This is a genomic window from Sphaerisporangium sp. TRM90804 (genome assembly GCF_029846175.1).
Taxonomy (GTDB): domain Bacteria; phylum Actinomycetota; class Actinomycetes; order Streptosporangiales; family Streptosporangiaceae; genus Sphaerisporangium.
Map to the genome: position 1 here is coordinate 172,725 of NZ_JARWAC010000004.1, position 107,993 is coordinate 280,717.

144 protein-coding genes and 1 riboswitch (2 of these 145 cut by a window edge) are annotated in these 107,993 nt (G+C 68.8%); of the genes, 33 read left to right on the forward strand and 111 right to left on the reverse strand.

All coding sequences use genetic code 11. From position 1 onward, the window contains the following. The 4 genes from PYR91_RS04510 to PYR91_RS04525 all read right to left on the reverse strand — a co-directional run. Nucleotides 1–759: the 5' portion of an ABC transporter ATP-binding protein gene (locus tag PYR91_RS04510; RefSeq protein ID WP_279777644.1), read on the reverse strand. It extends 39 nt beyond the left edge of the window; the window shows 759 of its 798 coding nt (coding positions 1–759); it begins with the start codon at nt 757–759; its stop codon lies off the left edge, out of view. Continuing rightward, on the reverse strand, nt 756–1,751 hold the full coding sequence (locus tag PYR91_RS04515; RefSeq protein WP_279777645.1) for an iron ABC transporter permease: 996 nt from the start codon (nt 1,749–1,751) through the stop codon (nt 756–758). Before PYR91_RS04515 ends, PYR91_RS04510 begins: the two co-directional genes overlap by 4 nt. 35 nt (nt 1,752–1,786) lie before the next feature. Next, nucleotides 1,787–2,728, reverse strand: a complete 942-nt coding sequence (locus PYR91_RS04520; protein ID WP_279777646.1) for an ABC transporter substrate-binding protein — start codon at nt 2,726–2,728, stop codon at nt 1,787–1,789. Nucleotides 2,729–2,823: 95 nt separating this feature from the next. Then, nucleotides 2,824–2,879: riboswitch (cobalamin riboswitch) on the reverse strand. A 536-nt stretch (nt 2,880–3,415) separates the two neighbouring features. Further along, nucleotides 3,416–4,258, reverse strand: coding sequence for a Gfo/Idh/MocA family oxidoreductase (locus tag PYR91_RS04525; RefSeq protein WP_279777647.1), 843 nt, complete (start codon nt 4,256–4,258; stop codon nt 3,416–3,418). A gap of 423 nt (nt 4,259–4,681) precedes the next feature. On the opposite strand from PYR91_RS04525, the gene PYR91_RS04530 reads away from it, so the two are divergent. The 6 genes from PYR91_RS04530 (at nt 4,682) to PYR91_RS04555 (ending at nt 12,630) form a co-directional block, all read left to right on the forward strand. Continuing rightward, a complete protein-coding gene (locus PYR91_RS04530; RefSeq protein ID WP_279777648.1) occupies nt 4,682–6,079 on the forward strand; it encodes a cytochrome P450 in 1,398 nt (465 codons plus the stop codon). Continuing rightward, nucleotides 6,076–6,957 (forward strand): terpene synthase family protein, encoded by an 882-nt coding sequence (locus PYR91_RS04535; RefSeq protein ID WP_279777649.1) that lies wholly within the window; start codon nt 6,076–6,078, stop codon nt 6,955–6,957. Before PYR91_RS04530 ends, PYR91_RS04535 begins: the two co-directional genes overlap by 4 nt. Before the next feature lie 38 nt (nt 6,958–6,995). Beyond that, nucleotides 6,996–8,771, forward strand: coding sequence for a prenyltransferase/squalene oxidase repeat-containing protein (locus PYR91_RS04540; protein WP_279777650.1), 1,776 nt, complete (start codon nt 6,996–6,998; stop codon nt 8,769–8,771). A 208-nt stretch (nt 8,772–8,979) separates the two neighbouring features. Further along, entirely contained in the window at nt 8,980–11,520 is a 2,541-nt protein-coding gene (locus tag PYR91_RS04545) for a nitrate- and nitrite sensing domain-containing protein (RefSeq protein WP_279777651.1), read from the forward strand. Between the two features lie 134 nt (nt 11,521–11,654). Further along, entirely contained in the window at nt 11,655–12,044 is a 390-nt protein-coding gene (locus PYR91_RS04550; RefSeq protein ID WP_279777652.1) for a DUF742 domain-containing protein, read from the forward strand. After that, nucleotides 12,025–12,630, forward strand: coding sequence for an ATP/GTP-binding protein (locus PYR91_RS04555; protein WP_279777653.1), 606 nt, complete (start codon nt 12,025–12,027; stop codon nt 12,628–12,630). The genes PYR91_RS04550 and PYR91_RS04555 overlap by 20 nt, the downstream gene beginning before the upstream one ends. Before the next feature lie 27 nt (nt 12,631–12,657). Here the strand turns inward: PYR91_RS04555 and PYR91_RS04560 are convergent, their stop codons facing one another. Beyond that, nucleotides 12,658–13,296: an HD domain-containing protein gene (locus PYR91_RS04560; RefSeq protein WP_279777654.1), complete on the reverse strand. Its 639-nt coding sequence runs from the start codon at nt 13,294–13,296 to the stop codon at nt 12,658–12,660. Nucleotides 13,297–13,387: 91 nt separating this feature from the next. After that, the gene (locus PYR91_RS04565) at nt 13,388–14,401 is read right to left on the reverse strand and encodes a hypothetical protein (RefSeq protein ID WP_279777655.1); all 1,014 of its coding nucleotides are present in this window, start codon (nt 14,399–14,401) and stop codon (nt 13,388–13,390) included. A 210-nt stretch (nt 14,402–14,611) separates the two neighbouring features. On the opposite strand from PYR91_RS04565, the gene PYR91_RS04570 reads away from it, so the two are divergent. Next, complete coding sequence (locus PYR91_RS04570; protein WP_279777656.1) at nt 14,612–15,517, forward strand: TIGR03621 family F420-dependent LLM class oxidoreductase; 906 nt, start codon at nt 14,612–14,614, stop codon at nt 15,515–15,517. A gap of 20 nt (nt 15,518–15,537) precedes the next feature. After that, entirely contained in the window at nt 15,538–16,128 is a 591-nt protein-coding gene (locus tag PYR91_RS04575; RefSeq protein WP_279777657.1) for a histidine phosphatase family protein, read from the forward strand. A gap of 102 nt (nt 16,129–16,230) precedes the next feature. Here the strand turns inward: PYR91_RS04575 and PYR91_RS04580 are convergent, their stop codons facing one another. The 3 genes from PYR91_RS04580 to PYR91_RS04590 all read right to left on the reverse strand — a co-directional run bounded on the left by PYR91_RS04580 (nt 16,231) and on the right by PYR91_RS04590 (nt 17,734). Continuing rightward, entirely contained in the window at nt 16,231–16,491 is a 261-nt protein-coding gene (locus PYR91_RS04580) for a hypothetical protein (RefSeq protein WP_279777658.1), read from the reverse strand. A 133-nt stretch (nt 16,492–16,624) separates the two neighbouring features. Beyond that, complete coding sequence (locus tag PYR91_RS04585; protein WP_279777659.1) at nt 16,625–16,861, reverse strand: DUF397 domain-containing protein; 237 nt, start codon at nt 16,859–16,861, stop codon at nt 16,625–16,627. Beyond that, entirely contained in the window at nt 16,862–17,734 is an 873-nt protein-coding gene (locus PYR91_RS04590; protein WP_279777660.1) for a helix-turn-helix transcriptional regulator, read from the reverse strand. Between the two features lie 153 nt (nt 17,735–17,887). On the opposite strand from PYR91_RS04590, the gene PYR91_RS04595 reads away from it, so the two are divergent. Beyond that, complete coding sequence (locus tag PYR91_RS04595) at nt 17,888–18,409, forward strand: ATP-binding protein (protein ID WP_279777661.1); 522 nt, start codon at nt 17,888–17,890, stop codon at nt 18,407–18,409. A gap of 413 nt (nt 18,410–18,822) precedes the next feature. Further along, nucleotides 18,823–21,204 carry a helicase-associated domain-containing protein gene (locus PYR91_RS04600; protein ID WP_279777662.1) on the forward strand — a complete coding sequence of 794 codons (2,382 nt, stop codon included), beginning with the start codon at nt 18,823–18,825 and terminating at the stop codon, nt 21,202–21,204. Nucleotides 21,205–21,214: 10 nt separating this feature from the next. Here PYR91_RS04600 and PYR91_RS04605 read toward each other — a convergent pair whose 3' ends face one another. The 4 genes from PYR91_RS04605 to PYR91_RS04620 all read right to left on the reverse strand — a co-directional run bounded on the left by PYR91_RS04605 (nt 21,215) and on the right by PYR91_RS04620 (nt 25,842). After that, nucleotides 21,215–23,833, reverse strand: a complete 2,619-nt coding sequence (locus tag PYR91_RS04605) for a penicillin acylase family protein (RefSeq protein ID WP_279777663.1) — start codon at nt 23,831–23,833, stop codon at nt 21,215–21,217. A 12-nt stretch (nt 23,834–23,845) separates the two neighbouring features. Continuing rightward, nucleotides 23,846–24,208: a metalloregulator ArsR/SmtB family transcription factor gene (locus PYR91_RS04610; RefSeq protein WP_279777664.1), complete on the reverse strand. Its 363-nt coding sequence runs from the start codon at nt 24,206–24,208 to the stop codon at nt 23,846–23,848. Between the two features lie 63 nt (nt 24,209–24,271). Continuing rightward, on the reverse strand, nt 24,272–25,090 hold the full coding sequence (locus PYR91_RS04615) for an SAM-dependent methyltransferase (protein WP_279777665.1): 819 nt from the start codon (nt 25,088–25,090) through the stop codon (nt 24,272–24,274). Nucleotides 25,091–25,278: 188 nt separating this feature from the next. Continuing rightward, nucleotides 25,279–25,842, reverse strand: a complete 564-nt coding sequence (locus PYR91_RS04620; RefSeq protein WP_279777666.1) for a DUF1349 domain-containing protein — start codon at nt 25,840–25,842, stop codon at nt 25,279–25,281. A gap of 116 nt (nt 25,843–25,958) precedes the next feature. On the opposite strand from PYR91_RS04620, the gene PYR91_RS04625 reads away from it, so the two are divergent. Continuing rightward, entirely contained in the window at nt 25,959–26,279 is a 321-nt protein-coding gene (locus tag PYR91_RS04625; RefSeq protein ID WP_279777667.1) for a co-chaperone GroES, read from the forward strand. Nucleotides 26,280–26,306: 27 nt separating this feature from the next. On the opposite strand, the gene PYR91_RS04630 is transcribed toward PYR91_RS04625, so the two are convergent. Together PYR91_RS04630 and PYR91_RS04635 are read right to left on the reverse strand one after the other, a co-directional pair. Further along, nucleotides 26,307–26,744, reverse strand: coding sequence for a TIGR02611 family protein (locus PYR91_RS04630; protein ID WP_279777668.1), 438 nt, complete (start codon nt 26,742–26,744; stop codon nt 26,307–26,309). 174 nt (nt 26,745–26,918) lie between these two features. Next, nucleotides 26,919–29,861 carry a cellulose binding domain-containing protein gene (locus PYR91_RS04635; RefSeq protein WP_279777669.1) on the reverse strand — a complete coding sequence of 981 codons (2,943 nt, stop codon included), beginning with the start codon at nt 29,859–29,861 and terminating at the stop codon, nt 26,919–26,921. A gap of 229 nt (nt 29,862–30,090) precedes the next feature. On the opposite strand from PYR91_RS04635, the gene PYR91_RS04640 reads away from it, so the two are divergent. From PYR91_RS04640 to PYR91_RS04650, 3 genes are all read left to right on the forward strand, one after another. Then, complete coding sequence (locus tag PYR91_RS04640) at nt 30,091–31,767, forward strand: sodium:solute symporter family protein (protein ID WP_279777670.1); 1,677 nt, start codon at nt 30,091–30,093, stop codon at nt 31,765–31,767. Nucleotides 31,768–31,806: 39 nt separating this feature from the next. Continuing rightward, nucleotides 31,807–32,091: a hypothetical protein gene (locus PYR91_RS04645; protein WP_279777671.1), complete on the forward strand. Its 285-nt coding sequence runs from the start codon at nt 31,807–31,809 to the stop codon at nt 32,089–32,091. A 138-nt stretch (nt 32,092–32,229) separates the two neighbouring features. Then, a complete protein-coding gene (locus PYR91_RS04650) occupies nt 32,230–33,324 on the forward strand; it encodes a cellulose binding domain-containing protein (RefSeq protein ID WP_279777672.1) in 1,095 nt (364 codons plus the stop codon). Nucleotides 33,325–33,418: 94 nt separating this feature from the next. Here PYR91_RS04650 and PYR91_RS04655 read toward each other — a convergent pair whose 3' ends face one another. Continuing rightward, the gene (locus PYR91_RS04655; RefSeq protein WP_279777673.1) at nt 33,419–33,721 is read right to left on the reverse strand and encodes a helix-turn-helix transcriptional regulator; all 303 of its coding nucleotides are present in this window, start codon (nt 33,719–33,721) and stop codon (nt 33,419–33,421) included. A gap of 66 nt (nt 33,722–33,787) precedes the next feature. Here PYR91_RS04655 and map point away from each other — a divergent pair, with 66 nt between their 5' ends. Then, entirely contained in the window at nt 33,788–34,570 is a 783-nt protein-coding gene (gene map / locus PYR91_RS04660) for a type I methionyl aminopeptidase (protein ID WP_279777674.1), read from the forward strand. 27 nt (nt 34,571–34,597) lie between these two features. Here the strand turns inward: map and PYR91_RS04665 are convergent, their stop codons facing one another. The 4 genes from PYR91_RS04665 to PYR91_RS04680 form a co-directional block, all read right to left on the reverse strand. Then, nucleotides 34,598–35,272 carry a DUF998 domain-containing protein gene (locus PYR91_RS04665; protein ID WP_279777675.1) on the reverse strand — a complete coding sequence of 225 codons (675 nt, stop codon included), beginning with the start codon at nt 35,270–35,272 and terminating at the stop codon, nt 34,598–34,600. A gap of 614 nt (nt 35,273–35,886) precedes the next feature. Then, entirely contained in the window at nt 35,887–36,093 is a 207-nt protein-coding gene (locus tag PYR91_RS04670) for a DUF397 domain-containing protein (protein WP_279777676.1), read from the reverse strand. A 12-nt stretch (nt 36,094–36,105) separates the two neighbouring features. Next, nucleotides 36,106–36,951 carry a helix-turn-helix transcriptional regulator gene (locus tag PYR91_RS04675; protein ID WP_279777677.1) on the reverse strand — a complete coding sequence of 282 codons (846 nt, stop codon included), beginning with the start codon at nt 36,949–36,951 and terminating at the stop codon, nt 36,106–36,108. A 266-nt stretch (nt 36,952–37,217) separates the two neighbouring features. Then, a complete protein-coding gene (locus tag PYR91_RS04680; protein ID WP_279777678.1) occupies nt 37,218–37,469 on the reverse strand; it encodes a GntR family transcriptional regulator in 252 nt (83 codons plus the stop codon). Nucleotides 37,470–37,665: 196 nt separating this feature from the next. Here PYR91_RS04680 and PYR91_RS04685 point away from each other — a divergent pair, with 196 nt between their 5' ends. The 3 genes from PYR91_RS04685 to PYR91_RS04695 are packed head-to-tail and all read left to right on the forward strand — an operon-like array spanning nt 37,666 to nt 40,209. Then, nucleotides 37,666–38,082 carry an ATP-binding protein gene (locus tag PYR91_RS04685; protein WP_279777679.1) on the forward strand — a complete coding sequence of 139 codons (417 nt, stop codon included), beginning with the start codon at nt 37,666–37,668 and terminating at the stop codon, nt 38,080–38,082. Nucleotides 38,083–38,120: 38 nt separating this feature from the next. After that, a complete protein-coding gene (locus tag PYR91_RS04690) occupies nt 38,121–39,035 on the forward strand; it encodes a radical SAM protein (RefSeq protein ID WP_279777680.1) in 915 nt (304 codons plus the stop codon). A gap of 10 nt (nt 39,036–39,045) precedes the next feature. Then, entirely contained in the window at nt 39,046–40,209 is a 1,164-nt protein-coding gene (locus tag PYR91_RS04695) for a protein-L-isoaspartate(D-aspartate) O-methyltransferase (protein WP_279777681.1), read from the forward strand. 123 nt (nt 40,210–40,332) lie between these two features. Here the strand turns inward: PYR91_RS04695 and PYR91_RS04700 are convergent, their stop codons facing one another. Next, nucleotides 40,333–40,836, reverse strand: coding sequence for a winged helix-turn-helix domain-containing protein (locus PYR91_RS04700; RefSeq protein ID WP_279777682.1), 504 nt, complete (start codon nt 40,834–40,836; stop codon nt 40,333–40,335). A 775-nt stretch (nt 40,837–41,611) separates the two neighbouring features. Between PYR91_RS04700 and PYR91_RS04705 the strand changes: the two genes are divergently transcribed. Next, nucleotides 41,612–42,070 carry a type II toxin-antitoxin system antitoxin SocA domain-containing protein gene (locus PYR91_RS04705; protein WP_279777683.1) on the forward strand — a complete coding sequence of 153 codons (459 nt, stop codon included), beginning with the start codon at nt 41,612–41,614 and terminating at the stop codon, nt 42,068–42,070. Further along, entirely contained in the window at nt 42,057–42,521 is a 465-nt protein-coding gene (locus PYR91_RS04710; RefSeq protein WP_279777684.1) for a hypothetical protein, read from the forward strand. The genes PYR91_RS04705 and PYR91_RS04710 overlap by 14 nt, the downstream gene beginning before the upstream one ends. Nucleotides 42,522–42,580: 59 nt before the next feature. Here the strand turns inward: PYR91_RS04710 and PYR91_RS04715 are convergent, their stop codons facing one another. Beyond that, nucleotides 42,581–42,925 carry a hypothetical protein gene (locus tag PYR91_RS04715; protein ID WP_279777685.1) on the reverse strand — a complete coding sequence of 115 codons (345 nt, stop codon included), beginning with the start codon at nt 42,923–42,925 and terminating at the stop codon, nt 42,581–42,583. A gap of 112 nt (nt 42,926–43,037) precedes the next feature. Between PYR91_RS04715 and PYR91_RS04720 the strand changes: the two genes are divergently transcribed. From PYR91_RS04720 to PYR91_RS04760, 9 genes are all read left to right on the forward strand, one after another. Further along, nucleotides 43,038–44,042, forward strand: a complete 1,005-nt coding sequence (locus tag PYR91_RS04720) for a hypothetical protein (protein WP_279777686.1) — start codon at nt 43,038–43,040, stop codon at nt 44,040–44,042. A 35-nt stretch (nt 44,043–44,077) separates the two neighbouring features. Next, the gene (locus PYR91_RS04725) at nt 44,078–44,260 is read left to right on the forward strand and encodes a hypothetical protein (RefSeq protein ID WP_279777687.1); all 183 of its coding nucleotides are present in this window, start codon (nt 44,078–44,080) and stop codon (nt 44,258–44,260) included. Then, complete coding sequence (locus PYR91_RS04730; RefSeq protein WP_279777688.1) at nt 44,257–44,520, forward strand: hypothetical protein; 264 nt, start codon at nt 44,257–44,259, stop codon at nt 44,518–44,520. The genes PYR91_RS04725 and PYR91_RS04730 overlap by 4 nt, the downstream gene beginning before the upstream one ends. Before the next feature lie 5 nt (nt 44,521–44,525). Next, nucleotides 44,526–45,455 carry a hypothetical protein gene (locus tag PYR91_RS04735; protein ID WP_279777689.1) on the forward strand — a complete coding sequence of 310 codons (930 nt, stop codon included), beginning with the start codon at nt 44,526–44,528 and terminating at the stop codon, nt 45,453–45,455. A 101-nt stretch (nt 45,456–45,556) separates the two neighbouring features. Then, a complete protein-coding gene (locus PYR91_RS04740; protein ID WP_279777690.1) occupies nt 45,557–47,617 on the forward strand; it encodes a hypothetical protein in 2,061 nt (686 codons plus the stop codon). Nucleotides 47,618–47,955: 338 nt separating this feature from the next. Further along, nucleotides 47,956–48,309 carry a hypothetical protein gene (locus PYR91_RS04745; protein ID WP_279777691.1) on the forward strand — a complete coding sequence of 118 codons (354 nt, stop codon included), beginning with the start codon at nt 47,956–47,958 and terminating at the stop codon, nt 48,307–48,309. Further along, nucleotides 48,296–48,565 (forward strand): WhiB family transcriptional regulator, encoded by a 270-nt coding sequence (locus tag PYR91_RS04750; RefSeq protein WP_279777692.1) that lies wholly within the window; start codon nt 48,296–48,298, stop codon nt 48,563–48,565. The genes PYR91_RS04745 and PYR91_RS04750 overlap by 14 nt, the downstream gene beginning before the upstream one ends. A gap of 35 nt (nt 48,566–48,600) precedes the next feature. Continuing rightward, nucleotides 48,601–49,563 (forward strand): tyrosine-type recombinase/integrase, encoded by a 963-nt coding sequence (locus PYR91_RS04755; protein ID WP_279777693.1) that lies wholly within the window; start codon nt 48,601–48,603, stop codon nt 49,561–49,563. A 128-nt stretch (nt 49,564–49,691) separates the two neighbouring features. Further along, nucleotides 49,692–49,991, forward strand: coding sequence for an HU family DNA-binding protein (locus tag PYR91_RS04760; RefSeq protein ID WP_279777694.1), 300 nt, complete (start codon nt 49,692–49,694; stop codon nt 49,989–49,991). 1,555 nt (nt 49,992–51,546) lie between these two features. On the opposite strand, the gene PYR91_RS04765 is transcribed toward PYR91_RS04760, so the two are convergent. From PYR91_RS04765 to PYR91_RS04825, 13 genes are all read right to left on the reverse strand, one after another. Then, nucleotides 51,547–51,759, reverse strand: a complete 213-nt coding sequence (locus PYR91_RS04765) for a hypothetical protein (RefSeq protein WP_279777695.1) — start codon at nt 51,757–51,759, stop codon at nt 51,547–51,549. 769 nt (nt 51,760–52,528) lie between these two features. Continuing rightward, a complete protein-coding gene (locus tag PYR91_RS04770; protein WP_279777696.1) occupies nt 52,529–52,714 on the reverse strand; it encodes a hypothetical protein in 186 nt (61 codons plus the stop codon). Between the two features lie 138 nt (nt 52,715–52,852). After that, the gene (locus PYR91_RS04775; RefSeq protein ID WP_279777697.1) at nt 52,853–53,209 is read right to left on the reverse strand and encodes a hypothetical protein; all 357 of its coding nucleotides are present in this window, start codon (nt 53,207–53,209) and stop codon (nt 52,853–52,855) included. 50 nt (nt 53,210–53,259) lie between these two features. After that, nucleotides 53,260–54,021 carry an N-acetylmuramoyl-L-alanine amidase gene (locus tag PYR91_RS04780; RefSeq protein WP_279777698.1) on the reverse strand — a complete coding sequence of 254 codons (762 nt, stop codon included), beginning with the start codon at nt 54,019–54,021 and terminating at the stop codon, nt 53,260–53,262. After that, nucleotides 54,021–54,338, reverse strand: a complete 318-nt coding sequence (locus PYR91_RS04785; protein ID WP_279777699.1) for a hypothetical protein — start codon at nt 54,336–54,338, stop codon at nt 54,021–54,023. The genes PYR91_RS04780 and PYR91_RS04785 overlap by 1 nt, the downstream gene beginning before the upstream one ends. A 195-nt stretch (nt 54,339–54,533) precedes the next feature. Then, the gene (locus PYR91_RS04790; RefSeq protein WP_279777700.1) at nt 54,534–54,815 is read right to left on the reverse strand and encodes a hypothetical protein; all 282 of its coding nucleotides are present in this window, start codon (nt 54,813–54,815) and stop codon (nt 54,534–54,536) included. Between the two features lie 131 nt (nt 54,816–54,946). Next, nucleotides 54,947–55,366, reverse strand: a complete 420-nt coding sequence (locus tag PYR91_RS04795) for a hypothetical protein (protein ID WP_279777701.1) — start codon at nt 55,364–55,366, stop codon at nt 54,947–54,949. Continuing rightward, on the reverse strand, nt 55,366–57,210 hold the full coding sequence (locus PYR91_RS04800) for a hypothetical protein (protein WP_279777702.1): 1,845 nt from the start codon (nt 57,208–57,210) through the stop codon (nt 55,366–55,368). Before PYR91_RS04800 ends, PYR91_RS04795 begins: the two co-directional genes overlap by 1 nt. Before the next feature lie 20 nt (nt 57,211–57,230). Continuing rightward, nucleotides 57,231–58,298, reverse strand: coding sequence for a phage tail domain-containing protein (locus PYR91_RS04805; RefSeq protein ID WP_279777703.1), 1,068 nt, complete (start codon nt 58,296–58,298; stop codon nt 57,231–57,233). 9 nt (nt 58,299–58,307) lie between these two features. After that, a complete protein-coding gene (locus PYR91_RS04810) occupies nt 58,308–58,979 on the reverse strand; it encodes a hypothetical protein (RefSeq protein WP_279777704.1) in 672 nt (223 codons plus the stop codon). A 3-nt stretch (nt 58,980–58,982) separates the two neighbouring features. Further along, on the reverse strand, nt 58,983–59,459 hold the full coding sequence (locus tag PYR91_RS04815; protein WP_279777705.1) for a hypothetical protein: 477 nt from the start codon (nt 59,457–59,459) through the stop codon (nt 58,983–58,985). A gap of 58 nt (nt 59,460–59,517) precedes the next feature. Beyond that, nucleotides 59,518–59,979 carry a hypothetical protein gene (locus tag PYR91_RS04820; RefSeq protein WP_279777706.1) on the reverse strand — a complete coding sequence of 154 codons (462 nt, stop codon included), beginning with the start codon at nt 59,977–59,979 and terminating at the stop codon, nt 59,518–59,520. Then, a complete protein-coding gene (locus PYR91_RS04825; protein WP_279777707.1) occupies nt 59,966–60,202 on the reverse strand; it encodes a hypothetical protein in 237 nt (78 codons plus the stop codon). The genes PYR91_RS04820 and PYR91_RS04825 overlap by 14 nt, the downstream gene beginning before the upstream one ends. A 159-nt stretch (nt 60,203–60,361) precedes the next feature. Here PYR91_RS04825 and PYR91_RS04830 point away from each other — a divergent pair, with 159 nt between their 5' ends. Next, complete coding sequence (locus tag PYR91_RS04830; protein ID WP_279777708.1) at nt 60,362–60,940, forward strand: DUF4352 domain-containing protein; 579 nt, start codon at nt 60,362–60,364, stop codon at nt 60,938–60,940. Nucleotides 60,941–60,947: 7 nt separating this feature from the next. On the opposite strand, the gene PYR91_RS04835 is transcribed toward PYR91_RS04830, so the two are convergent. From PYR91_RS04835 to PYR91_RS04955, 25 genes are all read right to left on the reverse strand, one after another. Further along, complete coding sequence (locus tag PYR91_RS04835) at nt 60,948–65,288, reverse strand: NlpC/P60 family protein (protein ID WP_279777709.1); 4,341 nt, start codon at nt 65,286–65,288, stop codon at nt 60,948–60,950. Nucleotides 65,289–65,359: 71 nt separating this feature from the next. Beyond that, nucleotides 65,360–65,701 (reverse strand): hypothetical protein, encoded by a 342-nt coding sequence (locus PYR91_RS04840; protein WP_279777710.1) that lies wholly within the window; start codon nt 65,699–65,701, stop codon nt 65,360–65,362. A gap of 152 nt (nt 65,702–65,853) precedes the next feature. Further along, nucleotides 65,854–66,216, reverse strand: coding sequence for a hypothetical protein (locus tag PYR91_RS04845; protein WP_279777711.1), 363 nt, complete (start codon nt 66,214–66,216; stop codon nt 65,854–65,856). Next, entirely contained in the window at nt 66,216–66,797 is a 582-nt protein-coding gene (locus PYR91_RS04850) for a hypothetical protein (protein WP_279777712.1), read from the reverse strand. The genes PYR91_RS04845 and PYR91_RS04850 overlap by 1 nt, the downstream gene beginning before the upstream one ends. A 63-nt stretch (nt 66,798–66,860) precedes the next feature. Then, nucleotides 66,861–67,238, reverse strand: a complete 378-nt coding sequence (locus tag PYR91_RS04855) for a hypothetical protein (RefSeq protein ID WP_279777713.1) — start codon at nt 67,236–67,238, stop codon at nt 66,861–66,863. Further along, nucleotides 67,235–67,567, reverse strand: a complete 333-nt coding sequence (locus PYR91_RS04860) for a hypothetical protein (protein ID WP_279777714.1) — start codon at nt 67,565–67,567, stop codon at nt 67,235–67,237. The genes PYR91_RS04855 and PYR91_RS04860 overlap by 4 nt, the downstream gene beginning before the upstream one ends. A gap of 11 nt (nt 67,568–67,578) precedes the next feature. Then, nucleotides 67,579–67,920 carry a hypothetical protein gene (locus PYR91_RS04865; RefSeq protein WP_279777715.1) on the reverse strand — a complete coding sequence of 114 codons (342 nt, stop codon included), beginning with the start codon at nt 67,918–67,920 and terminating at the stop codon, nt 67,579–67,581. After that, nucleotides 67,920–68,327 (reverse strand): hypothetical protein, encoded by a 408-nt coding sequence (locus PYR91_RS04870; protein WP_279777716.1) that lies wholly within the window; start codon nt 68,325–68,327, stop codon nt 67,920–67,922. Before PYR91_RS04870 ends, PYR91_RS04865 begins: the two co-directional genes overlap by 1 nt. Before the next feature lie 9 nt (nt 68,328–68,336). Then, nucleotides 68,337–69,338, reverse strand: coding sequence for a glycosyltransferase family 4 protein (locus tag PYR91_RS04875; RefSeq protein WP_279777717.1), 1,002 nt, complete (start codon nt 69,336–69,338; stop codon nt 68,337–68,339). A 119-nt stretch (nt 69,339–69,457) separates the two neighbouring features. Then, nucleotides 69,458–70,414 carry a phage major capsid protein gene (locus PYR91_RS04880; protein WP_279777718.1) on the reverse strand — a complete coding sequence of 319 codons (957 nt, stop codon included), beginning with the start codon at nt 70,412–70,414 and terminating at the stop codon, nt 69,458–69,460. A 13-nt stretch (nt 70,415–70,427) separates the two neighbouring features. Continuing rightward, nucleotides 70,428–71,051, reverse strand: coding sequence for a hypothetical protein (locus tag PYR91_RS04885; protein WP_279777719.1), 624 nt, complete (start codon nt 71,049–71,051; stop codon nt 70,428–70,430). A gap of 117 nt (nt 71,052–71,168) precedes the next feature. Next, a complete protein-coding gene (locus PYR91_RS04890) occupies nt 71,169–71,885 on the reverse strand; it encodes a hypothetical protein (RefSeq protein WP_279777720.1) in 717 nt (238 codons plus the stop codon). Beyond that, on the reverse strand, nt 71,869–73,275 hold the full coding sequence (locus tag PYR91_RS04895; protein ID WP_279777721.1) for a phage portal protein: 1,407 nt from the start codon (nt 73,273–73,275) through the stop codon (nt 71,869–71,871). Before PYR91_RS04895 ends, PYR91_RS04890 begins: the two co-directional genes overlap by 17 nt. Nucleotides 73,276–73,294: 19 nt before the next feature. After that, nucleotides 73,295–75,034: a hypothetical protein gene (locus PYR91_RS04900; protein WP_279777722.1), complete on the reverse strand. Its 1,740-nt coding sequence runs from the start codon at nt 75,032–75,034 to the stop codon at nt 73,295–73,297. Next, a complete protein-coding gene (locus PYR91_RS04905) occupies nt 75,006–75,329 on the reverse strand; it encodes a hypothetical protein (protein ID WP_279777724.1) in 324 nt (107 codons plus the stop codon). Before PYR91_RS04905 ends, PYR91_RS04900 begins: the two co-directional genes overlap by 29 nt. 468 nt (nt 75,330–75,797) lie before the next feature. Beyond that, nucleotides 75,798–76,046, reverse strand: coding sequence for a hypothetical protein (locus PYR91_RS04910; RefSeq protein WP_279777725.1), 249 nt, complete (start codon nt 76,044–76,046; stop codon nt 75,798–75,800). 88 nt (nt 76,047–76,134) lie between these two features. Further along, nucleotides 76,135–76,341, reverse strand: coding sequence for a hypothetical protein (locus PYR91_RS04915; RefSeq protein ID WP_279777726.1), 207 nt, complete (start codon nt 76,339–76,341; stop codon nt 76,135–76,137). 29 nt (nt 76,342–76,370) lie between these two features. After that, nucleotides 76,371–77,321, reverse strand: a complete 951-nt coding sequence (locus tag PYR91_RS04920) for a hypothetical protein (RefSeq protein WP_279777727.1) — start codon at nt 77,319–77,321, stop codon at nt 76,371–76,373. A gap of 36 nt (nt 77,322–77,357) precedes the next feature. Next, nucleotides 77,358–77,639 carry a hypothetical protein gene (locus PYR91_RS04925; protein WP_279777728.1) on the reverse strand — a complete coding sequence of 94 codons (282 nt, stop codon included), beginning with the start codon at nt 77,637–77,639 and terminating at the stop codon, nt 77,358–77,360. A 50-nt stretch (nt 77,640–77,689) separates the two neighbouring features. Further along, nucleotides 77,690–77,914: a hypothetical protein gene (locus tag PYR91_RS04930; RefSeq protein ID WP_279777729.1), complete on the reverse strand. Its 225-nt coding sequence runs from the start codon at nt 77,912–77,914 to the stop codon at nt 77,690–77,692. 144 nt (nt 77,915–78,058) lie between these two features. Next, entirely contained in the window at nt 78,059–78,202 is a 144-nt protein-coding gene (locus tag PYR91_RS04935) for a hypothetical protein (protein WP_279777730.1), read from the reverse strand. A gap of 151 nt (nt 78,203–78,353) precedes the next feature. After that, nucleotides 78,354–78,647, reverse strand: a complete 294-nt coding sequence (locus PYR91_RS04940) for a hypothetical protein (RefSeq protein WP_279777732.1) — start codon at nt 78,645–78,647, stop codon at nt 78,354–78,356. Beyond that, a complete protein-coding gene (locus PYR91_RS04945; protein WP_279777733.1) occupies nt 78,648–79,040 on the reverse strand; it encodes a hypothetical protein in 393 nt (130 codons plus the stop codon). It abuts the gene before it with no gap. Nucleotides 79,041–79,135: 95 nt separating this feature from the next. Then, complete coding sequence (locus PYR91_RS04950) at nt 79,136–79,435, reverse strand: HNH endonuclease (protein ID WP_279777734.1); 300 nt, start codon at nt 79,433–79,435, stop codon at nt 79,136–79,138. Then, nucleotides 79,407–80,108 (reverse strand): galactosyltransferase-related protein, encoded by a 702-nt coding sequence (locus PYR91_RS04955; protein ID WP_279777735.1) that lies wholly within the window; start codon nt 80,106–80,108, stop codon nt 79,407–79,409. Before PYR91_RS04955 ends, PYR91_RS04950 begins: the two co-directional genes overlap by 29 nt. A gap of 89 nt (nt 80,109–80,197) precedes the next feature. Between PYR91_RS04955 and PYR91_RS04960 the strand changes: the two genes are divergently transcribed. Continuing rightward, nucleotides 80,198–80,494: a hypothetical protein gene (locus tag PYR91_RS04960; protein ID WP_279777736.1), complete on the forward strand. Its 297-nt coding sequence runs from the start codon at nt 80,198–80,200 to the stop codon at nt 80,492–80,494. Next, complete coding sequence (locus PYR91_RS04965) at nt 80,491–80,703, forward strand: hypothetical protein (protein ID WP_279777737.1); 213 nt, start codon at nt 80,491–80,493, stop codon at nt 80,701–80,703. Before PYR91_RS04960 ends, PYR91_RS04965 begins: the two co-directional genes overlap by 4 nt. On the opposite strand, the gene PYR91_RS04970 is transcribed toward PYR91_RS04965, so the two are convergent. The 17 genes from PYR91_RS04970 to PYR91_RS05050 form a co-directional block, all read right to left on the reverse strand. Next, nucleotides 80,700–81,371: a hypothetical protein gene (locus PYR91_RS04970; protein ID WP_279777738.1), complete on the reverse strand. Its 672-nt coding sequence runs from the start codon at nt 81,369–81,371 to the stop codon at nt 80,700–80,702. The two genes, PYR91_RS04965 and PYR91_RS04970, sit on opposite strands and share 4 nt — an antisense overlap. A gap of 431 nt (nt 81,372–81,802) precedes the next feature. After that, nucleotides 81,803–82,183: a DUF6221 family protein gene (locus PYR91_RS04975; protein ID WP_279777739.1), complete on the reverse strand. Its 381-nt coding sequence runs from the start codon at nt 82,181–82,183 to the stop codon at nt 81,803–81,805. Between the two features lie 25 nt (nt 82,184–82,208). Next, nucleotides 82,209–82,883, reverse strand: coding sequence for a galactosyltransferase-related protein (locus tag PYR91_RS04980; protein ID WP_279777740.1), 675 nt, complete (start codon nt 82,881–82,883; stop codon nt 82,209–82,211). Continuing rightward, complete coding sequence (locus tag PYR91_RS04985; protein ID WP_279777742.1) at nt 82,880–83,746, reverse strand: NAD(P)-dependent oxidoreductase; 867 nt, start codon at nt 83,744–83,746, stop codon at nt 82,880–82,882. Before PYR91_RS04985 ends, PYR91_RS04980 begins: the two co-directional genes overlap by 4 nt. Next, on the reverse strand, nt 83,743–84,333 hold the full coding sequence (locus PYR91_RS04990; RefSeq protein ID WP_279777743.1) for a class I SAM-dependent methyltransferase: 591 nt from the start codon (nt 84,331–84,333) through the stop codon (nt 83,743–83,745). Before PYR91_RS04990 ends, PYR91_RS04985 begins: the two co-directional genes overlap by 4 nt. Beyond that, nucleotides 84,330–85,010 carry a hypothetical protein gene (locus tag PYR91_RS04995; RefSeq protein ID WP_279777744.1) on the reverse strand — a complete coding sequence of 227 codons (681 nt, stop codon included), beginning with the start codon at nt 85,008–85,010 and terminating at the stop codon, nt 84,330–84,332. The genes PYR91_RS04990 and PYR91_RS04995 overlap by 4 nt, the downstream gene beginning before the upstream one ends. Before the next feature lie 2 nt (nt 85,011–85,012). Next, nucleotides 85,013–86,098, reverse strand: coding sequence for a hypothetical protein (locus PYR91_RS05000; protein WP_279777746.1), 1,086 nt, complete (start codon nt 86,096–86,098; stop codon nt 85,013–85,015). Beyond that, complete coding sequence (locus tag PYR91_RS05005) at nt 86,095–86,367, reverse strand: hypothetical protein (protein WP_279777747.1); 273 nt, start codon at nt 86,365–86,367, stop codon at nt 86,095–86,097. The genes PYR91_RS05000 and PYR91_RS05005 overlap by 4 nt, the downstream gene beginning before the upstream one ends. 71 nt (nt 86,368–86,438) lie before the next feature. Continuing rightward, nucleotides 86,439–86,699 (reverse strand): hypothetical protein, encoded by a 261-nt coding sequence (locus PYR91_RS05010; RefSeq protein WP_279777748.1) that lies wholly within the window; start codon nt 86,697–86,699, stop codon nt 86,439–86,441. A 283-nt stretch (nt 86,700–86,982) separates the two neighbouring features. Further along, nucleotides 86,983–87,171: a hypothetical protein gene (locus PYR91_RS05015; protein WP_279777749.1), complete on the reverse strand. Its 189-nt coding sequence runs from the start codon at nt 87,169–87,171 to the stop codon at nt 86,983–86,985. 401 nt (nt 87,172–87,572) lie between these two features. Next, nucleotides 87,573–87,998, reverse strand: a complete 426-nt coding sequence (locus PYR91_RS05020) for a hypothetical protein (protein WP_279777750.1) — start codon at nt 87,996–87,998, stop codon at nt 87,573–87,575. After that, entirely contained in the window at nt 87,995–88,873 is an 879-nt protein-coding gene (locus tag PYR91_RS05025; protein ID WP_279777751.1) for a BRO family protein, read from the reverse strand. The genes PYR91_RS05020 and PYR91_RS05025 overlap by 4 nt, the downstream gene beginning before the upstream one ends. A 517-nt stretch (nt 88,874–89,390) precedes the next feature. Further along, nucleotides 89,391–89,657 (reverse strand): hypothetical protein, encoded by a 267-nt coding sequence (locus PYR91_RS05030; protein ID WP_279777753.1) that lies wholly within the window; start codon nt 89,655–89,657, stop codon nt 89,391–89,393. 3 nt (nt 89,658–89,660) lie between these two features. Beyond that, nucleotides 89,661–90,083 (reverse strand): hypothetical protein, encoded by a 423-nt coding sequence (locus PYR91_RS05035; protein WP_279777754.1) that lies wholly within the window; start codon nt 90,081–90,083, stop codon nt 89,661–89,663. Next, a complete protein-coding gene (locus tag PYR91_RS05040) occupies nt 90,080–90,391 on the reverse strand; it encodes a hypothetical protein (protein WP_279777755.1) in 312 nt (103 codons plus the stop codon). The genes PYR91_RS05035 and PYR91_RS05040 overlap by 4 nt, the downstream gene beginning before the upstream one ends. A 175-nt stretch (nt 90,392–90,566) precedes the next feature. Continuing rightward, a complete protein-coding gene (locus PYR91_RS05045) occupies nt 90,567–90,824 on the reverse strand; it encodes a helix-turn-helix domain-containing protein (protein ID WP_279777756.1) in 258 nt (85 codons plus the stop codon). 85 nt (nt 90,825–90,909) lie between these two features. After that, a complete protein-coding gene (locus tag PYR91_RS05050) occupies nt 90,910–91,773 on the reverse strand; it encodes a hypothetical protein (protein WP_279777757.1) in 864 nt (287 codons plus the stop codon). A 419-nt stretch (nt 91,774–92,192) separates the two neighbouring features. On the opposite strand from PYR91_RS05050, the gene PYR91_RS05055 reads away from it, so the two are divergent. Then, a complete protein-coding gene (locus PYR91_RS05055) occupies nt 92,193–92,843 on the forward strand; it encodes a hypothetical protein (RefSeq protein ID WP_279777758.1) in 651 nt (216 codons plus the stop codon). Nucleotides 92,844–92,856: 13 nt separating this feature from the next. On the opposite strand, the gene PYR91_RS05060 is transcribed toward PYR91_RS05055, so the two are convergent. The 34 genes from PYR91_RS05060 to dnaB all read right to left on the reverse strand — a co-directional run. Continuing rightward, nucleotides 92,857–93,198 (reverse strand): hypothetical protein, encoded by a 342-nt coding sequence (locus PYR91_RS05060; RefSeq protein WP_279777760.1) that lies wholly within the window; start codon nt 93,196–93,198, stop codon nt 92,857–92,859. Next, nucleotides 93,195–93,485 carry a hypothetical protein gene (locus tag PYR91_RS05065; protein WP_279777761.1) on the reverse strand — a complete coding sequence of 97 codons (291 nt, stop codon included), beginning with the start codon at nt 93,483–93,485 and terminating at the stop codon, nt 93,195–93,197. Before PYR91_RS05065 ends, PYR91_RS05060 begins: the two co-directional genes overlap by 4 nt. Next, nucleotides 93,482–93,835 carry a hypothetical protein gene (locus tag PYR91_RS05070; protein ID WP_279777763.1) on the reverse strand — a complete coding sequence of 118 codons (354 nt, stop codon included), beginning with the start codon at nt 93,833–93,835 and terminating at the stop codon, nt 93,482–93,484. Before PYR91_RS05070 ends, PYR91_RS05065 begins: the two co-directional genes overlap by 4 nt. Then, a complete protein-coding gene (locus PYR91_RS05075) occupies nt 93,832–94,404 on the reverse strand; it encodes a hypothetical protein (protein WP_279777765.1) in 573 nt (190 codons plus the stop codon). The genes PYR91_RS05070 and PYR91_RS05075 overlap by 4 nt, the downstream gene beginning before the upstream one ends. Nucleotides 94,405–94,433: 29 nt before the next feature. After that, entirely contained in the window at nt 94,434–94,850 is a 417-nt protein-coding gene (locus PYR91_RS05080; RefSeq protein ID WP_279777767.1) for a hypothetical protein, read from the reverse strand. Beyond that, nucleotides 94,847–95,131, reverse strand: a complete 285-nt coding sequence (locus PYR91_RS05085; RefSeq protein ID WP_279777768.1) for a hypothetical protein — start codon at nt 95,129–95,131, stop codon at nt 94,847–94,849. The genes PYR91_RS05080 and PYR91_RS05085 overlap by 4 nt, the downstream gene beginning before the upstream one ends. A 500-nt stretch (nt 95,132–95,631) precedes the next feature. Continuing rightward, the gene (locus tag PYR91_RS05090) at nt 95,632–95,925 is read right to left on the reverse strand and encodes a hypothetical protein (protein ID WP_279777769.1); all 294 of its coding nucleotides are present in this window, start codon (nt 95,923–95,925) and stop codon (nt 95,632–95,634) included. Further along, the gene (locus PYR91_RS05095) at nt 95,922–96,383 is read right to left on the reverse strand and encodes a hypothetical protein (protein WP_279777770.1); all 462 of its coding nucleotides are present in this window, start codon (nt 96,381–96,383) and stop codon (nt 95,922–95,924) included. The genes PYR91_RS05090 and PYR91_RS05095 overlap by 4 nt, the downstream gene beginning before the upstream one ends. Beyond that, on the reverse strand, nt 96,376–97,038 hold the full coding sequence (locus tag PYR91_RS05100; RefSeq protein WP_279777772.1) for a hypothetical protein: 663 nt from the start codon (nt 97,036–97,038) through the stop codon (nt 96,376–96,378). The genes PYR91_RS05095 and PYR91_RS05100 overlap by 8 nt, the downstream gene beginning before the upstream one ends. Further along, nucleotides 97,031–97,795 (reverse strand): hypothetical protein, encoded by a 765-nt coding sequence (locus PYR91_RS05105; RefSeq protein ID WP_279777790.1) that lies wholly within the window; start codon nt 97,793–97,795, stop codon nt 97,031–97,033. Before PYR91_RS05105 ends, PYR91_RS05100 begins: the two co-directional genes overlap by 8 nt. After that, nucleotides 97,788–98,039 (reverse strand): hypothetical protein, encoded by a 252-nt coding sequence (locus PYR91_RS05110; RefSeq protein WP_279777792.1) that lies wholly within the window; start codon nt 98,037–98,039, stop codon nt 97,788–97,790. Before PYR91_RS05110 ends, PYR91_RS05105 begins: the two co-directional genes overlap by 8 nt. Nucleotides 98,040–98,043: 4 nt before the next feature. Continuing rightward, complete coding sequence (locus PYR91_RS05115) at nt 98,044–98,295, reverse strand: hypothetical protein (protein ID WP_279777794.1); 252 nt, start codon at nt 98,293–98,295, stop codon at nt 98,044–98,046. A gap of 3 nt (nt 98,296–98,298) precedes the next feature. After that, on the reverse strand, nt 98,299–98,898 hold the full coding sequence (locus PYR91_RS05120) for a hypothetical protein (protein WP_279777796.1): 600 nt from the start codon (nt 98,896–98,898) through the stop codon (nt 98,299–98,301). 126 nt (nt 98,899–99,024) lie between these two features. Further along, a complete protein-coding gene (locus PYR91_RS05125) occupies nt 99,025–99,501 on the reverse strand; it encodes a hypothetical protein (protein ID WP_279777798.1) in 477 nt (158 codons plus the stop codon). Between the two features lie 60 nt (nt 99,502–99,561). After that, complete coding sequence (locus PYR91_RS05130; protein ID WP_279777800.1) at nt 99,562–99,753, reverse strand: hypothetical protein; 192 nt, start codon at nt 99,751–99,753, stop codon at nt 99,562–99,564. Between the two features lie 69 nt (nt 99,754–99,822). Then, a complete protein-coding gene (locus PYR91_RS05135) occupies nt 99,823–100,155 on the reverse strand; it encodes a hypothetical protein (protein ID WP_279777802.1) in 333 nt (110 codons plus the stop codon). 77 nt (nt 100,156–100,232) lie between these two features. After that, nucleotides 100,233–100,481, reverse strand: a complete 249-nt coding sequence (locus PYR91_RS05140; protein WP_279777804.1) for a hypothetical protein — start codon at nt 100,479–100,481, stop codon at nt 100,233–100,235. A 70-nt stretch (nt 100,482–100,551) separates the two neighbouring features. Next, on the reverse strand, nt 100,552–100,773 hold the full coding sequence (locus PYR91_RS05145) for a hypothetical protein (protein WP_279777805.1): 222 nt from the start codon (nt 100,771–100,773) through the stop codon (nt 100,552–100,554). A 340-nt stretch (nt 100,774–101,113) separates the two neighbouring features. After that, complete coding sequence (locus PYR91_RS05150) at nt 101,114–101,332, reverse strand: hypothetical protein (protein ID WP_279777806.1); 219 nt, start codon at nt 101,330–101,332, stop codon at nt 101,114–101,116. A 437-nt stretch (nt 101,333–101,769) separates the two neighbouring features. Continuing rightward, a complete protein-coding gene (locus PYR91_RS05155) occupies nt 101,770–102,147 on the reverse strand; it encodes a DUF4326 domain-containing protein (protein ID WP_279777807.1) in 378 nt (125 codons plus the stop codon). After that, nucleotides 102,140–102,472, reverse strand: coding sequence for a helix-turn-helix transcriptional regulator (locus PYR91_RS05160; protein ID WP_279777808.1), 333 nt, complete (start codon nt 102,470–102,472; stop codon nt 102,140–102,142). Before PYR91_RS05160 ends, PYR91_RS05155 begins: the two co-directional genes overlap by 8 nt. 267 nt (nt 102,473–102,739) lie before the next feature. After that, the gene (locus PYR91_RS05165) at nt 102,740–102,985 is read right to left on the reverse strand and encodes a hypothetical protein (RefSeq protein WP_279777810.1); all 246 of its coding nucleotides are present in this window, start codon (nt 102,983–102,985) and stop codon (nt 102,740–102,742) included. Then, nucleotides 102,978–103,430, reverse strand: a complete 453-nt coding sequence (locus PYR91_RS05170) for a hypothetical protein (RefSeq protein WP_279777812.1) — start codon at nt 103,428–103,430, stop codon at nt 102,978–102,980. The genes PYR91_RS05165 and PYR91_RS05170 overlap by 8 nt, the downstream gene beginning before the upstream one ends. A gap of 79 nt (nt 103,431–103,509) precedes the next feature. Beyond that, nucleotides 103,510–103,857: a hypothetical protein gene (locus PYR91_RS05175; RefSeq protein WP_279777813.1), complete on the reverse strand. Its 348-nt coding sequence runs from the start codon at nt 103,855–103,857 to the stop codon at nt 103,510–103,512. Continuing rightward, nucleotides 103,850–104,155: a hypothetical protein gene (locus PYR91_RS05180; protein ID WP_279777814.1), complete on the reverse strand. Its 306-nt coding sequence runs from the start codon at nt 104,153–104,155 to the stop codon at nt 103,850–103,852. The genes PYR91_RS05175 and PYR91_RS05180 overlap by 8 nt, the downstream gene beginning before the upstream one ends. Then, nucleotides 104,155–104,565: a hypothetical protein gene (locus PYR91_RS05185; RefSeq protein ID WP_279777815.1), complete on the reverse strand. Its 411-nt coding sequence runs from the start codon at nt 104,563–104,565 to the stop codon at nt 104,155–104,157. The genes PYR91_RS05180 and PYR91_RS05185 overlap by 1 nt, the downstream gene beginning before the upstream one ends. A 64-nt stretch (nt 104,566–104,629) precedes the next feature. After that, nucleotides 104,630–104,965 (reverse strand): hypothetical protein, encoded by a 336-nt coding sequence (locus PYR91_RS05190; RefSeq protein ID WP_279777816.1) that lies wholly within the window; start codon nt 104,963–104,965, stop codon nt 104,630–104,632. A gap of 118 nt (nt 104,966–105,083) precedes the next feature. After that, entirely contained in the window at nt 105,084–105,473 is a 390-nt protein-coding gene (locus PYR91_RS05195) for a hypothetical protein (protein ID WP_279777817.1), read from the reverse strand. Beyond that, a complete protein-coding gene (locus tag PYR91_RS05200; RefSeq protein ID WP_279777818.1) occupies nt 105,470–105,739 on the reverse strand; it encodes a hypothetical protein in 270 nt (89 codons plus the stop codon). The genes PYR91_RS05195 and PYR91_RS05200 overlap by 4 nt, the downstream gene beginning before the upstream one ends. After that, a complete protein-coding gene (locus PYR91_RS05205; protein WP_279777820.1) occupies nt 105,736–106,134 on the reverse strand; it encodes a hypothetical protein in 399 nt (132 codons plus the stop codon). Before PYR91_RS05205 ends, PYR91_RS05200 begins: the two co-directional genes overlap by 4 nt. Before the next feature lie 233 nt (nt 106,135–106,367). Then, complete coding sequence (locus PYR91_RS05210; RefSeq protein WP_279777821.1) at nt 106,368–106,925, reverse strand: hypothetical protein; 558 nt, start codon at nt 106,923–106,925, stop codon at nt 106,368–106,370. Beyond that, nucleotides 106,922–107,185, reverse strand: coding sequence for a hypothetical protein (locus tag PYR91_RS05215; protein WP_279777822.1), 264 nt, complete (start codon nt 107,183–107,185; stop codon nt 106,922–106,924). The genes PYR91_RS05210 and PYR91_RS05215 overlap by 4 nt, the downstream gene beginning before the upstream one ends. Further along, a complete protein-coding gene (locus tag PYR91_RS05220; RefSeq protein WP_279778027.1) occupies nt 107,185–107,493 on the reverse strand; it encodes a CHC2 zinc finger domain-containing protein in 309 nt (102 codons plus the stop codon). The genes PYR91_RS05215 and PYR91_RS05220 overlap by 1 nt, the downstream gene beginning before the upstream one ends. Before the next feature lie 34 nt (nt 107,494–107,527). Beyond that, on the reverse strand, nt 107,528–107,993 hold the 3' end of the coding sequence (dnaB, locus tag PYR91_RS05225) for a replicative DNA helicase (protein ID WP_279777823.1). The gene runs 893 nt beyond the window's last position; only the last 466 of its 1,359 coding nucleotides appear in the window; the start codon falls outside the window, past its right edge; its stop codon occupies nt 107,528–107,530.

The following is a 107,993-nucleotide window of genomic DNA, read 5'->3' on the forward strand; positions in this document are numbered from 1 at the left end:
GCGGCCGGTGGGGTCTTCGGTGACGCGGACGCGGGCGCCGAAGTGCCGGGCCAGGAGCGGCTCGGTGAGGACCTCGCGGACGGGGCCGGAGGCGACGGTGCGGCCGTCGGCGATGAGCAGCATCGAGTCGGCGTACTGGCCGGCCAGGCCGAGGTCGTGGATGGTGGTCACCACCGTGAGGCCGTCGGCGAGGCGCAGCCGGTCGACCAGCTCCAGCACCTGCTGCTGGTGGCCGAGGTCCAGGGCGGTGGTGGGCTCGTCCAGCAGCAGGACGGGCGCCTGCTGGACGAGCGCGCGGGCGAGCACGACCCGCTGGCGCTCGCCGCCCGACAGCCGGCCCAGGGTGCGGCCCGCCAGCTCGGCGAGGTCGAGGCGCTCCAGCACGGCCCCGGTGACCTCGCGGTCGTGGCGGCTCTCCCTGCCGAGGTGGGAGATGTACGGCGTGCGGCCGAGCAGGGTGTACTCGAAGACGGTGAGGCTCGCCGGCATCAGCGGCGTCTGCGGGGCGTAGGCCATCAGCCTGGCCCGCCGGCGCGGCTTCAGCGTGCGCGCGGGCACGCCGCCGACCAGCACCTCTCCCTCGCTCTCCAGCAGGCCCATCATGGCCCGCAGCAGCGTGGACTTGCCCGCCCCGTTGGGGCCGACGACCGCCAGCCACTCACCGCCCGACGCCGACAGCCCGACCCCGGCCAGCACCGGCCGCCGGTCGAGGGCCACGCACAGATCCCGGACCTCGACCGTCGTGCCCGCCGCGCTCACGGCTCCACCGCGCGGGTGGCGCGCAGGACGCCGACGAAGAACGGGGCGCCGATGAAGGCGGTGACCACGCCGATGGGCAGTTCGGCGGGGGCGAGCACGGTGCGGGCGACCATGTCGGCCAGGACGAGGAACGCCGCCCCGCCGATCAGGGACAGCGGCAGCACCACCCGGTAGGAGCCGCCCGCGAGCCGGCGCGCGATGTGCGGGACGACGATGCCCACGAACCCGATGAGGCCGCTGACCGCCACGGCGGAGGCCGTGGCCAGGGAGGCGGCGCACAGGATGACCAGACGGACGCGGGCCGCGCTGACGCCCAGGCTGGTGGCCTCGTCGTCGCCGACCGACAGCACGTCGAGCAGCCGGCCGTGGGCGAGCATCACGCCGATCGACACCAGGGCGTAAGGCGCGATCAGCCACACCTGCGACCAGTCGCCGCCGATGCCGCCGAGGATCCAGGCGTAGATGCGCTGGAGCTGCTCGACCCGGATCTGCTGGACGAACGCCTGCAACGCGGACAGGAACGAGGCGACCGCCACCCCGGCCAGCACCAGTGTGGCCGTGCCGCCGCCGCGCCCCGCCGTGTTGCCCAGCCCGTACGCCAGCATGACCCCGCCGACGGCGCCCGCGAAGGCGGCCAGCGGCACCAGGCCGTCCGCCTGCACCAGCACGATCACCAGCGTGGCGGTGAACCCGGCTCCGGCGGCGGCGCCCAGCAGGTAGGGGTCGGCCAGCGGGTTGCGGAACACACCCTGGTAGCCCGCGCCCGCCAGCGCCAGCAGGCCGCCGACGATCGCGGCCAGCACGACCCGGGGCATCCTGAGCTGGTAGAGCAGCCCCTGCTCCACGGGCGACAGCCCCGAGTCGACCGAGACGAACGGCAGCAGGTCGGCCAGTTCCAGCACGACGCCCTTGGCCGGGATGCCCGCCGCCCCGGTCATCAGGCCGGCGAGCACGCAGACGAGCAGGACGGCGAGCGCGACGGCGAGCGCCACCGGGCGTGACCTCGCCGCGCGCGCCGCCTCTGGTCTCAGCGGGCCGCCTTGGTGACGGCGTCGCCGACGACCTCCACCAGGTCGGCCACCCGGGGGCCCCAGCGCGAGGCCACGTCGTCGTCGAGCGGGATCACCTGGTCCTTCTCGATCGCGGTGAGCCCGCCCCAGCCGGGGCGCTTGGCCAGGGTCTCCTTGGACTGGCCGCAGCACTTGGTGTCGGCCAGGAAGATGAGGTCGGGATCGGCCTCGGCGACGAACTCGCTGGACAGCTTGGGGTAGCCGCCCGCCGGGTCGGGCGCCTTGTCGGCGATGTTGGTGAGCCCGAACAGCGCGTAGATCTGGCCGATGAAGGTCTCGGACGTCACCGAGTAGGGCGTGTTGTCCAGCTCGTGGAGGAAGGTCAGCTCGCGGTCGCGGGGCGCGTCGGCGGTCGCGGCCTCGATGCGGCTCTTCATGCCCGCCACGACCTCGGCGGCCTTCGCCACGTTACCGGTGGCGGCCCCGAGGTCGGTGATCTGGTCGTAGCCGTCGTCGAGCTTGGTGGGGGCCGGCTCCAGCAGGACGGGGATGCCGACCTTGGACAGCGCGGCCACCACGCCGCCGACGTCGTTGGCGAGCACCACCAGGTCGGGCTTCTTGGCGATGATCGCCTCGGCGTTCGGCTTGAAGCCGGACAGGTCGGTCTTGGGCGCCTCGGCGGGGTACGTCGACTGGTCGTCCACCGCGACGACCTGCGGGCCGGCGCCGAGGGCGAACAGGCTCTCGGTGGCGCTCGGCGACAGCGACACGATCTGCTCGGGCCTGCGGGGGACGGTCACCGCGCCGTTGCCGGCCTGGACGGTCACCGGGAAGGCGGCGGGCGACGCCGCGGGGGTGGGGGCTGCGGGGGTGGCCGAGGTGCCGGCGGTCTGGCCGCATCCGGCCAGCGCCACTGCACCCAGCAACACGCCGGCCAGGGCCGTGCGTACGGGCCTCACGAGAGTCCTCCAGTCGCCGGGAAGCGAGGGACCCGCGAGATGACGGATCACCCTTTTCCACGAGGGTTGACGGCGTCGGCGCGGCTCGCAGGCGACCTGGCTCGGCCGGGGGGCCTCACAGTTGCGGGACAGCGCCGGTTTCCCACCGGACTTCGCTGCGTGCCACGCGTCAGGGGAACCGTATCAACGACCTGCGTATACGGATACGACGGGTCAGCCGGAGCAGGACGACCGGCCATCGCTCCACCCGCGAAGTGTCCGCTCCCGGCGCCGACACGACGGGACATGATACGGCGAGCCGGCGCCGCCCTGCGGCGCGCAGCCCGGTGATCCGCGCATTTCCGTCAACGCGGCCAGTGGCACCTCCGTCGCCGCCCTTGGAGACGGCGCATTCGGCACGTCTTCTCAAGGGCGACCCTCTACCCGGCCCACCCCCACGGTGGCGCGAGCACCCGCCCTCAGCCCGCCGAAGGACCGAAGGAGCGGCCCAGCGACCGACCGGGGTCGCACCCCACCCGCGTCCGGCCGGTGGACCGGCATCGTGCCGATGACGCCCTCCCGGGACAGTCCCGGTGCGGGTGCCTGCGCGACGGTAGAGGGCGGGCCGGGCGAGGGTCGCCTTTGAGAGGGCGCGCCGAGGGCGCCGTTTCGCGGCGGTCCGGTTGGTCGCGGGCGGCGGCTGGGGCGTCAGGCGAGCTGGGACTCGGCGGCGGCGATGAGTTCCTGGAGGCGCAGGCCGTGGCGGGCGTCGAGGGGGTGGCCGCCGCCTCGGCGCACGGTCTGGGCGAACTCGGCGACCATGTCGGGGAAGACGTCGTAACCGAGGTCGCCGCCGTCGAGCACCTCGCTGCCGTGGCGGCCGAAGACGGCCACCTGCGAGGAGCCGCGCTCGACCCGGGCGGCCATGGACAGGGAGGCCTCGCTCACCGCGCCGCTCTCGTGCTCCAGCATCAGGCCCACCCAGCCCAGCGTGTGCCCGTGGGCGCGGATGCCGACGACGCGGCCCAGCGCGGCGTCGAGCATGTCGATCATGTGCGGGCCGACGTCGAGGATCGCGCCGCGCTCCTGCCGCCACGGGGAGTCGATGCTGTGCAGCGCGCCGGAGATGTTCACGGCGTACCCGCCGAAGACCTCGATGGCGCGAGCGCGCTCCAGGAAGGCCCGGGTGGCGGCCGAGTAGCGGAAGGTCAGCACCATCTGCGAGGGCACGCCGGCCTCGCCGACGGCGTCGGCCAGGCGCCGGGCGCCGTCGAGGTCGGCAGCCAGGGGCTTCTCCAGCAGCAGCGCCTTGCCGGCCCTCGCGGCCTTGACGGCCAGCTCGGCCTGCACGCCGGGCGGGACGCAGAACGCGACGGCCTCGCAGGCGTCGAACAGCTCCTCGACGCGCTCGTACACCGGCGCGCCGAGCCTGGCCGCCGCCTTGGGCCTGCGGGCCCAGACCCCGGCCAGGCGCGTGTGCGGGCCCTTGGCCAGCGCGGGGGCGTGTACGGCCTCGGCCCACGGCCCGGCTCCGATCAGACCTACCGACACTGGCTCCACGGCGCTCAGCTCCCCCGACGCATCCGGATGACTGCCGGTGACCCTAGCCGAGCCCGGACATTCGCCGCACGCCGTCCGAGCCGGCGACCACCCCCGCGCTCGCGGGCCGGGGGCGGGTGGTTTCCGTCACCGTCCGTATCCGGACAGCCATCCTGACAAGAGTCACTTGATCGGCGTAAGTGATCGTGATACTTCATGATAGCTGCGGCATATGCCGCAAGAGTGGTGAATTGCGGCATGAGTGGCGGTTGATGTGGGGATACGACGACCGTCAGGGTTCGCGGGAGCGCGGGACGCATGCCGTCCCCCGTCCGGGCCCGAGGTCTCCGCGCGGTACGGCGACGCCGGCCGCTCACCTTGCGTGTCCGGACGTGGCGGGCGTGCACGCCGTCGGCCGGGACGGAGGGCGCCGCGATGACGGTCGCCGCCGAGCCGGCGCGGCCCGGCACCGTCTCGCTGATCAGGCTGCTCCCCCGGCTCGCGCGCGACCCGGTGAACATGCTCGCCGACCTCGGACGCCGTTCCGGCGGCGGGATCGTGCGGCTGCGGTCGGGCCGCGTGCCCGTCTACCTGGTGAGCCATCCCGACGACGTCCAGCACGTCCTGCGCGGCCGGTGGGAGAACTACGTCCGCGAGGGCATGTTCTGGCGGCCGCTGCGACGGCTGCTCGGGCACAGCGTCCTGGACGACGGCTCGGCCTGGAGGTCCAGCAGGGACATCCTGCAGCCGCTGTTCACCGCCAGGTACGTCGCCTCGCTCGCGGAGCGGACGGCGGACGTGGTCGACCTGCGGGTCGGCGAGCTGGAGGAGCACGCCCGGTCGGGGCGGGCGTTCGACGCCGGCGAGGAGATGGCCGACGTCGTCAACGAGACCGTCGTGAAGGTGCTGTTCGGCGGCAGGCTCTCCCGCGAGCACGGGCGGCGGCTGTCCTCCGCCTACGACCACGCCGCCCGGTCGATCGCCTTCCGGCTGCTGCTGCCGTCGATGCCCTACTCGGCCAGGCTGCCCGGCGACAGGCCGTTCATGGCGGCCGTCCAGACGATCGACGACGTGATGCTCCCCATGGTCCGCCGGGCGCTGACCATGCCGGACGACGGCGCGGACGTCCTGTCGGCGCTGCTGCGCGCCCGCCGGGCCGAGCTGCCGGCGGACGGACGGCCCGCGCGGCCCGCCGAGGTCGAGGCACAGCTCCGCGACGACGCGGTCAGCGTCTACGGAGCCGCGGCGGAGTCGACCGCCACGACCCTCACCTGGCTGTGGACGCTGCTGGACGCCCACCCGCACGTCGCCTCCCGGCTCTACGCCGAGGTGGAGCACGTCGTCGGCTCCGGCCCGGTGCTCGCCGAGCACGTCCGGGAGCTGACGTACACCCGGATGGTGCTGGACGAGGTGATGCGCCTTCGGCCGTCGGGCTGGCTGTTCCCCCGCATGGCGGTCCGGGAGGACACGGTCGGCGGCGTGCGCGTCGAGGCCGGCGCCCAGATGCTGATCACCCCGTACGCCACCCACCGGCTGGACGAGTTCTGGGACCGGCCGCTGGAGTTCGACCCCGAGCGCTTCGCCCCCGGCGAGCAGGAGCGGCGGCACCGCTACGCGTACTTCCCGTTCGGCGGCGGCCCGCACCAGTGCCTCGGCAAGCACCTGTTCCTCATGTCGGCGCCGCTGATCGTCGCGGCGATCCTCAGCCGGTTCCGCCCGCTGCTGCGCGGCGACGGTCGCTACACGCCCGCCCCGGCGGGGTCGCTGCGCCCGAGGGAGAAGGTCGAGCTGGTTCTGGTGCCCGCCGCGCGCGCCAGGCAGGCGGCCCGGTGACCGCCACCGCCACCGGGCCCTGGCCGCCGGCCGTGCAGAGCGGTGTGATCTGCGCCACGGCCGGGCGCTCCCAGCGCGAGATGCGCCGGTGGGCGGCGGCCTACCCGGGCCTGTTCGCGGCCAAGCCGTTCGACGAGGCCCTGTACGGCACCGTGGCCCTGGCCATGGCCTTCAGCGGCCCGTGGCTGACCGCCGACCGGCTCGCCGTGGCCAACAAGGCCACGCTGTGGGCGTTCGCGCTGGACTGGCTGGTCGACTACGCCGGCGGGTCGCCGGCCGAGATGCGGGGCCTGCGCGAGCGGTGCGCGGCGGTGGCCGCCGGCGCCGAGCCCGCCCCCGGCGACGAGCTCGCGCTCATGCTGGCCGACATCCGGCGCGACCTGGCCCCGGCCCCGGCGTTCGCCGAGCTGGAGCGGGTCTGGCTGGAGGAGCTCGGGCGCACGCTGGACGCCATGATCAGGGAGTGGGAGTGGAAGGCGTCCGGAACCACCCCGACGGTGGAGGAGTACCTCGCCAACGCCGACAACCACGCCTTCTGCTTCGTGTTCACCTGCCACTGGATCTCCGTCGCCGAACCCGGGGCGGCCGCCGGGCTCGACCGGGTGCGTGAGGCGAGCCGGGCGGTGCAGCGGGTGATGCGCCTGCTCAACGACGTCAGCTCCTACGACAGGGACGTGAGCTGGGGCGACGTGAACGTGCTCCTGCTCGGCACCACCCGCGAGGAGGTGACCCGGCGCGTGGGGGCGCTGGCCGCCGAGGCCCGCGGGCTGCTCGCCGAGCTGCGGAGCGGGCATCCGGAGACCGCCGACTACATGGAGCGCCAGATGGACTTCTGTGCGGGCTTCTACCAGGCCGGCGAGTACTGGGGCCGTCTGTGAGCCGCGCCCGGCCCGCGGGCACCGCCCCGGCGACCGGAATGACCGAGCCCACCGGGCCCGGCCGGTCCGCGCCCCCCGGTCAGCCCGCCGGAGCCCCGCACCCGGCCCGGCCCGGCCCGCACTCCGCCCACCCCGCCCCCGGCGCGTCCATCCACCCCGCCACTGGCGGGTCCGCCCATTCCGCGCAGCCCGGCGACCCCGCCGCGTTCGCGCATGCCGCGCAGACCGGCGAGGCCGCCGGACTGGTGGCCGGGCTTCTCGCGCAGCCCTGGGGCCGGGTGACGCCGTCGGTCTACGAGACCGGCCGGCTGGTGACCATCGCCCCCTGGCTGGCCGGGCACGCCGAGCGCCTGGGCTTCCTGGCCGCCGCGCAGCGGCCGGACGGCGGGTGGGGCCCGCACGAGGACTACCGCCTGGTGCCCACGCTCAGCGCGACCGAGGCCATGCTGAGCGAGCTGCGGCGTGAACCCGCCGCCGGCCACGCCGACCTGGCCGCCCGCGCCGAGCGCGGCCTGCGGGCGCTGTTCGGCCGGCCGGGGAGCGGCGGCCCGCCGCCGCCGCCCGACCTGCCCGCCGTGGAGCTGGTCGTCCCCTACCTGACCGGCGCGATCAACCGGCACCTGCGCGACCTGGGCCCGGCCGCCGGCGCGCTCGCCGGGTGGGCGGGACGCGACCTGCCGCTGCCGGAGGGCATGGACGAAGGCAGGCTCGCGAAGGTCCGCTCGCTGGTGCGGGCCGGCGCAGCCATGCCCGAGAAGCTGGCGCACGCGCTTGAGGTGGCCGGGGACGCCGCCGAGGGCGCGCGCGGCGTCGCCCGCACGCCCGCCGGCACCGTCGGGGCGTCACCGGCGGCGACCGCCGCGTGGCTGGGAGACCGGGTGCGCCGCGAGCCCGGGGATCCCGCCCGGAGCTACCTGGAGGCCGTCGTCGCGGCGCACGGCGGGCCGGTCCCCTGCGGCCTGCCCATCACCGTGTTCGAGCGCGGGTGGGTGCTGAGCTGGCTGCTGCGCGCGGGCGTCCCGGTGCGCGCGCCCGAGCCGCTCGTGGCGTCCCTGCGCCACGGGATCGACCCCGACGGCATCGCCGCCGGACCGGGCCTGCCCGCCGACGCCGACACCACCTCCGTCGCGCTATACGCGCTGGCCCTGCTGGGGGCGCCCCGCGACCCCGCGAGCCTGGCGGGCTACCGCGTGGGCCCGCACTACCAGACCTGGCGCGGCGAGAACGGCGTCTCCACCACCACCAACGCGCACGTGCTCGACGCGCTCGGCGCGTACCGCCCGGCGGACCCGGCCATCCGGGCGCGGTACGCGGCCACGGCCGGGGGTGTGGCCGGCTGGCTGCGGGACCGGCAGCACGCGGACGGGAGCTGGACCGACCGGTGGCACACCTCCCCCTACTACGCGACGATGTGCTGCGCCCTGGCGCTGGACGCCGCCGGCCCGGCGGGCCGTCCCTCGCCCGAGGTGCGGCGGTCGGTGCGCTGGCTGCTGTCCACCCAGCGCGCGGACGGCTCGTGGGGGCTGTGGCGCGGCACCGCGGAGGAGACCGCGTACGCCATGCACGTGCTGCTGCTCACCGGGGCCGGGCGCGAGGACCCCGAGCACGCGCGGGCGGCCGTCCGCGGCGGGCTGTACCTTCGGCGCGGAGCCGTGCCGGGCGACGACCCGCCGATGTGGGTCGACAAGGACCTGTACACCCCGCTGGCGGTCGTGCACGCCGCGGTCCTGGCGGCGCTGCACCTGGTGCGCCATCATTCCGGGTTAACAGTGGGATACGGGTCGGCAGGCGGCGAACGTGCAGCGAGATACTAAATAACCCTTAACTAGACATCTTTACTTAAATAACTCCATCTTGTCGCGCGGTAATTAGTCCCATGCTAGGGTTTCTCGGGTGTGATGCCACGGTATGCCGTATTAACTTCTCATACGGCGTCCTGGCAGGCTGTACCGAGCAGCCGCGCCACCACGTTAATCCCCGTTAACCGGGTGTGGTTTCCTGACTTTCGCCAGGGATGGAGTTATGCGCTTCCGCAACTCGCGGGTCCGGACCAAGGTGACAGCCCTTCTCCTGTCGCTCGTCGCGCTGTGGGGCTTCGCCGCCTGGGTGACGCTGCGCGAGGGCCTGAACCTGCTGTGGGTCTCCACACTCGACACCAGCGTCTCACAACCCGCCGAGCGGCTGATCATCGAGCTGCAGCGAGAGCGCCGCCTCACCCTGGTGCTCCTGGGCGGCCCGGTGTCCACCGGGCGCAAGAGCGCCCTGACCGCCCAGCGCGTCCGGTCGCTGCAGGCCGGGGCCGAGTTCCACCCCCTGATCTCCGACAGCGGCGTGCGGCGGGCCGCCAGCGACATGGTGCTGCGGCGCCTGTCGGCCGCCGACCGCGCCGTACGCGGCCTGACGGTCCTGCGCGAGCGGATCGACGCCGGCGAGGCCGACCGCTACGCCGCCGGGGACACCTTCACCCAGGTCATCGAGTCGATCTACAACATCTACGACGGCCTGGCCACCCTGGACGACCAGCAGTTCGCCCACGACACCCGCACCCTGGTCGCCCTGGCCCGCGCCCGCGAGCTGCTGGCACAGGAGGACGCGTTCGCGGCCGGCGCCCTGGAGACCGGCGGCTTCGGCCCGGCCGACAGCACCCGGTTCACCCAGATCGTCGGCGCCCAGCGGCTGTCGCTGGAGCGGGCCGTGGCCGAGCTGCCCCAGTCGGACCGCGCCTCCTTCGACGACCTGCTCGCCGGCGACGCGTTCCAGCGGTTCCGCGACCTGGAGGACCGGCTGGTCCAGGCCAGGTGGCGGGCCGGCGGCGCGCCCGTCGACGCCGAGACCTGGAGCACGACGACCGACACCGTGCTCACCCGGCTCGACCGGCTGGTCACCGCCAGCGGCGACGCGCTGGTCGACCGCGCCACGCCCCTGGCCACCGGGGTCATCGTCCGGCTCGTCCTGGCCGGCGGCCTCGGGCTGCTCGCCGTCATCGCCTCCATCATCCTGTCGATCACCACGGCCCGCGCCCTCGTGCGGCGGCTGGAGGAGCTGCGCACCGCCGCCCTGGACCTGGCCGCGCGGCGCCTGCCCGGCGTCGTCGAGCGCCTGGGCCGCGGCGAGGACGTCGACGTGGCCGCCGAGGCGCCGCCGCTCGCGGTCGGCGACGACGCGATCGGCGAGGTCGGCCGGGCGTTCAACACCGTGCAGGAGACGGCGATCCGGGTGGCGGTCGAGCAGGCCGAGCTGCGGCGCAGCTACCGGGGCATCCTGCTCAGCCTGGCCCGCCGCACCCAGTCGCTGGTGCACCGTCAGCTCACCGTCCTGGACGGCATGGAGCGGCGCGTGACCGACCCCGGCGAGCTGGCCGACCTGTTCCGCGTCGACCACCTCGCCACCCGCATGCGGCGCAACGCCGAGAACCTGATCGTGCTGTCGGGCGCCTCGCCCGGCCGCGCGTGGCGGCGCTCGGTCCCCATGGTCGACGTCGTCCGCGGCGCGCTCGCCGAGATCGAGGACTACACGCAGGTCGTCCTGATGCCCATGGGCGAGACCGAGCTGGCCGGCCGGGCGATCGGCGACGTGATCCACCTGCTCGCCGAGCTGATCGAGAACGCGGTCTCCTTCTCCCCGCCCTACGCCACGGTGCAGGTCAGCGGGCAGGTGGTGGCCAACGGGTACGTGATCGAGATCGAGGACCGCGGCCTCGGCATGCTGCCCGCCGACCTGGCCCTGGCCAACGAGCAGATCGCGAACCCGCCGGACTTCAAGCTCACCGACACCCCGCGCCTCGGGCTCTACGTGGTCAGCCGCCTGGCCTCCCGCCACCGCATCCAGGTGACGCTGAAGCCGTCCCCCTACGGCGGCACGACCGTCGTGGTCCTGCTGCCGCGCGAGCTGACCGGCGACGAGAGCGAGACCTCCTCCGGCGCCGTCCCCGCCGGCTCGGGCACGCGCCCCGCGCCCGGCCTGGACGCCGCCCCCGGCCGGGTGGAGCGCCCCGAGTGGTTCACCCGGCTCGAACGCGACGACCGGGCCCTGGAGTCGCCGGCCGTGGTCGCGCCGCCCATCCTGAGGGACGACACCCCTGACGACGGCCACGACGAGCCCGGCCACGCGCCGGGCCCCCTGCCCGAGGCCGGCCTCGCTTCGGGCCCCGCACCCGGCGAGGCCGGTCTCGGCCCCGTGCCGGAGCAGGGCCGCGTGCCCGCTCCCCCGGCCGAACCGGTGGCCGCCCCCGGTCTCCCGGGCCGCCGGTCCGGCACGCCGCCCCAGCCCGAGCCCGAGCCCGTCCTCGACGCGGCTCCGGACGCCGTGACCGCCGAGGCGGCGTACACGCCCTCCGGGCTGCCGCGCCGCGTGGCGCAGACCCACATCGCCCCCGCGCTGCGCCAGGACGCCCCGGAGCCGGTCGTACGGGCGCGGGAGGACGACCGCTCGCCCGAGGAGATCCGCAGGCTGATGGGCGCCTTCCAGTCGGGCACCGAGCGCGGCAGGTCCGAGGCGGAGCGGCTGCCGGGGCCCGACGACGGCCGGGAGAAGGGCGGCGGCCTGCCCAAGCGCCGCCGATGACGACCTCCGGCGTTCCCCGCACCGTGCTCGCGGGGATCGGGCGCCGTCCCGCGGGGCGGCCGCACCGGCCCCGGACGCGCCCTCGCGTCCGGCGGAGCACGACCCGAGACGACTTCCAGGCACGAAGGAGCGTGATGACGAGCCTCGCCAACGACCCCGGACAGGAACAATGGCTGGACGAGGAAGCGGGAAGGATCGTCCGGCCCTACGTGATGACGCGTGGCCGGACCCAGCCCAGCCGGGGCAAGATCGACCTCATCACGCTCGTGATGACCACCGGCTCGGCCGCCCCCGCGGAGCCGGGGCTGGGCCCCGAGCACCACTCCATCGTCAAGATGTGCGACGAGGTCCTGTCGGTCGCGGAGATCGCCGCCCACCTCGACCTGCCCGCCGGAACCGTGCGCGTCCTGCTGGGCGACCTGGTCGACCGGGGGCTGGTCGTGCTCCAGGAGCCGCACCGGGAGTCGGACATCCTGGACCTGGACACCTACAAGGCGGTGCTCAATGGCCTTCGCGCGCTCTAGCCGCGACGCCGGACGGGCCGAGCTGCCCACCGCGATCAAGATCCTGGTCGCGGGCGGCTTCGGCGCGGGCAAGACGACCATGGTCGGCTCGGTCTCCGAGACCCGGCCGCTGCGCACCGAGGAGACCCTGACCGACCGCGGCATGGGCGTCGACGACGTCTCGGGCGTGGAGACCAAGGGGACCACCACGGTCGCCATGGACTTCGGCCGCATCTCGCTCGGCGCCGACTACGTGCTCTACCTGTTCGGCACCCCCGGGCAGGAGCGCTTCTGGTTCGTCTGGGACGAGCTGGCGCTGGGCGCCATGGGCGCGGTCGTGATCGCCGACACCCGGCGCCTGGCCGACTGCTTCCCTTCGGTGGACTACTTCGAGCGGCGCGGCACTCCGTTCGTGGTGGCCGTCAACTGCTTCGACGGCGCCCCCACCTACGAGCTGGGCGAGATCCGGCTCGCGCTCGGCCTCGGCGACGCCATCCCCGTCGTGCTGTGCGACGCCCGCGTGCGGCAGTCGAGCAAGGACGTGCTGATCACGCTGGTCCAGCACGCCATGGAGACCCGGGTCGCCTCCTCCACCGTCGCGCACTGACGTCCCGGTCCCACCGTCCGAGGCGGATCACTCCGGCCAGTCGGAGTCCTGGATCACCTGGACGAAGTCGACGCGGCGGAAGCCGGGCAGGAAGTGCTCCAGCACGTCCGCGTTGACCGTCCCGAAGGTCGTCTCGGGCCGGTCCTTGAACCCGGCCGTGAACGCCGCGAGGATGGCGCGCTTGAAGCCGGGACGCGGATGGGCCGCCGTGACCGCCTCGACGTCGCGCGGGTCGAGCCCGCGGTAGCCGATGCCCAGCACGTCGGTCTCGACGCCCGCGGTGACCAGCGCCACCTCCGGCTCCAGCCGGTAGGGGACCTCCGGGGTGGTGTGCAGGGCGATGGCCTCCCACACCTTGCGGACGTCGTGCTCGGGCACGCCGTGCGAGGCCAGGAACCGGCGGGCCTCGTCGGCCCCGTCGAGCTCGAAGCGCTGGCCGGTGCGCCGGTAGGTCTCGGTGAGCCCGAGGTCGTGGAACATGGCGCCGACGTACAGCAGCTCGGGGTCGGCCTCCAGCCCGAGCCGCCTCCCCTGGAGGGTGCCGAAGAGGAAGACCCGGCGGGAGTGGTCGTACACCAGCGGGGTGGCGGCGTCCCTGACCAGCTCGGTGGCCTCGGCGGCGAGCGCCGAGTCGGGGATCGTCACATCCGCGATCTTCTCGCCCATGGTGGTCGGTCCCTCCCTGCCGTGCCCCGCGCTCGCGCGCCTCTCCCTCCACTGTCGCAATCGGCGCCGGCGAGGGCCGCACCGAGGTCGGTCAGGCGTCGTAGGCGGCCAGGGCGTGGAAGACCTGCTTGGGCTCCCAGTCCATGTCGGGGTAGGCGGTCCCCTTGCCGCCGGGGAGCATCTTGACCACCCCGTACGACGACAGGTCCAGATCGTGGCGAGGGTCGGCCCGGTGCGGGGAGTTGTAGGCGGCGAAGGTGAACCAGAAGGCGGCCTCCACGCCCTCCCGCCGGAAGATCTCCAGCATCTCGTGCAGGTAGGTCACCTGCTCGGCCTCGTCGCGCTGGAAGTCGCCGGTGAGCCGGGGCGGGTCGGCGTCGTGGTCGACGATCGCCCACGCCATGCCGCCCCGGTCGGCGGCCCCCTTGTAGGCGCAGGTGCCGAACTCGGTGACCACCACCGGCTTGCCGTGCCGGAAGTGCCCCCGCAGCTCCTCCAGGTAGCCGGCGGCGTTGCGCCGGTCGCGGTAGCTGTCGACCGCCACGACGTCGAAGGGGCTCCAGTCGATCTGCTCCCAGGGCCCCGCCGCGTAGGTGACCCTGCCGCCGAACCGCCCCCGCGCGACGACCGCCGTCTCGGCCAGGAAGGCGTCGACCTCGTCCGGCAGCGTGCGCAGCCGCTCCCGGGCGAGGGGGTCCCTCATCGAGGAGACCAGGAACTCCAGGCGCTCGGCGTACGTGCGGCCCGGCAGGAAGCCGGCCGCGAAGACGCTCATCTCGCACCCCGTCACCAGCACCACCTCGGCGCCGCCTGCCCGCAACCGCTCGGCCCGGTCGGCGCAGTCGGCGAAGTACGGGCGCATCCGCTCGCGGGTCATCTCACACGGGAACGGGGCGAACCACACCTCCAGCCCCGCCTCGGCCGCGTACCGCCCGGCGACGGACAGCCGCTCGGGCAGGCCCCCGGAGACGCGGACGGCGGTGCAGCCGAGATCGTCGGCGATGATCCGCATCTCGCGCCGGACCGTCTCGGGGTCGAACGACTCCCGCGAGGAGGAGCCGCCCGGGAAGAACCCCGTGTCGTAGTTGATGCCCTTGCCACGCATGCGCGCCGATCCTCTCCGTCGTGGGCGGAGACGTGGTCGCCGGTCCCGGGCGTCCGGTTCGGTCCCCCGCCGACTCCAATCTCGCGCACGTCCGTCCCCCGCGCGCGGCGCCCGAGGCTTCCCGGCGCGCGTCCGCCGCCATATCTTGGTCGGGCGTCCGTCCCCCCGCCTCCCGCTCCGGCGGCCGGCCCGCCCCGCAGAGGAGAAGCCGTGAGAAGGCCGTTCCGGTTCGCCGCCGTCATCCGTGAGGCCGAGTCGGCCAAGAGCTGGGCGGACCAGGCCCGGCGCCTGGAGGACTCCGGCTTCGAGGTGCTGCTCGTCCCCGACCACCTGGTGGGCGCCCGGTTCGCGCCGGTCGCCGCGCTCGCCGCCGCCGCGTGCGCCACCAGCAGGCTGCGCGTCGGCACGCTGGTGTTCGCCAACGACTTCCGCCATCCGGCCGTGCTGGCCAAGGAGGCCGCCACCCTCGACGTGCTGTCGGAGGGCCGGCTGGAGTTCGGCGTCGGCACCGGCTGGATGGCGTCCGACTACGCCTCGGCCGGGCTGCCGCTGGAGACGCCGCGCGTCCGCGTCGCCCGGCTCGCCGAGGCGATCACCGTGCTCAGGGGGCTGTGGTCGGACGGCCCCTTCACCTTCGAGGGCGAGCACTACCGGGTCACCGAGCTCGACCAGTGGCCCAAGCCCGTCCAGCGGCCCGGCCCCCGGCTGACGGTCGGCGGCGGCGGGCCCCGCCTGCTGGAGCTCGGCGCGCGGGAGGCCGACGTGCTGAACATCACGACGCGTGTCCTGCCCGACGGCTCCGGACCGGACCCCGCCGACAGCGCTCCCGGGGCCTTCCTGGCGAAGCTCGCCGCCGTCCGCGAGGCCGCCGGCGACCGCTACGACACGCTGGAGCTCGGCACCACCATCATGCACCTCGGCGTGCGCGAGCCCGGCGCGCCGGCCGCCGCCGACACCCGGGACGACACCCCCCAGGTGCTGCTCGGCACCCGGCGGGACGTCGTCGACCGCCTCCTGCGCTGGCGCGACGATCACGACGTGTCGTACTACGTGCTGCACGACGAGCCCGACCTCGACGCCTTCACCCCGATCGTCGAAGAGCTCGCCGGGCGGTAGAGGGAGGAGGATGGGCGGTTATGGATGAGCTGATACTTCTGCGGCACGGCGAGACCGAGTGGAGCCGCGACGGGCTGCACACCGGGCGCACCGACATCCCGCTCACGCCCCGGGGCGAGGAGCAGGCGCGCGCCCTCGCCGGCGCGCTGGAGGGCCTGGCCGTCTCCCTGGTGCTCACCAGCCCCGCCCTTCGCGCCCGCCGCACGGCGGAGCTCGCCGGCCTCGCGCGGTGCGAGGTCGACACGAACCTGTGGGAGTGGGACTACGGAGGTTACGAAGGCATCACCACCCGCGACATCCGCAAGACACGGCCGGGGTGGTACCTGTGGCGCGACGGCGTGGTGCCCGGCGACGCCGAGCACCCGGGCGAGACCGCCCGGCAGGTGGGCGAACGGGCCGACAAGGTGATCGCGCGGATCGCGCAGGCCGAGGGCACCGTGGTGGTGGTCTCCCACGGGCATTTCCTGCGCGTGCTGACCGCCCGGTGGCTGGGGCTGCCCCCGCAGGACGGGCGGCTGTTCAAGCTGGACACCGGCACGGTGTCCGTCATGGGGTTCGAGCACGGCGAGCACGTGGTCACCCGCTGGAACGGGCCGGTGGGCACGCGGTGACGACGGGGGCCCGGCGGTGCCGGGGCGTAGGCCCGCGGCGGGGTCCGGCGTTCGGGGTGGCCGGCACGGGAGCGCCGCGGGCGGGGTGGTGAGGGCGCGGCGTCAGGCGAGCGGCACCGGCTGTGGCTGCGGACCGCGGCCGGTCAGCCATTCGAGCACACGCCTGTGGCCGCGGCGGGCGTCCTCGAAGTGACCCCAGCGCCAGTATCGCGGCTGGTCACGCACTCCGGTCACCCAGGTGCGGTAGGCGACCGACCGGACGCCGTCCTCTTCGGAGGCCGCGGACGCGACTCCGTACGTACGGATCACGACGCGGCCTCCGGGCGCGAAGAGCACGTCGTCGGCCACGGGATAAAGCGTCATCTGGTCCAGCATCACCGGCCCCCGAAATCCTCAGGAAGTGGACATGTCCCCAGTGTGCCGGATCGATGGGCAAGCCCGGTTACGCCGATGCGCGCTCTCCCGTTAACCGGACGGGCCATATGTGAACAGGATGTTAAGCGACCAGGTTGTCGAACTCGCCGTCCTTGACGCCGAGCACGAGCGCCCGGATCTCGTCGCTGGTGTAGATGAGGGCGGGACCGTCCGGGAAACGGGAGTTCCGGACGGCGACGCCTCCGTCGGGGAGCTTGGCGAGCTCGACGCAGTTGCCCTGCGAGTTGCTGTGGACGCTCTTCCGCCACGCCACGCCGGTGAGGCTCGTGGCCGGCATTCCGTTATAGGGCTGAGTCATCTAGATCTCTCTGAGTATGTCGCCGAGTACCTCGGCGGTGCCCCCAGGCGTTGTGCTCTCGATGCAGAGCTGTTCCATGGCGGTGAGGTAGGGGTCGATGTCCTCACGCTTGTCCAGGTAGAGGGCACCCCAGAGCTGCTCGACGTAGACCACGTCCGACAGGTCGGACTCGGGGAAACGCAGGATGGTGAACGCTCCACCCTCGGCCGCGTGCATGCCGAACTGGAACGGCATCACCTGCAGGGTGATGGCGGGCAGGCTCGCGACCGCCATCAGGTGCTGGACCTGCTCGTACATGATCTCCTTGCCCCCGATGGGCCGCCTCAGCGCGGCCTCGTCGATGACGGCCCAGAGTTTGGGCCCGTCGGGGCGGGTGAGACGCTCCTGCCGCTGCATGCGCAGATGCACACGGCGTTCGATCTCCGCCTCGGGGACGTCCGGATAGCCGAGCCTGATGACCGTCCGGGCGTACGCCGCCGTCTGGAGGAGGCCGGGGACGAACTGCACCTCATAGGTGCGGATCACCGACGCGGCCTCTTCGAGCCCGACATACGTGGAGAACCATGCGGGGAGCAGATCGCTGTATTTGTGCCACCACCCGGGAGTGTTCGCCTCGCGGACCATCTCCAGCAGCATGCGCCGGTCGGCGTCGTCGTTGACGCCGTACAGCGTGAGCAGGTCCTCGACGTCACGCGTCTTGAAACCGACCCGGCCGAGCTCCATCCGGCTGATCTTGGACTCCGAGGCTCGGATGTGGAACCCCGCGACGTCGCGGCTGAGCCCACGAGCCTCGCGCAATCTGCGCAGGCTGGCGCCCAGCATGATGCGCCGAACCGTTGAGCCGGACCCGGGCGGATCGATGGACACGTGCATTCCTCCCGTTGTGGACTGGTTCACAGTCTGTCAAAGATCGCGCTTGTGATCCCCTTTCGGCGTTACTCGCATGCCAACCGTAGCGCCTGCACGAGACTGCTGCACGTGCATTCGCTCTTGCACCTGCACAGCAGTGTGCAGCATCATGATCTCGTGCACTCCACGGACCTGACACGTGGGCAGAGCCAGTGGTCGGCCTTCGATTGGTGGCCCCCCGTCGGCTGGTGGCCCCAACCCGCCCGTGACCTCGCGCCGCCCGGCGCGGGCACCTCCAGCGCCACCTTCGTGCTCGCGCCGCGCGCCGAGTCGGTGCACGCGGCGCGTAGCTTCGCCTCGGGCAGCCTCATCGGATGGGGCATGGGCGAGGCCGCCGGCGACATGGAACTGGTGGTGTCCGAGCTCGCCACCAACGCGCTGCGCCACGGCCTGGTGCTCGACCCGAGGAACCTGCGCAGGAGCGGCGCGGAGCCGATCCGCATGTCGATGATCCGCAGGGGCCCGCTCGCCGCCTGCGTCTTCGCCGACCCGGGCTCGGCGGCCCCGGTCATGCGCCACCCCCAGCCGCTCGAACCCGGCGGCATGGGCCTGCACATCGTGGAGTCGCTGAGCGTGCGCTGGGGCTGGAACCCGCTCACGCCCTGCGGCAAGCTCGTCTGGGCCGTCCTGCGCGGCTGAACGACCGAAAATCGGGACCGGCCGGGCCAAGTCGCCGGAGACGTCCGGCGTTGGATGCCATACTCGAACACAACCGACAGCTCCCATCGTCAGCGAAGAACCTCGGAACCTCCACGCCGGAGGCCCTCCCGGGGAGCCAGGCTCCCCCGGCCGCCGGTGCGCCGAGCCCCTTCGCCCGCACCTCGCCCACACCAGGGCTCCGCCCACGCGGATGCCGGTGAACGGGCGAATCGTCCCCGGGGCCAGAAGCACCGGCCCCCAGGGCACCCCGCCCGTACCCGATCCGCGGAGAAAGATGTGATCTCGAGGCTCACGCATCCGGGTCCGATTCCGCAACGCCGATCCCGGCCGGCGGATGCTCTGCATTACGGTGGCCTCTTGGCGACTCCCGCGAGACCTTCGAGAGAGCTGTGATGAACGATCACCTGCTCGCCTGGCTGACGACCCTTGACGAGAACCGGCTCGCGCGCGTCCTGGCGCGCAGGCCCGACGCCCTCGCCGCGCCCTGGCCGCGCCGGCTCGACACGCTCGCCCGGCGCCTGAGCGACACCTTCGCCGTCATGGAGGTCATGCGCGCCCTGCCGCTGCCGCCGTTGGAGATCCTGCAGGCCAGCCTGGTCGCCGGCACCCGCGCCACCCCCGAGGGGCTCGCCCGCTTCCTCGGCGTCACCCAGGCGGAGCTGCTCCCCTGGCTCGACGACCTCTACGACCAGGCCCTCGCCTGGCCGGGGCCCGACGGCCGCGTCCACCTCGCCGAGCCCGTGGCCCGCTGGTGGACCGCCCCCTGCGGGCTCGGGGAGCCGCTCGCCGCCTACCTGGAGTCCTGGACGCTCAACACCGAGGGCCTGCGCCGCATGAGCCGCGCCCTCGGCGTGCCCGCCCAGGGCGGCAGGCGCCAGCTCGTCGCGCGCGTCACGGCGGCGCTCGCCGACCCCGACCGGCTCACCGCCATGCTCGGCGAGGCCCCCGACGGCACGGTCAGCCTGCTCGACGAGTTCGCCTGGGACGGGCCGGTGCGCGGCGTCGACGGCAACCGCTTCGTCGCGCCGGAGACGCCCGAGAAGTGGGCCGCCGACCGGGGCCTGCTGTTCCGCCCCCAGTGGGACATGGCCGAGATGCCGCGCGAGGTGGCCCTCGCGCTGCGCGGCCCCGACTACCACGCGCCGTTCACGCCCGAGCCTCCCCAGCTCGGCACGGTGCCGGTCGCCCCCGAGGCCGTCGACCACGCCATGTGCCTGGCCGCGCCGCACGCCGTCGACCGCGCCGCCGCGCTGCTGGAGAACACCGACAAGACGCCCCTGCCTCTGCTGAAGGCCGGCGGCGTCGGCGTCCGCGAGGTGCGCCGCGTCGCCAAGGAGACCGGCTGCACCGAGGAGGAGACCCGCCTGCTGCTGGAGGTCTGCGCGGTGGCCCGGCTGCTCGCCCTGGACGAGACCGCCGGCGGGCTGATCCCCACCAAGCGGTTCGACGCCTGGCGGCTGGAGGACGCCCCTTCGCGGCTGCGCGCGCTGGTGTCCGCGTGGTGGCGCATGGAGCGCTCGTCGCTGCGCCGCGCCGCCGCCCGCTACCCCACCGTGCTCGGGGACGACCCCGCGGGCGAGACCGTCGCCCGGGTGCGCTGGGCCGTGCTGGCGACCCTGGCCACGCTGCCGCGCGACGCCGCCTTCGCCAGCATGCCCGAACTCGTCCAGGCCGTGCACTGGCGGGCGCCGCTGCTCGACCGGGAGCTGCTGGCCGAGTGCTGCCCGGCCGTGCTCGCCGAGGCGCGCCTGCTGGGGCTGGCCTCCGGCGACACCCTGACCGACCTCGGCCGGGCGCTGGCCTCGCTCGGCGCCTCCGCCGCCGGCGACGAGCAGGACGAGACCGTGCCCGAGGTCGAGCGCGACCCCCGCCTCGTCGAGTGCTCGGTGCACGCCCTCGCCGGCGCCCAGCGCACCGCCCTGTTCGGCGCCGACCTGACGGCCGTGGTCACCGGTCCGCCCGCCGCCGAGCTGTCGAGCCTGCTCGACCGCGCCGCCGACCGCGAGTCGCGCGGGGCCGCCTCGGTGTGGCGGTTCTCCCCGGCGAGCGTGCGGCGCGCGCTGGACGCCGGCCACTCGGCCGAATCACTGCTGGAGGAGCTGTCGGCGGCCGGCACGGTGCCGCAGCCGCTCACGTACCTGATCAGGGACGTCGCCCGCCGCCACGGCGAGGTCACGGTCACCACCGTCGGGTGCATCATCCAGGGCTCCGACCCGGCGCTGCTCGCCGAGATCGCCGCCCACCGCCGTCTCGCCCGGCTCGGCCTGCGCCTGCTGGCCCCCACCGTGCTCGCGGGCGCCGCCCCGGCCGACCGCACCCTGGCCGCGCTCCGCGAGGCCGGGTACGCCCCCGTGCCGGTGGACGACACCGGGGAGATCGCGGTGCGGCGCGAGCCGCAGGGCGGCCGGCTGATCCTGCTCCCGGGCGGCCGCGTCGCCGAGCTGGAGGAGGCTCCGCCCTCCATCTTCGACCCGCCGCCCGACCCGCACGAGCACGCCCGCCGCCTGGTGGAGACCCGCGCAGAGGAGCGCCAGGCCGGGCAGACCTGGGCGGTGATCGGCCGCCTGGCCACCCGCCTGCCCACCGCCCAGCAGTCCCTGCTGGGCTTCGTCGTCGACCGCGGCGTCCGCGCACTGATCACCCTGTCCGACGGCCTGACCGCCACCATCAGCCACGGCGAGCTGCGCCGCGGCGTGCTCGACGCGTGGTGCGAGGAGGCGGGCGACTACCTGGAGTTCCCGCTTGCCGAGATCTCCTCGGTGACCAGCGGGTAGCACCCCGCCCTCAGGGGCGCAGGGTGAGGGTGTGCGTGGTGTCGGCGCGCACGGCCCGCTCGGTCTGGCGCATGGGAGTCCAGCCGCCGCTCGCCCACAGGTCGGCCTGGTCGTCGTAGTCGGGGTGGAAGGCGTGGCCGGATGCCCCGGTGAGGTTGACCCAGCGGGAGCGGTCGGGGTCGGCCAGGTCGGCCACCAGGCGCATGGACGGCACCCAGTCGACCTCGTAGCCCACTGCGGCGTTCCAGCCGGTCGCCTCCACGGTGTCGGAGCCGCCGGAGACGCGCAGCGGGCCGCGGTTGAAGAGCCACTCGACCACGCCGATGCCCGAGGTGCCGAAGGTCTCGTTGGTCAGCTCCAGCGTGTGCAGGTCGCCCCAGCGCCAGTCGGCGGGCGTGTCGCCCAGCTTGGCGCGCAGCTCGCCGGCCGCGCCGGCCATGGCGGCCTTCAGCGCGTCGTCGCGGGTCTCGGCCCTGTCCTTGGTGCGCACGTCGTCCCACCAGGGGTCGGACGGCTTGTCGAGCAGGGCGCGCACCACCTCGTACCAGCGGCCCCCGCCGCCGGGACGGCTGCCGGCGGGCAGCTCGTCGTCGAAGGTGCCGCGCAGCAGGTGGCGCCAGACGGCGTTGAAGTAGGCGGCGCCGGCCGAGTCGCGGTGCTGGGAGAAGTCCCACGCCCGCAGCACGGCGAGGATCTCGCCGCCGTCGTCGCCGGGAACGCCCGCCCGCAGCAGGTGCGGCACCAGCGCCGGCGCGAGCAGGTTGGCCGAGTCCGCCTGGATGTTCGACATGGTGTCGGCCGTGACCTTCCCCGCGGCGACGGCCTGCCCGATGCGCTCGGTGATGCGCTGGGAGCGGTAGCCGTAGGACCAGTCGGAGGTCAGGTAGGGGCCGGAGCCGGCGGGCGTGGCGGCGTTGTTGGCGGTGACGATGAAGCCCTCGGCGGGGTTGTAGACCCGCGGCAGGTCGTCGAAGGGCACGAAGCCGGTCCACTCCTGCTTGCCGGTCCAGCCCTTGGCCGGCCACCGGCCGTCGCCTTCGGACCTGATCGGGATGCGGCCGGGCGCCTGGTAGCCGATGTTGCCGTCGACGTCGGCGTATACCATGTTCTGGGCGGGGGCCTCGAAGAACGACGCCGCCCGCCGGAACTCCTCGAAGTTCGTCGCGGTGTCCAGCAGGAGCAGGGCGTCGGCCGTCCGGCCCGGGTCGAGGGCGGTCCAGCGCAGCGCGATCTCCGTCCGGCGGCTCGCGGGCTCGCCGGCGTCGGCGGCGGCGCCGGGAACCGCGTCGCGCGCGTCGCCGAGCACGCCGGAGACGATCGGCCCGTGGGCGGTCGAGCGGACGACCAGCTTCTCCGGCGCGCGGCCGGCGACCTTGATCTCCTCGGTGCGGACCTCCATGGGCGTCCACTCCTCACCGGCCTGGTAGGTGTCGCCCTCGGTGCGCTCCAGGTACAGGTCGGTGACGTCGGGGCCGAGGTTGGTGAAACCCCAGGCGACGCGGTCGTTGCGGCCGATCACCACCCCGGGCAGCCCGGAGAAGGTGTAGCCCACGACGTCGTAGGGGCAGGCCGCCGACTTCACCCGGCAGTGCAGCCCCGCCTGGTACCAGATCGAGGGGATGCGCGGGCCGAGGTGCGGGTCGTTGGCGAGCAGCGGCTTGCCGGTGGCGGTGTGGGCGCCGCCCACGACCCAGGAGTTGGAGCCGATGCCCGACTGGTCGGCTCCGCCGGTGCCGACCAGGGAGGGCACCGCGCGCAACGCGCGGGCCGCGCCGGCCAGCGCCCGCGCGGCGCCGGGCACGGCCGCCGCCGTCCCGCCCGGCTCCACCGGGGTCGCCCGCGACGCGGCCGGCGGGCCGGCGTCCGCCGGGGAGGCCACGGCGCGGGTGCCGCCCTCCCGCGGGGAGGGGGCGCCGGCGACGATCGGCCGGTGCCGGTCGTAGGGGTAGGACGGGAAGAGCTGGTCGACGCGGTCGCGGGGCAGGACGAAGGCGTAGATGGCACGCTCCAGCTCGCTGTCCATGTTCGACCGCAGATCCCAGGCCATCGCCTTCAGCCACGCCAGCGAGTCGGCGGGCGTCCACGGCTCGGGCGTGTACGCGCCGTTGGTCAGCTTGAGCACGGCGTATTCCAGGCTGCGCTGGGCGAACCCGCTGTTCTGACCCATCCAGGCGTTGACGCCGGCGGCGTAGTCCTGCAGGGCCTGGCGTGTCTGCTCGGAGAGCAGGGGCAGCTCCCGCTCGGCGGTGCGCCGCCAGCCGAGCGTGCGGACGACCTTGTCGACCTCCAGGGTGGAGGGGCCGAACAGCTCCGACAGGCGGCCGGCGGTGGTCTTGCGCCGGAAGTCCATCTCCCAGAACCGGTCCTGGGCGTGCACGTAGCCCTGCGCCATGAACAGGTCGCGCGGGCTGCCGGCGTAGATCTGCGGGATGCCGTACCGGTCGCGCAGCACCGTCACCTCGGCGCTCAGCCCCGGCAGCGGCAGCTCCCCGTCAAGCCGGGGGAACGACCTGCGCACCGTCCAGGTGACGGTGCCCGCCAGCAGGACGGCCAGCGCGAGCAGGACGGCGAGGACACGCGCTCCCCAGCGGAGCGGGCGGGGCAGGCGGGCGAAGGGGGCGATCCTCAACTGCTGTGCCTTTCATTGCGCACCGCCGGGCGGGTCGGCGGCGGGGGTCGTGCCGGAGTGCGGCCCGAGGGAGGGCATGGTATCCAGGTGGCGTTCGAGGGCGTCGAGGTGGCGGGTCCACATGCGCCGGTAGGGCTCCAGCCACGCGTGCACCTCGGCCAGCGGCTCGGGGCGCAGCTCGTAGACGTGCCGCTGGGCGTCGGTGCGCATGCGCACCAGCCCCGCCTCCCGCAGGACCCGCAGGTGCTTGGAGGTGCCCGGCTGGGTGAGGCCCAGCTCCGTAACCAGCTCGCCGACCGCCCTGGGCCGCTCCAGCAACAGGTCGAGGATGCGGCGGCGGTGCGGTTCCGCGAGCACGGCGAAGGCGGTGGCCATGGCCCGTATCGTAACCGCGCCCATGTGGCGCGGCGGGGGACGGCCGGGGCGCAGGTGCGCCGGTCAGGCGTCCGACTTGCGGGCGACCCCGCCGGCCAGCCAGATCTTCTCCGGCCGGTGGACGTTGAGCGGGTTCTCCGGCCGCCACTGGCGGATGTAGACCAGCCCCGGCTCGACCAGGTCCATGCCGTCGAAGAAGCCGCGGACCTGCGAGAGCGTGCGGTCGGCCTTCTCGGGGCGGTTCAGCACCCGCCGGTAGACGTCGCCGATCGGCCCGGCCACCTCGGGGCGGGAGTCGAAGACCGCGTGCACGATGACCAGGTGACTGCCCGGTCCCATCCAGTCGCGCAGCTCGGCCACGCGCTTGAACGGATCGTCCTCGTCGGGCAGGTACTGCAGGGCGCTCGTGATCAGGACGGCGACCGGCCGCTCGCGGTCGATCAGCCGCCGCACCACCGGGTCGGCCACCAGCTCCACCGGGTGCATGATGTCGCCGTCGACGACGCCGATGCGCTCGTCCGTGGCGAGCAGGGCGCGGGAGTGCGACAGCACCACCGGGTCCCTGGCCGCGTACACGACGCGGGCGTCGGGGGTCAGCGCGTGGGCGATCTGGTGGGTGTTGCGCTTGTTCGGGATGCCCGACCCGATGTTGACGAACTGCGTGACACCCTCGCCGACGAGGTACTTCACCACCCGGGCCTGGAACTCCAGCGCTTCTCTGGCCATGATCCGGATCTCCGGGGCGATGGCGAGGATCTCCTCGGCGGCCGCCCGGTCGGCGGCGAAGTTGTCCTTGCCGCCGAGGAAGTAGTCGTGGACGCGCGCGATGTTGGGCACGGTGGTGTCCAGACTCGCACCCGTCCGACGGACGTCGTCGCTCACGCTCTCACTCCTCAGCCCCGCTGAGACTAAGGGGGTCGCGAGCGCCTTGATATGGCAACTTCTCTCAAAACCCCCCGTGTTCTCCTAAAACCAACGGAGAACCTCAACATAGGACATGCTACGGGTGAAGAGGGTTTCTGACACTCCACCGATGGATGGAGATGGTTTTCCTCTGCGCCCGGGCACCGTCATTCCGACAAAGGGGTCAGTTCCACCCCGCTGAAACGCGCCTCGAACCCGCCGCCGAGCGGCGCCGCGCTCATGACGCCGGTCAGTGCGGGCACGCCGGGCGGGAAGTAGGCCAGCCGCAGCATGGTGACGGGCTCGGCCCCGTTGAGCCCGTACCGCACGATCACGGTGTCCCCCTTCCGCTCCAGTTCGAGGGCGACCGCGCCGACCGGCCCGGCCGCCGGGGTCATCGACCAGTCGGAGAAGTCCCGGGTGACGACCGTGCTGAGGTTGATCCCGCCGTCGACGTACTCCACGCCCGCCTTGATCCAGTTCTCGCCGTCGATCCACAGGACGACGCCCGCCTGGTCGTACTGCTCGGCGTAGTCGGCCTCGACGGTGACCCTCAGGCGCAGGTCGTCCGCGGTCACCTCGCCGAACATGTGGGCGCTGTCGTGGGTGAAGCCGTAGTGCGTGACCCGCCACAGATCGGTGCCGGTGTCCGCCGTGATCCGCAGGTCGTCGCCGACCGCCCACTTGGCCGGCTCGTTCTCCCAGCGCCACCGGCCGACGTCCACCGTCATCGCGTTCTCCTTCTCGGCTGTAGCGAACCTGCCGCGACCCTACCGGCTCGCTATATGGGAGCGCTCTCACGCAGCGCGGCACGGCACGGCCACCCTGGTTCACTAAGCTGCGGGGTGTGACCGACCCGAAGTTCGAGATCCAGATGCTCCACGACCGCGTCATGGTCAAGGTCCAGCAGGACTCCGAGGAGCGCCGCAGCTCCGCCGGCATCGTGATCCCCGCGACCGTCACCATGGCCAACCGGCTCGTCTGGGGCGAGGTGTGCGGGGTCGGAGCGAACGCCCGGCTGGTCAAGGTGGGCGACCGGGTGCTGTTCAACTCCGACGACCAGTACGAGGTGGAGGTGCACGGCCAGGTCTACCTCGTCATGCGCGAGCGCGACCTGCACGCCGTGGCCACGCCGCAGACCGAGCAGGGCACCGGCCTGTACCTGTGAGGACCCGCCCCGGCCGGCCCGCTCGGGCTACGGGCGGGTGAGGAAGTTCCGGCCGAACTCCACGAGGTCGATGCCGAGGCTCAGCTTGAGCATGAACCACACCAGCACGGCGGCGAACGCGAGCGTCACGGCGCTCACCAGGATGCGCACCGCCCAGTTCTGACGCAGCAGCCAGCCGGTCCAGCTCGACAGCGTCTTCTTGCCGAACTCCAGCACGCGGTGCGCCCACGCGAACTCGGTGGCCAGCAGGGCCAGGCCCGCGAAGACGATCAGCCAGCCGGGGCCGGGCAGCGGCACCAGCAGCAGCCCGCCGATGACGAGGGCGGCGCCCACCACGCCGATGACGATCTTCAGCGTGAGGCGGCCGGTGCGGGTCGCCCGCACGCCGTCCAGCCAGCCTTTGACTCCCCCGTGGCGGGGAGGGCCTGCCAATGCCTCGTCCTGCCGCTCACCGGTCACGGCCACCCACATACCCCCAGAACCGACAGTGTCACCGTCCACAATAGTTGGCGCTCGGCCATGTCCGCCTCGTCCTTCAGGTGGAGGACGGGTCCCCCGCGGGTCTGGCCGCGGTCCCCGGTACGCCACCCGGGCGGCGCGCGCCCGGCTCCCGCGAGCCGGGCGCGCGCCGCCCGCCGATCAACCGGCCGTGCAGGTCACCGGGGACGGGACGCCGTTGGTCCCGGCCCAGGCGCCGTTGAAGCCGAACGACGTCGAGGCGCCCGCGGCCAGGTTGCCGTTGTATCCGGCGTTGCGCGCGGTGACGCCCGCGCCCGCCTGGGTGACGGTGGCGCTCCACGCCTGGCCGACGGTCTGGCCGTCGGCGAACGCCCACCGGACGGTCCAGCCGGTGATCGCGGTCGTGCGGGTGTTGCGCACCGTGACCTCTCCCTGGAAGCCGCCCTGCCAGGAGTGGGCGATCCGGTAGGTGGCCGTGCAGCCGTCACCGCCCCCGCCGGTCGTGGTGGTGAACGTCACCGGCCCGGACGCCGCGGAGGAGTTGCCGGCCGCGTCCCGGGCGATCACGTAGAACGTGTGGGCGGTGCCGGCGGACAGGCCGGTGAGCGCGAACGAGGCGCCGGTCGCCGTGCCCACCCTGACGTCGGTGGCGCCGGCCTCGCGGTACACGTCGTAGCCGGTGACGCCGACGGCGTCGGACGAGGCCGTCCACGTCAGCGTCGCGCCCGTCGCGGTGATCGCCGACGCGACCGGGGTGCCGGGCCGCGAGGGGGCGGTGACGTCCGGCGTGCCCGGGTCGGGGTCCGCTCCGGTGCGGTCGCCGTAGATGATCCCCCGGCCGTTCGTGCCGAGGTAGACCCGGCCGTAGATCCGCGGGTCGCCGGTGAGCGCCTCGCCGATGTTGCCGTACTGGTGCCGGTCGTCGTTGATCCGCACCCAGCTCGCCCCGGCGTCGTCGGAGCGGAAGACGCCGCGCACGGCGTCGATCTCGGCGACGGTGTAGAGCGCCGGGTAGGTCCTGCCCGGCGCGGCCTTGCCGAAGCCGATGTTGTCGGCCTCGGCGACGCCCGCCAGCCGGGTGAAGGAGGCGCCGGAGTTCGTCGAGTGCCACAGCCCGTAGACGCCTCCGGCGGTGCCGCCGGCCAGCCAGACGTCGCCCGCCACGCCGGGCAGCGCCTTGAACCTGCCGCTGGACGGCAGGCCGGTGGCGGCGGTCCTGGCGAAGGTGGCCCCGCCGTCGGTGCTGACGTAGAAGGCGCCGGCCGAGAACGCGTAGAACTTGTTCTTGTCGACCCGGTCGGCCTCGACGACCGCGTTGGCCGGGACGCCGGAGGCCGCCGTCCAGCTCGTGCCGAACCCTACGGAGTAGACCACTGGCTGCCCGGCGTCGCCCGGCGCCCAGACGAACCGGGTGCCGTCGGCGTTGGCGGCCACGGTGCCGCCGTTGTTGACGCCGCCCGGCTCGGTGCCCTGGAACCAGTTGGCGCCCCCGTCGGTGGAGAACGCCACGTGGCTGTCGCCGGGCCGGTCGGCGTCGGTGAAGTTGCCCGACCTGACCATCACACGCGGGTTGGCCTCGGCGTAGTCGAGGCTGGTCGTGGTGGTGAAGACGGGCGAGGTGAACAGCATCGACGGGACCTTGGCGAGGTCGTCGTGGCGGAAGCCCCCGACATCGCCGAGGCCGCTGACCAGCGGCGGCCCGGACGGCGGGCTGATCAGGTCCAGGACGGCGGTCTCCTCAAGCCCCGCGGCCATCGGCCTGATCGTGAACTGCCCGCCGGTGTCCCACGCGGTGAGGTCGGTGGTGCCGTACACGGTGGCGCCGGTGCCGTACATCATGCGGTCGGAGTCGAACGGGTCGATCTCCAGCGACTCGGTCATCCAGCCGAGCTTGGGCGAGGTCTCCGGCGGGGCCGGGTTGACGCCGAAGGTCAGCCACGGGGCGGCGGTGATGTCCATCTTGTAGCGGAACGAGCGGTTGGGGTAGCTGGTGAAGTCCCACACCCGCGTCCAGGTCGCCCCGGAGTCGGTGCTGCGGAAGAAGATGACGTCCGGCCACCAGGAGATCTGGGTGGCGACCATCAGCGTGCCGGGCCGCTGCCGGTCGACGGTCAGGCCGCTGTAGCCGAAGTAGTCGTCGGCGCTGCTGGAGGGGACCGGGCTGATCTGCGTCCAGGCGCCGGTCGCGGTGGCGTACCGCCACACGTCGCCCTTGGAGCCCTCGTACGGGCCGCCGGTGTCGCTGGTGGCGATGTAGAGGTAGCCGTTGGCGGTGTCCAGCACGCCCTTGTGCGCGATGTACCCGGTGGGCTGGCCGGCGACCCGCGCCCAGGTGGCGCCGCCGTCGGTGCTGCGGTAGACGGTGTTGGCCTTGTCGGCGACGCCCACGTAGATGGTCCGCGTCGTGGTGCCCGCGCTGCCGGTGCGCTTGTCGAACGTCACCCACACCACCCCCTGGTTGTCGCCCAGGTAGGCGTCGCCGGGGCTCTGCACGTACGTCCCCGGGTTGGGGAAGGAGGTGACCTTCGACCAGGTCACGCCCGAGTCGGTGCTGCGCCACAGGCCGTTGCCGCTCGGCGCGCCCAGGTACAGGACGCTGTTTCGGTTTGGGTCGACGGCCAGGCGCTCGCCCATGCCGCGGCCCGGCATGTTGCCGCCGAGCTTGAACGGCAGCCGGCTGGCCTGCCAGGTCGCGCCCTTGTCGCCGGAGCGCAGGACGGCGCCGTTGTTCGGGTCCCAGGAGTTGGTGTACATGCCGGCGGCGACGTAGACCCTGTCCGGGTCGACCGAGTCGGTGGCGAGGCTGACCACGCCGTTCCACCCCCAGTCGTCGAACCCGACCCAGTCGAGCAGCGGCGTCCAGGTGCGCGAGCTCTGGTTCCAGCGGTAGGCGCCGCCGATGTCGGTGCGCGCGTAGATCAGGTCCTTCTCGGTCTGGTTGAAGACGATGCCGGGCACGAATCCGCCGCCGCCGATCTGCGCGTTCTTGAACGTGTACGGGTCGGAGGGCACGGCCGCGGCCCGGTGGGGTTTCGCCGTGGCCGCCACGGGCGGCGCCTCGACGCCCGACGCGAGACACGCGGCCAGGGCGATCGCGAGCATGCTGAGAAGCTTCCTGCGCATGAACGGTCCCTTCGTGGAACGGACGACCGCCATGCACGATCAAGGGGGGACCCTGACCGTCTACTCCGAGCGTGCATGGTGAAGACGAGGCTCCTGACAGCCTCGGCCGCAGGGTCACACAGCCCCGGCGGGCCCGTCAACATCTCCCGTGAACCGCGTGTGGCGAAGAGCGCACAGCGGACAGGACACACCAGGTGAGACCTGGAAAAATCCGGGTAGCGGCGGTTCCGTGCCTCCACTCCTCACGGTCGCGGCGCCGGACCTCCGCCTCGACGTCAACCTGCTCGACTACGCCGTCCTGGCACTGTATTTCGTGACCGTCCTGGGCATCGGCCTGGCCGCGCGCCGGGCCGTGAAGACGAGCCTGGACTTCTTCCTGTCCGGACGGTCCCTGCCCGCGTGGATCACCGGCCTGGCGTTCCTGTCGGCCAACCTGGGCGCGACCGAGATCCTCGGCATGGCGGCCAACGGCGCGCAGTACGGTATCGCGACCGTGCACTACTACTGGATCGGCGCCGTCCCCGCGATGGTGTTCCTCGGCATCGTGATGATGCCGTTCTACTACCGGTCCAAGGTGCACAGCGTCCCGGACTTCCTGCGCCGTCGGTTCAACGGCCAGACCCAGCTGCTGAACGCGATCACCTTCGCCATGGCGCAGGTGCTCATCGCCGGGATCAACCTGTACGCGCTGTCGCTGGTGATGGGCGCGCTCCTGGGCTGGCCGCTGCTGCTGTCGATCGTCGTCTCGGCCGCCATCGTGCTGGCGTACGTCGTGCTCGGCGGCCTGTCCTCGGCGATCTACAACGAGGTGATGCAGTTCTTCGTCATCCTCGCCGGCCTGATCCCGGTGACGGTGCTCGGCCTGATGAAGGTCGGCGGGTGGTCGGGCCTCACCGAGAGGGTGAAGCAGTCGGCGCTCGGCGACCCCGGCCTGCACACCTGGGCGAACACCGGCTCCGCCGACGCCAACCCGCTCGGCGCGCACTGGATCGGCATCGTGCTCGGCCTCGGCTTCGTGCTCTCGTTCGGGTACTGGACGACGAACTTCGCCGAGGTGCAGCGCGGCCTGTCCGCGCGCAACACCAACGCGGCGCGGCTCACGCCGATCGTCGCCGCCTACCCCAAGCTGTTCATCCCGGTCGTCACCGTGATCCCCGGCCTGGTGGCGCTCGTGCTGTTCAGCGACCTCGGCAAGCCGGACGGCCCGCAGTACAACTACGCGATCCCGCTGCTGATGGGCGACCTGCTGCCCAACGGCGTGCTCGGCATCGCCGTCACGGGCCTGCTGGCGTCGTTCATGGCCGGCATGGCCGCCAACATCAGCGGCTTCAACACCGTCTTCACCTACGACATCTGGAAGTCGCACGTGAAGAAGGACAGGCCCGACGGCTACTACCTGAACCTGGGGCGCTGGGCGACCGTCGGCGGCGTGGTGCTCGGCATCGGCACGGCGCTGATCGCGGCGGGGTTCAGCAACATCATGAACTACCTGCAGGCGCTGTTCTCCTTCTTCAACGCGCCGTTGTTCGCGACCTTCATCGTCGGCCTGTTCTGGCGCCGCATGACCGCGTGGGCCGGCTTCTGGGGACTGCTGTCCGGCACCGTGGTGGCGTTCGCGTCCTACATCGGGTTCAAGGCGGGGCTGATCGACTTCGGCACCGAGCTGAACGCCACCTTCTGGGGCGCGGGCCTGGCGTTCGGCGTGGACGTCGTGGTGTCCGTCGTGGTCACGCTGTTCACCACGCCCAAGCCCGAGAGCGAGCTGCGCGGCCTGGTGTACGGGCTCAGCGACGCCTCGCTGGCCGACGACGCGCTGTCGGGGGACAAGGCCTGGTACCGCTCCCCCGTGGTGCTCGGAATCGGCGCGCTGGCGCTGGCCGGCCTGCTGTACCTGCCGTTCCTGTGACGGGCGCCCACCCGCTCCCCCTCGTGATCGGAGATCACCGTGACCGACGAGACCGGCCGCAAGCGCGCGGCCCGGCTGTTCGACATCCGCCGCATCATCGGCGGCCTGTTCGTGCTTTACGGCCTGATCCTGACGGTCGCCGGCCTGCTGGACGGCGACGCGGCGATCGCCAAGGCCGAAGGCGTCCGCATCAACCTGTGGATGGGCGTGGCCATGATCGCCGTCGGCGGCGTGTTCCTCCTCTGGGAGCGGCTGCGCCCGCTGGAGGTCACCCCCGCGAGCCCGGACGAGCCCGGCCCCGACTCCCCCGGCGACCCGTCGTGAACCGGCGTCCCGTCAAACTGTAACTTTCAGCCCGCGGAGGGCCGATCCGCAGGTCACGCCGGTGGCGGGCCGGTCGTGCTTCCCGGGGTGAGCCGCCGGTCCCTACCATCACGGAGACCCCGGAGGTGGAGGATGGCCGTGAGGCGTGCGTTCCTCGCGATCGTGACGGCTTTGGCCGGCGTGCTGGCGTTCCTGGCGGTCGGCCCGCAGGAGCCCGCCCGGGCCGCGACCGTGCGCGTCATGCCGCTCGGCGACTCCATCACCGGCTCCCCCGGCTGCTGGCGCTCCATGCTGTGGAACAGGCTCGTCCAGGCCGGGTACTCCGGCCTCGACTTCGTCGGCACCCTGCCGCCGCAGGGCTGCGGCCAGACGCACGACGGTGACAACGAGGGGCACGGCGGCGCGCTCGCCACGAACGTGGCCGACCAGAACCAGCTCCCCGGATGGCTGTCCGCCACCCGTCCCGACATCGTGATGATGCACTTCGGCACCAACGACGTGTGGAGCAACCGGCCCACCCAGACGATCCTGGCCGCGTTCGGCAAGCTGGTCGACCAGATGCGGGCGAGCAACCCCGCGATGAGGATCCTGGTCGCGCAGATCATCCCGATGAACCCGAGCACCTGCGGCGAGTGCGCCCAGCGCGCCGTCGCGCTGAACGCGGCGATCCCCGGCTGGGCGCAGTCGAAGAGCACGGCGCAGTCGCCCATCGTGGTGGTCGACCAGTGGTCCGGTTTCAGCACCTCGTCCGACACCTACGACGGCGTCCACCCCAACAGCGCCGGCGACCAGAAGATGGCGAACAAGTGGTTCCCCGCCCTGACCGCCTTCCTCGACGGCGCCACACCCACACCCACGCCCACGCCCACGCCGACCGTCACCCCCACGGTCACCCCGACCGTGACGCCGACGCCGACCACCACCCCCGCCGGCTGCTCGGCCACCTACCGGATCGCCAACTCCTGGCCCGGCGGCTTCAACGGCGAGGTGACGGTGACCAACACCCGGCCGTCGCAGATCACCGCCTGGACCGTGCGCTGGACCTTCGCCGACGGCCAGACCATCACCCAGGCGTGGAACGGCACCGCCACCCAGTCGGGCGCGGCCGTGACCGTGAAGAACGCCGGCTACAACGGCACCCTGGCCCCCAACGCCTCCACCACCATGGGCTTCGGCGCCACCTGGACCGGCGCCAACACCGTCCCCACCCGGGTCGTCTGCACGTCCCCCTGACCCATGGGGCCTTCGCACCGACCGGGGAACATCGTTTGAGGGCCGCGCCTACACTCGCTCGACGACGGCTCCGGCGCGACGGCGGGATCGAGACCTACGAGGCCAGCCACTCGGGTGCGTCGTGACCGTCGCCGGTCGGCTCGACGTCGTGCTCGGGCCGGTTGATCTCGGCCCACACGGCGTCGAGGGAGAGGCCGAGGACGTCGGCGATCGCGGCGATGGTCGGGAAGGCGGGGGTCGCCACTCGGCCCGACTCGATCTTCCGGAGGGTCTCCGGTGAGAGACGCGCGTCGAGCGCGGTCTCGAGCATCGAGCGCTCCCCCCTGGCACGACGCAACAGGGCACCGAGGCGCTGCCCGCGCTCGACGTCCGCGGGTGTGAGCGGCAGTCTGACCATGCTTCCAATACTAGTACCGGGATAGTATGGCCGGGATAGTTATTGGTCACCTGAGAGAGGCGTCGCATGATCGAGATCCTTAACCCCGCCGAAGTGGCCCGAGCGAGGGAGACGGGCGCCCTGGTCGCGGGCATCTTGCAGACGTTGAAGAGCCGTTGCGGGGTGGGCACGAACCTCCTGGACATCGACCGGTGGACGAAGATCATGATCGCCGAGGCCGGGGCGTCGTCCTGTTACGTCGACTACGCGCCGTCCTTCGGACGCGGGCCGTTCGGCCACTACATCTGCACGGCCGTCAACGACGCCGTGCTCCACGGGATGCCCCACGACTACACGCTCGCCGACGGCGACCTGCTCTCCCTCGACCTCGCCGTCTCCAAGAACGGAATCGCCGCGGACTGCGCCATCAGCTTCATCGTGGGCGGCTCGAAGCCGCCGGAGAGCGTCGCGCTGATCGACGCGACCGAACGCGCGCTGCACGCGGGCATAGCCGCGGCCGGCCCCAAGGCCCGCATCGGCGACATCTCCCATGCCATCGGCTCGGTCCTCAGCGAGGCGGGGTACTCCATCAGCACCGAGTTCGGAGGTCACGGGATCGGATCGACGATGCACCAGGACCCGCACGTCTCGAACACGGGCCGGCCCGGCCGCGGGTTCAAGCTGCGCCCCGGGCTCCTGCTGGCGCTGGAGCCGTGGGTCATGGCGGACACCAGCGAGCTCGTCACCGACCCCGACGGCTGGACGCTCCGAAGCGCGACAGGCTGCCGGACCGCCCACAGTGAGCACACGATCGCCATCACCGCCGACGGAGCCGAAATCCTCACCCTGCCGAAGCAGACCCCCTCCTGAGACCGGAGTCGCGCTTACTCCTTCGTCTCAGCGCTTGAGCGGTGACGGCTGGTCGGCTCCACGCAGGAGGCGCAGTGCCAGCAGGGCGATCCACGTCCACCCGACGACGAGGGTGAGGCGCTGCGTCAGCCCGCCGATCGCCACGAACCCCGGCTCCTGTGAGAACCCCAGGCCGGCGACCACGAACCCGGCGAGGAACACCACCGCGGTCGCCACGGAGTAGACGGCCCACCCCCTGCGCCCGAGGGCTGCGAACCGGACGGCGACCACGCAGCAGGCGGCGGGAAGCGCCACGAAGACGGGAAGCGAGAACAGATCATGCAGAAAGCCGTCGAGGGTGCCCACCGGCGTCCCGGGCGTCCCGGGCGGATACCCGCTGACCGGATCGGTCGGGAACACCCCCGCCCCGATCAGCCCGATGCCCACCAGCCCGATGAGCAGCGGCGCCCAGACCCCGCCCCCCAGCCGCCGCAGGGCCGTGCGCAGCCCGAAGGCGAACCCCACGAACAGCACCCCGGTGACCACGAAGTTCACGGCCTGCGTCCACCAGAACTCCCCGAGCGCGAGCGCGCTCACCGGATGCCGCACCGGGTCGTACCCCTCCCGCACCGCCCCTGTGACCAGGAAGACCACGACGAAGAACGCGGCCCCCACCGCCCCACCGCCGAGCAACACCCGTTCCCGCGCCGACCGCTCGTCCATCGGGGCACCCTACCAACGCCCCCTTTATCACGACACTCCTTTCACATCCCCACCCGCCCGCCCATCCCACCCCACCAAGCCCCACCGAGCCCGCCGAATCTTGCCCCCGTACGACCCAAAATGAACAACTCCCCATGCTCACATGGACCCCAACTTGTGGCAGACTCCAGCGTTGCGGGGCGGTAGCTCAGCCGGTCAGAGCAGCGGACTCATAATACTTTTCGTGTCGATGTGTGTGCCCACCTGCGAATACGCAGGTGGGCATCTCTGTGAATGCAACCAATCCGTTGCTGTGAATATTTGCTGGTCAGACGCACCCGAGGTAACGGAAACCTCCCCAAGTAGGCGCCCCGAGGCTTACGGTGGGGTCCTCGCCGCCCCTGCGGGTCTTCCCAGGGGCCTGCGGCGCAGGGCGCCGGCGAGGCTGCGGCCCCGGAGCGATGGCCGGGGATCGACAGCCTCGCCCGCGTTTCTCTTACATGTCGCCAAGGTTTCGTACGTGTTAACACTTACCTCTGTCGTCTAACCGATCCCATGCGTATGCTCGAAAACGGGTAAACGCGACGAAGCGGGCCCCGGTGGTGGAACCGGGGGCCCGCTTCGGTGCTCAGGGCTTAGCGGAGCTTGCCGTCTACCACGCCGCCGATGAACGCCTGCCACTCGTTGGCAGTGAAGCGCAGCACCGGGCTGTCGTGAATCTTGCTGTCGCGGACACCTCGCCCGCCGCCGGGGAGAGCTGCTACCTCGACGCAGTTGCTCCCCTCGCTGCTGCTGTAGGTGCTCTTCCGCCAAGTGAGTGCTTCTGGCTGGGTAAACGCCATGTCGTCCTCGCCTTACAGGTCGTTGGCAAGTTGCCGGAGATGTGACACCGAGGCCTCCTCGCTGAGCGCCAAGGCGCACACGTGGTCAAACTTGACGTTATAGCGGATGACCTCCTGTGGCTTCTCCAGGAACACATCCCCCGTGCCTGTTTCTAGATAGACCAGTGTCGCGTCTTCGGTGCTCGCGTACTCATAGATCACGAACGGCCCAGCCATGGCCGCATGAGCGCCGGCAGCGTCCGGGACCACCTGGATGGCGATGTTGGGGCGAGAGCACATCGCGACGATGTGTTCGAGCTGGTGACGCATCACTTCTACGCCGCCGACCTGCTTGCGCAAAGCTGCTTCGTCTATGACCGCCCACAGGTGAGGGGGGTCTTCGCGTTCGAGGATCTCCTGGCGGGCCAGGCGCGCAGCGACGTGACGGTCGATGACCGCCTGATCGAGCACCTGTCCCCCGCGGAACACCGCGGCGGCGTAGTCCGCAGTCTGGAGGAGGCCCGGGATGAGGAGCGCCTCGAACATGTGGATCTGGGCGGCCGTGGCCTCGAACTCGGCGACGCTCCCTGGACTGAGAACGTCTTGATAGTCCACCCACCAGCCGCGCTGGCGTGAGTCTCTCGCTAGGGCGAGAAGCTCTTCGCGTCGCGCTTCATCGGTGACCCCGTAGAGATCAAGAAGGTCCCGGATGTCGCGGACATCAGGGCGCTTCCACTCGTTTCGTTCGATGCGAGTGACCTTGCTTGGCGCCCATTCGAGCTGGTGGGCGGCCTGCTCGGCGGTGAGTTTGGCATCTACGCGAAGGGCACGCAGTTCAGCGGAGAGGCGTCTGCGTTTCACTGTGGGGCTGTTGCTCATTGCTCGCCTTCCTGCCATCGACTGATCGATGGTAAATCCCGGACGCACAGGACAAGGCAGACATTTGGGTTATACAAGTTGGGTCTTGCATTTTCAGTGTGAGGGTACGACGATGGAGCGACCCAGGCAACTACGCGCAGTACCGAATCGATGACTGACCTTCGGAGGGGTGTAGCGACCGATGAACTCGCCCGTCACCGGAACTGGTCGCCACAAGCGCCAGGGAAGTCGACAGGCAACCGAAGCTGCCCAGCAGGGGCACGACCTCATTCAGCGCTCGGCCACCTCTCCCGAGGGAGGACATAGGTTCCTCGGCCGGAGATCGGATTCAGAAAGCCCTCTTCGGCCAGCACCTTCACCACTTTGCGCACCGTCCCGAGCGAGACTCCAAGTTCCTGTTGGAGATGGATCAAGCTTGGGATCGGCATGCGCTCTTTGTATGCACCCTCTTCGATCCGTTCGCGCAGAATCTCGTAAACCTGCTCCCAAACCCTGCGGTCGGCGTCGAAATTGATCATGAAGCAGACCGTAGTAGACCTCAACCTTGCCCATCCTGGCGAGGCAAGGCATGCCCTTTCGTAGCAGTTCGTAGCAGGGCATGGCACGCAGTATTCGAAACTCTCCCGGGCATCCGCCCGGGAAGCCGGACAGGCGCGGTGGTGCCGATTCCATCGCAGAGCACCACCGCGCCCCACGGCTCTCTCCGGAGACCCCATGCATCCACCGTTAGAAGCCTGCTGGGACCTTCCCCAGGACGTCGCGGCTCTCAGCAAGGTCCGCGAGATCGTTCACAGCACTCTCCACGCCTGGGGACTCGGCGGGGTGGCCGACGACATTGTGATCGTCGTCAGCGAGCTGTGTGCCAACGCCATGAGCTACGGGCAGCCGCCCATCACGCTCACCCTGCACTTGGTCGATCAGCACATCGACGGCGAAGTGACCGACGGGGGCGCCGTCTTCGTGCCGCCGCAACGCTCGGCGCCGGATGACCCGTCACACCTGCTGGTGACCCTCTCAGAGCGCGGCCGTGGCCTTGTCATGGTCTCCAGCCTGACCACTGCCTGGGGGTTCAGCCCCGCACCCCGGGGCGGGAAGACGGTGTGGTTCACCAGCTCACTCGGAAGGCACTGACCCCGCACAACCCACCACAACACCAGAGCGAGGGAACGATGGTCACGACCGACTTCTTATGGCTGGAGATCACCGGCAAGTGCCAACTCTCCTGCACGCACTGCTACGCCGACTCCGGCCCGTCAGGCACCCACGGCACGATGCGGTTACCGGACTGGGTGGACGCGATCGACCAGGCCGCGGCCATGGGTACTCGGATGGTGCAGTTCATCGGCGGCGAGCCGATCCTGCACCCCGACCTTCCCGCGCTGGTGAGTCACGCGGTCGACGCGGATCTGCGGGTCGAGGTGTACAGCAACCTCGTTCACGTGCCGGACTCCATGTGGGAGGTGTTCCGGCACCCGCAGGTGCAGTTGGCCACCTCGTTCTACACGCTCGACCCCGCCGTGCACGCGCAAATCACTGGCCGCAACACGATGACCCGGACCCTGTCCAACATCCGCAAAGCCCGGTCTTACGAGATTCCGCTGCGTGTCGGCCTGATCGATGTGGTGGACGGGCAGCGCATCGAGGACGCCAAGGCGGTCCTCTCCCAGTTCGGGGTCACCGATGTCGGCGTCGACCGGATGCGGCTCCTCGGCCGGCCCGCGCGAACCGCGTGCGACGCCTCGGAGTTGTGCGGTAGGTGCGGGGACGGGGTCGCGGCGATCCTCCCGGACGGCACTGTCACCCCGTGCCCTCTGAGCCGGTGGCTGTCGGCTGGTCGACTCCCCACTACGCCCCTGGCTGAGCTGGCGGCCCGCGCCCGGGACATCGCCGAGCGGGAGATCATGCCTGCTCTCCCCCACGCGTGCCGGCCGCCATGCGAACCGCAGTGCAACCCCGGGTGCGACCCGAGCATGACTTCCCCGGGGGGTGGCGACGGGTGTCGGCCTGCGCAAAACTGCAATCCGAACCAGCAGTGCAAGCCGCAGGTCAACCCGTGCAAGCCCGACGTTTCCTGTCGGCCGTAAGGGGCGCGTCATGTCCACGCGAACGCATGCCCGCGAGCATGAGCATGTAGCGGCGCTGTCGGCCTATCTGATCGGCGCCGGAGTGCTGGACCCGTCCGAGCCGGACAGCCGCACGTGGCTGGCGGGGCTGCGAGCCGTCCCTCGGCATCACTTCGTCCCGGCGCGGGCATGGGCCCAACCGCAGGACGACCGAGGCGAGCACCTGATCGACCGCGTCCTCGACCCCGCGGCGTGGTGGGACGCCGTCTACTCCAACACGGCGATCATCACCCAGCGCGGAGACGGCGACGCAGACATCACCGACACCGACGCGTTGCCGTCGTCCTCGCTGTCGTGCCCCCACGTGGCGATGGAAATGCTCCGGCTGCTGGATGTCGCCGACCACCATAAGTTGCTGGAGATCGGCACCGGCACCGGATGGACGTCCGCGATGCTGAGCTGGCGCCTCGGCGATGACCAGGTGGTCACGGTCGAGGTTGACCCCGACGTCGCCGCCGCGGCAGGGAAGGCTCTGGCTGTCGCGGGCCACTGCCCGGCGATCGTCGTAGGAGACGGCGTTGTCGGCCACCCCGAGCGGGCGCCCTACGACCGGGTACACGTCACTTGCGGGGTCCAGGAGCTGCCGTACGCGTGGGTGGAGCAGACCCGCCCCGGCGGGGTCATCGTGGCCCCGTGGACCGCCGGCCACGGCCAGTGGGCCGAGCTGGTACGTCTGGACGTGCTGGACGACGGCACCGCCGCCGGCCGGTTCCGCGGGGGCGCGACGTTCATGATGATGCGCTCCCAAAGGACGCAGCGGACGTGGCCCGCCTACGAGGACGACGGCTCCACGTCGATCTCCCGGTTTGACCCGCGCGCCCTTTCCGAATCGTGGGGCCGGGGCTTCGGTCTCCATCTGGCGGCCACTGCGCCGCACGTTGTGGTGACCAGCTCCGGGTGGGAGGCGTTCGACGGCGACCCGGTGTGGGTGATGCGGCTCCGCGGGGGCGACGCGTGGGCCATCGCTTGCGTCTACCCCGACCGAGCCGAGATCGAAGTCACCCAAGGCGGCGCCACGCGCCTATGGGACGACCTGCACGACACGTACATGGGGTGGCTACGCGCAGGCCAGCCTGGATCGGATCGGTACATGCTGACCGTCACCCCTGACGGTCAGCGCGTTCACCGACGCTGAACCTCCCGACCCCCGGCGTCTGACGCGCGCCGGGATGCCCAGCAGGCCGCTACCCACCCTTTCGGGCGGTCTTCTGGAAGGGGGCCCCGAGGTTGACTCCGCCCGTGTCCCTCGGGGCCCCACCTACATCTCAGACGGCCTGTCGGGCTCGGGCCAGCGCTCCTGCGGGGATGCGTAAGATCCGCGCTGCGGCTGCGTGTACACCCAGCCCTGCTCACGGAGCAGGCTGACCGCTCGGCGCACGGTCTCGCGGGCGACCTCATAGCGCTGCATGAGCGTCGTCTCCGAAGGGATGGGCCTGCGCGGCTGGATGGCGCCGCCGGCGATCTGGTCGGCGATGTCTCGGGCGATCTTCCGGAACATCGGCAGGTCACGGTCGCGCTGCCTGGCCTGCTCACCGGCCGGGCCGGCGAAGGTGCCTTCGTTGGGAACGGTGTGGACTACACCGTCTTCGCGCAGTAGGGCCACGGCTCGGCGGGCGGTGGTCCGGGCGATCCCGAACTCGCGCTGTAGCTCTGCTTCGCTGGGCAGCGCCTCGCCAGGCTTGATCTCTCCGGCGGTCAAACGCTGCCGGAGGATCTCGGCTACCTGCACGTAGATGTGCCTGTCCCCTTCGTGATCGAGCACGGTCGCACGCTAGGCGTACGCATACGTGGGTCATCGTCGCGCTACACCTGCTTGAGCGTATCCATACGTTCGATAGACGAAGAGATACGACTAGACGTACTGTCGCTGGCATGGTCCTGGAGACACGCGAACTCGCGGAGTGCCGCGACGTCCACCTCGGAGAAGACGGCGTATGGCGAGCCGTCCACTCCTCCTCCGGCCAGCCCGTCAGCGGCCCCACCTGGAGCGAGCTGACTGCTGACGCGTGCGCCGCTCGGATCATCCAGAGTTGGCGAAAGGCCATGCGTTGAGCGCCACCCCAGACGGCGCCCCGGAGACGCGGCGGTGCGAGCACTGCCACGCCGAGATCTACTACACCCGGCCCACCGAGATTTACCCGGAGGGCCTGTGGTGGTCCACCGTCTCTCAGGGGTTGAGCACCCGGGCTGGTTGCCCGTCCCGGCCTCCGGTATGGGGATACGCGCAGCGCCACGAGCCGACGCCCGCACCCAAGCCTGCACCCGTGCCGCCAGCCGCCCAGGAGCCCCGACGCAGGCGCTGGGCCGTCTCTAAGCCCTCGGCCGGGTAGGCATAACCCCGACCACCGAGGCCACCTGGAACTCCAACAGGTTCACCGTCCGACGCCAACGGTCACTCCGTTCGCCGCGTCCAACCTCGGCATCAACCGCCGCGCCAGGCCAAGCAATCTGTTACTCAACGGCAAGGAGACCTCATGCTGCCTCCCTCCCCCCGGCGGGCACATACTGTACGAGGGAGACCGAGGGGAGGTGGCGGCATGGCGCACGTACAAGACGTAGCGGCGTACATCCTGGGGAAACTCGGCCCGATGACGGCGATGAAGCTCCAGAAGCTGTGCTACTACTCCTACGGCTACCACCTCGCGTGGGAGGGGCGCCCCCTGTTCCCCGAGCACTTCGAGGCGTGGGCCAACGGCCCTGTCTCCCCGTACCTGTACGGCAGGCACCGCGGCCGGTTCCAACTCTCCGTCGGTGACATTGCCGGCGACCCGAGCGTGCTGGACGACGGGGAGCGTGAGTCCGTCGACATCGTCATTGCCAACCTGGGTGGGATGTCGGCGCACGACCTGTCCACGATGACTCACCGCGAACCGCCCTGGGTGAACGCCCGCCGGCGTGCCAACGTGGGCGTCCTGGACCGCAGCAACGAGGTCTTGGACAACGAAGAGATCTACACGTTCTTCGATGCCCTCGTCTCATCAGATGAAGAGGCGTGACAAGCAGGTTTCCGCTCAACTCGGCACGCTGAAGGGGCGTAAGCCCTTCAAGCGCTCCACCTCGGTGTTGCCTGACGCGGAGACCTCGCCCGAGCGGATCTGCTGGCGGTTCTGCCACGTCGACCATGACGGCCCGTGGGGGTTCGGCAAGATGGACGCCACGACCCTGCGGGAGCTGCTCGACAAGCTGATGCAGTTCGAGTCGATGAAGGTCAACGAGGTGTTCAGCAACGGCGAGGAGCCCGGCAAGCACTACGAAGTCGACCGGATCCCCAATGCCGCGGCGAGGGAACGGCTCGAAGAGCTGCGGCTGTCCGACATGACGAAGATCTCGCGTCTGCGTCTGGGCGGGAAGGTGCGGCTGTACGGGTTCATGGAGGGAAACTGCTTCCACGTGGTCTGGTGGGATCCCGAGCACCAGATTTGGCCAAGCGTGAAGCGAAACACCTGACAATGACGAAGCGGCCCCGCGGTCTCCATGAGAGACCAGCGGGGCCGCTTCGGTGTCGGCTAGGTGGTGGGCATCCCGAGTTGGTGAGCGCGCTTGGTTAGCTCGTCGGCCATCTCTCGTTGGGCTGCGGCCTTTTCCTGAAGGGCTTTTCGCCTCTTGGGGTCGCCCTCTTCCTCGGCAGAGCGGTCTGTCTCGACTGCGGCGGAGCGTAGCCCGGCGATGAGTTTCACCGGCGGCACGCGCTCAGGGGGCTCTGATCCAGGGGCGTACAGGAGCCAGTCGAGGATCTTCACCAGCTCTTTGGTTCTGTCCCCGGTGTTCTGGTTGCTGAGGATGCCGAAGCCTTCCCACCGCGGGCCATCCATCCGCAGGTGGCGCCCTGGGTACTTGGGTTGGTTCGGCACGAGATCACGGTAACCGTACGTGCTCGCAGGTAGCAACGTGCACTCCTCCTCCTTGTGGGTGTAGACATACCTACGTTAGGGTGTAGACATACCACAAAGCAATGGAGGAGTCGTGATCCAGCACATGGAGCCGCAAGAGTCGAGATCGCCGCGGCGGCTCCGAATGCCGCGACTTCGGCGCCCCCGCCCCTTCAAGAACGACGCGCTTACGCCGCCCCACCCCACCCCGGAAGCGTCGACCCGCCTAGCCAAGCCTTCCTCTCGGATCACCATCAAGCAGGTGTCCCGCACTGGTTGGGACACAGCCGCCGTCATCGCTCTCGCGGTCGGCGTACTCGTGATCGTCGCCGTCGGCCTACGCGTCGGCATGGGCGCTCTTGAGGACTCCGCGCTCGCCGCGCACATCGACGCCGAGGCAGCCGGGCTGTACTGGATCGGGGTCGACGGACTGATCGTGGTGGCCATCATCGCCGCCCTCGTCCTGCGCAACGTGCCCGGCGCCCGCCGCTACTGCCTCGGGGTAGTCGCCTTCTTCACCACAGCGTCAGGCCTCTTGCAGTACCTGCACGGCCTCGGCTGGTTCACCCCGGATCGGGTGACCGGATCTGTTCGACCACTGCCGTGGGGCGTCGTTCTAGTGATTGCGCTGCTGGTCATCGGGACCATCTTCTGTGGCACTCATCTGTTCGTGCACGTGCTCCGGCACATGTTCCCCGGATCGCCCCCTGAGCAGGCAGTTCAGAGCATCACCACCCCCACGACGGAGCACCCGGCGGACAGTGGCAAGGATCTCGACGACCACCACCCCAAGGGCGGTCCGGCCGATTCCGACACCGAGCGGGAAGTCCGCAAGTGGTTCGCCGCCGTCGCGGTCGGCTTGCTCATCGACGCAGGAGCCAAGCCCGTCCGCAAGCGCCTGGCCCAGGAGTTCGGGATCGCCGAAAGGCAAGCGGGCTACGTCATCGCTGACGTGATCCGTGAACGGGAGGAAGCGGCCGAGCGGGTAGCCAAGCAAGCCGCCATAACCACCCAGCCGCCGACCGTTCCGGTGGTGTCCTCAGCAAAGGTTCCGGCAGAAGTCGGGCCGGTCAACGGCTCGGCCCCCTCGCGGCCGTGATGACGCCTCTACCTCACGCATCAAGGAGCAGCATCGTGATCCTTTTAGCGATCCTCACCGGCATGATCGTCGCCCTGATGTGGACGCGTCAGACCAAGTGGTACGAGCTACTGCTGCTCGGCGGCTGGGGCCTGCTCGCCGCGACCACCGATCTGGGGGCGATCCCTGCGGGCTGGTTGGCGGGGATCAACAACCTGATCGCCGGGTGGTTCTCATGAACCCGGACACCCGGAAGTTCATGGCCCGCTGGTGGGAGTTCCGTCCCACCAGCGTGGGTGTTCTCCTCATGACCGCCGGAACTGTGCTGTGGAAAGCAGTCGTCGACTGGCCGATCTGGGCTTGCGTCGCGGTCATCGTCGGTTTCTGGGCCTTGGCTGCGGCCCTGGTCGCGCGCCTGGAGTTGCAGAACGAGGCCGCCCAACCCGCCGAGCAGGGCGAAAGCAAGGACAAGCCCGATGCTGAGACGGCCACGTCGTGACCGGGATGGAAGTCGTCGCGATGCTCGCCGCCGGCGGGGTCGTGTACGCCGTGACCCGCCACACCGAGAAGGGGAAAAGGATCCGCGCTACCCGCTCGGGAAAGCGGGCCGGGCGTCTTCCTCGCAAATCTCGGCTGGTCGTGATGTACAACAACACCGGCGCGAAGAAGCTGGAATCCGACGACGCAGCGACCGCAGCCGCCGAGTTGGCCGGCCGGGTAATCGGCCGGGGTAGCAGCAGGGCGTGGCGTGCGGCACGGACGACGAGTGAGCGCCGGTGGGCCCAGCGGGAAACCGTGCGCCCGGCGGAGACCGTGCTGGACAAGTGGCGCACCGTCCACCACTCCCGGCCCCGCCGGACTAGGCCGCGTCGGCGCAAGCTCTCGGACTGGTTCAAGCCCGCCAAAGACGAATCCGCGCCGCCACCTCAGGAAACACCCCCACCGGACCAGCCGCGTGAACCGGTCCCGCCGCGTGAACGGCCGCGCGCAATCCCCGACCCCGACCCGGCGCCGCAGCGCCCGATCCCCAAGTTCGCAGGAGACCCCGAAATGTCCACCCCCGCCTTTCCCGACGCCCCGCCGCTAGTCGCGGCCCCGCCTGACTGGGCGGCGCTCATCGCCCGGGTGACCGACTTCGAACCGGAGAACGACACCGCCTTGATGCGATGGATGGCCAGCGAAGCCGCAGGTGTCGTCGCCTACGCCGAGGCCCTGGAGCAGGCCCGGGCGAACTGCGTCGCCGTGATCGGACTGGATCCCTCGTCGGTCAGCGGCATCGGCGTGTACAGCGAGCACATGTCGGAGGCGGCCGACCGTGTGACGGGCGCTCTGGCCCGGTTCAAGGCCGTGTACCGCGAGGTGCTCGAACTCGCCTCTTCTGGCGTGGTGATGCCCTACAGGGGCCGCTGGATGACCGGCGGCGGCGAGGAATGAACGCGACCGAAGTCCAAGAGATAGAAGCGGCGCCAGTAGCCCGCGCGCCGCGGCTGCTTAGCCGGGCGGTGGGGGCGACGCTGGGCCGCGCGGTCCGGTGGGTGCAGGACGATGAGGTCCGCCGCGGCCCCCACCTGCTGGCACCGGCCGTCTACGGGGTCGCCGCAGCAGCTCACTCGTGGGAGATCCCCGCCGTTTACGGGCTCCCCGCCACGGCGCTGGCTGCGCTAGGCGCCTACACGCGGGCGATGAACCTGCCTGACGGCGGAGAACCCGTCCGAGTGGGTGTGGCTGCTCTCGCGGCCGGCGGGTGGGTGACGGCCGCCACCCAGTGGGGTGTGGCCGCGGGCCCGTACAACCTGATGACATGGCTCGCCGCAGCGACGTACGGCCTCACGTACTGGGCGTACCGGCGCGACCCCGGGGTGCGGGAGATGCTCGCATGGCAGCAGGCCCGGGAGGACTGGTACATCAAGGCGTCCATGTACGGGCTGTCGGGGGCGCACCTGGTGGACTGGCAGGAAACCAGGCTCGGTGAACAGTTCGACATCGACACCGTCGGCACCGGGCACTTGGCGTCCACGCTGGTCGGCGCGGCGCTGGAGGAACGCATCGCCGAGAAGGAGAAGCTCCCCGCGTCCCGGGTGAAGACCAGGCGGGGCCATATCGCCGGCCGAATGACGATCAGTCTCCGCTACAAGGACCCGTGGGCCGACCCCCTGCCGCACCCGCTGCTGGACTCCGCGCCGGAGATCCCGCTCCCGGCGGTCGCCGACGCGCGCGAGCCGGTCATCATCGGCATGGACCCCGAGACCGGCCGGGCGTTGCAGATCCCCCTGTGGGACGAAGACGGCGCGAAGCGCGTGATGATCGTGGCCATCACGCGGGGCGGCAAGACCGTGCTCCTATCGGACCTGCTGGAACGCACAACCGCAGCCGACAACGTCTTCACCATCGGCATCAACGTCTCCAAGGCCAAGGAGATGCGGCGTTGGAGACCAGCCCTCGGGGCGTCCGCCTGCGGCCCGGACGAGCGGGTCAAGGCTCTGCGGATCCTTGAGTTGGTGCGGGCCATCATCGACTGGCGCGGCGCACAGGAGACCGACGAAGCGGTCTTCGTCCCCCGGCGCTCCCAGCCGTTGGTGGTCGTCGGGATCGATGAGATGGACACCCTTGTCGCCGAGTCCGACGGCATCGGCATGGCGATCCGCCGCGAGGTCGCCTACATCGTGTCCAAGGGCGGCAGCGAAGGCGTGGCCCTGGTCGCCGCAGGCCAGCGAGGCGTGGTCTCCCACTTCGGGTCCGGCGACATCAAGCGCATGTTCGACGTCTTCGCCATGCTGAAGTCCGCGGGCGAGGGCGAGATCCGGCACGTCCTCGGCGAACTGGGGTTGACGATGCCCAGCATGATGACCTACGGCGAGGGCCACCCGGGCGTCGCCTTGGTAACCGACCTCGCCGGGCACTGGACCGCGGGCCGGACGTGGCGCCTGGACCAGCTCCCCGACATCGACCGCCTCGCCGTCGACCGGCAGCCATGCCCATTGGAGCCGGCGTTGGTGGAGTTCCTCGGCGACAAGCTGACCGCGGTCACCGGGGCCGGGCCGCTCAAGCCGCGGCCACGCCGTCCCGTTCCTGTCGTCACGGAGGCGCCCATGCACGTCGAAGAGCAGCTCCCGCAGGACCGTGCTGCTGCACAGCGGGCGACAGCGCGAGCCCGCCTAAGGGAGATCGCCGTCCCGCCCACGGTGCAGCTCTCCCCCGCCGAGGCCACGGCGGCTGCCGTGGCGCGCCGGCGGCAGGCGGCTGAGCAGACCCACATGAGCGCGGAGGTCCGGTCCCTGCTGCTTCGCCTCATCTCCGCGCCGGAGGGGACGACGACACGGGCGGCCGAGAAGGCGATGCAGGACGACCTCGGTTTGGAGGTCGGGGTGTCGAAGACCGGTGCGTGGCGGTGCCTGGACGCTCTGCGCTTCGAGGGCGTCGCGGAGCTACGCGGCAAGGGCCGGGCAGCGCGCTGGCACCTCGCGGCCACCGTCCCCACGGACACACCCCCGGAGCTTCCTGCGGATCCAGTGTTCGACCACGAGCGCGCTGTCGAAGCGGCCGAGGAAGCCGTCGAAGAGGAAGTCCTCGACCACCCCGACGATCACAGGGAGTGACGAGAATTGGACCAGCGAACCCCTTCTGGGAATTGGACCAAGCCCCTCCCCCACCGGTCGTATAGGGACCATCTCGGGGCAATGGTCCGATTGTCTGCCCGTCGTCGCTGTCCTCACTCAAAGTCACCGAACGTGGGTGACTCGACGTGAGTTGGACTGGGCACGCCGAGGTCCTGGCCGACACCTCGGACCTAGGTGTTGAGGCCGGGTTGATGGCTGGTCGGTGTGAGGCGACGGGTCTTGACCATCGATCGTTTAGCGGGATCATCGGCGCCACGTTGGCGCTGGGCTCGTCTCCGGCCGACGGGATCGATCTTCCTTGGGGGTCCGATCGGGAGTTGATCACCGCCATATGTGATCTTCTCGACGAGATCGCGGATCGGTGGTCCCGGTATGTCCGGCTACGCCACCAGGCGGCCACGGCGCGGGCACGGGCACGCGTCATGCTCGCGCGGACCGACAACAGCCGCGACATCGCCACCTTGAACGCCACCATCATTGACTGCAATACCTGCCTGGAAACCCTGGAATCGCTTGCGCCGCGACTCCGAGCAGCATCCCGGCGCCTCAACGCCACACCCCACGAACTCGGCGAAACCTACGCCGCGGTGTACCGCCTCATCGCCGCCGGACGACAAATGCCCGTCGACGGCCGCTGGATCACCGGAGAGGAAACCCATGTCGTCCAATGACTTAGCCGACCTGTTCGCCGTCGCTGATCACCTGGGCTGGATGCGGTGGTCGTCCTGCGGTGAGACCGACCCGGACCTCTTTCACCCGGAGGACAGCAATGCCGCCCAGGCCGAGCAGGCGAAGTCCGTGTGTCGGCGGTGCCCGGTCCGGGACGAGTGCTTGGACTATGCCTTGGGCAACCGTGAGGAGTTCGGCGTCTGGGGCGGACTCAGCCCGGTCGAGCGGCGCCGACTCCAACTCGGGGCAGTGGCGTGATGCCTACAGTCCTGCCAGGCGAGGTCGTCGGGTCCGTGCTCGAAGCTCCGCGGCCCGGGCGCCGGGAGCCTTTGTGGGAGCAGCAGTTGCGGGGCGAGGTGATGCTACTTGGGCCGTCGGTTCAGCAGATGGTGTGGGCGTGGCTGCTTCATCAGCGTTCTGAGCACACACGGGCAGCGTACGGGCGTGACCTTCGGGAGTGGCTGGCGTTCTGCAACGAGCGTGACCTTGATCCGCTCATGGTGACCCGCGGCCACGGTGACGCCTACCGAGGATGGTTGCAGCAGGTTCACGGACTGGCCGCCCGGTCGGCGGCTCGGAAGCTCGCCGCGGTGTCGTCCTGGTACTCCTACTTGGTTGAGGAGTCGGTGATTGACGCGAACCGCTTCAAGGGGGCGCGCCGGCCGGAGACCAACCGCAAGGAGTCCAAGACGGTCGGGTTGACCGAGTCAGAGGCCCGTGCGGTGATCCGGGCCGCCGCCTTGGATCACGGGCGGGAGCGTCTTCGCACGGCCGCGATCATCGCGCTCATGATCTCGGTTGGTCCGCGAGTCGCCGAAGTGGTCGATCTTCAGGTGAGTTCCCTCGGCTACGAGCGCGGCATGCGCACGGTGCGGATCGTCGGCAAGGGCGAGAAGATCCGGACCCGGCAGTTGCCGTCGGAGGCCGGCGTGGCGATCGACGCTTACCTCGCGGTCCGCGGTAGGACTCCGGGGCCGTTGTTTGTCACGGCGACAGGTAAGGCGATGCATACCCGTGACATCGCGCATGTCGTGAAGCGGGTTGCCCGGCAGGCTGGGCTGTTCATGCCGGAACGGGTGACGCCGCACACGCTTCGGCATACTTTCGCCACTCTGGCCGAGGAGCGTGGTTCGTCCGTCCGGCAGATACAAGACGCTCTTGGTCACGCTTCGGCGGATACGACCGAGATTTACCTGCACGCACCGAAGCGACTAGAAAATGACCCTTCCGTCCAGGTTGCGAGGGTCCTCTGGTGAACCCCCCGATAACGCCGATTATGAGCCGGTCCCGACGATCTTGTGCGAGAGGTCCCCCGAGCGGCGCCCTGTAGTTGCGCGCACAACCATCGATCATCACACTCGATTCACAACCCACAGGAGAGACCATGAACAAGACTCAGCTCGTCAACGCCGTCACCGAGAGGGTCGCCGACAAGGACGCAGCAGCCGAGACCGTCAACGCAATCATCGACGTGATCCAGGACGCGGTCGCGTCCGGCGAGAAGGTGACGATCCCCGGCTTCGGGACGTTCGAGCCGGTTCACAAGCCGGCGCGGGAAGCGCGGAACCCGTCGACCGGTGAGCCGGTGTCCGTGGCGGAGACGTGGGCGCCGAAGTTCAAACCGGGTGCCGGGTTCAAGGCCCTGGTTCACGAGGGCGGCCGGGGTGGGCTCATCCCCGCCTAGCCCGCTTCGCCCCCAGAACCTCTTCGCCCTAAGCGTACGGCTCACGCCGTCGAAGGCACATTCAACGATCAGGGGTGTTGGGCGTACCGAAAGGTGTGGGCTATTACCCCGCTTACGGGCTCGCAAAATCGCTGAAGTGACTCGTGGCAGCACTGCCCGGCCTAGTCTCTGGGGGCGACTGGAAGTGGTTTGTTCCCTGCCCTACCGGGGTGTGACGGATGGCTTGCCTCAAAAGGCGAGCCATTTGTGGCAATGAGCAGTACAGCCCTGCTCCACCTCGACGGAATGGAGAACTTGCCATGACCCCAGAACCGGTCCAGCGGAGCCGTTGGTGGTGGCTCCCGGGAACGCTGTCGGCGATCGTCTCATCCGCGAGACTCGCTTACGAATTCCTTCGCGATCACCATTACCTGTCAAGGTAGGCAAGGAGCCCCGCCCCGATCATGGGGCGGGGCTCTGTGTCTTGTACCAGTTTGCGCGAGGAGTATCACGCCCGGGTGGCGGGGCGTTCGCATGATCAGCCGCGAGCGAGGGCGCGGAGGGCGAGCTGGGCGGCGTACCGGTCGTCTACGGTGGCCCACCATTCGTGCCGGTCCATCTGTACGACTAGGGCGAGACGTGCGGCGCGAGCTTCCTCCACCGCGGTCGTCTGCTCCTCGGTGAGCCGGCCGGGAGTCAGGGAAGTCGCTGATCCGTTCCACTTCGGCGTGGGCGGCGTCGTAGTCGCGTTGGAGCTTCAGCAGATCCTCGGGTGGTTCGTACTCGGCCATGCAGTCCCTCCGTGGTGCAGCACTGAGGAGCCTACGAGTCGTGGTTGCCGCGGGGTGAGGCGCCCCGCCGTTCCTGGAGTGCCAGGTGCAACAGGCGCCATCCTGCACCCTTCACGCGACGTCGTCTGAGTGGACAACACGAACAACAACACCCAAAGGGGCGCCATGGTAGATAGCGGCAGTTACGGGCCTAACGGTCCGTGGGCGCAGGCAAGCGGGGGTAGAGACAGCGGCCTCTCGTGCGGCTGCTTTGTCTTCATCGTGTTTATGATCTTTGCCGTGGTGGTGCTTGTAGACTCCATCATCAAGCTCGGTTGGTAACAGATTCACCGAGGCTCCAATCCGCCACCGGCGACAGCACGGGGATCGCTGGCTCTTGGTCTGCGGATCCTGTCTGCCAGCCACGGAGGCGCTGGTGGGCACAGACGGCATCAAGCCTGCTTCACAGGCACTTCGTCATAGCAGGACGGCATGGTTTCGTCCGCAACGTATCGCCTGTTTCGCCCGATCCATATGTGACGTCGCCACCGGGGGGTGGCGGCGAGGGCGGCGTTGCGGCCCTCTTGCCGCGAGGGTGTGAGAGGGCTTTGCCATGCCTTGACCTGCGGTTTCCTACCATTCCCGCGTGTCAAAGTGGGTCGGCCCCGGGCGGGTCGAGATGTTGCGACCCCTCGCAGGGGCGATGAGGACTCCATGAGGAAGCCGAAGCACTCGCCCCAGAACGCGAAGAAGCGCCCTCGCCCACCCGAGGGTGAACGAGGGCGCTGTCTTCGCGGCGGGTGGGGCTACCACCACATCCACTTCACGTTGTGTCTGTGCCGCGTCGGCTCGGGCTCCTCGCCACGCAGGAGCGCGAGCCGTACCCGTTGGCGGGCTTGCCGTTCCGGGTAGTTGCAGTCCTTGCCGATCCCTGCGTAGGAGCCGCCTGCGGTCCAGGTGGCATGGCGACCGTCTTCTTCCTGGATGCGGATCGGCATGGTGTTGTCGGTGCGGGACATTGCGGACCTCTCGGGCCCGCCGGACTCTCCGGCGTGGCCCTAACAGTCCGCGCCGGAGAACCTGCCGCTCATGATCGCCTCTTGGTGGTCGATGCCAGGGAGGAAGCCGCAGTCAGCACACTGGGGCGGCATGACACACCAGCCCACCCACTCCTCGGACCCATCCAGACGTTCAGGTTCGATCTCCCCGCCGCACTCTGGGCAGGCGTCCTGCAAGGTGCCAGGCTTCACGAGCTCATCCTCTCAAGGAGATCTCGCAGCTCAGGACCATTTCCGGGATGTGCCGCAAATGGTCTCCCCTCTTGTCGTCCGGCCCGGCTCGAACGGGCAGCGCTCCTACCCCGCCTTCCGACGGGGAGCCACGGTTTCTCGCAGCAGAGGCGGACGTCCGGGATTTTTGAGGAGGCTCCCGGCGGGCCTCGGGTGGCACCTACGCGGGCTTACCCCGTTTCAGTGCCGACTCGGCTATCCGGTTTCCCGGAAGAGGTCCCCTGGACCACTTGTCGCCGAGGCGTAACCGCACCGAAGCGCGGCGGCCAGCAATGCTTACGTGCGGAGGAGCCCGTCTCCTCCGCCGGTTCGCGGACCAGGTCTCGCTAGCAGCTCATCTGCAGGTTCGCCACCGTTGAGGGTCCTGCCGTTCGGGCGACGCCAGGCGATCACCCCTGACGCTCCTCACCAATGTGAGGTACCACAACAGGCTACAGCGACGGCCTGGAGTTTGATTCGTTCCTTTCGGTCTCCCGAAGGGTTATCAAACAGGCGGCGGCTACTCCTGGGGCGGGGTGGCCGGGTTCTCCGCGTCGAGCCCTTCCAGGCCGGCGACCCGCTCCTCCAGGGCCGTGAAATCCACGGCCGGGTTGGCGGCCTTGATGTCAGCGATGTCCTGCCGGATGCCGGTCACGGCGGTGTCGATACGCGCCACGATGGCGTCAAGGTCTTCCTGCTTACCCATGATTGCTTCTGCCTTTCTGTCTAGACGAGACTGCGCCTGCTCGATACAGGCCAGCCGTTCGGGAATGCGCGACAAGTCACGCAAGAGCTTTCGGAGACGCACGGCCCCACCAGCCCTTCTTGACGAAGATGGGAGCGCTCAGGCGGCCAAGCCGTACTTGTCGCGGGGCGACACGTTCTGCCGGACGAAAGCCGACACCGCGACCGCGACGAACGACATGATCACCGTGGTCTGCGCCTCCGCGAGATGCGCGCCGAACGCCAGAGCCAGCGTCAGGATCGCCTGCGCCAGACCCAGCACCGCGGCCTGCACACTGGAGCCGCCATCAGCCGCGCGAGTCGCCCACGCGACCACCAGACCAACGACGGCCGCGGCCAACGCGTTGACGGTCGCGGTCTGCGCCTGCGTCAAAGGCAGCCAGAACGTCACCACCATCTGAAGCGCGGCACTGAACAAGCCAAGCCATAGAGACGGCTCTCTGCCGAAGAACTTCATTCGCCCCTCCTCGGGGGACAGGACCCGCCGGCGGCGGGACGAAAGGGGGATCAGCGGCGCAGGAGCGCGGCCCACGTCTTCTCGCCGATGATCGAATCCGGGGTGAGCTTCTCGGCCTTCTGGAAGGCGATGACGCCGGCCTTCAGGTCTGGGTCGTACTTCTGGGACAGCAGGTCCTGGGGTGGGAACCCGCGGGCCCCGAGTAGCCATCGGAGCGTCTTGACGTCCCAGTTCTCATCACCAGGACGCAGCAGCGGCAGAGCTTTCACGAGTTTCTCCGTCCAGGTGAACGCCGGGGTGAATGCGGTGCCGGTCATCAGGAGCGCGACGCTGGTCCGGAAGCTGCCCATGTTGATCGAGTGCGGGTCGATCTTGCTTGTGTTGACTTCCTTGTGGCCCTTAACCCGCGACGGGGGAAGGTCGAACTCCTTGCAGAGTTCGGCGCACAACCGCTTGTAGGAGTCGAGTTGCTTCTCCGGCCAGGGCGCTCGCCCGTCGTTCTCCGCTTCGATGCCGATGGAGTTGGAGTTGGTGTGGTTGGCGCTGATCGACGGGGCGTTGTGCCAGCACCGGCCGGCGGCGACGATGAAGATGGTGCCGTCGCGGCGCAGCCAGATCTGCGACAGCGGACCTTCCAGTCCGGGCCGGCCGTCGCGGACCACATGCAGGTCGTCCCATCCGGCGGTGTGGTGTGCCACGACCCCCTGAACAGCGGGTTGCGGACCGTGTCCGCGGGTTCTCCAGCCAGAGCACTCGACCACCGGGTACCCGGTGCGGCGTGCGACAGCGGCGAGCTGGGTGAGCCACGGCATCAGACGGACTCCAGTCGCTTCCGTCGGGCGTCGCGCCAGGTGCGGATGATGATGACCAGCCGCCACGCCAGCACGACGGGGATCAAGGCAAAGGACGCCATGCGGGCGATCGCGAACCACGAGCCCTCGGGGATGATCAGGCGGAGCGCCCACAACGTCAGACACAAACCGAGGGCGCTCTGGAACGCTGCGACGTGACGTCCTTGCGGTGTCTGCCACCAGCGGGCCAGAAGCATTTGCGCGATCACGCAGGCGTCCGCGAGCAGGGCTGAGAGCACCACTAGGACCGTCCCGGCGGCGTAAAGCTGCTCAGTCACGCTTGCCCCCAAACGCGTCATCCATGATCTCTTGGAAGCCGTTGGCCTCGCGTAATCTGCGGAGCCGTTCGGCGATCGTCAGGGTGTGAGTGGCCCGTTCACGAGCGTTTTGGCGGTCACGTAGAGCGCGTTCACAGGACGCCTCTGCTAGGCGGGCCGCCTCATCGATGTCGGGCCGGTCGTCGTCGCTTGGCCTCATTCGCCTGCCTCAACTTGGCGTGTCCGTATCTCCTGGAGCAGAGCGGCAGCGACTTGAGCGCCCTCGGTGCTGGCCAGTAACGCAGCACGGATTTCCTCGGCGTAGGCCTGCCGGGTCGTTTCATGGGCCGCGTGTTCGGATTCCCAGAAGCGTCGCCACTGGTCAGCGTCGTCGTTGGCCTCTTTGACGCGGGCGTCTCGGTCAGCGCGGACGTCCTCGACCACGGATCGGTGGACGAGGACGCCTTTCAAGACGAAGCCAACAGTGGTGAAGATCACCGCTAGGGCGATAGCGACTAGGGATCCTTGGACCCATGGGATTGTCGCCAGGTCCACTCAGCGTCGCCTTTCGATATGCGTGAGTGCCGCCCGCGCGGAGGTGGATGCGCGAGCGGCACGATCGTGGGTGCTTAGCCGGCCATGAGGCCGGAGTCTGTGAGTGCCTCGATGATCTGGTTGATCTTGTTGCGGTTCGCCTGCACGTCCGCACGCAACGCGTTGTAGTTGTTCGCGTTCGGAGTCCCGCCGATGTCCCCGTCAGCGGCCATGCCACCCAGCTCCGACACCGAATCCGCCACCGGGACCTCGGGGATCTCCTGCGGCGCAAGGCTGTAATCCGACCCATCCGCCCCCCGCCAGTACGGCTCATCGTCCTTGCCGTAGATCTGGCCACCGCTGGGCGGCGGGGATGGGGTCGTCCGGTTCGGCAGTTCCCACCCGGCCGATGCCTTGGTGAGAGGGGCGCGCTTCTGGCCGGCGGAGAACTGGCTGGCTTGGGCGCGGGCGAGGTCGCCGACATCGTCCTCGATGCCCTTGCGGTAGTCCGACATCAGTCCTCCTCTGGTAGCTCTGCGAAGGTCAGCACGCAGGTCTCCTGGTCAGAGCCTTTGGACGGCGGGGTGAAGGCCATCCCGACGACACGCCAGGACTTCGCGAACGACGCGACACCGTCCTCGATGGGCCACCAATGGTTGACGAGCATCAACGTCACCGTGTCGCCCAGGTTCCCCGGCCCGTAGGACGTGTTCGCTGGTAGGCGGACCGTCGCTTGGTGGATGCGGACCGCGCCTGCCCTGTTGGTCGCCCACCAGGTGGCGTAGTCGTCGAGCGTGTCGACGTCGCTGACGCTGCCGTAGTCGACCGTGACGTCTAGCCCGGCCCATCCGGCGTCGATGTGGGCCTGCGCGAGCACCACGGCAGACACCAGCGGCTCAGAAGTGGTGCTTGCGTCATCGTTAATGGACTCGCCGCGGGTCTGGAACGCGGTGCCGCCACGCAACGGGTCGATGTCCTCTTGCCAACTCAGGACAGCGCCTGGCTGCTGAAACTTGTGGCTGGTGGCATCGTTGCCGAGCTTGGGATACCCCCACACCCAGTGCCGGGTACGGGACCCGTCCTCGTTGGCGATGACTTGGATAGCCCACTCGAAACCGGCGTCCACGTTGGCCAGCTCGGTGAGCCGTTCCCCGTAGGTGGAGGACTCCGACGCCAGGTAGGTGCGGTCCCGGACGACTCCGGAGGTGCCGGACTGCAACTCCAGTCCGATGTCGTAGCGGGGTGTGGACTGCATCTCGGTGAGCAGGGCGCGGGCGATCGCGATCTGGTCGTCCGAGCTGTACGTCAGGTCCTCGCGGATCTTGACCTTGGTGAGGTACGACTCCAGGCTCGACCCGCTGATGCTCACCTGGATGGGCCCGCTGCCCTGCCAGGACACCGAGGCCGACCAGATGATGTAGCTGCCCCAGATGATCCCGTTGCGGTAGACGTGGACCACGGTCCGCCCGGGACCGGTGGACAGGTCCTCAGGGTGCCGGGGCACGATCCGCGCGACCTTCGCCGCGGTCACCGCGTCGGTGATGTTCACCGTCGCGCCAAACGTCCCGGGCTCGCCGATACGCCTCTCGTAGGAGACGCCGTGCAGGTCGAGGTCCTTGGCGATCAGCTCATCCGTCAGCAGGTCCGCGAACTCGTAGGTGTAGTGGACGACTCGCTCGCCGGACGGGAGTGCGGGGACTGACGGCGGCGGGGTGGGTGGGTTGCCTCCCCCGCCTTGCGACTCCCCTGGGACGACGACGGTGAATCCGTGGATGCCCTGAGCAAGCCGGTCTGAGTCGAAGACCTCGATACCTGTAGCGCCGGGGGTGTCGATACCCCGGGAGACCAGGGTCGAGGACACGCCACCGGAGGAGGATGCAAAGCCTTCCTCGGTGAACCCGTCAGGTGTGCTCCACTCAGGCGGGCCAGAGACGGACCGTCCGGTCGCGTACCGCAGCTGCGTACCCGTGCCCGCGGGCAGGGTAACGCTCGGGGTGGGCGCCTCGGTCCCGGTGTTGGTCAGGAAGGCGATGCGGGGCGTGGCTGCTGACGCACCGGACATCGACACGATCTGCACGACACCCGCGCCGCCGGCACCCTGGGTGAAGGTGTACGAGGACGGGTTGGTCCCTGTGCCGATGCGCGTCCACACGTTGGTGCGGAACGTGACCCCGGGGGCGAACGCGTTGGCCTCGGACAGGAGCGTCCACCCGCCCGACGGGGCCACCATGCCACTGGCCCGGTCCGAGGAGTGCCACGCGATCAGCCGGTCCCCGGAGACCGTTGACGGGGCCGGGCAGGAGAACGACGTGACCCCGGTGGCGCCGATCTTTGTGGCGTCGCGGACGGGCATGCGCACCCCCGCCCCTGGTCAGCTAGCTACATGTAGGCGGAGGAGAACAGCAACTCGATCGGGTTTGACCCGCCCGAGTCGGCGGTGTAGGCGATGCGGTTCGTGCCTGCGGCGAGGGTCCACTCCTCAACCGGCACCGACAGAGACGACAAGGCATCCATGCGGTCGGCGCCGTCCAACAGGACAGTGCCAGCGTTGGTGTCGACGAGGAGTTGCTCGCCGTCGTCGAGGTCGATGCCGAAGCGCAGGATCCGGCCCAAGGTCTCGTTCTCGATCACGGGGTCGACCACCGGGCCATTGATTTTGATCAGCGGCGAGGTGGCGATGTCGCCGTCGTTAACGCAGTAGTCCGTCCCGTCCGCCGGGACGGTGACGGACTGCTGCTGGAGGTCGTACCGGCGCGGGTCGGCGGCCACCCAGCGGACCGACACGGCGGTGAACTGCTGCCCGTAGTGCTGCACCGACATCAGCCGGGAGGTGACCTTGGCCTTCGCCCGGAGCGTCTCCGAGTCGGTCCGGATCACCAAATCCAGTTCTGAGCCGTCCTCAGACAGGTTGAGGACGCGCCGCAGGTCACGGCGGCTGGTGAGGAACGCGCCCGCATCATCAGACACCGCGATGACCGCTGACACGGTGCGCTGCTGTGCGTAGTCTCGGCCCGGCCACGACCCGTGCCGGGCTGCCCGGGGCGCGTTACCCGAGTCGACCTCGGGCAGGTCATCCCAACCCTCCGGGCCCGGCTCCAGAATCCAGTACGGCGCGACGCCGAACACCATGCGAGCCCACTCGATCTGCCACGGCCCCGTGAGGAGCTGCCCCGGCAGGATCGGAGCGTCCGCCGACAGCGCCGGGAACCGTGACGTCGTGACGAAAGTGGGCAAGGTGACGTTGCCGGACCACGTCAGTTCGAACGCCGGGAACGACGAGGTCGTGACGAACGCGGGCAGAGAAATCGCGATCGACGGCGACGACGCCACCAGCGGCGGGAACGACGACGCGGTGACGAACGCGCCCAGGGAGACGGCGGCGTTCTCTACCCGAGCTGGGCGGACGATGCGGGATGAGGTGAGGTTGCCACGTCCAAGCCGTGCCACCGGGCCCCCTTACCAGTTAGAGGCGCGGTGAACAGCAGTCCGGTTGACCACGTGGACGGCGAGCCTCGGCGGTTCCGGTGCCGGGACGATCTCCACAGCGGCCCACGACCACGACGGCGCACTGGCCCCGAAAGCATCCAGGTTGAACGTCACCGTGGACCCAGGCGACGCCGTGTTAGACGCCTTGACGACCCGCATGGAACTTTGGTTGCTGACCGCGCTGTCAGTGGACGTCGGCGAGCCGAGCCCGTTTCCATCGTTCGAGCCGCACAGCCCACGGGACCCGGCGACAGTGGACACGTAGCCGTTGACCGTGACGTTGTTGGTCGACGACGTACCCGACCCTGAAGCACCGATCGGGGACGTCAAGTCCGCCCCGGTGACAACGTCGAGCTTGAAGACTCGCGTGGTCGACGCAACCCAGGTCGCGGTGACCGTCATCCCAGTGCGGGCCGCAAGGAGCGGCGCCGTGTAGATGCTGACCGCGCCGCTCCCGCCCTGCTTCTGTAGGGTCCAGGTGAGTGCGGCCCCGTTGTTGGTGATGCTGTTGGGCCCAACGTTGGACATGGTTGTCGCGACGAGCAGGGAGCTATCCGGCGGGTCGAACGATGCCGTGGTCAGCAAAGTAGCGCTGAATGAACCGGTGATCGCAGGCGATGACGCATCGATGGCGACTGCCACGCGTCAGCACCTTTCGAAGAGCATGCTGGCGCGGACGCCCACACCGGCGGGAGCGGTGCACCGGATGACGAACCCTTCGCCAAGCGGCGAGTCCGGGGTCGTCCCGAGCGGTCCGTCGTAGTACAGGGTGCCGCCGTTGGGGGTGAGGGTGATCGCCTCGATCACGCTGATCGTGGTCGGCTCAGTCGTCCAGTTCTTCGCGGCGCTGAACCCGGTAGAGGCGTGGCGGCCGTAGTTCTGGTAGATCGTGGCGCTCGTGCTGTTCGTGCCAGGAGGATTCGCTCCGAACGTGCACAAGCAGACCTCTACCAGCACCGGGACGGCGCTCGCTGAGACTCCGAGGAACGACACCCGGTACTTCAGCAGGTCAACGCCGTGGTTCGCCGTGGTCGCACCGCTCTTCACCCCAAGGATGCTCTTGGCGCTGGTCGTAAGGGTGATCTCACCCTCGGTCGTGATGGAGTAGCCGCTCTTGGCCACCGGGCCTCCCAGGGCATAGAAAAGCCCCGGCCACATGGGCTCAGGGCGGAAGAAAGAATCAGGCGGCTACGAGCTGGTTAGCCCACACACCGTCAGCGGCAATCGCAACGGACAACGTCCCATCCTGAGTTGCGTAGTCCCCCCCGAAAGTCCGCAGCAGGACCGCACGGTTAGACAAGCCAGGCACGTAGAACAGCCCGCCACGGACCGCAGTGAGCGTGGAGTTCTCCCACTCGACCGGTGAGGTGAACGTCCACCGCGCGGTACCGGGCTCGCCCGACAGTTCCTCGAAAACCGCTCCGGCAAGGGCGATGCCGCCTGCGCTGTACCCGGTGCCGACGATCTCGGAGGCGTTCAGCGGGCTGGTGCCGTACGCCGGCGCGGACTGCGAGAAGTTCGGCACCAGCGAGTTCGTGAACAAGGCAAGCTTGAAGGCCGCCGCGTCCGAAAGGTCGAGCGCTAGATCGTTGTTGAGCGCGTCGACGATGGTGTCTACGAAGACCCCGTCAGTAATCGCCACCGGGGCTCCCCAGGTTGATCCTCACGTCACGCCGACCGGAGGCGTGCTCGGTGGTTTCGTGACCGTTCTGGTCTCGGACGGTCTGTGCCACGGGACGGCCTTCGTCATCCCGGTGGACTGTCACTTCGTCCTTGGTGGCGTAGGTGCGGCTCGACTGCCGGACGCCCTTGTCCTTGAGCCACTCGGCGTACGGCCCGTCCCGCTGGGGGTCGTATTCAGGCATGCGGAAAGCCCTCTCGGTGAAGCCGGAATGAGAAAGGCCGCACATAGGCGGCCTCGGTTCGATTACAGGTGGGCACTATCCGGCCCCGCTGCGCGTTTGGAACGTGCGAAGATGCGGATCGTCCGCAGAGGATCACGCCAAGTGACTCAGGAGCCCCCCGTGAAGACCACCCACACCCTCGCAACCGTGTTCGTCGCCGCTCTGACGCTGGCAGCGTGCGGTTCACCTCAGGTGACCAGCACTCCAGACGCCGTCGTCACCGACACCAAATCGGCAGAAGCGGCGATCAGCATGCCGTCCCCCACCCCATCGGCCGCCGCAACGCAGGCCGGGTTAGGCGACACGATCACCGTCGCGGGCTCCGACGCCGGCTCGAAGGTCGCCGTGAAGCTCAACAAAGTGATCAAAAGGGCTGTCCCGGCGGACGAGTTCACCAAGCCGGACAACGGCTCCCGGTTCTTCGCCATCGAGTTCGCTCTGCAAAACCTCGGCACCGTGGTCTACGACGACTCCCCCAGCAACGGCACCGCGATCATTGACACCGAAGGGCAGCAGTACACCCCCACCATCGCCGACGTCCAAGGTGGCGTGGAGTACAGCTCCGTCACCGTGTCCCCCGGCGACAAGCGCCGCGGCCTGGTGGTCTTCGAGGTCCCCCAGGGGGCGCAGATCCAGACAGTGCAACTCGCTCTCGACAGCGGATTCGCCAATCAGACTGCTGAATGGCGAATCCGCTGACGAGTGCTCACCGCCGGAGCCGGGCCCGGCTCCCCAGGATGTACGACAGGTCATCGGCGATGGCGTACGGAGACTGCTCGGGGGTGACCGGCATGTGCTCGATGTTGACGAGCGGCCCTCCGTCTCCGCCGCGGGTCGGGGCTTCGGCGATGGCCTGCCACTGCCGGTCGGTGAGAACCGGCTCGGGCCGCCCGGTGCCGTTGTGTACCACCGACGTGCCCATCGGCAGGAACCCGCCCGAGTCGAACAGCGACGGCGGCCGGCCGATGAGCATTGCCGAACGTGCCGCGACCTCGCGGACATGCGCTCCGGTGTACGGCGCCTCAATGATTTTGTTGTTACCGGAGTACATCCACACGTGCCCGTCGTGCGGGAAGCCCAAGTCGCCCGGCTGAGGCTTCTTCACCGGCTTGACCCACGGAATCTGGCCGTAGGTCGTCCGCGGGATGTCCCCCACGCCCGCGGACTGCCACGCCCGCATGACTAGGCCCGAGCAGTCGAAGGTGTTCGGGCCGGTCGCTCCCCACTGGTACGGCTTGCCGAGCTGCGCCCGCGCGAACGCGACGGCCTTACCGCCGTCGCCTGAACCGGTGTCGTTGTCACCGATCCACTTGATCACGTTCCCGATCATCTGCTTGGGCGCTTCAACGAGCATCTCGCCCCACCGGGACCCGCCCATGGCCTTACCCGCCTGATCGAGCAACGGGTTGAGGAAGGCCTCGGCGCCGGCCTTGAGCCCGCCGGCGAGCATGTCGCGGATGTCACCGATGATGCCACCGCCAGCGAACGCGCCAGCGAAGCCGGGGTCGCCTGCGACGCCGAGGAATCTGGCCACGCCTCCGACGCCGCCCGAGCGGGCTGCGGCGTTCGCGCCGTGGACATACTTCTCCCCAACTGCCCGCGTCCACTCCGGCCGCATGATGGCCTCGCCGCCGGAGACGGCCGCGAAGCCGACGTCCTTCCCGGGCGTGTACCCCGGGTAGATGCCGCCCTTGGCGAATGCGCTGATCGGCTGAAGCCGTTTGTCCTTCAACCCCAGGATGTCGGCGACCGCGTTCCAGACGGTGACGATGCCCTTGTTGTAGACGGTGTTGATGATGAACTCGACCGGCTTCTTCGCCGCGTCCTGGATGCCCTGCCACGCCTTGCTGATCGCCTCGACACCCGTCTGGAATCCCTTCGGGATGTCCTCGGTGACGACCTTGACCAGGGTGTCGAAGACAGGCTTGATGACCTTGTCCCACGCGCCCTTGATGATCTCGCCGACCTTGTTGAACACCGGCTGGACCACGTTGGTGTGGAACCACAAGATCTTGGGCCCGAGGGTATTGGTCAGGAAGTTCCACAACGCCTGAAGCGCAGGCTGGATGACGTTCGTCCAGGCCGCCTTGATGGCCGAGCTGATGAAGTCCCAGGTGGGCTTGATGATCGTGTTCCACAGCCACAGGATCTTCGGAGCAAGCGTGACGGTGATGAAGTTCCACAACGCCTGCAACGCCGGTTGGATGACACCGGTCCACGCCGACCGGATGGCAGCGGAGATCCCGTCCCACGCGGGCTTGATGACGTTGTTCCACAGGGCCGTGAACACCGGCATCAGAACGGTCGTGATGAACGTCCAGATCGCCTGGAGGGCGGGCTGGATGACGTTCGTCCACGCTGCGGAGATCGCGGTCTTGATGGCCTCCCAGACGGACGTCACGACGGTGCGGAACGTCTCCGAGTTGTTCCAGGCGTAGATCAGCGCCGCGACCAGGGCAGTGATCGCGATGACGATCAGCCCGATGGGGTTGGCGTTGAGTGCGGCGTTGAGCAGCCATTGGACGGCTGTCCACGCGACGGTCGCCGCCCGCACGATGGCCGAAGCCGCTGCGGCCGCGATTTGCCGGGCCGCGGCGACACCAGCCTGAACAGCGATCGCCGCGTACTGGAAAGCGACCCGGCCCAGCCCGACCGCAGCGGTAGCCGCAGCCCTGCCCGCGGTGACGATCGCGGTGCCCGCGGTCTTAGCCGCCGCACCTGCTCGCGAAGCAGCGACTTGGATACCGCTCCATGCCGCGGACGCGCCCTTCGCGGTCGCCGCACCGGCTGTTCTCGCTGCGTTTGCGATGGTCGTGGCTGACGTCCGGGCGACGCTCGCCGCCTTGGACGCCGCGGTCTGGATGCCCGTCCAGACCGCGGACCCAGCCTTGCTGGCGCCGGTGCCAGCGGTCTTTGCTGCGGACGCTATGCCGCCGGCCGCCCTCTTGACGACGTCCTTGGCCTTGCTTGCGGCGTCACCGAGACCACCCCACACCGTCTTGGCGCCGTTGATGATGCTCTTAGTGGTCTCGATCGACTTCTTGACCCCGTCGACGACCGTGGTGATGCCCCGCCACGCGGCGAACGCAGTAGCCACGCCCAGTGCGGCGAGGGCAAACGCCCGCAAGGTTTCGGGGTCGAGCCCGGCGATGTAGGTCGTGATGTCGACCAAGACGTCCAGCACGTTGGCGCCGTCGCCCGAGAAGCCCGAGAACAGTTTGCCGAAGATCGTGGCAACGTTCTGGATGACTGTGCCGACCTTGGGCAGGTTCTCGCGGGCGTAGGCGATGAACGCCTTGAACTCCTCAGACGCGCCGAGCCCCTTGCCCCACTTGGCGAAAGCCGCGGTGCCCTTCTCGATGCCGCCGACGACGTCCTTAGAGAAGGGCAGGAACGCCTTGATGATCCCGGCGATCCCTGTGCCGACGTTCATCATCGACTTGCCGAGCCCTGTGATCGCGCCCGGCGCTTCCTTCGACAACTGATCGAAGAAGTCGGTCCAGAACTTCCCGCCCAGGGCCTTGGTGGCGGTCTTCTCCAGGCTTACGAGCGCCCCAGCCGTCCCCTGGATCAACGGAGTGAGGGGCTTGAACATCGCCCGCATGAACTTCAGGCCGCCCGTGATCACGGGCAGGACCGCAGGCTCCAGCTTCTCCTGCCACGCCAAGTAGGCGTCCTTGAAGGCTTTGATCTGCTTGGCCGCGGCCTTCGCCGCGGGTGACAGCGCGGCCATCTTGGTTACCAGTCCGCTGGTGGCCTGTGCTTCCTTGGCGGCGGCAGCGGCCTGCTGAAGGCGCAGCACACGGAGCTGCGCTTCGGCCTGAGAGACCTGCCGGTTCGCCGCCGCCAGCCGATCCTTAGCCGCCGTGACCTGCTTAGATCCTTCGATCCCGGCCTTGTCCGCAGCGGCCTGGTCTTCCTTCAGCCGCTTGGTTCGGGTCCGCTGGTCTTCGAGCCGCTGCACCGACTGCCGGTAATTGAGTTCGGCGCGCTTGCGCTCCAGCTCATCGGCCTTGGGGTCCGCGCGGACCTCGGCCAGCCGCTTGCGCGCCTCTTCGACGCTGAGTGCCGCGTCTTCCTCGGCCAGCGCCGCGTCCTTGACCGAGCGGGCCAGGTCCTCGATCGCCCGCTTAGCGTCGATCCGGGCCTGCGTCAGGTCCGCTTCCGCTTGGCGCGCGGTCTTCTTGGCGTCGGTGATGCGCTGCTCGGCAAGCACCAGTTGCAGGCTGTTCGACGCCGCCTCTGCCGCCACACCAGCTGCGGATTTGGTTGCCTTCGCAGCAGATTCAGTGGCCTGCTCCTGCTGCTGCAACGCTTCATTAATCCGGCCGACCGTCGACGTGGCGACCGCTCCGAAGGCGCCGAACCCCGCGCCAGCCGCGGCCAGCGGCCCCGACAGGGCGAGCAGCCCGGCGCCGAGGGACGCTCCCACCGGGATGGCCGCCAGGCTGGCGATCGCTGCGGCGACAAGACCGATGGAAGCGAGAGCCCCCGACACATCCACGTCGATCCGCGGGCGTGCGGTCTTGGCGTCCAGGTCCGACACCGCGGCTTGCAGAGCCCTCAGCTCGGCGAGAGCCGAAGCGATGTCGACACGGACGTCCGCGGAGACGTTCTTGCCGTCCAGCGCCTCCAGCTCGCGTTGGATGGCTGCGACTTCGGCGAGCGCTGCGCCGGCGTCCAGGTCGACGCCGACTGTTTTGCTGGACAGCTCCTGCATCCGGGTCCGAAGACCCGCCAGGGCGGCGTCGGCGGCCGTGGTGTCGGCGTCGACCTCCGCCTTGGGCAGCGACTGGAACGCCGACCGAAGCCGTGCCTGGAAACCGCGGGCAAACGCGCCCGCGACTTCCTCGCCGTCCCGAGGTGCCCGCTGCTGCTGCTTACGGGTCTCCTCGCGCAGCGGCTCGTAGACGCCCTTGAGCGAGTCCTGAATGCCCCGCTGCATGTCCCGGCCGATGTCCTGGCCGAGCTTGTAAGCGCCGCCGAGGACTTGCTTCTTCAGGTCAGTGATGAAGCCTCGGGCGGAAGGGACGACCGGGACGATCACATCGCCAGCGGTGAATTCCCCTCCAGCCACAGCGCACCCCCGACCTTTCGGATAGGAGCCGCGAGACCGGCCTACGAGTCGGGAGTGTTGGGTACCTGCCGCCGTACCACGGCGGGCTGGGCTTCCTCACCGAGGACTTCGCCCTCGATGTACGCGCCCTGAATGCGGCGGAACAGCAACTCCCGCTGCGCCGCGCTGAGCTGCCGCTTCTTTGCCACCTTGGGCTTCACGCCCGGCCGGGGAACCGGGTCAGGCGCCTTCCCGGCCTTCTTGCCTGCCTGGAGACGCAGCGTGGTGTACCGCAGGTACCGAACCGCGTCGATCAGCTCGGCGAGCAGCATCTCCGTTTTTGACCACTGACCGGTCGATGGGTCTGCCGTCTGCGACGCTTCTTTCAGCTCGCCGTCGGACATGGCGTCACGGAGCGCCGTTTTGAACGCCGACTCGGGCGGAAGCCGCCGAATCATCACGCCGAGACGCCGCCAGGTGAGACGACTGAGCCCACCACCTGGCCTGTAGACATCGCGGATGTCTTGGCCGTTGCAGTGGAAGATGAGGTCGCCTTCTAGCGCCTCCGCGTGCTCCTCGATGAGCGCTTGGAGGCCTTGGATTCCCCCGGCTTGACGCCGTAGAAGGCCGAACAGGCATCGATGGTCATGCCGAGCTTCTTCGACGACATCGGCTTCTCAGCGAACCGCTCGTAATCGTCGCCGAGCAGTTCCGCCATGAATGCCTTCATGCCTTCGCCCTCGGAGAGATCCGCAGCGATCTTCCAATCCGCCTGCTCAGGCGGGAGCATCTGGAACATCTCGCCGCCGTGCCGGAAGGTGAAGACACTTTCCAGCGCCTCTTCCTCAACAGCATCGGCGTCGAAGTGGACGACCGGTTCGCCGTCCTGGGTGATGAGCTTCGGCTGCGTCTGAGCCATCAGGAGTTGACCTCCGTCAGCTCAGGCGCCAAATAGGAGCGGTAGCTGATGTTGTTTGCAGAGTCCGGGTAAGCCGTGACGGTGATCTCGTAACCCTGCATCTCGCCGTTGGCCGCCGTGGTGTCGCCTCGGTCGGTGATCTCACCCTCAGGGACGAAGATCCGCTCGAAGTTGTCACCGTCGTAGATGTCGAAGATCCACGCCCGGCGGTCCGGGGTCGCGCTGCCAGACTCCGCGAAGGTGGTCACACCGTCGGTCGGGTCGAGGTCGGCAACGTCCTTGCGGAACATCAGGCTGCGGACGATGGGGCGCCGGGTCTCCCACATCGTGAACTGGAACGTACGAGTCGAGCTGGTGATCACCGTGCGGAACGGGCTGGTCTGTCCCCATGCAGTGAACGACTCGGAGTCCTCGTCGAACCCCATGGCGAGACCGTCGTCGGAGATGGCGCCGATCGCCATCCACGGCGAACCGGGGGCGTTGCGCGGGTCGAGAGGCTGAGCGGTGCCCAGCGGAGCCGCCCACGCACCTCCATCAGCACCGACAACGGCCAGGTCGTCGGCGCGAGCAATCGTAACCATCGAAGATCCCTTCAATGCAAAAAGCCCCGGCCGGCAGGCACGGGGCTGAAGTGATGGCTGAGATCAGGCCGGATGGACCGTGATCCTGTAGGTGGCACCGACACGGCGCAGATTGGTGTTGTCGTAAGGCAGTCGCCGTGGATCGGTTAGCGTCTCGACCCGGGCGACCACCGCATCGCCCTGGCGGCGCCTGACGAAAAGGTTGTGCAGGCACCACTGCACGTGCAGGGCCCCGCTCCAGGCACGGTCACGGGTGGAGTCGAAGAAGTCGACGTCGACCGTGGCGCGGGTGATGCGGAACCCGTCGTATGAGCCACCGATCTTCATGACTTTCGCCACGGGCAACAGGGTGTCGAGATTGGCCGGGGTCTCCGTCATACCGCGGGTGTCGTCCACGTTGGCTTCGATCCACGTGGCGACCAGCGCCTCCACGTCGATCACTCGGACGTCACCCGATCTGCGGCGCGGCCCATGACGCGCTGGCCTTCGCCGACGCGAGCGTTTCCGAATTCGACCGCCGCGGCGTGACCGGCAGAGTTGCGGACCATGGCCCAGGCCCGGTCAGCCGTCCCCAGCTTGATCGGGCACTTGTCCTGCCCGGACTCCACCGAGAACGAGGCCGCGTACTCGCCAGAATCACGGGGAGGGTCCGCCACGGCGTAGCTCTCGACGACTCGGGCCCGGGTCGTCATCTCGCGTTCCATCTGCTTGGAGCGCAGGATGAGCCCGATGCCCTTGTTGTTCGGCCGGAATGAGGCTCGTTGAGCCACAGCCCCTCCCCTCAGCCGGTTACGCGTTCGAGCTGGAGTTGAATCCCAGCCCGGGTCCCGGTCAATGGCGACGCCCACGGCAGCGGAGCGCCCTCCACGTTGTAGACCGCTCCCCAGACCCGGACCCGGCTGATGTTCGTGGCGACCGTCCCGTACGGAGCGAGCACCGTCACCCGTTCCGCGGTCTGGACCTGGGCGTCTTCGTTCTCGGTGCTGCCGGTGGGCCACACCGCGCAGCCCTCGACCTCGGTCTCGACGTCCGGGCCAGGACGGTAGTTGCCTGCGCTGTCCCGGACCGGGGTCCCCGGGGTGAGAACCACGATGGTGACGCCCTGCGGCAGTGGGAGCGGCATCAGCGCCACCCGACATCAGTCCACAGCCGCGAGTCCGGCCACCCCTCGGGATCGGCGTCCAACGGCCACGTCGCCGCCGGGGACGCAGCGGCCGGCGTCGGGTCGACGGTGAACGCTCCCCCACGACCGGCCAGCCTTTTCAGCGCCGCGGTTTCGGCCTTGGTCATGTACAGCCCAGCCTGCGGGCGTTGCACCGTGTACGGGCCCACCGTCTCACTGCTGACACCCTGCGGGTTGGCGTAAGCCCGTCCCGCCATGGCCAGCACAATCGCGCTCGCGCCAGCGGGCAGCGGCGTGACCACCGACTCCGCGTAAGCGGTCGCCTGCGCGATCAGCAGGTCAGCCCGATCAGCGTTGATCTCCGTGAGGTCCAGGTACAGGGCTAGGTCGACAGCAGTGACCGCCACGGGTCCTCCTTAGAGAGCCTCGATGGCTTCCACCCACGCCGCCAAATCCTGCGCCGGGTCGAGATCCTTGGACCGCTGGAACGCCCGGTCGGACGCGGCCTGCCACTCCGCGGGGTTGTCTAGCGCCCGGATCGAAGCCACCCACGCGTCGATGTCGTCCACGTCGCAGAAGATGCCGGCGTCGCCGAGGGACTCCGACAGGCCCGCCGTGGGGTTCGCGATGACCGGGATACCACTGGCCATGGCCTCGACACCGACCCGGCCCCACGACTCCACATGGGACGGCACCAGCAGGACCCGGGTACGGGCGTACACCTGGTCCCGCATCTGCTCGGACGGCACCTGCTCGATCACGTCCACGTTCGGCAGGTCCCGCAGGATCTGCTGCCCGTAGGCCCCCTGAACCGCCAGGAATCGGTGCTCGGGGAGCCGCGACGCGACCTTCCAGAACAAGTCACCGCCCTTGGCGGAGTTCAGGTTGATCAGCGTGATCCGGTCACCCGGCTTGGTGGCGTAGTCCTGAGCGAAGACTGGCGGTCGTACCACCATGCCCCGCGTCGGGCGCGTCCACTTGGGACGCTCCGCGAACAGCGCCTCGGCCTCGGCCTGCAAATGCAGGCTGTTGTAGACGACCATCGCGGTCGTCCCCGACGCGATGTTCTTGAAGATCACCGGCGCCGGGTTGTGCGCCAACGCCACGAACGGGATGCCGTACCCGCGTGCCAGCGCCGCCGCAGACGGCACGTTCTCGTACTGGGAGATCACCACGTCCGCGTGGCGGATCGCGGAACCGAAGTCAAGCCGCGACGCCAGCGGGATGACCAGGACCCCGTCGAGCATGTACGGATCCCGCGCCTTGCCGTACCGCGACAACCACACCTCGACCCGATGCCCGCGCGCCGCGAGCGGGCGCAGCATCGAGAAGAGCGCCATCTCTCCGCCGGCGTTGTGGTGCGGAGGCGCCGAGTGGATCCGCACAATGATCCGCTTCGGCGACTCCGCCTTCTCCATGGGCGGGGCCTGGACAGCAGCGGAGGGCGGAACCTGCTCGGCGCCGCCCTCCGTCTCAACCTTGGCTGCTCGTGCTCGTTTCGGCGGAGGAGCACCATCCGCCCTCCGACGAGGCGGCATCAGGAGACGTAGCCCGCGGAGGTGTACTTCACGAACGCCTCGACGTCGCCCACGACGAAGCCGTAGAACGCCTCCGCCAGGAGCAGCACAAGGTTCTCCTGGAAGGCGCTGTGCACTCCGCCCTCCTCGTCCACGTACGTGGCTTCCTTGGAGATGCGGACGGTGATGTCCATACCGACGCCGTACGCCGCCTGCGACCAGTCGCCGCCGATCGCCCGCAGACCCGTGTCGGAGCTGGTGGACTGCCGGCGGTGCTTGCCCGACACCGCACGCGAGTACGCCAGGTCCTCACCGATCAGGGTTCCGGCCGAAGCGGCACCGGTGCCGGCCGTGGTGGTGTCCACGAAGATCGGGCGGCCGTTGGTGTCGGTGGCCAGGAGAAGCTGAGGCTTCAGCCGCGGGTCCGCGGCGAAACCGGTGAAGTCCCAGTCGTCGTCGACGACCTCCGCCATGCCGTTGACCAGGTCGGCGTACACGCCGCCGGCGGAGTCCGCGGCGGTGCCGAGGGCCTGCCACTTGGTGGTCTCGATCAGGTGGTCCGGGAACGGGCCGGACGCTCCCTTCATCGACTTGCCGTGGATGGCGGCGTAGTCGAAGGCCCGCGCGAACGCGGTCGGCAGGTCGTTCTGAAGCTGCGTCCACAGGCCGCCCGCGTTGGTCATGACGACCTCTTCAGCGACCGGGATGAGAACAGCGAGCTTCTTGGCGGTCATCTGCTTGACGTCGATACCGCCGCTGGACAGCGGCTTACGGGCGCCCTGCCCCACCCAGTCAGCGGTGGGAACGTCCATCGGGACCGGGATGGACGTGGTGGCGTCGATGGCCAGCGGGGCACGCCGCGCGAGCGACATGATCGCGGACTGCTCCACCGACTTCTCGAAGATCGGGGCGGTGATGGTCCGCGGCAGCAGTGCATCGTTGACATCGGAAAGCAGCAGAGGGTCAGTGGCGACCATGAGGCGTTACCTTTCAGCGGCCCTTAGCGAGCCGCGATTTGACGAACCCCGCGAATTGGTCTTCGGGGGTTGCGGATCGTGGGGAATTGGCGCTGGACGCCTGCGTCCTGTCAGGGGCCGGGCGCTTGCGCTCCGGCTCGGACGCCTTCTTCGCCAGATGGGGCTTGCGTTCCAGCAGGTCAGCCAGATCGGCCTTGATCTGCGCGGCGTCGATCTCGCCTTCCTCGTCGGAGTAGGTCGCGAGGTCCAGGAACGCCATCGCGTCCTCTGGGTCGGCGAACCGATCAGTGGCCAACGCGCGGACCTCGGCCCGCACGGCGCGCTGAAGCAGCCCGGCGACGCGCTTTTCGGCGCCCTCGGCGCGAGCGACGGCCTTCTCGGTGTCGCTCTTGTCCCTGTCCTGGAACTCCTGGAGCTGCTTCTCAAGCTCGCGTCGAGCCCGATCCGCTTCACGCCTGGCCTTCTCGGCTTCGCGCCGCGCCTTGCGTTCCTGCTCCAGTGCCGCCTTACCGGCGGTACCAAGCTTCCCTTCGTCGCCCTGGGGGTCCTCCGTCGCGGAGTTGTCCTCGGTGGGCTCGGCGGCACCCTGCTGGGTGTCGTCGTCGGTGGGCTCGGGGGTGTTGTCGTTGTCAGCCATCGCGGCCTTCCTTGGGCCCCCGCCATCGCGGCTAAGGGCATGGGTGATCACCCGCGCGATAGCGACGGGGGCATGAGAAAGGCCCGCGCAGCGGCGGGCCTTAAGGGGGTGGGGTGGTTAGCGGCCTTCGACCGCGCGGCGGAACGCCTTCAACTTGTTCCGCTCGCCCTTGGTGGAGTCCTCGTACATGCGGCGCCACTCGGCGACATCGGCCGGCGGCTCCCACGTCTGCCCCTCGAACACCGGGGCGGCCGTACAGGAGCACGAGTTGTGAGCTTGGAAGTCAGCGGTCTGCTCGGACTGGTAGACAGCCCCGCGTATTGCCAGCATTCGGCAGAAGGCGCAGGCGTTCGGCGCGGCCACGCGGAACCATCCGATGGCCTGCGGGTCTTCATCGACCGCGGCGAGGACAGCCTCGCGGCCGACGTCCGCCACGATCTTCTGAGCCGCGCCGCCCGCCTTGTCTTCAGCTACGCGTAGCCGCTCCTCGATGGGCGCAGGAGCCTGCTGTTCGGGGATCCACAGGTCTTTGGTGGCCCACCGCAGACTGGCCTCGACCTTCTCCCGTGGAGGCGCGTCAGGCATGGGGAACGTGAACCGGCCACCGACCCGCGCGAGGTCACGTTCCTCGTCGTAGTAGTCGCCCGCCAGGGTCGCCGACATGGCCGCGTACTCGCCGAGCAGCAGCTCAACAGCCGCGATCCACTGAGGGATCGTCGTCGCGAATGCGCCGAGCCGGATGATCGCCCACAGTTCGGCGAATTCACGCAGCAGCTCAGCGAGCAACCCGCGCTGCGCGGCCTGCTGCTCAGCGGCTCTACTCGCCTGCGACACCGGCAGCCTCTGCCGCCCGAGCGGCGTTTATCCGCTGCCCAACCTGCGTGAGAAGCTGCCGTCCCTGCGACCGTTTCTGATCCGCCTGGACACGTCGACGCTGGCCGTCGGAAAGGCCGACCAGTTCCATGGTCACCTCCGAGCCTGCGGGGAGGACGCCCGCTTGCACGAGCTTGACCGCGGCGTCGGTCTGCGCGGCCACCGTCGGAGTCGCGGGGTTGCGCCACACGCATTCGATGCGCTTGGCCCGGTCAGGCAGGTCGCCCGTCTTGATGAGCAGGGCGAGCCGCATGGCGTTGGCCCATGGCCCGTCCAGCAGTCGCTGTTTCCGCTCGGCCCGCTTCACAAGCTGCGCCTCGGTGGAGCGGATCGCGTCGGCTGACGCGGGGTTGTCGGTGGTGTAGCCCAGGTAGTGCGGCGGCAGACCAAGCTGCGTTGCCATGATTCGGGCGTACAGGTCAACGATCCGGGTGTACGCGGACGGGTCGTAGGCGGCGAACTGGCCGACCTGCGGGATCTCGCCGTCCTCGTCCCGCTCCAGCGCAAGGACGCGGCCGATGTACGTCTCCCACGCCGACTTCGCGTTGCCTTCCGCGTCTTGGAACGCGCTTTCGGATGCGCCGAGGATGTACCGCTGCGGCGCGGCGTAGAACTCGCGCGCCACCTCCATCCCCAGCAGCGTCCGGCACGCCGCATCGGTGATCGACATCACAGCTTGCGTGATCTCCGAGTGCCCGATCCGGTCCGCAGTGCGCTGCCGGTTCGCCATCCGGACCACCGGGACGATTCCCAGGTCGTGGTCATCGCGGTCGATCACGACCCAGCCGGTGTTGGTCTGCACGACGTGGATCGAGGAGTTCGGCAGGTACAACACCGCGGCGTCCTCGTCATCGAGCTTGTACACCCGAAGCGCCGCGGTAGTGACCCGCGCCCGCGCGTCGTAGAAGATCGTCATGTCGAGCGGCGATTCCACGCTGATCAGCGGCGGGCAGTCATCGCCCCCGCAGTCACCCGACCCGACTGCGATGTACGCCCGGCCGTAGATCAGGGCGTCCAGATGCCCGAGCTGCGACTCATGGGCAAGCTCGTTGGCCTCCCACAGCTCCATCAGCTCATCCGACGAGTCCGGTTCGCCCTTGTACCGCAGCGCCTCGATATCCAGGCGCTGCTCCAAGGCGTCCACGCCGATCTGCGGCCACCCGATGACGGTGTGCAGGCCGCGGAGCTGCGGCGGAATCGAAATCCCCAGGTCCCGGACAAGCTGCTCGCCGTTGTAGTACGCGTCCCGCAATTCCAGCGGGTACCGCCGCGCCATCAACTCCGCGCGCAACGCGTTCAGGACATTGGTTTCGTCATCCGACAGCGCGAGAAGCGGCAGCTCGGGGATCACGGCAGCCAAGAAGACCCCCTCACCTAAGTACGATCACTCGGCCCTTGCCGGACGAGCGGGACCTCTTCTGCCATTCATGACTGTTCAGCAGCATCCGCCGCATCATTCGCGCGCCCACTGTGCACACCGCCAAGTCGATCTTTCTCTTGGACTCGCGGTGCTCCTTGCCGATGCTCACGCCCCACCGGTTCACCCGGCGGCGTGCATTGACAACGTGCTGACGCAGTACCTTGTGACCGTCGTGGGCCAGTTGGCGTTCGAGGACGTCGGACGCGGTGCGCTCGCACGCTGTGGTGAACTGCTCCTGGCGAGCCGGAGACCGCATGTCCCACATCACGGCGTGCCGGCCAGGACCCACCTTGACTGCGTGCAGCATCAGCTTGGCGCCATAGCGTTCGGCCCAGGCGTCGATGTAGCGGTCCCAGTAGCGTTCGCCCTGGTCATCCTCGCCTGATCCAGGGTCGGCGAAGAACGCCAGCACCTTGTATCTTTCGAAGACGTCATCGACGACCGCATTGACCTCGTCCCGCGGGACGTTCCATACCGCTTTGGGATCAAGACCGGGTGGACGTTGCCAAACGCCAAGGGTCCCTACATATCCGTCTGCGACCCGTGCGGCAACGAGCCCAGTGGCATCGTCGCTTTTGGACCCGTCGAAGAACATGACGATCTCATCGCCGTCGAGTAGTACTCGGTCGAAGTCCCCGCAGGCATCCCAGAGATGCGGTGCCAACCAGGCGTCCTCCGCGGCGTTGATCTGGTTGTACCAGTACCTCCGCGACCTGCCAGGCGGGTTTTTCGGATCAAGAATCGACCGCACGATGCGGCTCTTGTTGAGCCAAACCGAGTCGCCGCGGATCGCGTCCACGACCGCAGGGGCAGCTTCTGCCGACAGCGGCGCCTCCGGGGGGGCTTCTAGCGAGTCATACAGGATTCGTGAGGCCAACGAGCGGCCCGACTCCACCAACTCGTATGCCGTGCGTTCCCGTTCGGCGACACTATCCTGGCCATCCTCGTAGGCATTGGTGATCGACAGGTACCGCGCGGATCCGTCAGCAGACTTAGCAGCATTTCGCTCGATAACGTCGGCCATGTCATGGCCCGAGTTGCTCGCCGTCCAGTGGTGTGTTTCGTTCTTCACGACGAAGGTCGCCCGGGCGCCCTCAAGCGTCGCTGGTGACGATGTAACTGCTTCTATGAGCTGCGCCCCTTTGTGGGCGTAGACCACTTCCTTGCCGATGTCGAGTTGGAACTCCTCCTTGGCCCGCTTAGTGAACAGGCCAGGGAACAGGCGCATGGTGTTCTTGGTCTGCTGTTGGCTGACCGCAGCCACCTGAATCCACGCATCCGGATGCGGCGCCCCCAAGGGCTGCCCTTCCGGGATGCCAAGAAGGTTGCCCGCACGAGCCAACTCCCCTGTGGGGCGAGACGGGCCTACGAACTCCACCGCAGACCACGTCGCCAAGACCGGGTCCTTGCCCCAACCCTTGAGACGCTGTAGAACGCCCTGATCGAACAACCACTCACCGTTAGCGTCGACCGCGTACCACCACAGCGTCAACCGCGCCTGTTCGTTGGTGTAGCGCCAGGGCTTCCCCGCCGAGTGCTGTAGATACAGGCGGGTCCACGCGAGTGCGTGCCAACCCAGCGTCAACTCGGGAAGAACCCACCGGCCGGACTCGTCAGTACGCCACGACGGCCCAATCTTGATCGGCTCGAAGCGGTAACCCTTATCCGCCGAGAGCAGCGCGGTAGTCATCGAGCACCGTCACGCCGGCCTCCTCGTCATCAGGTCGCCGACGCTCAAGCTCAAGACGCGCTCGTCGGCGCGCCCCCTCCGTGGTGAGAAGCTCCGTCATCGCCCCCATGACAGCGGCGAACATCTGAGCTGAGAACCGGGACGCGTTGAGATTCCGCGTCATCGCCTCGGCGACATACCGAGCCACCTGCCAGTCGGAAGGCTGATAGAACTTCGCCTGGCCCGAGACCGCCAGGGACACGTACCAATCCTGCGCGATGGGATGCCACAACTCATCAGGCTCCGGCCGCTCCACCTCAGTGGCTGGTACGCGGACCGACTCAACCTCCCCGCCTTCCTTGTTCCGACGGCGACGTTCCGACGACCGCTTTGGAACTGGGCCTCTAGCGCCCATGATGGCCACCTCCAAGGGGGTGAGACGCCACAAGACGCCTTTCGAGAGGGATCACGAACAGCGAGGACTCATGGGCCTGGAAACCCGTACAGGACCGCTCTGGCTATACCTGCCGAGCTTGGACAAACCGGGCATAGGGGGCATATCCCCAGAGGGTGCCTTAATGGGACATATATGCTTCACGAAGCGTGACTGTTTGTCGTCACGTCAAGCTCCGCGCCGAGGTGACGTCTCAGGATTCCATGTACGACGGCCCATCGGATCGAGCCTTGGTGCTCTACTGCCTCACGTGTCGGTGCACATGGGCAGTCATACGCGGTGGTGTGCTCGGCCTCTTCGCGTTGAGGCATGAGGTGTAGTGCCATGGTGTTAGTCGTCTTCGTCGTCGACTGACACGAACTGTTGGCTGTCGTTGATGCGTTCGGCTGCCTTGATGAGGGCGTACTGGCTGAGCCAGTCAAGGCTGTGGCTGTCGGAGATGACGACCTTGGGGATGCCGTCTGGGCCTATGACCTTGGCGATGACGATGGCGTCGGAGACCAGGTCGTCTGTGCGTAGGTCGAGGGTGAGGCCGAGGCCGTCGATGACTGGGCCGGCGGGTTGGTCTGTCACGCTCATCCCGCCTCTCGCTGAGCTGGGATGATTACAGTTCGGGGTTTGCGACCTGCACCGGAACGCTGACCTTCGCTGCTGATGTGACGTTGTGTTACCGGTTGCGGCGGTCGCCGGGCCACATCCCTGTCGCGGTTCGGTGCAGTGTTGCGCAGTAAGCCGCGGCTCGGGGGCCGAGGTACTTCCGGAGCTGGGTACTGCATCTGCGGTGGTCACCGGAGGTGTTCCAGCGGATCTTCGCCGCGCCGCGGCCGGTGAGCCAGTACGACTTCAGGGTGGTGGCGTTTCCTCTGCGTGCCATGTGGGTCACCTCTCACACGGGGTGTGGGTCTACTTCCTCCGCTTCATCTCGGGGTAGTAGATCTCCAGGTTCTCGCCGGCGTCTTCGACCTTGGACATGGCGTCGCTGAATGCCTGCTGGTGGGGGCCGGCGATGATGAGGCCCCAGGAGTCGTCGTCTGCGGTGATGCGGAGCTGGTCTGTGGGGCTGTTGCCGCCGTAGTCGCCGATGAGTTCCACGGTGACTTTGCCGGCGTTGGTGGTGACGGTTTCCTTGGTGACGATGTCGTCGTCGGCGAGAGAGTCGTCGTCGTCGTCCCCGCCGTCGATGACGATGTCGATGGCGTGGGCGAGTTTGGCGTACGAGCGGGGGTTGAGTTCCACGTCTGTGGGGTATCCGTCGTCGCCGATGTGGCGGATGCCGAACTTGTTGTCGTCGGTGATGTGGATGTCGGCGTCGCCGTACCCGGTGTCTACTCGGGTGGCGGCTTGGACGCGGGTGAATGCCTGGTCGAGTTGGTCGGCGTCTTTGCGGTTGAGGTGGACCGGGGTGGTGTTCTGGAGTTCCTCGGCTGAGGGGTCGTCGTTGGGGGGTAGACGCAGGGATGCGGTTCCGGGGCCTTCGTTGCGGATCAGGGCGGCGAAGGTGGAGCGGGGTCGGCCTTGGGCGTCGGTTTCGATGCTCTTGACCCATGCCTCTTCGCCCGCGCCGGCGGCTTCGCTGGCCAGGTCCGACAGGTTGTACTTCAGGTCGTTGACGGCGTTCCGGGTCAGGGAGACGCTGTGTTTGCCTGTGGAGATGGAGACGCTGCCGTCGGGGTGGTAGTCCAGGGCGATCTCTTTGCCGTCCCTGACTGCGACGGTTGACGTTGCGGCAGCGTCTGGCATGCCGCGCCGGCGGGGTGGTTCGTCGTCGCTGTCGGGGCCGCCGTTGGAGTGGGCGAATTTGCCGTCGTACGCGCGAGGGTGGTCCTCTTCGTTCCAGGTACTGTGCTTGCCCACCCGTCACCTCCTTAGGTGCGAGCAGGGGCGTGTGGGTTAGGACTGGACGCAGATCCCGGAGATGCCGCCGATGACGGTGAACGAGACGCCGGGGAACGACTCGCTGAGGACCGTGGCTAGCCGGTCGGCGTCCGCTTGGCCGGGGTCCTCGACCAGGGTCACGAGGACCTTGTCACCAGGGCGGAGAACCAGCAGGGCGGGCTGTGCCCGATGGCTGGCCGGGCCGGGTGGTCGGTACGGGGTGGCGTCGGCGTGGCGGTTGGGGAGTGCGCCGAGCTGGGCTTGGAGCTGTTGACGGATCTCACGGAGGTCAACCATGAGTCTCTCCACATGCTCGTGGTCGTAGCCGTCGTCAGCCGTTGCGGTGGTCACGTGTGGCTCTTGCAGGTGCAGTGGTTGGCGTAGCGGATCAACGCCCCACCGAGCAGCCGAGCGTGGTCTTCGGTAAGCGCATGGGAACCGTCCGCCTGGCCGTCCCCGGTGAGCGTGGAGAACAGGACCGGGGGCTTGGCGCCGTCAACTCGTTCCACGCGGAAGCGGGCGTCGACCTCGGTCCACGCTCTGCGGCTGGTCGACTCGTCGGGGTCAGGCATCGCGCGGTCCCTGCCACTCGCAGGAGGGGACGTACGGGGCGGAGGCGATGCTCTCCATTGCCCGCTCGATGTCTTCGACCGTGATGGGAGCGGTCACGGGCGCGGGCGGAACCCACGGGCGGGTACCGAGACCTGGGAAGTCCGTCATACGGCACTCCGTTGTGCGAAGAGCCGCTGCACGTACGTCTCCCACGGGGGCGCGATGTTGTTCTCGACGGCGGGTCCGGGGAGGTTGCGGGTGTCGTTGACTCCCAGGGCGTCGTACGCGTGGTGCATCGCATCCCACATGGCGCGATCCTCCGGTTCGGACGCGGGTGGCTTCGGGGTTCCTGCGTACCTGAACGCCAGCGCGCGTGCGCACTGGATGAGCGCGGCACGTTCGCGCTCCCATTGGTTGAGAGCCGTGGCCGGAGAGGCGGCAGGCCGCGAGACGACGGAATCACGCATCCTGGTCGCCCTTCTGGTCCTCGTCCCGGATGGCTGCCTGGAGGGACCAGCGGATCTCTTCAGCCACCTTCACGAGGGAGTCCTTGTCGACCTTCGGGAGCATGTACACGGTGACGGCGCCCATCTTCGCTGGCGACTCCTCCAGGTCGGATGCGACTTCGAGGTCCTCGTACCGTGATGGGGCGATGCGTTCCACGAGTTGCCACGCCTGGGTGTCTGAGAACCCGTCGGAGAGGAGTTCTTCGCGGTAGGCGGCGAGCCGCTGAGCAGTCGTCAGGTCAGGCATTCAGATCCACCGCTTCCGGAACAGAGAGAACCCGGACGGCTCAGCCCGCTCCTTCGCTAGCCTCATGCGGATGTCGAGCCCCATCTGGGCGACGGCCAGGCTCGCCTTGGCCTCTTCGTATGACCAGCGGGCCTTTCGATCACGGTCCGCCTGCGTCTCGAAACCGCCGGAGTTCGCGGCGGCGCGGCACACCATCTCCGCGACTTGCTCGTCCGGGAATCCGGCAGCGAGAAGCTCGTCGCGGTACTCCACCAGCCTGGCTGCGGTCGTGGGCTTCACCGGCACCGGGGCGTCGTCGTCGTAGACCTTCGCGGCGCTTTCCGGGGTGAACCCTCGTTTGGCGAGGTCATCTCGAAGGCCAGCAAGGCGGTCGGCTGTCGTGGGATCGGGCATGGGGGTTCTCCTCGTGGATGGCGAGAGCCCCGGTGCACGAGGACACCAGGGCTCTCTACCTGCGGTGTACGGCCGCAGGGTTCTTGTGTAGGGGGTCAGATCAAACCGGGATGGGGTTCTTGGGGGCGTTGCCTCTTGGGTTGCTTCGCGGCTTTGGCCCGGCCGCCCTCAGCGCTGCTTTTCACCCGGTGGCACGGCTCGCAGATGGCCTTGAGGTTCTCCGAATTGTCGGAACCGCCGGACGCCGCGTTCTTCACGTGGTCCACGTGGTTGGCGTACGCCTTGCACTTGTAGCAGGTGTAGTTGTCCCGCAGCAGGATGGCGCGGCGAATCGCCTCCCAACCGGGAGGCATCGTGGCTTTGCGGTTATGCCCTGCCCACTGCCCGTTCGGCATCGACAGCCTCCCGCTCAGCGATCAACGCCCTCATCGCGTCCGGGTCGCCCTGGGCTTGCTGGTACCGGAAGCACAACGCGAAGTTCGCCGAGTACTGCGGCCCTTCCTTCGTCGCGCTCTCATGAGTCAGCGAGTACACCCGGCCCGGGTGACGCACCGGCTCGGAACCCAGGAGGGCGACGTGGGCGGAGTAGAAAGCGGCGTCCTCGGCTCCCCAACCCAAGAACCGTTCGTCCTGGCCCCCGACGGCCCGCCATGTCGCCGGCGTGGCGACGAGGACGCCCGAGCAGGCGCCCGGGACCTCGAAGTGGTTGCACTTGTGCAGGGGGACGCCGCGGCGGTACTGGGCGGTGCCGTCGCCTCGAAGTGACCAGTACGCGGTGTAGGGCAGGTTGACCTTGCCGTTCCTCGCGGCGCCTTCGATGGCGGCAAGCAGCGGTTCCCGCTCGGGCAGGGTGTCGGCGTCTCCGATGACCACCACGTCAGCGCCCAAGTCCTCGGCGAGGCGGACGCCTTTGTTGCGGCACCCGGCGAGGCAGAACGGCTGGTGGTCGGTGTCGACCGACAGGGTCTCGGTGTTCGGGAGCAGCTCACGGTACCGGGCCACGGTGAGGCCGTGGGCGTAGACGCGGTCTGGTTGGGGGCGCCACGGGATGGCGACGACGACGCGCATGTCCACCTCCAGTGAGATGTGTCTAGTGGTAGACAGGAAGCCGCCATGCCGCTAGAGTGTCTACTACTAGACAAACGAAGGAGGCGCTAATGACCGAAGTTATATGGAACAAAGACCCCGAATTCGATTTCGTCAACGAGGTGGACGCCCTCGAAACACTGGTCGACCTCGGCGACCAGCTAAGGGCGTCACGCGAGCAGACCCGTCAGATCATGCGCTACATGAGAGCCGCCGTCATCGCCGCGCGCAACGCCACGGACGACGGTGAGAGAGTTTCTCCGCAGGCCATCATCAACCACTCCGGACTCGCCCGTCAGACCGTGTACGACATTCTCGGCGAAACATCGGCCACCGCTGCATCGACACCCTCTAAGGAGAAGCTGTGAACACCCAGCCCATCGCGTGGATGAAGAACGTCTCCATCGCCCTGTTCCTCGGCGTCGCAGTGATGCTGATCGCGTGGATCTGGTTAGGAGACTGGCGTTGGGGAGCGACCGCCGGAGTGGCGTTCTGCGCGGGCATCGTGTTCCTCGGCCTGTCGCTGTCGCAAGGCAAGCCCGTCGAGCCGCAGGGCATCCCGCAGGACCGGATCTAGTAGTCGGTCCCGGCGCGTTCGTGGCCGATGTGCGTGACCCGAGGAGGGTCTCCGCGTCTCCCCCAGTACGCGCCACGAGCGGCCTTGTCGCCGAAGAGGGCGCGCCCGAAGCGGGACTCCGACCACGCGCCGTCAGGCCACGGACGGTTGAACGTCCTTGCGGGGATCAACGACGGGTTGCCGGTGAAGCAGGCCCGGTGCTCGATCCACCAGCGGGAGCCGTCGGTGCGTTCCTCGAAGCGGTTGCCCTGGGCTTCCAGCGCCTCGATCAGGCCGCCGTGCGCGTGCTCGTTACCGAACCACGCCTGTCTGAGTAAGGCGATTTGAGTGAGGTGGGGGTTGTCGTCCAGCACCGTCGCGAGGTCGCCGAGGTCGAGCGGCTCGCTCAGGACAAAGTCGTCCTCATGAAACCAGAACGCGCCGGCGCCTGAGTCTCGGGCCAGGGCCCACACACAGCGCATCGCCTGCCAGTACCCGCACGGCTTGTCCCCGACGGGGATCGGAACCGCGCCGAACTCCTCGGCGATCCATTCGCGGTAGGCGGGGTCTCCGGAGTCGTCCACGACCGTCAACGACGTGAAGCCCTTGAGGTGCTCGCGGACCGAGGGGATCGACTGGGAGAGGCAATCGCGGCGACCATTCGTCAGAACGATCAACGGGAGGGGCATGCGACTCCCTCGGCTATGTCAGGGGCGCGCGTCCTCGGGCCAGTCGGAGTGCTTGGTGGCGATGTGGTCGCGTAGCTGCGGAGCGACCTCGGCTAGAGGGATGGGGGCGCCGTCCTCGCCCTCTACTCGGTGGCCGCAGCGACACTGCCCGCGCCCGTACCCGGAGGGGAGCAGCCGTGGAAACAGGTGCCCCGGTACCTCCCACGCCTCCTGAGTAATCTCCCAAGGCGGAGCGTCAGGCAACACAGGCGTTGGCGTTGGCCTGCTCACGTCCCAGGTCTGCTTGCAGCAGTCGCAACGGATCGCGATCGGCTCTCCCGACCTGTCGGCCATGGTCACCGATTGAATGACGTCTAGGTCGTGGCCCTCGCTGCGACATGTCCGCTGAGCGAGTTCCGTGCAAGCCTCGTCGAGGGTGTAGGTCTGCTCAGTCACAGCTTCCAGCCCTCCTTGTAGTCCTCATGATCGGCGTACGGAAGAGCGAGTGCACGCGTCGTGGGGCATGCTTCACCGTCAAGAATCCACATGCAGTTGTCGTCCGGGCCGGAACACTCGTGGGCGCCCGTGTGCCACTGGAGGATCCGCCGCTTGGCCTCGACCTCGCGGAGAACCCGAGCCGGGTCATGCCGCTCAATGTGGTTGGCGACCGTCCGGTCGCCTGCGTAGAACTCGTCACCGCCAGTGTCTACCGTGGCTGACGCCGTAAGGCTCCACGTTGGACTGTTCACCGAGCCATCCCACATCGTGGATCGGGCGTACTGCTCGTCCTCGACGAGGCGGGCACGCAGGAACGCTACGAGGTCGTCGCTCATGCGGCCATCCTCCCGCAGGCGGGGCCTAGCCTCGCTCGGCGATGAGTGCCCGCATCGCGTTCGCGTCTCGGTCGGCTTGGGCGTACCGTGCGGCGAGGTCCCACACGGCGTCATTCGCTGGTGTGCCGACTCGTTGGGCTGGTGGGTGCCACAGGTGGACGATGTGCCCGGGGTGGCGGAGAGTCTGCCCGAGAAGCGTGTCAGCGGCTCGCACAAAGGCCACGTCTTCACTTCCCCAGACGGTGAACCGCTCGTCCATCCCGCCTGCTGCGGCCCACGCGTCGGGGCGGATGACAAACACACCGCCGACCGACCACGCGTAGTCCAGCTCAACCTCACACGCCTCAACCGGGGCACCTTGCAGGTAGTCGTGGGCGCCCTGCTCGGTCAAGCCCAAGAACCTGTTGAACGGCGTGTGGAGCCTGCCGTCCTCGCGTGCCCCGTCGATCGCGGCGAGCAGCGGCGTCTTCTGGGGGATGGTGTCTGCGTCGCAGAGCACCACCACGTCGCACCCAGCGTCCCCGGCCAGGCGGACGCCGAGGTTGCGGGACGCGGCCCGGTTGAACGGCTCATGCCCGGAGTCCACGGCGAGGTGAACCGCGTCGGGGAGCATGCCGCGCAACGCCTTGCTCACGGCCTTGTAGGCGCGTTCCCGCTCCGGAGTAGTGCCCCGGTAGGGGATGACAACGGCGACGCTCACGGGGCGCCCAGGGCCCGGCGCACGCCTTCAGCCAGCGACACCCGGGGCTGGTAGAACTCCAGCATCCCCGTCGGGTCACCCACCCTGTAGGCGACACCAGCCGGCGCGTCGGCCTTGTAGTCGAAGGTCGGCGAGTAGCCAGCCTCCTTGGCGAACAGCTCGGCCAGTTCGGTCATCGACGTGCCGATACCTGTGCAGAGGTTGACGGGGCCGTCTACGCCTTCGCGGGCGGCGGTCAGGGTTGCGCCAACCAGGTCGTCCACGTGGATCCAGTCGCGGACCTGTGTGCCATCGCCCCAGATCGTGAACGGGTCCTCCTGGCGCTGTGCGCGACCCTGGAAAGCTCCGAAGGGGAATCGCTCGCCCTGGTCTTCGCCATATCCGGAGAAGGGCCGTACGACCGTCACAGCGCCGCCTTGCTTGCGGTACGCCTCGGCGAGCTGCTCCCCCAGAAGCTTGACCCATCCGTAGATGGCGTCCGGCTGCTCGGGGACCGTCAAGTCGATGTGGCGTTCGGTGAGGCGGACGTTCAGGCCGGGCCGCTGGAGCGCGATCGGGTACGCAGCCGAGGAACTGAAGTACACGATGCGGCCGGGCTTGGTCCGCGCTGCCCACCCGAAGAGTGCGGCGTCCAACTCCAGGCACCCTGCGCCGACGATGACCGGTGAGGTGTCGATGGCGGAGCGGTGCGGCTGGACAGCGGCAGCGTGCAGCACCAGGTCGAAGCGGCGGTCGCTCAGGCGGAACACGTCCAGCGCGTTGGCGCCGTGAACGATGTCCACCGTGGACACGTCGTGCCCGTCCAGGGCTGCTACCAGGTGACGCCCCAGGAAACCAGCGGAACCGGTGACGAGGACCTTCACGGGCGCACCGCCATCAGGACTTGGAAGTACCCGAGGTCCTCATGGCGCAGGACCTCGAACCCGGCGGACTCAACCAGGTGGCGGTAGCCGTCCATGTCGTAAGCCCAAAGATGATGTTCGTAGTGGCTCTGATCGGTCTCCGTTGCCGGGCTGGAAGCGACCAGGACCCGAGAGTGCTCCGCGATGCGACGGACGAACGCTGCGGGGTCCACGAGATGCTCCAGCATCTCCGTGGCCACGGCGATCTGACCCCACTCCACGTCCCCGGCGACGCAGTCCCCGTACCGGACGTCCACCCCGCGGACATTGGTAGCGGCGTCGACGTTCGTGGGCTGGAGGTCGTACCCCCAGCACTTGAGACCGGATGTGGCCAGCAGCGACAGCAGGCCACCGTCACCGCAACCGAGATCCACGACCGTGCCGAGGCCGAACTGGTCGGACGCGGCGCGGACCATCTTCGCCGACATGCGGAGCCGGTCCTGATGCGCCCACTGCTCCAAGTGCGGGGCACGCTCCCGGCCGGCGTACCACTCCGGTGTCGCGCACTCCGGGACCGTGCCCTCGGGGAACAGGCGCCAGGCGGTCAAGGCAGCTCCTTCAGCTTCACCACGTCGCGGACGAAGTCGCCGGAGTCGCGGTACGCCTGGTAAGCGTCCCTGTCGCGGGCATAGCGGGCGTCGTCGTTCAGTTCCCGGTACAGCTCATCCCACCGGCCCTTGCCGATCGCGGGGTGACAGTGCTCGATCACCACGTCTGGGACGTACCGAAGCCGACCGATCGCCTGCCCCAGGTCCCGCCACGCGTCGTCGACGAACAGGTGGGCCAGAGTGGGCGGCGCCATCCAACCGAGGGTGCGCACGATGTTGGAGGTCATGGCGACCGCTGTGGGCAGATCCTCGCCGCGGAGGAGGTCGTCGCCGTAGGCAATGCCGGTTTTCATCTCGGTGAGCGTGTCCGCGAGCGCCTGATCCCAGCCGACGGTGCGGGGCCGGTGGTCGTCACCGAAGAACCCCACCATCGGGTACCGGTCCGCAGCCTCGACCGCGGCGGCGTTGAGCACCGGCACGATCCCCCGCGTCCCAGTCGACTCATGGACGCGGACGTTCACGCCGAGGCCCTGATACGCCGGGAGCGTCGGGTCGTCGTTGTCGACCACCACGAGCAGGTCTGCGGCGCCGGTCGCCGTGAGCTGCCATACGTTCAGCAGTTCGTCCACAGCCTGTGGGCGGCCACGGGACGGGACGATCACCAGCAGGTCAGCCAATGTCACACCACCCGGGAGAAACGAATGCCGTCGAGGGCGACGAACCCCGCCGAGGTCACTGACCGGTTCACGATGAGCTGACCCGAAGGGTTGATGGACCCCGTGATGGCCGTGCCCGCGTTGTTGCCCCACTGCACGTTGACGGTGCGCGCGGGCCGGGCCCCGGCGGGGAGGATCGCGAAGATGTCCGCGTTGACGGTGTTCGTGACGTTGAACCGCCCCCGCAGTTCTACCGTCTCGCCAGCGGCGCCGGCGAGACGGAAACCGGGCTCGTACCCGGTGCCGCCGGACGTCTCAGCGGTGTAGTCGCCATCATTGGAGGTGAGCACGGTCCACGCCGAGTTGGCGTAGTTCGCGGCCGTGAGGTTGCCGACGATTTCCAGGGCCCCGTTGGCCTTCACCGCGGCGAGCACGTTCGCGTCGGTGCGGTTGTCGAGGACCTGCCAGATGTCTGCGGTCTGCCCGGTCCTGCCGTACCAGCGGGCCGCGGCCTCCGTGGTCTTCGCCGCCTGCCCGCGGACGGACCCGTTCTCATTGAGCCACGTGACCGGCTGTCCGCCTTGAAGCACCTGGAGCAGGTCGGCCGACGTCACCGAGTCGGTGTCCCCGGCGGCCGGCGCGACGAGGACGACGAGAGTTGTCTGGTCGTCCGGGGTTGTCATCGACAACCGGTCCAGGGTGAGGAGGTCTTGGACCTCGACGGGCCCGGTCACGGTCCCACCGGCGAGGGGCAGCAGGTCTTCGGCAACGCTGTCGGCGTAGGCGCGGTCGCCGTGAGGGTCGCTCGCCGCGGCGTGGGTGGAGACTGCGGACGTGGTGAACGCCCGGTCCCCGTGCGGGTCGCTCGCGCCCGCGTGGGTGGTCACCTTGGCTGCGCTTCCGGTGGTTGTCTCCAGGGCGGCGGTGTTGCTGATGCCGTGAACGCTCGTGGTGTCAGCCGAGTGAGCGGCTACCGCGGCGACTGCTGTCCCTGCGGCATCGGCTCCAACGTCCGATGCGGACAGGGTGACCGTCCCGGACTCACCGTTGACGGAGTCGACCGCTCCCCCGCCACCGCCGCCGTTGGGTGCGAACGTGCGGATGCTCATATCGCGCCGACCGAGACGGTGGGGGTGCCTTCAGAGATCAGCTTGACCACGGTCGGCCCTGCTGTGGAGGGTTCCAAGTCGATCGCGGAGACCACTGCGGGCAGCACCCACGACCCGTTCCCCTCAACCTCAGGGGTGGAGCCGTCGAGGGTGAACCACACCGCTGCGGTGCCGGTCACGTTGCACACGTTGACCTTGCGGGCATCGCGGTCCAGCGTGATCGTTGCCACCACGTCCGCTTGCAGGGTGGCGTGAATCGGGTTAGCCACAGCCACCTCCTCAGGCAGGCATGCGAAAACAGGGCCACCCGGGTTCGGGCGTCCCCTGCAGGAGTCGGAGATCAGTCAGACAGCGGTTCGGCGTGGAAACGCGGCACCCGCGAGTAGTCGTAGCCCCTGCGCGGCTCGACCGCGGAGGAGTGAACGCAGAACCCGTAGGACACGAACGACTCGCCGCGTTGCACGAACGCCTCAGGCGGGACGAGAACAGTCCGTTCGACGTGGGCCCACCACTCGCCATCCGGGTGGAGCAACCACGCCAAGATGTGGGCTCCGTGGTTCAGGGACGGTAGCCAGACGACCGGTGGTCGAGGCTCGTCCATGCAGGTGAGCGTACCCAGCGGTTCGAACAAGCATTCGAGCGGGTCCGGCCTTAGTCAGGCGGGTCGAGGTCGCAGCCTGCGATCCATGACCCCACCCGGAGCCCCACCCGGTGGCGGAACTCCCGCAACGCCCAACGAGCCCGGTCGCGCCAAGGGACGACCACCGGAGGGCGAGTATCCGGGATCAGCCCGTACTCCATGGCCTCCCAATCCGAGACCGGCACGTAGGTGGCGATCTTTCGGACTTCGAGGCGAGGCTCAGCCATGGCTACTCCCGGGGGGGTCAGGGGGTTGGGTCAGGCAGCGGGACGAACACGGCCCCACGCCGGCGGTAGTGGTCCGCGACGTCACGCTCGCGCCGGCCGATCGACCAACGCGCGATCGGGGCCGCGTCCACCACCAGGCCGTCAGCGACGACGACCGCGAACGTGGCCCACGGGAGCGACACCCACACCCACCGGTCAGAAGTCATGGCCGCAGTGCGGGCACGACGTCACCGCCGCCGGATCCGTCCACACCCCGCTACCGCCCGGGTCATGGGCGGAAGCAGACGCGTCTGCGAGCAAAGCCCCGACAGTGAGGAACACGTGCCCGCATTCCAGGCACACCGTGTACGCCTCCGGGGGGCAGGGTTCGTCCACGTCGTGGGAGTAGCAGTGCTCGCGCAGGTCCACGCACGCGGGGCCTGCGGTGTGGCGGGAGGTGCGGGGATTCACCGCCACCTCCACGGTTCCGGGGTGGGTGACCGGGCTGCGCTTCCCGCCACCCACCCCGAAGACGAACCCGGGGCGATGCCACCGCCGACTGCGGCACCGCCCCGGAGCTAGTCCGGCCCGGCCCCCTGCTTCCTGGACAGAGAGACCGGACCGAAGATCAGGAGCCGCCGAGGATCTGACGGAGACCGACATCGATCTCGTCGTCAGCAGGGTCCGGCTCGTCACCGAGGAGACTCTTCGCGTGGGCGATCTTCAGCAGGTTGCGGACGATCGCCTTGGTCTCAGCGTGAGTGAAGCGGTTCGGGTTGCGCTCCAGTTGCATGCCGAGCGCGAGCCACGCCTGGTCAGCACCCATCTGCCGCAGGTGCTTGGCCCCACACCGGTCGTGCCACCACGTACCGAAGATCTTCGTGATGAGGGAGCCGTTCAACGGCACCTTGCCGCACCCCGGGCAGGCCGTGGCCGTACCGATCGTCTGATACTCGAACTCCACACCGTTCTCGTCCACGTCTCGAACGACGCTGCCCATGTGTGGGCCCTTGGACTCGGAGATGGAGATGCGGATCTCGGTGGGGCGGCTCACGCGGCACCCTCGATCGGGTTGCGCTCAAGCCACTTCTTGATCCCGACCTTGCCGACCGGGGTGACGTACAGCGTCGTCTGGAGCTGGCCGTTGTGCAGCCGAGGCGCGTCTACCTGGTCAACCGGGTGAAACCACGTCTTGTAGGGGGCGTGGGCGTAGTACTGGTGAACGTCTTCCCACGCCTTCTTGGACTTCGACCAGCGGCGGCCCGCAAGCTTGCGGTAGATGATGCCCTTGGCCTTCAAGTGCTCGCGTAGCAGGCGCTCGGGGGCGTTGATCTGGCCGCAGAAGGTGCGGAACAGCGTCGTGTCCTTCGCCGGATCCACGAAGGTGTCCACGAAGTCAGCCTTAGGCATGTTGATCGCCAGGACCCGCTGCTGCTCGGCGATCCTCGCGTTCTGCGCTTCGATCTCTCGCGCCTGCTTGGCCGCAAGCTCCAGCGCCTCCGGGTAGGTCTTGGGGATCGTCATCTCGTGCGCCCGCTTGAACGCCTTGAGAACGACCTTGACGACCCACTGGCGGAACATGCGGGGGCCGTCGCCTCGACCGGCGAGCCCGACCGTGGCGAAGCCGTCTTCGTTGACGAACCATGTCTCGGCGTTGCCGGTGATGGCTGCCCTCAGGCCGGATAGGGCGGTTTGACCTGCGGAAAGGCTCCGCATGTTGATCTTGCGCTTGTCTTCGTCTTCAACGAGATGGATGGCGGCGGACGGGTTCTTGTGCCCTGCACCCTTGCACACGTCGCCGAAGTGCATCCAGAGCACGCCGTCCAACTTCACCCAGCGGAGCGCTTGACCCGTCTCGGGGTAATGCATGACGCCGCTGTCAGCACCCGCCACATCTCCAAGTGAGCCTGTGGCGATAAGGTCTGTCACTGTCGGTCTCCTGGTCCTAGCAGGTTGATCGGCAAGCCCGGCAGTCGCGCTAACGACTGTCGGGCATTCTCTTTTCGAGACGCCTTACGGGAAGTTTACCATTCCGGACTTATTGGCGAGGCGCAGAGAAGGCACCCAAGAAGGTCGGCCAGACAGCCATCGTCCCACGTCACCGACGACGGCAGTTGTGCGAAGAAATGCGAACGCTCGACTTATCTCAGCGAAACTCAGGGAAACTAAGAGAAACTCCCCGGAAACTCGGCGATACTCGGGGAAACTTGGCGATACTCGGGAGATACGCCCCGTAAGTCCGGTTTTGGAGACCGGGCACGTGGTGAGCGCGCACGCCAAACGGTCAGTTCTCGGACGTGCGGCGTCGAAAGGTCCACCGCAAGTCCTCGGCGACTGCCGACCAGTCGTACACACCGCTCGGTTCGATCCGGTACTCGAAGCCGGGGGGATCGAGCTTGTCGGCGAGGGCGCGGAGGAAGCGGGTTAGACGGAAGCGGATCGCCGGTCATCCCTTCCCGTGGATCAAGGGCTCGTGTTTCGCCAACGCGCAGTGCAGCAGCCCCACGACCTTGTACACGGGGCTGACACCGCCGGGATAGCAGGCGAAGTGCCGGGTCTCCCCTTCGTCGTGGAGCGCCTGGGCGACGCCGACGGCGATGTAGTCGAGGATCATCTCCCCGTCCGCGATCAACCCGAAGGCTCGGGCGTACCCCTCGATAGCGGCCCTCAGGTCAGCGTCAGCGGCGATTTGCGCGGCGTTGAGGGCGGCCACCGGTCAGCCCCCCGCCTGCTGCGCGAAGTACTCGGCGCGGAGCTGCTGGTACTTCGCTTCAACGAGCGCCTTGTCCCAGCCCTGTACGTCCAAGCCCAGAGACACGCGAGGCTCTGTGGACCACTCGTACTGGACCTCATCCCCTGGCGGATCGCCGTGGAACTCCCGACGGATCTCGTGCCAACCCGGGCTAGCGAAGACGTAGTCTCTCGGACGCGCGTCCTCGGGAGAGCAATCGGGTCGATCAGGGAACCAGGTCAGCCAGTACCAAGTACGCACCTCGACAGGGCCGTCCTCGATGTCCAGCGGGAGGATCTCCTCTCCTAGGCCGTACGCTTCGGCATCCTCCTGCTTGGAGAAGGCCCGGAGCACCTTGTAGAAGCCCTGACCTTCGCCGTCGTACTCGACGGCCGCGTAGACCTTCACAGGTAAGCCCTCCGCTTGACGGGCTGACTCAGAATGGCGGCCATCTGCGCGGCGCAGACGTCAGATCCGTCATGCATGATCTGGACGGGCGGGGGTTCGGTCTTGGGTTCCGGCGCGTACCGGTCCACCACTTCCACGGTCTCCGCGGTGAAGACGATGGCACGGGCGCCGCATTCGTCCTTGAACCTCGACCAAGCGGTGACACCGCCTTCGCCGAGTTCGTCGCACTCGTCAACGATCAACGCGAACGGCTCTTCGACCAGCTCGCCTACGACGTTCGACGGCAGGGGCAGGATTTGGATACGCATGCATTCTCCGGGGGGTCGGAAGGGGGGCTGGTACGGCCTGGGTTCACTCCCACCCCCCAGCGAGAGGACCCAGGCCGTACCAGGGGTGGGGCGCTCGACAGCGGCTACGGGGAAGTCGCCGACTGGAGCACCGCGCGTCTCCGCAGGAGTGAGAAGACGCGCGTCTTGAGGGGATTCAGGCGACGTCGGAGTCTGGGGTGTACCGCATCTCCGCTTCGACACGGGCAAGCACCCGGTAGTCGTACACGTTGTACCGGCCGATCGTCCCGAGGGGCTGGACGTCATCCCGACGGGAGATCCACGTCCGCACGGTGCTGGCCGGCACACCCAACCGGGCAGCCGCCTGCGAAGGGGTGACAACCTCACTCGGGTCGATATCGATTTCCAGGGGCATGAACACCCCCAGAAATGCGAAATGCCCCCAGGTGAGCACCTGAGGGCATGACTCCGTCAGGCGGTAGCGTCTCACACGGATGCAGATCTTGTCTATTTGCTCTATCGGAGCAGGTCAGAGGTCTCTACGCGCGCCCGCTCTTCAGGCCGTAATCGGGAAACGGGTTCGGCTGCTTCTCGGCTGCTGCGGCCATCCGGGCGAGCTTCGCCGCGGGCTTCGCATCACCGACTCGGCCGTTGTACTCATCCAGGGTCATCACGACAGGGCCGCCGCGGTTCTCCCCGCACGACGGGTTGCGGCACTCGACGCGGTCTTCGCCTTCGAGCTGCGCGAGGGTTTTGGCGTGGCACTGGTAGCAGCGCAAGTCCCGGGGGATCCACCGCGGACGGACGCGGGTCTTCGTGGCGGCTTCCAAGCGGGCGTGCCAGCGCAGGACGCCGTTGCCGAAGTCCTCGGCTAGGTCGGGGTGGGAGAGGATGCCGTCCAGGTGGGCTGTCAGCCACGCCACAGCGGACGTGAGCGCTGGTGCGGACTCCCCGCGGTACGGCGCCGCCGGCCACCCCTGGGACTCCCGGAAAGCGTGCTCCCATTCCCTCAGCCAGCGGACGAGTTCGTCCTGGTCGTCGTGCGCCGGTGAAGGGCTGCCGGGCTCTGCGGACCCGCTGACACGGTCCTGAAAGTTGAGCGAGCCGTGCCCGTCGCCTGCGAGGAGGTGCAGCGTCATCTTCTCGTCCAGGTCGACCAAGGCGGAGCGGACAGCGGCGGCGTCCGTGAGGCACCAGATCGGGTTACCTGCGTAGGGGCGCAGGGTCGGCTCCGCGGGAGGGTCCGTCTCGGGGCCGGGGTCCTCGTCGGGGTCCTGTCCGGCGTCGATGGCTTCCGCGCGGGCGAGCTGGTGGGCGTGCCAGGCGTCGATGGCTTCGCTGTGGGCGTCTTGCTCGGCCCGGACCCGTCGGTTGCAATTTCCGACGCACGCGCGCTCGGACATTCCGGCCTCCCCTTGCCGTTAGCATTTCGGGCAGGCCCGTTCTCGGGGTGTGTGACGGCTGTGGGCGGCTCCCTTGTTTCGCGGCAGGGAGCCGCAGCCGTGTGCGGGGGGTTAGTGCGCCGGATGTCGTGTCAGCATCGCTGCCCCTTCCGCCCCGCGCTTCCCCCGAGTCTCATTCTGACCGGTTCAGCAACCTGCGCCGTCTCCGCATTCCTCACCGAGAAGCACCCGGGCGAACTGGACCCGCTGCTCAGGGGTGAGACGTACCGGCCACATCGCAGGCAGCAGAAGGACGTCACCGCTGGGAAGGCGCAGGACATCAACAGGGAGCTTGGGCGGGGAGGAGATCATCGCCTGCACATTCTCCCGGAAGTGTGGGCTCGTCAACCCTGCATCGCCCTGGAACGTCCCCACTGGTTGTGAACTACGACTTCGATGGCCCGAGCTTCGTCATCGCCTCCGTCGCTGCCCTTATCTCGCTGGCCGCCTGGTGGGAGAATCGGAGATCCCGGAAGGCGGCGGAACAGTCACGCGACGCAGCGGAGACGTCCGCAGGGGCCGCACAGCAGTCTGCCGCGGCGTCGGAGGTGTCAGCCAAAGCGGCGGCAAGGCTGACCGACATCGAGGCCGATCGCCGGCGTGACGAGCGGGAGCAGTACCACCGTGATCTCGCTCCGTCACACCCAGGAGAGATTGTCACCGGGCTGATGACCAGCGAGGTGACGCAACAGTTCGGCCTATTCGGGTCCATCTCGGTCGGGAGAGACTACCGAGTCCAAGTCATCGGCATAGCTGGCAACACTTGCACACCGATTACCGGGGTCCCACCTGTGCTGCGCGCAAACACTCTCTACCAGTTTCACATCGAGCAGTGGCCCGACGAGAAGACGACTCCCACGGTCAAGGAGATCGAGTTTCGCTTCTGGCCACCAGCTCCAGTCGACGAGGTTGAGGCCTGGACGTGTCCGTGTGGCCGACTCGCCACTCAAGCAGACAACCCCGCAGGGCACTGGGCGTTCCGGGCTGTTGTGAAGTCCCCACCCCCTCCACCGTTCGCGTTCTACTCCTGATCCCGCCAACGATCTACGAGCTTGAGCTGAACTCTGCCGCCCACCGATCACACACCAGCACGGCCAGATCGAGGTCTACCGTCTCGAACGGTTGCCCCCATTCCGAGCCGTTCCGCATGACGCTGTACACGCCGTCCCTCATCTCGTACACGGCCATTGAACGAGCGACATGCACCGGGTACAGATCCCGCGTCTCATAGGCGATTAGGGCCGGAGTTTCATCTCCGGTGACTACGCCTGCGACCGGCCGACCCACTGAGGAGACGACGCGCAGCGGCATCGGGATCGACAACCGGGAAGGACTCGACAGTCCCCAAGGGATGAAGCCGTCGCAGGGGTCTATGTCGGCGCTCAACTTGCCTCCTTGCTGGCGAAGTACTCCCGGGTCCATCGGCCGACCGGGAGGCGTGCCTCAGCCTTGCGGACCGCTTCCTGTGCCTCGGCGACCGCTGCCTTCGCCGCTGCCGGGTCTGCCTCGGTGCGGTAGGCGGCTCCCAAGGCGTGGTGTGCCGTTTCTCTTCGTTGCTGAGCTTCCACGACGTCGATGAGGCGGTCGTTCGCACGGAGGCGCCTCGCGATGTAGATCCCGAGCGGGATGCAGAGCGAGAGCACGAGGAGCGTCACAGCGTTCAGGGTGTTCACGTGCTCTCCCCCATGGCTTCGGCGTACCCAGGCTGCTCCCGGTGTGCCTTAGCCAGGGCGATGAGCGCATCCTCCAGCGCGGAGACTTCGCCGAGAGCTTTCAGGGCTATCCACTTGGCGAACTCGGGGTCGCCCGAGGGTGCCTCTGTGGCAACGGCGCGGGCGTAGCGGCGGAGGATCTTCTGGTGCGCTTCGATGTCACGTTCGAGCCGGTCAGCGACTTCGCTCAGGAGAAGCGCGGTGCCTTCGGGAAGGTCCGCAGCCGCAGCACGTAATGCGTTCGCGTGCTCTCGCGTGTCCTCGAACCGGGTCTTCAGGAACTCAATCACGGCGCCTGTGTCTGGGCTCACGATGCACTCCTGCTGCTGATCAACGTACTGAGGTGCATGGCTTCCCGCTGCCACGTCGCCTGGACCGACTCGCCGCGTTCTCTCGCGAGGACCCCTGTCAGGTATGCGATCACGGCGGCTCCGGCCCTGAACTCGGCGAGCGCAGCCGCGTCCGTAATCATGTCCCGGGTGATGAATCCTTCTAGTAACACCCTGACCAGTTCGGGGTCCGGCTTGGAGTCTTCTTCGGGCCCGAGGGACGTCAGCACCGCGATGAGAGCGAGTGTCTTCTCATCCACCAAGGCTTCGAACGCGTCCGCGCCATCCGGTGCCGGTGATGTGGCCTCGAACAGGCGAGAGAGACTCTTCTTGCGGCCGTACAACAGGAAGGGCCTGCCGAGCATCCGCCGGCGCTTGGCTTCCCAGCAAACGAACGCGGTACACAGGTTAACCAGGGCGACGAGCAGCAGCCCCCCCAACGCGTCGCGACCGTTCATGAACGCCACGACAGCACCTGCGGGGATGCCGGGCACTCCGATGAGCACACCGGCCAGCAGAACCAGGTAGATGGCTTTGTCGCGTCTGGTCATGTCACCTCCCGGACTGAGGGGCGACCAGCCTAGAAGTCGCCTTCGGCGACTTGGAGCACGGTCAGGCCAAGAGAACGCCACATTGCGACTACGCCGGCACGGTCGTCGAGGACGCCGAACACGTCGAGGTGCGCGAAGTGCTTGCGGTAGATGCCGCGTTTCACCTGGACGTCTGACCGGTTGTCGTGGTCGTCGCGCATCCACAGGCCTTCGCAGTCGTCCCAGTAGCCGACGTTGGCGCATAGCCACACCTCGGTCTGATACCGGCACTGCTCTTTACGCCCGGACAGGTAAGCCACCTTGTGGCCGGCCTGTAGGAGTGCTTGGACCACGGCGACGACGGGTGGGTTCGGCAGGTCCTCCCCTACCCGGTCCCAGTCGTAGGGGCCGCGGTCACCGCGGAGGGCGAGGGTGCCGTCGATGTCTACGAGCCACAGCTTGCTCACGGGGTCGACTCCCCGCCCACCTCAGCTTCAAGCCTCTCAAGGATGCTCGCCATGTCGCCGAAGTCGCCCCACTCGAAGCCGTCCCGCTCGCCGTGTGGACAGGTGATCGTGGCTTCGAATTGGACGTAGTCGCAACCCGTGTCACAGCCGTACGAGCCGTCGCTGCCTTCGGCGTTCTCGGTGGTGATGTCCGGGCACGCCTTCAGGTGCTCGTTGGTGCCCTCCTCGCGGTACTGGTTCAGGACGAAACGGGTCACCAGGGCGTCGATGTCGGTGCTCACTAGTCCTCCTGTGCGGATGCCGTCAGGAACCGCTTCGCCGGCCAGTGCCCGTCAAGCATCTCCGTGTCGTGGCGACCGCACCGGCAGCGGCGGAGCACCACCGTGACCAAGCCACCGATGGCGCGTTCTCCGTAGGAGACGTCCACAGCTTCCATGCGGTGCCGGTGAAACCATCTCATTCGCAAGCCTCCTCCTTCACGGAACATGGTGGGTCCTGGTGGCCGCTGCCTCGTTGACCGGTGAACCCTCCCCCGTGGGGATCCCTAGCTTGGTACAGCACTTCACGCATCGGGGCATCCCGAACCGGGAACCCAATCCCGGGTACGCGAGGCTGTACTCCCGGCCGCAGGCGGTGTCGCGGAGCAGCGGGTCGCCGGAGTCGATCGCCTCATGGAGTTGGTCGGAGGTCAGGGCGTCACCGGGGACGGCGTGGAGCCGGTTCCATGACTGGCGGGTCGTTAGCCACCAGTGCGAGAAGTTGGCCGTGATCGGGTAGCAGGTCACGTGCGTTCCGCAGGGTCGCCGGCGCGGTGGACGCAGGTGTCCTCGGTCTCGCCCCACAACAGGGTATGGACGTGGCACGGCCACCCGAGGCAGTGGAAGCTGGAGCACTCGACGTCGTACGTCTTCACGCAGTCCGGGCAGGCGTCCATGACCTCCCACGGCACTTGGCCTAAGTGGGCGGGGCAGCGGCGGTACCAGGTGGCCTGCCTCGGCTGGTGCGCGGCGTCCACGCGGGCGACGGTGGCTTCTGCTCGTAGGGCGCGGTCTCGCCAGCGCTCGGCGTCGTTCACCGCGGCCCGCTTCCTGAAGCCTCTTCCGGGTGGTGGGCGCAGGTGTCCTCGGTCTCGTCATACAGGGCGAGGTGGATGGCGCAGGGCCAGTAGCAGCAGGTGATGTGGGTGCAGTTCCACACCGGGCGGACCGCGCACATCGGGCAGTCCACCGGAGCGACCCAGTACCGGCCCGGTTTGTGCTCGGGGCAGCGGACATGCTGCTGCGCCCTGTGAGGCTGGTGAAGGGCATCCATGCGGGCGACAGCGGCCTCGGCGTTCCTCGCCCGGTCTCGCCAATGTTGGGCGTAGTGGCGCCAAGCATCCACGGTCATCTGGGCGTAACCACGACGCAGTTCGTCTTCCCGCGGAGCAAGCAGCTCGGCGGTGTCAGCGACCTCCGGGCAGTCGCGCAGATGCCCGAGGAACACCAGCTTGCTATCGGCAGGGCAGGTGCACTGAGCGGTCTTCTTAGCCACGGCGCTCGTCCCCCGTCCGCCGTCCCGGCTCCGGCAAGTCGCCGTCCAACGCCTTGATCGTGTCGCACGGCCAAGGCACCTCATAGGCGCCGTTGCACGCGGCACACGAGTCGAAGTCCGATGGGCCCCGGTACCTGAAATGCAGCTTCCGCACACGACCCACAGCGGCGAAGACCGGTGCGGCTTCTTCCTTGTAGGCGCGGTACTGCGCCATCACCACATCGAACGCCTCGCGCAAGGTAGCCAGCTCGCCGTCTCCTACGGCCGCGCACACCTCGGCCGCTTCCAGGCAGGTAACCCCCGTGAACGACCGGTACCCGTCGCCCGCGACGAAGCTAACCCGCATCTGCCGGTTGACGCGTTCAGCCGGGGTCGCGCCTTCCACCGTCTCGGTGTCCGTCTTCCGGTCGTAGCGGTGAGTCGACTCGGTGAACTTCTCGGCAAGCGCTTCGGCGTACCGCTGGCGAAGGTCGTCTCGGGCCTCACCCACGGCGGGTCCGGAAGACCGGTAGCCGCCAGCCCGCTCGTACCGCATACGGGCCTCGCGGGCAGCCTCGTCGAACCCTTCGGGGTCGCTGCCTTGGAAGTACTCCAGGGCAAGGATCTTCTCCTCCGGGGTCATCTCGTCGATGACTTTGGATCGGTCGTCACGCACGGCGGGCCCCTTCCCACTGCATCGTCTGGACGTTCAGGACGTCGTAGTTGTGGGCACTGCCGTCGCAGTCCAGTCCGGTGACGTGGCACGTTCCGTAGTGCATGTCCACGTCTGTTCGGTGGGCCAGGTGGTAGTGGCCGTGCAGCAGATGAGACGGCTGCACCTCGTCCACCACGTCCTGGAGACGCCCACGGTGCTTGTTGGCGCGCCTCAGGTCCTCGGGCGCCCACAGCGACGGCGGGGCCGGCAGGTTCAGGGGGACCCAGCTAGGGGCGTCGTGGCACACCATGACGTCGGCGTGGCCGTCGTCGGCTGCCCGGCGGGCCTGTCCCTGGGTGATCTCCTCGTCGGGCCACCACGTCTCCCCCGGCGCTCGTAACGCACGGTCCACCGAAACGGCGCCACCGAGGGCTAGCCATGTCCGGTCGTGCCACTTCCACCGGTATCCCCGCGGGAGGTGCCAGATCCGGTCCGTCACCGCGCCCATGCCGTCGTAGAGCGGTATCCGGTTGAGCTGGCTGAAGTCTTCGTGGTTTCCATCCACGAACCACAGCACCGCCCCGGCCTCCTCCAGGTACCGGTCAACGGCGTTCAGGTAGTGGTCCCCGCCGGGCCATACGCCGAAGTCGCCGAGATGCAGCACGATCCTGGTTGACCCCCCGGGCAGCAACTCGGGGAGGCGACGCAGCACGGAGAACGCCCAAGATGTACGACCATGCCAGTCCCCAGCGACCAGGACACGAGTGGGGTCAGGCATCGACTACCTCCCTGATCAGATGCATCTCACAGTCGTGGCCGTCCGCGTCCCCGCACCAGCGGCAGGCCAGGCCGCCCTTCGCGAGGCGTTCGACGTGGTACTGGCAGACCGACACCTCCGCCAGATGCTCATGGACGCAACCGCACAACACCCGGATGGCGGGCTCGCGCGGGCAGACCGGGCCGGCGAGCCCGTCATTGGAGGCGCACTCGCTGTCGGTGAACTGGACAGTCAGACGCGACATCGGCTCAGGCCTCTGCATCGAGCACCTGCGGCGCGACCACCATGGGCTGCCAATCGCCGATGGACCGGTAGACCACGTCCGCGTCGGCGGGCAACCCCTGGTGGGGCTGCCACGCCCTCGTCTGCCGAGCGATATTCAGGGCGGCCCTCAGCCCTTCGTCGCCGCTACCTGCGATGTCGTAGCGGACACGGGTCTTCTCGTCGCTGCCCGTGTCCCAGTCGGTCCAACAGCAGGCGTACTCGCGGATCTCCGGCATGGGTCAGTCCTCCTCGGAGACGGGAAGCAGAGCGAGAAGCTTGTCGACCTCGTCAAGCGTGATGACGAGAGCGGCCGGGTTGTTCGGATTGTCAGGGGTCGCGTCGACCCCGACCTTGCGCAGAGCTGCTGTTAGGGCCCGTGCTCGCCGCTGTGCTGCCTCACGCGCCCGCTCCTCGCGGTCCCATTGCTGACGCGCCTCTTCCTGGCGCTGCTTCTGCTCGGCGAGGGCATCTTCGTACAGGCCCACGACGCCCGTCAGCGACGTGAGGACCTTGAACTCGGCGCCCAGCTCTGCGTTGTAGTAGTGCGAGGTCGTGGCCTCGAAGCCCTCCAAAGTGGCACCTTCAAGGGCTTCGGCCGGCCCGATGACGACGGGGTAGCCGACGTCCGGGGCGCTCCATCCCTGGCCACGCTTCGGCTTGGCCCCGGATCGGACCTTCGCGAACAGCGGGCTTCCTGCCGCCCGGTGATGGCTCGTGGTCTGGTAAAGGTGGTCGCCGTCGGCGGGGGCGAGCAGTACCACTGCCTGGAGGGGGGCGTACTCTCCGCGTCCGCGCTGGTAGGCGTACACGACTCCTGGCTTGATGTCCTTGGCTTTCATGGTTGTCTCCGAGTCGATTCAGGGGGCTGCGTCTTGGTGCTTTCTCTCGCTTCCGAAGCACGCCCAGCCGACACCGGGAAGAGAAAGCTGGATGTGGTGACCCGCCTGACGGGTCCGTGACTGAAGTCAGCGCAGGGCATCAAGGAGCGCGTTGATCCGCTGCACCTTGGCCCGGTCGGCGTCGCTCTCGGTGAACCGGTAACAGGCCAAGCGCACCCGGCGCGGGATGTCCCGGTGCCCTCGGAGCCTCCAGTTGCCGAGGTCGTCGAGCAGGGCCTCGAAAGCCGGCGACGGGACCACGGCGTTCTGCTGGATCGCCTCGCCGATGACCTCAGCGACGTACGGCTTCCCGTCGAGGTCCGGGAAGTCGGGTCGGAGCGTTTCGAGAACGGCTCTCGCGTAGCGCCCGAGGGTGCCCTTCGGCGGGTAACCAGCCCCGGGGCAGCGGTTGCCGTCCGGGAAGAGGAACGAACTGCCCTTGCGGTCGGCGCGGACGTGCATCCGCAGCGTCTCATCTTTCTTTAGTCCGACATCGGTGCGCCCGCACACCCGGCAGCCCTTGTGCGTGTCACCGAGGCGGCTGTTCGCCCAGTCGCTACTCATCTCGTTCTCCGTTCAGGGGGTTGGGGGGCGCAGAGCACGACGTTGCGCGGAGCGGGAGACCTAAGCAAAGCGGATCGTCACCCCCACCGGCAGTTCTGCCTCCAGGGCCTCTATCGCGGCCACAAACTCGGGTCCACCAATTTCCTCCGCCTTGTACTGATCCCAGATCCGCGCGGCCCGTGACTGGACCTCCTCAACGTCGACGCCGTAAAGCGCCTCACAGAGACGGGTGGCAGTTTCGTTGTTAATCACCGGTCGAGTTCTCCGTTCAGAGGGTTGGTGTTCTCTCCCTGGTGTTCCAACACAAGGGAGAGAGGCGGCTCAGTGGAGGCTGCGGACACGCTCGGTCTGGTCGACGGCACCCATGCCGGCGAGGATGGCGACGACCTCGGGAAGCGTCGTCGTCCGCTGCTCGGCCAGCGCGGCGAAGAACTCCGGGATCTGCCTGAATGCGTCGAACGCATCGTGGAAGATGTCGACGCGGATCGCCCGGTGGCCGTAGTCGACCTCCTCGACGCTGAACTCCCACTCGACCCCGCCACCGGCAGCGGCGGCGACCCAGACCCTCGGGCGATCCACGACCCCAAGCACCTGCCCGTACCACGCCTCATGGGCGACGACGTACGCGAGACGGCATCCGTCAGGCATCTGCATTTCGGTTCTCCGGGGGGTTGAGGGGTCTGGTGGTCTGTGAGGCGGACCTACCGGGAGAGATCCGCCAGGACAGGCCGTCAGGCTTCGGGGAAGACCGCTCCGAGCGCGTTGACGTAGGCGACCAGCAGACGCTCAGCGTTGTCCTTGAGCACCTCGTCGTCGTCACCGCTCATGTCGATGTCGACGGTCAAGAACTCCATCCGGCTGCGGAGGAAGTACTTCGGTCCCGACCGGGTCGTACTGGGGTCGATCGTGAAGAGTTCCAGTTTGCCGACACAGCCACGGCGTGTGTTGTGCCGGTCCTTCGTCCAAGTGATGCGGTTCATGCGCGGTTCTCCAGGGGGTTGGGGGTGTCGGCCCGTCCAGGAGGCGGGCCGGGGACGCGTGGGCTGGGTGCTACTCGCCGCAGAGCGCGCCGAGGGTGGCGAGGTAGTCGGGGTGGGTGTCGTGCATCGTCTGGAGCGTGGCCCACGCCTTGGCCTGGGCGATGGTGCCGGGGTAGACGGTCTGCCGGAGGAAGACGCCGTCCCGGTAGACGTTGACCCGCTGGGCGGCGTGGCCGTCCTTGAGACGCTCGGCGGGGACGGCGCTGGCAGTGGTCTCAAGGGTGGCGGTCATCTTGTTCTCTCCCTTTCTAAAAGGTGGACGTCCACCTTTCGATACCCCGAAGGTAGCACAGGGGTAGAAAGGTGGCAACCCACCATGCGAGGATGGCTCCATGCCCAACGTGCACAGGCTCAGAAACCGAACATGGAGAGCCGAAGAACCAGAGGTGGAGGCCGCACACCCCAACCTCCCGGAGGGTAAGAACATGGGGGCATACCTGCGGGCAGCCGTGCGCGCCTTGGGAGCGAATCCCGAGCAAGCCCTAGCGGCGGTCGCCGAACACTGGCCACCCGACCCCGAGCCCAAAGGACGACCACGCAACGAGCCATCCACGGACTGACCTTCGCCCACATCACGCATCGCTGTCTCGCGCTTTCTCCCAGGCTCCGACCATGACCTCGGCTTCGTACCGGTCCAGCGCCCGGCCGGTATGCGCCAGCAGGGCGCGGAGAATGGCCCTTTGCCGGCCGTTCAGCGCTCCGAAGTCAAGGGTCTGGTCGACCACCGTGGTTGCGCCGTCGATGACGTACAGCAGAGCTGGTTGCTTAGACGGGGGCGGGATCTCAAGCATCGGTGTGCCTCCTGCACCTGCAGGCGCCTTTGCACTGGCCGTGGGTTCCGCCTCCGCAGGTTAGGTCACGCGGGTTGGGGGCGCTGGTCGGCGGGTCGTGGCGGATCGGTTTCCCGTCGTCTCGTTTGACCACGGTGAGACCGCAGACGGGGCAGTCCACGCGGGGTTTGGGGCCGCGCCGGCGACGGTTCGGGACAGGCTGGGGCGGGTCTTCGCTGCCCGGACCGATCTCGCGCCGCGGGGCGATCGTCGCTCGTTCCTCGGCGCGGGCCTGCTCGGCGATCAGCGGAGCAACCCTCAACAGGACGAACGCCAACACCTCGTCCAAGAGCAACCCCTGCGGGGACTCGTGCCAGGCGTCTACCGCTTCAAGGACCCACTCCTGCGGTACGCCGAAGAAGCGATGCGAGGACGGGCCTGTGGCGGCAGGAGAGGTCTCAGGCATCGTCGGCATCCTCGGCGTTGGCGATCTTCAGCAGGACGGCTGCGTGGCAGTAGTCGGGCTGACCCGGCTCCGGGAGCGGGCACCAACACGCCAGATCGCGGCCGCCGAGTTCGCGGCGGATGTCCGCCTGCGTGTACGGGACCTTGGCCATCAGCCAGAAGGCGTAGAGGGCGACGGCGTGCGCCCGGTCCTCGACGACGCCCTGTCTGGCGAGGGGCGAGCCATTGATCACCGCGTTCCGGTACAGCGGGTCATCGCAGGAGCCCCCGACCGTGAACGGGTTCCCGAAGCGGGACGGCCGGGACACGACGACCGCGCCCGGCGGCTTACGCCACCCAGCGGTACGACGAAGTTGGATGCGCTCAGGCATGGTCGTCTCCGCTCGGTGTCGGCTCCTGCCGTGATGGGCGGAGGCCAAGGAGTTCTGAGGCGTTGGCCCTGCCGTCGGGGGTGAGCCGGTAGAGGCGGCGCGGAGGCCGGTCAACGGCGCTTTCCTCCCGGGTGTAGTTGACCCAGCCGGCGCGTTCGAGGCGCGCCAGGTTGACGTAGACAGTGCCCGCGCCCAGCTCGGCGGCTTGGGTGAAGGCATGCACGCTCAGATCGGGGGCGTCGGTGAGCAACACCAGCAGAACGCGCTTCATTGACCTGGTGCCCACGATGCCGCCGACGGTGCGGTGCGTGTAGAGCAGGCTCACGGTGTCGGCTCCTGGGGGTCGAGGGCGGGCGAACCCTGGGGCAACCAGGTGATCTCCCAGGTTGTAAGCGCGTTGGGCGTCTCGCGCATCACGAGCGCGGCTGGCCTCCCACTGGAGGCGGTCGACCACGATTGAGCGCGGGCAACGCGCAGAACCAGCCAGCGGGGAACGCGGGGACGCGCGACCACGGTGACGGTCACGCCGTGACCGGGATCCGATATGACAGCGGCTGCGTGGTGGACGACAGTCACAACCCGGGCGAGACGGTTAAGCATCGCGGTCTCCGGTCTGCTCGGGGGTGGTGGGCTCGACGTGGGTGAGCGCGATGCACGACGAATGGCCGGTCACCCAGACGACGGGCGTGTGACCGCCGAGGAGCCGGGCGGCGCTCCTGGTGCGGCCTGAGCGCCCGTCGCCTTCGCGGCGTCCGGGCCAGTAGCGGACGGGGGTTCCCTCGGGGACGGTGGCGTTCCAGGCGTCCACGGTGGACGCGGTGAGCGGGGTCTCAGCCATGGTCGGCCTCCGGGGTGGCGGGGTAGTCGAGGTCGCGGATGGTGTCGCACGGCCACGGTTCCACGACGTACCGGCGTGGACCGTCTCCGGCCTTCGGGGAGCAGGCGTCGCAGATGGTCTCGCCAGCTCGCTTCACCGCGCGGTGTCGACTGCGGACCCGTGCGACGGCGGCCTCGGCCTGCTCGGCACGCACCGCCTCGGCGGACCGCTCGGCGTCGGCTCGCTGCCACAGGCGACGCCACTCCTCCTGCGTCGCGACAGCGGAATCCACGTCCCGCTGGAGCCGGAAACGATCCGCCTCGGCCTGCTCGGCGCGCTGACGGAGAGCGGCCATTTCTTCGTCTCGTACGGCGAGGATGCGGTCGACCGCCGTGAAGACGCTGCCGCCGTAGAACGCCCTCTCGGTGATCTCCTCGGGCGAATACTCGTCGTTCAGGATTGCCACGGCGTACCGGTGGCGAAGGTCTCCATGTGAGGCCGTGGGGGTGCCCTCCCGAGATTCAGGGACCGCACGAGGCTTCCGCTCAGGCATCACGGTCTTCTCCCTTCGGGAACACGGCCTGCACGACGCGGGCGACGTCCTCTAACTCCATGGCCTGCCGAGTCGCATCCCATATCTGGCCGAGGTTCAGGGACTCCCCTCCGGGGCCCTTCATGCTGCGAGCTACCGCCTCAAAGCGGCCAGCGCGATCACGGAACTGGGAGGCGATGTGCTCGGCGATGAGCGGGGCAGTGGCCTCAAGGGCAGCGACCGCGAGCGCCTCCAGGACGGACTTCGCGAACGCCTCCGGATCGTCCTCCGGCAACTGCACGTACTCCTGTCCGATCGCGTGGGCGGCGGCCCGTACAGCGGCAGGAGGGATCTCAGGCACGGTGGGTCCCCCGTTCGGTGATACCGAGTTCATGCTCAAGCTCCGCGATGCGGGCGTCGCGCTCGCGGAGTTGGTTGCGGATCTCCTGATCGGTCTTCGGAAGCCGGCCGGTCACGAGGACAGCGACGGCGATCAGAGGCCAAAGCAGCCCGGCCAAGAACCCCATGAGGCGGGCGATGACCCGGTCTTCCAGGTCATTGCTCCCCGGCGTGTCGCTGTTGAGCAACAACCAGGAGATCCTGCGGGCCGCGTACACCAGCCCTGCGAGGTAGGCGAGGAGAATGAGCCAGCCAACCATCAGCGGGTCACCTCGCTGCCCTGCTCGACGCGCTCGCCCGACGTCTCCTGGGACGTCGCCTCCTCGGCCGGGGGGTTCGACTTGCGGCGGGCTCTCCACGTGAGCATGAAAGCTCCCACAGCGCCTACCGCGGCCCACAGCGCGGCGACGACAGGGCGGTCCCTTAGCAGGTTGTCCGTGATCGAGATGCCGATCAGGACGAACATCAGGATGTCCTGCAACCCGACCTGTCCGGCGGCTGGCCGGAACGCGTCTGCGGGCCAAATCCCGGTCAGGGCGACGGTGTCGTAGTCGCCGCATCGGCAACGCCGCAAGACCAAGGTGTGACCTTCGGCGACGGTGAAGGCCCGCTTGGGCCGGGTTACTCGGATCGGGGTCCATCGGTGCTGGTGCCCGAAAGGGCTGATCATCGGTGCTCCGATTCGTTGATCTTGGGGGCCCGCCCGATAAGACACCGGGCGGGCGAGGCCAGAGCTAGCAACTGATGCGGATGCGGCACTTCGGATGCGAAGCGCACGCCTCAGCGAGCCTGCGGAGGTAGTCCAAAGCGCCCTCGTAGTTGCCCCACCCGTTCGGCGGGTTCATCGCCCGGTAGGCGTCCGGGTCGGCTTCCATCCGCTTGACCGCTTCGGCGAGCGGCCCAGCGGCTTCAGTGCACGGGGCGTGGTGGAACTCGTAGAGGCCGGTCCCGTTGAGGGCTTTGATCCACATCCCGGCGACGTTGGATGTGTAGTTCCCGATCTCTACGACGTCTGGCCAGGTCTCTTCCGGGCCGCCGGTGTCGATCTCCAGGTAGGTCCAGTAGCTCACGATGAGGTCCTTTCCGATCGTTTTATCGATCTTGAGTACGAGAAGCTGGTGGTTTGCCGCTCACCAGTTCGCAGCGAAGGGCTGTAAAAGCCCCTGAGCGATCAGAAACCGGCGGGTCCTACCCGTGGACGGATTCGGCGGGTTCTCCCGCGACAGGACCGCACAGCCCCGCCCACGCCGTCCCACGAGTCACGCCCGCCCCGCCGAACACGCTGGAGGCCGCATCCCAGGGCGCCAGGCCCCCAGCGGTCAACTCCGCGAGCCGCCCCAACGCGAAGCCATCGGACTCCGACTCATCCACGATCGACGCCATCAGCTCCTCGACCTCCAGCAGCGGATCCGGCTCATCCACGCTGAACGGTTCCGGGGCGTACGCGCACCGCCCGCGGGTCAGGGTGTGCGTGAACCGGCACTCCGACTGGCAGCCCATCCACTCCCAGTCCGACTCCGGCTTGCGCGGCGACCCTGGGGTGGTCACGCGGCGTAGCAGCAGCGACAGCAGGTTCACGGCGTCTCCCCCGGCCCCTTGCCGCCCGGGAGGTCCAGCCCGTCCCGCATCTCCGGGATCTCCCGCACGTACCGCAGCAGCCGGTCCATCCCCGCTGCCGGGCCCGACTCGTGCGCCGCGGTGATGGCGTCTCGCATCACCTCGGCCATCTCGTCCAACCGCCGGCCGAGTTCTTGGGCCCCGCGGGCGAGACGCTGATACGGCAGGTGATCGCAGGCGGCCCGGCACCCGCAGGGCTTGGAAGGCGCCTCGCTGACCGCGGTCACCGGGACTCCCCCTCAGCAGACGCAGCCTCGGCGTCGTCCTGGCAGTCGCAGTCGCCGGAGCAGGGCTCGCACTTCTGCGTCCCGTCCTCAGCGAGAGTCCAGCCGCACAGCACCGCCACCGAACGGGCGGACTCGACGGTCGGGTGGTGCTCGACGGCACCGTTACCGTCCTCGTCGAAGACCGTCCCGCAGCACGAGCAAGCGATCGACACGCAAGCCTCGTCAAGCTGCTCCGGAGTCGGCGCCCCACTGTCGTTGGTGTACCTCGGCGCGTCCTTGGCCGCGTCCACATCGCTGGCGTAATGGACCTCCCCGTCGAGGTCGACGCTTTCCCCGTCCGGGTAGACGAGGATCCAGCACCGGCGCGCCTCGGGCTCGGCGATTGTCGCGGTCATCTGCTCTCCTTCGTTGATCTTGAGTAGGTCTTCCTGTCCTTGCACCGGTCCCCGCCACCCCGGCGAGAACCGCGGACCCTCCGGCCGGCCGATGCCCCGCCTCCCTGCGCACTCCGGGCCGACCTCCCCGACCCCAGGGATCCGCCTCTCGGGCGGGGTCGGGGCTGTTAGCGGGTGGTGGCAGTCCGCACACCTACGCCGCGACGCCGGCGGGGATGGGATGTCGAGCGGAATCACCCCGACTCGCCGTGCTCGAAACGGGCCGACCTTGCCACCGTCTGCTCGCGCATCGTTCGTTCGCGCTGGCGCATGCTCTGGCAAGCGCGACAGAACTGCTTGCCGTTGGACGGCTGGATGTAGAGGTTGTCCCCGGCGAGCCGGTGCCCGCGATGACATTCCGCGCGGCCGAGGTCTTGCTTGTTGTGGCATGGCTTGCACAGATTCCGATACAAATCCGGATCAGTGGAGTACTTGTAACCCTCAGGGGAGATCAGAAGGCCATCCGCGGGTGCATCCGCCCGGAGCGCCCACTCGAAACGACCTTCGGTGGTGCCACACTCCGCGCATCCGGCTGGCCGAGGGCGGTTGGACATCCTGAGGTGGACCGCGCCGTAGGTGGCCGAATCACCCTTCCATGCAGAGTTGGCGGCGCCCTGACGCGGCTGAGGGTCGTCTGTCGTGCCCGTCTTGTGCTGGCGCTCCCAGTGGAGGCGGCAGTAACCCTTGGCGCAGTACGGCTTGGTGCATCCCGAAACCCCGCACCTGCGGACCTCGATCGGGTTGATGCTCACGCGATCTCCTCCACCGCAGTACCCACAACCTGTGGACGGCCTGTCGCGGAGTTGAGCGGCACGCCGTACGGGTAGCCGTCGGCTGCTAACGCCTCCTCAATCTGGCGCTTGAAGTCGTCGGCGCTGTGCCGGGCGTCCGCAGGGTTGGCGTAGGAGCCGTCGATCACGAGGGCCACGTCGTAACCGCCCCAACGGTTCGGGACGACCACCACGCGGAAGTGATCCTCGCGGCGCTTGAACAGGTCCGCGGTGGCGCTCATCAGTTGATCTCCTCGTACGTGAGAGCGATGCCTGCGTGGGCCGCCAGAAACTCCACGGCCTGGCTGTAGGTGAGGTTGCGGGTCTTCCGCGTGAACGTGATGACGTCGCCGCCCTCGGCGCAGGCGAAGCAGTACCAGCAGCCCAGGAGCGGGACGACCCTGAGTGACCAGGAGTCGTCGTCGTGGAGTGGGCACAGGCCCTTGAGGTTGCCGCCTCCAGCGTCGGAAAGGTCGACGGTGCTTCCGACGATGGAACCGATGGGATTGAGGTTGCAGACCTTCGCAATTTCGCGGTCCGGGATACGCATTCGGGTCACAGCACGTCCTTTCGGAGAAGAGCGGTTAGCGCATGCCAGCCGTGGGGCTCCACTGGTGGGAAGGCTCGGGGGCCATGTCGGCGATGCGGGAGTAGTGGCCTTGGAAGGCCGCGGTGATGGTGGCGGTCGCGCCTTGCCGGTGCTTGTCGACGATCAGGTCGACTTCGCCGGCGCGCGGGGACTCGGCTTCGTAGGCGTCTTCGCGGTGCAGCAGGATCACGATGTCGGCGTCCTGCTCCAGTGACCCCGACTCTCTGAGGTCGGACTTCATTGGCCGTTTGTTCGCGCGAAGCTCCGGCCCGCGGTTGAGCTGGGCGCCGACGACGACGGGGACACCCATGTCCTTGGCCAGCAGCTTGAGATTGCGGGACAGGTCGGACACTTCCTGCTGCCGGTTCTCCGACCGTTTGGCCGAGGACATGAGTTGCAGGTAGTCGATGAACACGATCGCTGCGGGGTGACCCGAGCGGCGCATCGTGGAGAGCTTCGCC

Bases quoted from the DNA above. Each gene is read 5' to 3' on its own strand.
- PYR91_RS04610 (WP_279777664.1), bottom strand. From the start codon at position 24,208: ATGGCCACCGCCTTCGCCGTGCTCGCGGAACCGCACCGCCGCCGCATC.
- PYR91_RS04750 (WP_279777692.1), top strand. From the start codon at position 48,296: ATGTCGTCCAATGACTTAGCCGACCTGTTCGCCGTCGCTGATCACCTG.
- PYR91_RS05155 (WP_279777807.1), bottom strand. From the start codon at position 102,147: ATGCCTGAGCGCATCCAACTTCGTCGTACCGCTGGGTGGCGTAAGCCG.
- PYR91_RS04825 (WP_279777707.1), bottom strand. From the start codon at position 60,202: ATGCCTGAATACGACCCCCAGCGGGACGGGCCGTACGCCGAGTGGCTC.
- PYR91_RS04670 (WP_279777676.1), bottom strand. From the start codon at position 36,093: ATGGCGTTTACCCAGCCAGAAGCACTCACTTGGCGGAAGAGCACCTAC.
- PYR91_RS04875 (WP_279777717.1), bottom strand. From the start codon at position 69,338: ATGGAGAAGGCGGAGTCGCCGAAGCGGATCATTGTGCGGATCCACTCG.
- PYR91_RS05050 (WP_279777757.1), bottom strand. From the start codon at position 91,773: ATGTCCGAGCGCGCGTGCGTCGGAAATTGCAACCGACGGGTCCGGGCC.
- PYR91_RS04935 (WP_279777730.1), bottom strand. From the start codon at position 78,202: ATGTGGGATGCGATGCACCACGCGTACGACGCCCTGGGAGTCAACGAC.
- PYR91_RS04770 (WP_279777696.1), bottom strand. From the start codon at position 52,714: ATGGGTAAGCAGGAAGACCTTGACGCCATCGTGGCGCGTATCGACACC.
- PYR91_RS04655 (WP_279777673.1), bottom strand. From the start codon at position 33,721: ATGGTCAGACTGCCGCTCACACCCGCGGACGTCGAGCGCGGGCAGCGC.
- PYR91_RS04705 (WP_279777683.1), top strand. From the start codon at position 41,612: ATGGCGCACGTACAAGACGTAGCGGCGTACATCCTGGGGAAACTCGGC.
- PYR91_RS04945 (WP_279777733.1), bottom strand. From the start codon at position 79,040: ATGCCCGATCCCACGACAGCCGACCGCCTTGCTGGCCTTCGAGATGAC.
- PYR91_RS04590 (WP_279777660.1), bottom strand. From the start codon at position 17,734: ATGCACGTGTCCATCGATCCGCCCGGGTCCGGCTCAACGGTTCGGCGC.
- PYR91_RS04925 (WP_279777728.1), bottom strand. From the start codon at position 77,639: ATGGTTGACCTCCGTGAGATCCGTCAACAGCTCCAAGCCCAGCTCGGC.
- PYR91_RS04665 (WP_279777675.1), bottom strand. From the start codon at position 35,272: ATGGACGAGCGGTCGGCGCGGGAACGGGTGTTGCTCGGCGGTGGGGCG.
- PYR91_RS05180 (WP_279777814.1), bottom strand. From the start codon at position 104,155: ATGGTTGGCTGGCTCATTCTCCTCGCCTACCTCGCAGGGCTGGTGTAC.
- PYR91_RS04900 (WP_279777722.1), bottom strand. From the start codon at position 75,034: ATGACTACCGCGCTGCTCTCGGCGGATAAGGGTTACCGCTTCGAGCCG.
- PYR91_RS04930 (WP_279777729.1), bottom strand. From the start codon at position 77,914: ATGCCTGACCCCGACGAGTCGACCAGCCGCAGAGCGTGGACCGAGGTC.
- PYR91_RS04880 (WP_279777718.1), bottom strand. From the start codon at position 70,414: ATGGTCGCCACTGACCCTCTGCTGCTTTCCGATGTCAACGATGCACTG.
- PYR91_RS05145 (WP_279777805.1), bottom strand. From the start codon at position 100,773: ATGACCGCCACCCTTGAGACCACTGCCAGCGCCGTCCCCGCCGAGCGT.
- PYR91_RS04710 (WP_279777684.1), top strand. From the start codon at position 42,057: ATGAAGAGGCGTGACAAGCAGGTTTCCGCTCAACTCGGCACGCTGAAG.
- PYR91_RS04540 (WP_279777650.1), top strand. From the start codon at position 6,996: ATGACCGAGCCCACCGGGCCCGGCCGGTCCGCGCCCCCCGGTCAGCCC.
- PYR91_RS05105 (WP_279777790.1), bottom strand. From the start codon at position 97,795: ATGCCTGACCCCACTCGTGTCCTGGTCGCTGGGGACTGGCATGGTCGT.
- PYR91_RS04765 (WP_279777695.1), bottom strand. From the start codon at position 51,759: ATGTCCCGCACCGACAACACCATGCCGATCCGCATCCAGGAAGAAGAC.
- PYR91_RS04555 (WP_279777653.1), top strand. From the start codon at position 12,025: ATGGCCTTCGCGCGCTCTAGCCGCGACGCCGGACGGGCCGAGCTGCCC.
- PYR91_RS04910 (WP_279777725.1), bottom strand. From the start codon at position 76,046: ATGAGCGTGACAGACCAACCCGCCGGCCCAGTCATCGACGGCCTCGGC.
- PYR91_RS05010 (WP_279777748.1), bottom strand. From the start codon at position 86,699: ATGGACGAGCCTCGACCACCGGTCGTCTGGCTACCGTCCCTGAACCAC.
- PYR91_RS05115 (WP_279777794.1), bottom strand. From the start codon at position 98,295: ATGCCGGAGATCCGCGAGTACGCCTGCTGTTGGACCGACTGGGACACG.
- PYR91_RS04565 (WP_279777655.1), bottom strand. From the start codon at position 14,401: ATGCGTGGCAAGGGCATCAACTACGACACGGGGTTCTTCCCGGGCGGC.
- PYR91_RS04735 (WP_279777689.1), top strand. From the start codon at position 44,526: ATGGAAGTCGTCGCGATGCTCGCCGCCGGCGGGGTCGTGTACGCCGTG.
- PYR91_RS04675 (WP_279777677.1), bottom strand. From the start codon at position 36,951: ATGAGCAACAGCCCCACAGTGAAACGCAGACGCCTCTCCGCTGAACTG.
- PYR91_RS04775 (WP_279777697.1), bottom strand. From the start codon at position 53,209: ATGAAGTTCTTCGGCAGAGAGCCGTCTCTATGGCTTGGCTTGTTCAGT.
- PYR91_RS04685 (WP_279777679.1), top strand. From the start codon at position 37,666: ATGCATCCACCGTTAGAAGCCTGCTGGGACCTTCCCCAGGACGTCGCG.
- PYR91_RS04840 (WP_279777710.1), bottom strand. From the start codon at position 65,701: ATGTCCGACGGCGAGCTGAAAGAAGCGTCGCAGACGGCAGACCCATCG.
- PYR91_RS05140 (WP_279777804.1), bottom strand. From the start codon at position 100,481: ATGAACCGCATCACTTGGACGAAGGACCGGCACAACACACGCCGTGGC.
- PYR91_RS05205 (WP_279777820.1), bottom strand. From the start codon at position 106,134: ATGACCGCGACAATCGCCGAGCCCGAGGCGCGCCGGTGCTGGATCCTC.
- PYR91_RS04600 (WP_279777662.1), top strand. From the start codon at position 18,823: ATGAACGATCACCTGCTCGCCTGGCTGACGACCCTTGACGAGAACCGG.
- PYR91_RS04960 (WP_279777736.1), top strand. From the start codon at position 80,198: ATGACCGAAGTTATATGGAACAAAGACCCCGAATTCGATTTCGTCAAC.
- PYR91_RS04695 (WP_279777681.1), top strand. From the start codon at position 39,046: ATGTCCACGCGAACGCATGCCCGCGAGCATGAGCATGTAGCGGCGCTG.
- PYR91_RS04635 (WP_279777669.1), bottom strand. From the start codon at position 29,861: ATGCGCAGGAAGCTTCTCAGCATGCTCGCGATCGCCCTGGCCGCGTGT.
- PYR91_RS05110 (WP_279777792.1), bottom strand. From the start codon at position 98,039: ATGTCGCGTCTGACTGTCCAGTTCACCGACAGCGAGTGCGCCTCCAAT.
- PYR91_RS04885 (WP_279777719.1), bottom strand. From the start codon at position 71,051: ATGGCTGACAACGACAACACCCCCGAGCCCACCGACGACGACACCCAG.
- PYR91_RS04575 (WP_279777657.1), top strand. From the start codon at position 15,538: ATGGATGAGCTGATACTTCTGCGGCACGGCGAGACCGAGTGGAGCCGC.
- PYR91_RS04580 (WP_279777658.1), bottom strand. From the start codon at position 16,491: ATGACGCTTTATCCCGTGGCCGACGACGTGCTCTTCGCGCCCGGAGGC.
- PYR91_RS04975 (WP_279777739.1), bottom strand. From the start codon at position 82,183: ATGAGCGACGACCTCGTAGCGTTCCTGCGTGCCCGCCTCGTCGAGGAC.
- PYR91_RS04680 (WP_279777678.1), bottom strand. From the start codon at position 37,469: ATGATCAATTTCGACGCCGACCGCAGGGTTTGGGAGCAGGTTTACGAG.
- PYR91_RS04950 (WP_279777734.1), bottom strand. From the start codon at position 79,435: ATGCCGAACGGGCAGTGGGCAGGGCATAACCGCAAAGCCACGATGCCT.
- PYR91_RS05220 (WP_279778027.1), bottom strand. From the start codon at position 107,493: ATGCGTATCCCGGACCGCGAAATTGCGAAGGTCTGCAACCTCAATCCC.
- map (WP_279777674.1), top strand. From the start codon at position 33,788: ATGATCGAGATCCTTAACCCCGCCGAAGTGGCCCGAGCGAGGGAGACG.
- PYR91_RS05185 (WP_279777815.1), bottom strand. From the start codon at position 104,565: ATGATCAGCCCTTTCGGGCACCAGCACCGATGGACCCCGATCCGAGTA.
- PYR91_RS05000 (WP_279777746.1), bottom strand. From the start codon at position 86,098: ATGAGCATCCGCACGTTCGCACCCAACGGCGGCGGTGGCGGGGGAGCG.
- PYR91_RS04955 (WP_279777735.1), bottom strand. From the start codon at position 80,108: ATGCGCGTCGTCGTCGCCATCCCGTGGCGCCCCCAACCAGACCGCGTC.
- PYR91_RS05120 (WP_279777796.1), bottom strand. From the start codon at position 98,898: ATGAAAGCCAAGGACATCAAGCCAGGAGTCGTGTACGCCTACCAGCGC.
- PYR91_RS05165 (WP_279777810.1), bottom strand. From the start codon at position 102,985: ATGGCTGAGACCCCGCTCACCGCGTCCACCGTGGACGCCTGGAACGCC.
- PYR91_RS04545 (WP_279777651.1), top strand. From the start codon at position 8,980: ATGCGCTTCCGCAACTCGCGGGTCCGGACCAAGGTGACAGCCCTTCTC.
- PYR91_RS05040 (WP_279777755.1), bottom strand. From the start codon at position 90,391: ATGCGTATCCAAATCCTGCCCCTGCCGTCGAACGTCGTAGGCGAGCTG.
- PYR91_RS04730 (WP_279777688.1), top strand. From the start codon at position 44,257: ATGAACCCGGACACCCGGAAGTTCATGGCCCGCTGGTGGGAGTTCCGT.
- PYR91_RS04850 (WP_279777712.1), bottom strand. From the start codon at position 66,797: ATGGTTACGATTGCTCGCGCCGACGACCTGGCCGTTGTCGGTGCTGAT.
- PYR91_RS04760 (WP_279777694.1), top strand. From the start codon at position 49,692: ATGAACAAGACTCAGCTCGTCAACGCCGTCACCGAGAGGGTCGCCGAC.
- PYR91_RS04585 (WP_279777659.1), bottom strand. From the start codon at position 16,861: ATGACTCAGCCCTATAACGGAATGCCGGCCACGAGCCTCACCGGCGTG.
- PYR91_RS05125 (WP_279777798.1), bottom strand. From the start codon at position 99,501: ATGAGTAGCGACTGGGCGAACAGCCGCCTCGGTGACACGCACAAGGGC.
- PYR91_RS05150 (WP_279777806.1), bottom strand. From the start codon at position 101,332: ATGCTTGAGATCCCGCCCCCGTCTAAGCAACCAGCTCTGCTGTACGTC.
- PYR91_RS04780 (WP_279777698.1), bottom strand. From the start codon at position 54,021: ATGCCGTGGCTCACCCAGCTCGCCGCTGTCGCACGCCGCACCGGGTAC.
- PYR91_RS05215 (WP_279777822.1), bottom strand. From the start codon at position 107,185: ATGAGCGCCACCGCGGACCTGTTCAAGCGCCGCGAGGATCACTTCCGC.
- PYR91_RS05075 (WP_279777765.1), bottom strand. From the start codon at position 94,404: ATGACCAGACGCGACAAAGCCATCTACCTGGTTCTGCTGGCCGGTGTG.
- PYR91_RS04845 (WP_279777711.1), bottom strand. From the start codon at position 66,216: ATGGCTCAGACGCAGCCGAAGCTCATCACCCAGGACGGCGAACCGGTC.
- PYR91_RS04550 (WP_279777652.1), top strand. From the start codon at position 11,655: ATGACGAGCCTCGCCAACGACCCCGGACAGGAACAATGGCTGGACGAG.
- PYR91_RS04915 (WP_279777726.1), bottom strand. From the start codon at position 76,341: ATGGCACGCAGAGGAAACGCCACCACCCTGAAGTCGTACTGGCTCACC.
- PYR91_RS04795 (WP_279777701.1), bottom strand. From the start codon at position 55,366: ATGTCGGACTACCGCAAGGGCATCGAGGACGATGTCGGCGACCTCGCC.
- PYR91_RS04620 (WP_279777666.1), bottom strand. From the start codon at position 25,842: ATGACGGTGGACGTCGGCCGGTGGCGCTGGGAGAACGAGCCGGCCAAG.
- PYR91_RS04530 (WP_279777648.1), top strand. From the start codon at position 4,682: ATGACGGTCGCCGCCGAGCCGGCGCGGCCCGGCACCGTCTCGCTGATC.
- PYR91_RS05015 (WP_279777749.1), bottom strand. From the start codon at position 87,171: ATGACTTCTGACCGGTGGGTGTGGGTGTCGCTCCCGTGGGCCACGTTC.
- PYR91_RS05135 (WP_279777802.1), bottom strand. From the start codon at position 100,155: ATGCAGATGCCTGACGGATGCCGTCTCGCGTACGTCGTCGCCCATGAG.
- PYR91_RS04865 (WP_279777715.1), bottom strand. From the start codon at position 67,920: ATGCCGCTCCCACTGCCGCAGGGCGTCACCATCGTGGTTCTCACCCCG.
- PYR91_RS04690 (WP_279777680.1), top strand. From the start codon at position 38,121: ATGGTCACGACCGACTTCTTATGGCTGGAGATCACCGGCAAGTGCCAA.
- PYR91_RS04560 (WP_279777654.1), bottom strand. From the start codon at position 13,296: ATGGGCGAGAAGATCGCGGATGTGACGATCCCCGACTCGGCGCTCGCC.
- PYR91_RS04940 (WP_279777732.1), bottom strand. From the start codon at position 78,647: ATGCCTGACCTGACGACTGCTCAGCGGCTCGCCGCCTACCGCGAAGAA.
- PYR91_RS04970 (WP_279777738.1), bottom strand. From the start codon at position 81,371: ATGCCCCTCCCGTTGATCGTTCTGACGAATGGTCGCCGCGATTGCCTC.